Origin of the sequence: Bifidobacterium aerophilum, assembly GCF_010667685.1 — a bacterium.
Taxonomy (GTDB): domain Bacteria; phylum Actinomycetota; class Actinomycetes; order Actinomycetales; family Bifidobacteriaceae; genus Bifidobacterium; species Bifidobacterium aerophilum.
Genome location: NZ_WHZW01000015.1, coordinates 1 through 91,264, shown reverse-complemented (window position 1 = coordinate 91,264; position 91,264 = coordinate 1). Strand labels below are relative to the sequence as shown.

The 91,264-nt window shown below is 64.4% G+C and carries 65 protein-coding genes, 2 tRNA genes, 2 pseudogenes and 1 riboswitch; of the genes and pseudogenes, 45 read left to right on the top strand and 24 right to left on the bottom strand.

Annotated elements, in window-relative coordinates; genetic code table 11:
* Nucleotides 1-463 precede the first annotated feature (463 nt).
* Nucleotides 464-2,221 (bottom strand): sialate O-acetylesterase, encoded by a 1,758-nt coding sequence (locus GFD25_RS08150; protein ID WP_163231728.1) that lies wholly within the window; start codon nucleotides 2,219-2,221, stop codon nucleotides 464-466.
* 2 nt (nucleotides 2,222-2,223) lie between these two features.
* The gene (locus tag GFD25_RS08145; RefSeq protein ID WP_239512492.1) at nucleotides 2,224-3,390 is read right to left on the bottom strand and encodes a GDSL-type esterase/lipase family protein; all 1,167 of its coding nucleotides are present in this window, start codon (nucleotides 3,388-3,390) and stop codon (nucleotides 2,224-2,226) included.
* Between the two features lie 336 nt (nucleotides 3,391-3,726).
* Here GFD25_RS08145 and GFD25_RS08140 point away from each other — a divergent pair, with 336 nt between their 5' ends.
* The gene (locus GFD25_RS08140; RefSeq protein WP_163231724.1) at nucleotides 3,727-5,115 is read left to right on the top strand and encodes a GH1 family beta-glucosidase; all 1,389 of its coding nucleotides are present in this window, start codon (nucleotides 3,727-3,729) and stop codon (nucleotides 5,113-5,115) included.
* Between the two features lie 114 nt (nucleotides 5,116-5,229).
* Here the strand turns inward: GFD25_RS08140 and GFD25_RS08135 are convergent, their stop codons facing one another.
* Together GFD25_RS08135 and GFD25_RS08130 are read right to left on the bottom strand one after the other, a co-directional pair.
* On the bottom strand, nucleotides 5,230-6,333 hold the full coding sequence (locus tag GFD25_RS08135) for an AAA family ATPase (protein WP_163231717.1): 1,104 nt from the start codon (nucleotides 6,331-6,333) through the stop codon (nucleotides 5,230-5,232).
* A gap of 117 nt (nucleotides 6,334-6,450) precedes the next feature.
* Nucleotides 6,451-8,328 carry an ABC transporter ATP-binding protein gene (locus GFD25_RS08130; protein ID WP_163231715.1) on the bottom strand — a complete coding sequence of 626 codons (1,878 nt, stop codon included), beginning with the start codon at nucleotides 8,326-8,328 and terminating at the stop codon, nucleotides 6,451-6,453.
* Between the two features lie 496 nt (nucleotides 8,329-8,824).
* Between GFD25_RS08130 and GFD25_RS08125 the strand changes: the two genes are divergently transcribed.
* From GFD25_RS08125 to GFD25_RS08105, 5 genes are all read left to right on the top strand, one after another.
* A complete protein-coding gene (locus tag GFD25_RS08125) occupies nucleotides 8,825-10,225 on the top strand; it encodes an ABC transporter substrate-binding protein (protein WP_163231713.1) in 1,401 nt (466 codons plus the stop codon).
* A gap of 144 nt (nucleotides 10,226-10,369) precedes the next feature.
* Entirely contained in the window at nucleotides 10,370-11,413 is a 1,044-nt protein-coding gene (locus GFD25_RS08120; protein WP_163231710.1) for a carbohydrate ABC transporter permease, read from the top strand.
* Nucleotides 11,413-12,297, top strand: coding sequence for a carbohydrate ABC transporter permease (locus GFD25_RS08115; protein WP_163231708.1), 885 nt, complete (start codon nucleotides 11,413-11,415; stop codon nucleotides 12,295-12,297). Before GFD25_RS08120 ends, GFD25_RS08115 begins: the two co-directional genes overlap by 1 nt.
* Before the next feature lie 134 nt (nucleotides 12,298-12,431).
* Nucleotides 12,432-15,173 carry a glycoside hydrolase family 2 protein gene (locus GFD25_RS08110; RefSeq protein WP_163231706.1) on the top strand — a complete coding sequence of 914 codons (2,742 nt, stop codon included), beginning with the start codon at nucleotides 12,432-12,434 and terminating at the stop codon, nucleotides 15,171-15,173.
* A 122-nt stretch (nucleotides 15,174-15,295) separates the two neighbouring features.
* Nucleotides 15,296-16,318, top strand: a complete 1,023-nt coding sequence (locus tag GFD25_RS08105) for a LacI family DNA-binding transcriptional regulator (protein ID WP_163231703.1) — start codon at nucleotides 15,296-15,298, stop codon at nucleotides 16,316-16,318.
* Nucleotides 16,319-16,392: 74 nt separating this feature from the next.
* On the opposite strand, the gene GFD25_RS08100 is transcribed toward GFD25_RS08105, so the two are convergent.
* From GFD25_RS08100 to GFD25_RS08090, 3 genes are all read right to left on the bottom strand, one after another.
* Nucleotides 16,393-17,484 carry a Fic family protein gene (locus GFD25_RS08100; protein ID WP_163231701.1) on the bottom strand — a complete coding sequence of 364 codons (1,092 nt, stop codon included), beginning with the start codon at nucleotides 17,482-17,484 and terminating at the stop codon, nucleotides 16,393-16,395.
* A gap of 127 nt (nucleotides 17,485-17,611) precedes the next feature.
* Nucleotides 17,612-18,280 carry a YesL family protein gene (locus GFD25_RS08095; protein ID WP_163231699.1) on the bottom strand — a complete coding sequence of 223 codons (669 nt, stop codon included), beginning with the start codon at nucleotides 18,278-18,280 and terminating at the stop codon, nucleotides 17,612-17,614.
* 57 nt (nucleotides 18,281-18,337) lie between these two features.
* Nucleotides 18,338-19,135 carry a hypothetical protein gene (locus GFD25_RS08090; RefSeq protein ID WP_163231697.1) on the bottom strand — a complete coding sequence of 266 codons (798 nt, stop codon included), beginning with the start codon at nucleotides 19,133-19,135 and terminating at the stop codon, nucleotides 18,338-18,340.
* 194 nt (nucleotides 19,136-19,329) lie between these two features.
* Between GFD25_RS08090 and yicI the strand changes: the two genes are divergently transcribed.
* The 4 genes from yicI (at nucleotide 19,330) to GFD25_RS08070 (ending at nucleotide 26,975) form a co-directional block, all read left to right on the top strand.
* Nucleotides 19,330-21,507 (top strand): alpha-xylosidase, encoded by a 2,178-nt coding sequence (gene yicI / locus GFD25_RS08085; protein ID WP_163231695.1) that lies wholly within the window; start codon nucleotides 19,330-19,332, stop codon nucleotides 21,505-21,507.
* Nucleotides 21,508-21,675: 168 nt separating this feature from the next.
* A complete protein-coding gene (locus tag GFD25_RS08080) occupies nucleotides 21,676-23,919 on the top strand; it encodes an alpha-galactosidase (protein WP_163231693.1) in 2,244 nt (747 codons plus the stop codon).
* Nucleotides 23,920-24,051: 132 nt separating this feature from the next.
* Nucleotides 24,052-25,425 carry a serine hydrolase domain-containing protein gene (locus GFD25_RS08075; protein WP_163231691.1) on the top strand — a complete coding sequence of 458 codons (1,374 nt, stop codon included), beginning with the start codon at nucleotides 24,052-24,054 and terminating at the stop codon, nucleotides 25,423-25,425.
* 62 nt (nucleotides 25,426-25,487) lie between these two features.
* Complete coding sequence (locus GFD25_RS08070) at nucleotides 25,488-26,975, top strand: alpha-L-fucosidase (protein ID WP_163231690.1); 1,488 nt, start codon at nucleotides 25,488-25,490, stop codon at nucleotides 26,973-26,975.
* A gap of 265 nt (nucleotides 26,976-27,240) precedes the next feature.
* On the opposite strand, the gene GFD25_RS08065 is transcribed toward GFD25_RS08070, so the two are convergent.
* Nucleotides 27,241-28,755, bottom strand: a complete 1,515-nt coding sequence (locus GFD25_RS08065; RefSeq protein ID WP_163231688.1) for an amino acid permease — start codon at nucleotides 28,753-28,755, stop codon at nucleotides 27,241-27,243.
* A gap of 203 nt (nucleotides 28,756-28,958) precedes the next feature.
* Nucleotides 28,959-30,359, bottom strand: coding sequence for an ATP-binding protein (locus GFD25_RS08060; protein WP_163231686.1), 1,401 nt, complete (start codon nucleotides 30,357-30,359; stop codon nucleotides 28,959-28,961).
* Nucleotides 30,360-30,649: 290 nt separating this feature from the next.
* On the opposite strand from GFD25_RS08060, the gene GFD25_RS08055 reads away from it, so the two are divergent.
* From GFD25_RS08055 to GFD25_RS08045, 3 genes are all read left to right on the top strand, one after another.
* Complete coding sequence (locus GFD25_RS08055) at nucleotides 30,650-31,351, top strand: ABC transporter ATP-binding protein (protein WP_163231684.1); 702 nt, start codon at nucleotides 30,650-30,652, stop codon at nucleotides 31,349-31,351.
* A gap of 149 nt (nucleotides 31,352-31,500) precedes the next feature.
* A complete protein-coding gene (locus tag GFD25_RS08050; RefSeq protein WP_204314834.1) occupies nucleotides 31,501-35,283 on the top strand; it encodes an FtsX-like permease family protein in 3,783 nt (1,260 codons plus the stop codon).
* Between the two features lie 372 nt (nucleotides 35,284-35,655).
* Nucleotides 35,656-37,182 (top strand): amino acid permease, encoded by a 1,527-nt coding sequence (locus GFD25_RS08045; protein ID WP_163231682.1) that lies wholly within the window; start codon nucleotides 35,656-35,658, stop codon nucleotides 37,180-37,182.
* A 282-nt stretch (nucleotides 37,183-37,464) separates the two neighbouring features.
* Here GFD25_RS08045 and GFD25_RS08040 read toward each other — a convergent pair whose 3' ends face one another.
* The 3 genes from GFD25_RS08040 to thiS form a co-directional block, all read right to left on the bottom strand.
* Entirely contained in the window at nucleotides 37,465-38,346 is an 882-nt protein-coding gene (locus GFD25_RS08040) for a thiazole synthase (protein WP_163231680.1), read from the bottom strand.
* 43 nt (nucleotides 38,347-38,389) lie between these two features.
* Entirely contained in the window at nucleotides 38,390-39,115 is a 726-nt protein-coding gene (gene thiF, locus GFD25_RS08035) for a sulfur carrier protein ThiS adenylyltransferase ThiF (RefSeq protein WP_163231678.1), read from the bottom strand.
* An 80-nt stretch (nucleotides 39,116-39,195) separates the two neighbouring features.
* The gene (gene thiS / locus GFD25_RS08030) at nucleotides 39,196-39,390 is read right to left on the bottom strand and encodes a sulfur carrier protein ThiS (RefSeq protein WP_163231676.1); all 195 of its coding nucleotides are present in this window, start codon (nucleotides 39,388-39,390) and stop codon (nucleotides 39,196-39,198) included.
* A gap of 241 nt (nucleotides 39,391-39,631) precedes the next feature.
* A riboswitch (TPP riboswitch) is annotated at nucleotides 39,632-39,735 on the bottom strand.
* 112 nt (nucleotides 39,736-39,847) lie between these two features.
* Here thiS and GFD25_RS08025 point away from each other — a divergent pair.
* Entirely contained in the window at nucleotides 39,848-40,813 is a 966-nt protein-coding gene (locus GFD25_RS08025; RefSeq protein ID WP_163231674.1) for an aldo/keto reductase, read from the top strand.
* 119 nt (nucleotides 40,814-40,932) lie between these two features.
* On the opposite strand, the gene GFD25_RS08020 is transcribed toward GFD25_RS08025, so the two are convergent.
* Together GFD25_RS08020 and GFD25_RS12030 are read right to left on the bottom strand one after the other, a co-directional pair.
* On the bottom strand, nucleotides 40,933-43,038 hold the full coding sequence (locus tag GFD25_RS08020) for a zinc-dependent peptidase (RefSeq protein WP_163231672.1): 2,106 nt from the start codon (nucleotides 43,036-43,038) through the stop codon (nucleotides 40,933-40,935).
* Between the two features lie 115 nt (nucleotides 43,039-43,153).
* Nucleotides 43,154-43,294, bottom strand: coding sequence for a hypothetical protein (locus tag GFD25_RS12030; RefSeq protein ID WP_204314832.1), 141 nt, complete (start codon nucleotides 43,292-43,294; stop codon nucleotides 43,154-43,156).
* Nucleotides 43,295-43,619: 325 nt separating this feature from the next.
* Here GFD25_RS12030 and GFD25_RS08015 point away from each other — a divergent pair, with 325 nt between their 5' ends.
* The 13 genes and pseudogenes from GFD25_RS08015 to recR all read left to right on the top strand — a co-directional run bounded on the left by GFD25_RS08015 (nucleotide 43,620) and on the right by recR (nucleotide 60,823).
* Complete coding sequence (locus tag GFD25_RS08015) at nucleotides 43,620-44,108, top strand: MarR family winged helix-turn-helix transcriptional regulator (RefSeq protein ID WP_163231670.1); 489 nt, start codon at nucleotides 43,620-43,622, stop codon at nucleotides 44,106-44,108.
* Nucleotides 44,109-44,343: 235 nt separating this feature from the next.
* Nucleotides 44,344-45,159 (top strand): annotated as a pseudogene (locus GFD25_RS12570) (ABC transporter permease); the annotation flags it as partial.
* Nucleotides 45,160-45,366: 207 nt separating this feature from the next.
* A pseudogene (locus GFD25_RS12565) lies at nucleotides 45,367-46,152 on the top strand (ABC transporter ATP-binding protein); the annotation flags it as partial.
* An 83-nt stretch (nucleotides 46,153-46,235) separates the two neighbouring features.
* Complete coding sequence (locus GFD25_RS08005) at nucleotides 46,236-48,083, top strand: ABC transporter ATP-binding protein (RefSeq protein ID WP_204314833.1); 1,848 nt, start codon at nucleotides 46,236-46,238, stop codon at nucleotides 48,081-48,083.
* Between the two features lie 765 nt (nucleotides 48,084-48,848).
* Nucleotides 48,849-49,568, top strand: coding sequence for a sulfite exporter TauE/SafE family protein (locus GFD25_RS08000; protein ID WP_163231664.1), 720 nt, complete (start codon nucleotides 48,849-48,851; stop codon nucleotides 49,566-49,568).
* A 15-nt stretch (nucleotides 49,569-49,583) separates the two neighbouring features.
* Nucleotides 49,584-50,834, top strand: coding sequence for a PucR family transcriptional regulator (locus GFD25_RS07995; RefSeq protein WP_163231662.1), 1,251 nt, complete (start codon nucleotides 49,584-49,586; stop codon nucleotides 50,832-50,834).
* A gap of 329 nt (nucleotides 50,835-51,163) precedes the next feature.
* On the top strand, nucleotides 51,164-52,525 hold the full coding sequence (locus GFD25_RS07990) for an aminotransferase class III-fold pyridoxal phosphate-dependent enzyme (RefSeq protein ID WP_163231660.1): 1,362 nt from the start codon (nucleotides 51,164-51,166) through the stop codon (nucleotides 52,523-52,525).
* Nucleotides 52,526-52,743: 218 nt separating this feature from the next.
* A complete protein-coding gene (locus GFD25_RS07985; protein ID WP_204314831.1) occupies nucleotides 52,744-53,895 on the top strand; it encodes an iron-containing alcohol dehydrogenase family protein in 1,152 nt (383 codons plus the stop codon).
* Nucleotides 53,896-54,010: 115 nt separating this feature from the next.
* A complete protein-coding gene (locus GFD25_RS07980; RefSeq protein WP_204314830.1) occupies nucleotides 54,011-54,952 on the top strand; it encodes an ABC transporter permease in 942 nt (313 codons plus the stop codon).
* 110 nt (nucleotides 54,953-55,062) lie between these two features.
* Nucleotides 55,063-56,172 carry a taurine ABC transporter substrate-binding protein gene (locus tag GFD25_RS07975; RefSeq protein ID WP_163231658.1) on the top strand — a complete coding sequence of 370 codons (1,110 nt, stop codon included), beginning with the start codon at nucleotides 55,063-55,065 and terminating at the stop codon, nucleotides 56,170-56,172.
* Nucleotides 56,173-56,223: 51 nt separating this feature from the next.
* Entirely contained in the window at nucleotides 56,224-57,072 is an 849-nt protein-coding gene (locus GFD25_RS07970; protein WP_204314829.1) for an ABC transporter ATP-binding protein, read from the top strand.
* Between the two features lie 307 nt (nucleotides 57,073-57,379).
* Nucleotides 57,380-60,211, top strand: a complete 2,832-nt coding sequence (gene dnaX / locus GFD25_RS07965) for a DNA polymerase III subunit gamma/tau (protein WP_163231656.1) — start codon at nucleotides 57,380-57,382, stop codon at nucleotides 60,209-60,211.
* A 9-nt stretch (nucleotides 60,212-60,220) separates the two neighbouring features.
* Nucleotides 60,221-60,823, top strand: coding sequence for a recombination mediator RecR (gene recR / locus GFD25_RS07960; protein ID WP_163231654.1), 603 nt, complete (start codon nucleotides 60,221-60,223; stop codon nucleotides 60,821-60,823).
* Nucleotides 60,824-61,099: 276 nt separating this feature from the next.
* On the opposite strand, the gene GFD25_RS07955 is transcribed toward recR, so the two are convergent.
* From GFD25_RS07955 to GFD25_RS07940, 4 genes are all read right to left on the bottom strand, one after another.
* A complete protein-coding gene (locus GFD25_RS07955) occupies nucleotides 61,100-61,594 on the bottom strand; it encodes an inorganic diphosphatase (protein ID WP_163231652.1) in 495 nt (164 codons plus the stop codon).
* 218 nt (nucleotides 61,595-61,812) lie between these two features.
* Nucleotides 61,813-64,047 carry an alpha-1,4-glucan--maltose-1-phosphate maltosyltransferase gene (locus GFD25_RS07950; protein WP_163231650.1) on the bottom strand — a complete coding sequence of 745 codons (2,235 nt, stop codon included), beginning with the start codon at nucleotides 64,045-64,047 and terminating at the stop codon, nucleotides 61,813-61,815.
* Between the two features lie 14 nt (nucleotides 64,048-64,061).
* Nucleotides 64,062-64,226, bottom strand: coding sequence for a hypothetical protein (locus tag GFD25_RS07945; protein WP_163231648.1), 165 nt, complete (start codon nucleotides 64,224-64,226; stop codon nucleotides 64,062-64,064).
* Between the two features lie 112 nt (nucleotides 64,227-64,338).
* A tRNA-Met gene (locus tag GFD25_RS07940) sits at nucleotides 64,339-64,412 on the bottom strand.
* A gap of 152 nt (nucleotides 64,413-64,564) precedes the next feature.
* Between GFD25_RS07940 and GFD25_RS07935 the strand changes: the two genes are divergently transcribed.
* From GFD25_RS07935 to nucS, 10 genes are all read left to right on the top strand, one after another.
* Entirely contained in the window at nucleotides 64,565-65,599 is a 1,035-nt protein-coding gene (locus GFD25_RS07935; protein WP_163231646.1) for a homoserine O-succinyltransferase, read from the top strand.
* A 339-nt stretch (nucleotides 65,600-65,938) separates the two neighbouring features.
* Nucleotides 65,939-66,751, top strand: coding sequence for a F0F1 ATP synthase subunit A (gene atpB / locus GFD25_RS07930; RefSeq protein ID WP_163231644.1), 813 nt, complete (start codon nucleotides 65,939-65,941; stop codon nucleotides 66,749-66,751).
* A gap of 137 nt (nucleotides 66,752-66,888) precedes the next feature.
* A complete protein-coding gene (atpE, locus tag GFD25_RS07925; protein ID WP_033493409.1) occupies nucleotides 66,889-67,119 on the top strand; it encodes an ATP synthase F0 subunit C in 231 nt (76 codons plus the stop codon).
* 59 nt (nucleotides 67,120-67,178) lie between these two features.
* A complete protein-coding gene (locus tag GFD25_RS07920) occupies nucleotides 67,179-67,700 on the top strand; it encodes a F0F1 ATP synthase subunit B (RefSeq protein ID WP_163146883.1) in 522 nt (173 codons plus the stop codon).
* 58 nt (nucleotides 67,701-67,758) lie between these two features.
* Nucleotides 67,759-68,586: a F0F1 ATP synthase subunit delta gene (locus tag GFD25_RS07915; protein ID WP_163231642.1), complete on the top strand. Its 828-nt coding sequence runs from the start codon at nucleotides 67,759-67,761 to the stop codon at nucleotides 68,584-68,586.
* A 90-nt stretch (nucleotides 68,587-68,676) separates the two neighbouring features.
* Complete coding sequence (gene atpA, locus GFD25_RS07910; protein WP_163231640.1) at nucleotides 68,677-70,356, top strand: F0F1 ATP synthase subunit alpha; 1,680 nt, start codon at nucleotides 68,677-68,679, stop codon at nucleotides 70,354-70,356.
* 3 nt (nucleotides 70,357-70,359) lie between these two features.
* On the top strand, nucleotides 70,360-71,286 hold the full coding sequence (locus tag GFD25_RS07905) for a F0F1 ATP synthase subunit gamma (RefSeq protein ID WP_163231638.1): 927 nt from the start codon (nucleotides 70,360-70,362) through the stop codon (nucleotides 71,284-71,286).
* Between the two features lie 4 nt (nucleotides 71,287-71,290).
* Nucleotides 71,291-72,778, top strand: coding sequence for a F0F1 ATP synthase subunit beta (gene atpD, locus GFD25_RS07900; protein ID WP_163231636.1), 1,488 nt, complete (start codon nucleotides 71,291-71,293; stop codon nucleotides 72,776-72,778).
* Nucleotides 72,778-73,086 carry a F0F1 ATP synthase subunit epsilon gene (locus GFD25_RS07895; protein ID WP_163231634.1) on the top strand — a complete coding sequence of 103 codons (309 nt, stop codon included), beginning with the start codon at nucleotides 72,778-72,780 and terminating at the stop codon, nucleotides 73,084-73,086. Before atpD ends, GFD25_RS07895 begins: the two co-directional genes overlap by 1 nt.
* A gap of 443 nt (nucleotides 73,087-73,529) precedes the next feature.
* Complete coding sequence (gene nucS / locus GFD25_RS07890) at nucleotides 73,530-74,363, top strand: endonuclease NucS (protein WP_163231632.1); 834 nt, start codon at nucleotides 73,530-73,532, stop codon at nucleotides 74,361-74,363.
* Nucleotides 74,364-74,454: 91 nt separating this feature from the next.
* Here nucS and GFD25_RS07885 read toward each other — a convergent pair whose 3' ends face one another.
* Both GFD25_RS07885 and GFD25_RS07880 read right to left on the bottom strand, forming a co-directional pair.
* On the bottom strand, nucleotides 74,455-74,898 hold the full coding sequence (locus tag GFD25_RS07885; protein WP_163231630.1) for a hypothetical protein: 444 nt from the start codon (nucleotides 74,896-74,898) through the stop codon (nucleotides 74,455-74,457).
* 427 nt (nucleotides 74,899-75,325) lie between these two features.
* Nucleotides 75,326-76,327: an FKBP-type peptidyl-prolyl cis-trans isomerase gene (locus GFD25_RS07880; protein ID WP_239512489.1), complete on the bottom strand. Its 1,002-nt coding sequence runs from the start codon at nucleotides 76,325-76,327 to the stop codon at nucleotides 75,326-75,328.
* A gap of 315 nt (nucleotides 76,328-76,642) precedes the next feature.
* Here GFD25_RS07880 and GFD25_RS07875 point away from each other — a divergent pair, with 315 nt between their 5' ends.
* The 3 genes from GFD25_RS07875 to GFD25_RS07865 all read left to right on the top strand — a co-directional run bounded on the left by GFD25_RS07875 (nucleotide 76,643) and on the right by GFD25_RS07865 (nucleotide 80,191).
* A complete protein-coding gene (locus GFD25_RS07875; RefSeq protein WP_163231730.1) occupies nucleotides 76,643-77,713 on the top strand; it encodes a hypothetical protein in 1,071 nt (356 codons plus the stop codon).
* Nucleotides 77,710-78,723, top strand: coding sequence for a DUF8094 domain-containing protein (locus GFD25_RS07870; RefSeq protein WP_163231629.1), 1,014 nt, complete (start codon nucleotides 77,710-77,712; stop codon nucleotides 78,721-78,723). Before GFD25_RS07875 ends, GFD25_RS07870 begins: the two co-directional genes overlap by 4 nt.
* A 496-nt stretch (nucleotides 78,724-79,219) precedes the next feature.
* Nucleotides 79,220-80,191 (top strand): tetratricopeptide repeat protein, encoded by a 972-nt coding sequence (locus GFD25_RS07865; protein ID WP_163231627.1) that lies wholly within the window; start codon nucleotides 79,220-79,222, stop codon nucleotides 80,189-80,191.
* Nucleotides 80,192-80,295: 104 nt separating this feature from the next.
* On the opposite strand, the gene GFD25_RS07860 is transcribed toward GFD25_RS07865, so the two are convergent.
* Nucleotides 80,296-81,150, bottom strand: coding sequence for a glycerophosphodiester phosphodiesterase family protein (locus GFD25_RS07860; protein WP_163231625.1), 855 nt, complete (start codon nucleotides 81,148-81,150; stop codon nucleotides 80,296-80,298).
* A gap of 209 nt (nucleotides 81,151-81,359) precedes the next feature.
* Nucleotides 81,360-81,435 (bottom strand) — tRNA-Arg (locus GFD25_RS07855).
* 177 nt (nucleotides 81,436-81,612) lie between these two features.
* On the opposite strand from GFD25_RS07855, the gene GFD25_RS07850 reads away from it, so the two are divergent.
* Complete coding sequence (locus GFD25_RS07850; RefSeq protein ID WP_163231623.1) at nucleotides 81,613-82,239, top strand: CYTH domain-containing protein; 627 nt, start codon at nucleotides 81,613-81,615, stop codon at nucleotides 82,237-82,239.
* Nucleotides 82,240-82,307: 68 nt separating this feature from the next.
* On the opposite strand, the gene GFD25_RS07845 is transcribed toward GFD25_RS07850, so the two are convergent.
* Both GFD25_RS07845 and GFD25_RS07840 read right to left on the bottom strand, forming a co-directional pair.
* The gene (locus GFD25_RS07845) at nucleotides 82,308-83,564 is read right to left on the bottom strand and encodes an aminotransferase class V-fold PLP-dependent enzyme (RefSeq protein WP_163231621.1); all 1,257 of its coding nucleotides are present in this window, start codon (nucleotides 83,562-83,564) and stop codon (nucleotides 82,308-82,310) included.
* Nucleotides 83,565-83,725: 161 nt separating this feature from the next.
* Nucleotides 83,726-85,360, bottom strand: a complete 1,635-nt coding sequence (locus GFD25_RS07840; RefSeq protein WP_163231619.1) for a peptide ABC transporter substrate-binding protein — start codon at nucleotides 85,358-85,360, stop codon at nucleotides 83,726-83,728.
* 197 nt (nucleotides 85,361-85,557) lie between these two features.
* Between GFD25_RS07840 and GFD25_RS07835 the strand changes: the two genes are divergently transcribed.
* The 4 genes from GFD25_RS07835 to argS all read left to right on the top strand — a co-directional run bounded on the left by GFD25_RS07835 (nucleotide 85,558) and on the right by argS (nucleotide 91,098).
* The gene (locus GFD25_RS07835) at nucleotides 85,558-87,108 is read left to right on the top strand and encodes a Sapep family Mn(2+)-dependent dipeptidase (RefSeq protein ID WP_163231617.1); all 1,551 of its coding nucleotides are present in this window, start codon (nucleotides 85,558-85,560) and stop codon (nucleotides 87,106-87,108) included.
* Between the two features lie 132 nt (nucleotides 87,109-87,240).
* Nucleotides 87,241-87,630: a Rid family detoxifying hydrolase gene (locus GFD25_RS07830; RefSeq protein ID WP_163231615.1), complete on the top strand. Its 390-nt coding sequence runs from the start codon at nucleotides 87,241-87,243 to the stop codon at nucleotides 87,628-87,630.
* Nucleotides 87,631-87,835: 205 nt separating this feature from the next.
* Entirely contained in the window at nucleotides 87,836-89,290 is a 1,455-nt protein-coding gene (locus tag GFD25_RS07825; protein WP_420837552.1) for an amino acid permease, read from the top strand.
* Complete coding sequence (argS, locus tag GFD25_RS07820; RefSeq protein ID WP_163231611.1) at nucleotides 89,287-91,098, top strand: arginine--tRNA ligase; 1,812 nt, start codon at nucleotides 89,287-89,289, stop codon at nucleotides 91,096-91,098. Before GFD25_RS07825 ends, argS begins: the two co-directional genes overlap by 4 nt.
* The last annotated feature ends 166 nt before the right edge of the window (nucleotides 91,099-91,264 follow it).

Here is a 91,264-nt window from a genome sequence, read left to right as displayed (position 1 = left end):
GAACCCGGAAGCTAAGGCCTGGCACGGCGATGGTACTGCACCCGACAGAGTGTGGGAGAGTAGCACACCGCCGCAATTTAACTTAACGAAAGCCCCGAACCACGACGGTCCGGGGCTTTCCGCATATCTGTATTCCCGGCAGCGCCATGCACCCCGACCCGCCCGGCCCGCGGACGCCCTCCCCTCAAAGGGGGGAGGGACAGGCCGGACGGTTCCACGGGGCCGCGGCGACATCCGCGGCGGCTCGCCGAAGCTCGCATTGTTTCCCTCCCCCTGTGAGGGGAGGGTGGCGGCGAAGCCGACGGGTGGGGTCCGCCAGACGCGCGTATCCCGACGGCCCCTTATTCCCGCAGCGTTCCCCAGCAGCGGATACAATACACACAAACGCAGCCGACACGAAAGCCCTGCGAACACTTCCACGGGGCTTTCCTCACATCAACGACGCAACGTCGGAACCATCGACCTATCGAACAGTGACCCGGAACGGCGCCGCAGGCAATCCGTTCCCGTTGAACAGCGGAGCCGGTCCCCAGCTGCGCCAGGCGTACCGTACTGCGGTCGCTCGGGTGGCGTCCGCCGCTTGCAGCGTCACCGTGTCATCCGCGACGATAGTGGCTTCGGCCGAGCGGAACCTCCCGTCCTCACCGGCGATCTCGAAACCGGAATCGATGGCCGAACGGTGCGACGGATCGTTGCCGTCCTCCCCGTAGGTACCGGGAACGGTACCGTCGAAACGCAGTCCGTCGGCATGATCGAACCGGACCGTGACCGTCCCGGCCGTCTCCGTGCACGAGGCAACGGCCGGACCATCCACGGCGATATCGTCACGACCGTATACATGATGCAGCGCGCAGTCGGCGAGACGTTCGCCGGGCGTACGCTTGTCGGCCGGATGGATGTTGTCGAACTCGCCGCAGTCGATCGTCGTGATCGTGAACGTATGCGGTACCGTGCGGGCCGCATCCCACTGAGCGTTGCGGATCACCGGCCAATGCAGCGGATCGGCGCCCGCCGCGGCGGTGTTCTTGTCGATCCACTGCGGCAGCTGCACGATCAGGAACGGTAGCGTTGCGTCGTTCCACAGGCCGCGCCACTCGTCGATGATCCTGCCCAGCAGCTCGCGGTAGGAATCGCAGTGGGCCTCGTCCTCCTCGCCCTGATACCACAGAAATCCGGCGATGCCATACGGTGCGACGCGTTCGATCATCGTGCCGTACGGTCCGGTCGGACGGTATTGCGAGGTCGGCGTGACCGGCGGCGGCCACGGGCATTCGCCGTACCGCGCGTTCAGCGTGTCCCAGGTGATGTCCGGTTCGGCCGCGCGTGCCTTGCCGATCGCGTCGTTCCACGCGTCGAATTTCGTTTTCCAGGCGGTCGTTTCGGCTTCGAACTGAGCTTCGGTCTTGCCGGCGATCGCCGCGTCGAATCGTGCGAGATAGCCGCGGCCGGCCTCGCTGGTTTCCAACGTCGCGCGGCTCATCCACGACGTGATCGACGTGCCGCCGATGTAGCAGTCCACGATGCCGATCGGCACGTCCGGTCCGAGCTCGGCGCGCAGTTTCCGGGCGAAATAATAGGCGACGGCGGACATGTATCCGCTGGTATCCGGGCCGCTGACCTGCCAGATCGCATGGTCTTCTGCATCCGTGTCGATCACGCCGGTTTTCGGGGTGTTGTAGAAGCGCAGCAGCGGATCTGCGCTGGCGGCGACCGCCGCGTCCGCACCGGCGCTGTTGCGCAGTTCCAGTTCCATGTTGCTCTGGCCGCCGGCCAGCCACACTTCGCCGACGAACACGCGCAGGTATGTGAGCGTGATGCCGGAACGGTCGCTGACGGTCAGTTCGTACGGTCCGCCCGCTTCGAGCGCGGGCAACGTGACGAGCCAGTCGCCGTGGTCGTCGACGGTCGTGAACGCGCTGACGCTGTCGGATGCGGAGACGGCTGTGCCGGAAGCGGTGCGCGATAGTATCTTAATCGGTTCAGCTGAGCCATTTTGAGACACGCGCACGATCACCGTGCGGCCGGGCTCGCCGGTGCCGAACACCGGGATCGGCCGGTGTCGCTGCAGCACCATGTCATGCGAAAAGATCGCGGCCGGGCGCAATGCCGCCGTGCCGCACGGCTTGTCGACGGTGTCGCCGATGTCGGACGCCAGGCCGGACATGTTCGCGCCCGGTGCCGGTCCGGTCGCGACGGTCTTTGTCTGTGTCGGTTCGCCCATGATCAGTCCTCCCAGATATCGTTGCCCAGCGACTTGATGAACGCGGTGAGTTCGCGGGCCATCTCCTCGTGTTCGGCGACGCGCGGATGACCCGGGGTGGCGGATCCGTTGCGCGTGAACATGAAGTGGTGCGCGACCGTGCGGCCGGTCGTTGTGCCGGTCGTAACATTGGACGTCTGCGCGGCATCCGCTCGGACAGCGTCCGCGTCCGTCGGCTCGATCGGATAACCGAATGCGGCGGTCGGCGGCTCGTCTGCGGTGCCGTTGAACGTGCGCACGGCCTCGTCGATCGCGCGGTCCCACGCCGGGTCATGCATGAGCAGCGTCGTGATGCACACGATCGTCGCCTTCGGATACTGCGCGTGGATCGCGCGCAGGAAATCGACGTACCGGGCGCGCCAGCGCGTGGCCTGCTCGCCGTCGTAATCGTCGGCCATGAAATCGTGCGGATGCGCGTCGTTCTGGCCGATCGCCACGATAGCGACCTGCGGCGTGTACCGCGAGAAGTCCCACGGCTTGGTCTCGCCGAGCGTCGGATTGTATTCGATACGATCCCAGATGCTTTCCTGGCCGATGTAATCCGGTCCGCGGAACCAGCCGATGCCGTCAATCAGCGACGCGCCGCCCTGCGATACGTCGTGCAGCTGCGCGCCGAGATCGCGCGCGACGATCGCATCGTACGAATACCACGCGTTGCTGTATCCGCTCAGGTCGACGTCGGGATCGGCTTTGCCGACGTACAGCGACGCCTCGTTGCGCTCGCCGCAGGACACCGAGTCGCCGAAGACCTCGATGCGACGGGCGGGCGCGGGGTCGAGCGGCGGCATGACGGTCGCGTCGGCGTCGAGTCCGAAACCGAACAGGGTGAAGTAGTTCTGGCCGTCCTGCCGCTTGAACACGATCGCCTCGTGCTCGATATCGGGTAGATGGTCGGCGAGCGTGACCGTGACCGGACCGTAGTCGGGCGCGTGGTCCGGATCGGTGACGCCGGAAGGGACACGTACGGCGGTCTGCACGCCGTCGATGACGACGCCGATCTTGGTATCGCCGTAGTTCCAGTGATTTTCGAGCGTTGCGGTCAGCGACGTGCCGGTGAACCGGAAGGCGGTCTGCGTGTACGGGTACACCCAGACCGGCCTGGTCGGGTCGGCGTCGTCGATGCGGCCCATCGTGCGCAGGGCCGGGTGGTTCGGCGCGATGACGGTGCGCGCGGCGGCGGTGTTCGTGCCGTTGGAATCAGCAGTTGTGGTCATGGCGATCTTCGATGCTCCTCATTGATGTGGAATGATGCCGTTCAGTCGGGTTTTGGCGTGGCGGTCCCGTTGCGGTGGCTGACTATGCAATCCGGTGCCGCGCAACACCTTAACCGGTTAATAAAAATTATGATACACTCATATCGGACGAAGTAAATTACCGGTTGGTCGCTAAAGATGGCGTCCCGCCGGCACGCGGGGCCGCCCCGGACCCGTCGCAACGCCGCACCCACTACAGAAAGGAATACGCCGATGGCACTCTCCAAGGACTTCATGTTCGGCACCGCCACCGCCTCATACCAGATCGAAGGCGCCGCCACCGAAGGCGGACGCTGCCCGTCCATCTGGGACACCTTCTCGCACACGCCCGGCCATACGCTCAACGGCGACACCGGCGACGTGGCCACCGACTCGTACCACCGTTACAAGGAGGACATCGCCCTGCTCAAGGAGCTCGGCGTCGACGCCTACCGCTTCTCCATCGCCATGCCGCGCATCGTGCCCACCGAACTCGGTCCCACCAACGAGGAAGGCCTCGACTTCTACGAGCGCGTCGTCGACGAACTGCTCGCCAACGGCATCAAGCCGTGCGCCACGCTGTACCACTGGGACCTGCCGCAGTATCTCGGTGACAAGGGCGGCTGGCTGAACCGCGACACCGCTTACCGCGTCGCTGACTACACTCAGCGCGTCGCCGAACGTCTCGGCGACCGCGTCGACACCTGGATCACGCTCAACGAGCCGTGGTGCTCCTCCTACCTGAGCTACGGCGGCACCGAACATGCCCCCGGTCTGGGCGGCGGCCCGGCCGCGTTCGCCGCGGTCCACCACCTCAACCTCGCCCACGGACTCATGGTGCAGGCGTTGCGCGGCGAGATCAAGGACGACGCGCGCGTCGCCGTCACCCTCAACCTCCAGTTCAATCGCGGCGACTCGGACGCCGTGCATCGCACCGACCTGGTCGGCAACCGCGTCTTCCTTGACCCGATGCTGCGTGGCTACTATCCGGCCGAACTGTTCGCCGTCACCAAGGGCATCTGCGATTGGAGCTTCGTCAAGGACGGTGACCTCGAACAGATCCACCAACCGCTTGACCTGCTCGGCATCAACTACTACTCGACCGGACTCGTCGCGATGAGCGACCGTCCGCAGTTCCCGCAGTCCACCGAGGCGAGCACGTTCCCCGGCTGCAGTGACATCGACTGGCTGCCGACCCCGGGCGAGCACACCGAAATGGGCTGGAACATCGACCCGAACGGCCTGTACGACATGCTCGTGCGCGTGCACAACGACTATCCGGAACTGCCGCTGTTCATCACCGAGAACGGCATCGCGTGCGCCGACGAGCTCGTCACCGAAACCGATCCCGCGACCGGCGACGCCGTCAAGGCCGTGCACGACGACAAGCGCATCTCCTACCTGACCAAGCACTTCGACGCGGCCCGCCGTGCGATCGAGGCCGGCGTGGACCTGCGTGGCTACTTCGTGTGGTCGATGCTCGACAACTTCGAGTGGGCGTTCGGCTACACCAAGCGCTTCGGCATCACCTACGTGGACTACGAGACGCAGGAGCGCACCCCGAAGGACAGCTTCAAGTGGTACCGCAAGCTCATCGCCTCGCGCGAGCTGCCGGTGCTGTGATGCGCTGATTCGGGAGTGTTTGACGAAAACGCTCGTTCGGTCGACTCTGAGCGAGCGTTTTCCGGTACGACGATCGCACTCGCTCCCTATGGCGCCTTGCGTGGCGGGAATGTCTTATTGCCGCTGCAGATATTCGCGTAGGAACGGCACCGCAAAGTCGACCTCTCCGCGCTCGGTCTCCTTGATGACATAGGCATCGAGCAGCCGTTTCCGATATGTGGCGGCGTAATTATCCGTTTTCCCCATTCGTTCGGCGACGTCGCTTGTCGATGACGGTCCGTCGGATTGGGCCATCGCCTCCAGATATGCTCTGTCGTTGCGAGACAATCCGTGCAGTTCCGGAATGCATACGGCATTGTCGAGATCGATTCGTGCTTCGGCAAGACCGTCGTGAATGTCCTGATCCGACACGATATCCGAGTCCCGCATATCGGCGACATCCCAGATGTGATATCCCACGAGCTGGATCATGTAAGGGTAACCCGATGTCGCCTGCGCCGCCGCATGAAGCTGATCGTCGCTGATGATCATGCCGGATGTCCGGAAGGTGCGTCCGAGCGCATCCTGTACATCATCGATCGGAATATCGGTGAGTACATTGGTTTTCGCTCGACGTAAGAACGTAATGACGTCGTCATTGAACAGGTCCGAGACCATCTGCGGTAGCCCCGCGAACACGATGGCGATATCCCGTCGTTCGCGTATCTGATGTTGAATCGCCGTAGCCAGCGCGATGAGATCGGATCGTTGTGCGGCCTGTGTTTCGTCGATGGAGATCAGCAGCCCGGCGTGACGTTTACCGAGCAGGTCGAGTCGTTCGGACATGGCGTTGCGTAGTGTCTCGGGCATTCGTTTCGGCGACAGTTCGGCTTCGCCCAAGCTGATGCTTGCTCCGCTGAGACTGATTGATGGTCGTATGCTGAGCCGGTCAAGTAGACGGTCTTTGTTGCGAAGTTCGTTGACCAGGCGTTCGCAGAGGCCTTCGGATGCCGTTTCCTCGATGACGTCCCATTTTCTGTCGCGTGCCTTGTCTCCGAAAACCGTCAGCAATACTGTTTTGCCGGTTCCTCGTGGACCGGTGATCAGCATGATTCGCCCTGGTGCCCCTACGCCGTTGTCGAGTCCTTTTTCAAAATCCCGGATGATCTTGGAACGGCCGATGAGCAGTGGAGGCTCCCCTCCTGCCGTGGGTTTGAACGGATTCGCCGTCGCCCGCATAAGGCCTCCTTACATTGAATGCAGCCAAATCAAAAATATCAAAAATATCAAAAATATCAAAAAGGAGTACGTCCGTCGGAGGGGCAGAGGGAACCAGGACGGGCGCGGGGAATCCCGCTATTCCTGCATCTTCTTGAGGCGGTAGAACTTGCCTCGCGCGGCCATGAGCTCGTCGTAGGAGCCTTCCTCGACGGCGCGCCCGTGCTCCATCACCACGATCCGGTCGGCGTTGCGGATCGTGGACAGGCGGTGCGCAACCATGAACGTCGTGCACTGGCCCATCATGTGCTCGATCGCCGCCTGCACCTTCTTTTCCGACGCCGAATCCAGCGCGCTCGTCGCCTCGTCGAAGATGATGATGCGCGGGTGGCGGATCAGCGCCCGCGCGATCGCGATGCGCTGCCGTTGCCCGCCCGACAGCGTCCCGCCATGCTCGCCGAGACGCGTGTCCAGCCCGTCGGGCAGCTCGGCCACCACGTCGTCGAGCCCGACCTCGCGCACCACCCGCTCGACTTCGGCGTCGTCCACGTCGCCCAGCCCGTAGATGATGTTGTCGCGCAGCGTGCCCGAGAACAGGATCGTGTTCTGCGGCACCACGGCGATCTGGCGCCGGTACGCGTCGATGTCCATGTCCTTGAGGTCGATGCCGTCGACCAGCACCGATCCGGCCTGCGGCACGCCGAACCCGATGAGCAGCTTGAGCAGCGTCGACTTGCCCGAACCGGAATCGCCCACGAACGCGAGCGACTGCCCGGCTGGCACCTTCAGCGAGAACCCGTGCAGCACCATCGGGTAATCGGGGCTGTATCGGAAGTCCACGTCGCGGAACTCCACCTCGCCGCGCAGCCTGGCCGGTTCCACGTCACGCGCGTTGCGCTCCACGTCCGTTTCCTGCAGGATCTCGCCGATCGACATCACTGACTCCATGCCTTTGGTGAGCACCGGATACAGGTTGATGAGCGACGAGATCGAGTTGACGATCTGCGCGAAATACGTCTGGAACAGCACCACGTCGCCGATCGGAATACGTCCGTTCAGCGCCAGGTGCGACGTGAACGCGAGGCACCCGAGCTGGAACACCTGAAACACCACCCAGCTCGTCGCGCCGAACAGGCCGTTGACCACGTCGAGCCGCAGGCCAGTGTCGTGGATGTGGTTGAGCCGTTTGCTCATGTGGTCGATCTCGACGTGCTGCAGGCCGTGCGCGCGCGTGACCGGGATCATCTCGATCATCTCGGCGACGGCCGCCTGCGTCTGTTCCATCTGGTAGCGGAAGTCGTGGTTCGACTGTCGGATCGGTTTGCGGAACGCGTAGATCGCGATGACCGCGGCCGGCACCGTCAGCGCGAAGAACAGCAGGACGGTGGGACTGTGCATGGCGGTGACGACGACCGCGATGGCGATGTCGAGCGCGATGATCGGCAGGCTGCGGTACGTCTGGTCGATGAGTACCTCGACGTTTTCGACGTCGCGCATGACCTTCGACAGCAGGCGGCCGGACTGCGTTTCGTTGTGGAACCGGATGGACAGCTGCTGCAGTTTGACGACGAGGCTGCCGCGCAGCTTTCGTTCGATGTTGCGGTTGACGCGGCCGAACTGCAGCGCGACGGTCCAGGTGCTCAGCACGTTCTGCAGGATGAAGACGAGGGCGACGGTGAGGTTGACCCACAGTTCGCTCAGGTCGTGCTGGTCGCGGTAGGTGATGATGTTGATGACGTTGCTGGTGACGATCGGGATGACCCAGCACGGCGACTGCTTGGCGATCAGCGCGAGCGTGGCGATCGCGAGCCGGCCGCCGGAGCCGCGGAAGAAGCTCAGGAGGATGTGGACCGGGTGGCCGGCGTTGCGCCGGTATGCGTTGATGTACTCGGTGAACGACCAGGGGGTGTCCGGCGGGACGGCGGCGGTCCAGGCACCGTCGTCTGTGGTATCGGCAGCGGTGTCGTCCGTGACGTTGTGTTCGTCGGCCTGGCGGCCGGCGGTTGATGATGTCATCGGTGCTCCTCGGCGGGATTCGTTGCGGTGTGCGCGATAACAGGATAGTTGGCGCAACGGAAAACGTAACCGGTTCAGTAAAGTTTCGGCAAGAGTTCAGCCGCGTAAGCACGGAACTGTGCCGATCGGTGGTGCAGACGGTGCGACACGCCGGTGGATGCCGCGATGAAGGCTTATGGCTTCAGTTAAGTTGACGCGTGGCGGCAAGGTGACGAACGCATGATATACCAATGTTTCCAATGATTTGTGACGTTAAGTGCCCGGGCGGCCGGCAGGGGATGTTCGATTATGTGCGACTTTGAGTTAACGCGATTACTTAACCGGTTGACAAAGCGATAAGCCGGGTTTATATTGGGTACCAACAACGCAAAAGCTTCAGTTTTCAAGGGTTTTTGCTTGAATCCGCCGCCGAAGTTCATCGCTGAGCGACGGCGGAATGCAGGGAAAGTAGCTGAAGAGGTTCACCTTCGGTCGCTCTATGGCAAAGGAGACAGGAATGAACGCATTCAAGAGGATCGTGACCGCGGCCACCGCCGCCGTCTGCGTGCTGGGCATGGCGGCCTGCGGCAGCGGCAACGGCGCTTCGTCCGATACCACCGACATGACCTACCCGAGCATCGAGCTCGGCAAGACCAAGACCGACATCAAGGCCACCATCCGCGTCTTCAACCACAAGACCGACATGGCCAACGACAGCTACAACGGCGAATCCTGGAACGAGTACATCGCCGAATTCAACAAGCTGTACCCGAACATCACCGTCAAGGTCGAGACCAGCACCAACTACGCCAGCGACGCGCTCACCCGCCTGCAGGGCGGCGACTGGGGCGACGTGATGATGCTGCCCGCCGTCGACCGCAGCGAATACCCCACCTACTTCCTGCCGTTCGGCTCCCTCGACGACATGCAGAAGGAAGTCCGCTACGCCACCAACAACGCCTACGAGAAGAAGGTCTACGGCATCGCCTCGATGGGCAACGCGCTCGGCGTGGTCTACAACAAGAAGATCTTCCAGGAGGCCGGCGTGACCGAGGTCCCGAAGACCCCGGACGATTTCATCGCCGCCCTCAAGGCCGTCAAGGAGAAGACCAAGGCCATCCCGCTGTACACGAACTACGCGGCCGGCTGGACCATGAGCGCATGGGACTCCTACATCGGCGGCACCGCCACCGGCGACAGCAAGTACATGAACCAGGAACTGCTGCACACCGAAAGCCCGTTCGCGGACCCCGGTGACGGTACCCACGCCTACAACGTCTACAAGGTCCTCTACGACGCGGTCGCCGACGGCCTGATCGAGGACGACTACTCCACCACCGACTGGGAGTCCTCCAAGTCCAAGATGAACAACGGCGAGATCGCCACCATGGTGCTCGGCGCCTGGGCCGTCTCCCAGATCAAGAACGCGGGCGACAACGCCGACGACATCAGCTACATGCCGTTCCCGATCACCGTGGACGGCAAGCAGTACACCACCTCCGCCGCCGACTACGCCTGGTGCATCAACAAGGACTCCTCCGTCACCAACCAGGAGGCCGCGATGATCTTCGTCAAGTGGATGGTCGAGAAGTCCGGCTTCGCGATCAACGAGGGCGGCATCCCGACCGACATCTCCGACGACTCCATGCCCGACATCTACGGCGACGAGTTCAAGGACGTCGACTTCATCGAGGACGAGCCGGCCGTCGACGGCGAGGAGGACCTCTTCAACGACCTCAACTCCGATTCCGAGCTCGCGATCAACGCCGGCGGCAACGCCCGCGTCCAGGCCATCGTCGAGCACGCCGCCAACAAGGACGAGTCCTACGACGACATCGTCAAGGAATGGAACGAGAAGTGGAACGCCGCCCTCAAGACCGAGGACGTGGACGTCAAGTACACCACCGTCGCCAAGTGAGCGGCATCCGCCGATAACCCGCATCATCCACGACAGGCCGCGGGCCCCGCATCGACCCGCGGCCTGTCCGTTTTGCGAACATCGCATCCATCGAAACCCGATCGACATTCTGCTATCAGCATCGTTCTAACTAAGCGAGGAATCATGACTTCAGCGACTGCGACTTACACGCAGGAGGGCGCTGTGCGGGAGAACAAGAAGCCGCGCGACTGGCGCAAGGGCCTCATCATCGTCGCGTTCTGCGCGATTCCGCTCGCGCTCCTGGTGTTCTTCACGTACGTCCCGTTCATCCAGATGGCCGGCTACAGCTTCTACAAGATGAAGTACATCGGCACCCCGAAGTGGGTCGGCCTCGACAACTACATCCAGGTGTTCACGCGTGACGACACGCTGTCCTCGCTCAAGATCAGCCTCTACTACATCATCGGCTCGCTGATCCAGCTCGCGCTCGCCCTGTACATGGCCACCGTGCTGAGCTTCAAGGTCAAGCTCGGCAACCTCTTCAAGGGCATCTACTTCTTCCCGTACCTCATCAACGGCATCGCGGTCGGCTTCATCTTCAAGTTCTTCTACACCCGCGGCTACATCTTCGACTCCGTGCTCCAGCTGTGCGGCTTCGATCTCAACAACCTGCCGTACTGGCTCAAGGACCAGTCCATCAACAACTGGTCGCTCGTCGGCGCCTCCCTGTGGCGCTACATCGGCCAGAGCGTGATCCTGTTCATCGGCGCGATCATGTCGATCGACAAGTCGCTGTACGAGGCGGCCGAAATCGACGGCGCGAACAAGTGGCAGCAGTTCAGGCACATCATCCTGCCGGGCATCAAGACCATCCTCGTGCTCAACGTGATCCTGTCGATCACCGGTTCGCTGTCCGTCTTCGAGATCCCGTACGTGGTCACCTCCGGCGCGAACGGCACCGCCAGCTACTTTGTCCTCATGGATCAGCTCGCGCACACCAGCCAGAAGGTCGGCCTCGCCTCGGCCATGGCGATCGTGCTGCTCGCGATCATCCTCATCATGGCGCTGCTGCAGCAGCTGTTCTTCAAGTTCGTGTTCCGCGACGCGGACGACGGCGTCGCCAAGGCCCGCAAGCAGGCGGCCAAGGCCGACCGCAAGCGTCGCAAGATGGCCGTGAAGACGGCCCCGATCTTCCGTAACGGTTCCAAGGAAAAGGCGGTGGCGTGATGTCAAGCGCAACGGTGCAGGCCAAGCCGGTGAGCGGCGTGAGCTTCTGGTACAAGTTCAAGGTCAACCTCATGACGTTCCTGAAGTACTTCAGCCTCGTCTTCCTGGCCTTCTGGTTCATCCTGCCGGTCGTGAGCTGCTTCGTGACCGCCGCGAAGACCGACTCGGAATACCAGTCCACCAGCGTCATGCAGATGCCCGGCAACTGGCTAAACTTCGAGAACTACGTCAAGGCGTTCCAGCTGTCGAACATGGGCGTCGCGTTCCGCAACTCCGCGATCGTGCTGGTCGTCGTGCTGTTCGTCACCACGATCATCGGCACCCAGCTCGCGTACGTGCTCTCCCGCTTCCAGTTCCCCGGCAACACGCTGATCCGCGGCCTGTTCACCATGGCGGCCCTGCTGCCCGGCATCGCGATGCAAGTCGCCCTGTACAAGATGATGGTGAACATCCACGCCGTCAACACGATGTGGGGCTACATCCTCATGATGTGCGGCACCGACGTCATCTCCATCTACGTGTTCATCCAGTTCTTCGAGAACATCCCGGTCTCGCTCGACGAATCCGCGATCGTGGACGGCGCCTCCTACTTCACCGTCTACTCGCGCATCCTGCTGCCGCTGCTCAAGCCGGCCATCGTGACCTGCATGATCCTCAAGGGTGTGGGCGTGTACAACGAGTACTATGCCGCGAACCTCTACCTGCAGAACGCGAACCTGAAGACGGTCGCCATCGCGCTGTACTCCTTCACCGGCCCGCAGGGCAGCAAGTACAACCTGATCTGCGCCGGCGTGATCATCACGCTGCTGCCGATGCTGATCCTGTTCCTCGTCTTCCAGAAGCAGATCTACAACGGCATCGCGGCGGGCGCCGTCAAGGAGTGACGGCCGCCGACGGGGCTCCCTCGCAAACGGGGAGCCCTCCGGCATATCAATCGCATACAATTCAAGCAACCAGGCCGCTGCCGGCGCCCCGCCCCGCCGGCGAGCGGCCCATACCGACCACAAGGACGTTCATCATGACCCACACCCCAGAAACCTTCCGTTCCCTCACGCAGGGCTGGACGGTCCGCGCGCTCAACCCGCAGGTCGCCCCGGCCGAAGTCCGCGACGCGATCGCCGCCGGCATCCCGGCCACCGTGCCCGGCGAGGTCACGCTCGACCTGCTCCGCGCCGGTCTCATCGACGAGCCGTTCGACGGCGACAACGAGAACCGTCAGCAGTGGATCGGCGACGTCGACTGGCAGTTCGAGACCACGTTCGAATGGCATGCGGACGGCAAGACCCGCCACGACCTCGTCGCGTACGGCCTCGACACCGTCGCCACCGTCGCGATCAACGGCCAGCTCGTCGGCTACGCGCAGAATTACCACCGCTCCTACCGCTGGGACGCGCTCGGCCAGCTGCGTGACGGCGAGAACACGCTGACCGTCACCTTCGCGTCGTCCGTGCGCGAATCCGACCGCCGCGAACGCGAACTCGGCTACTATCCGCACACCGAGCACCACGCGTTCAACCAGCTGCGCAAGCCCAGCTATCAGTTCGGCTGGGACTGGGGCATCGACGTCGCGAACGCCGGCATGTGGCGCGAGATCGGCATCGACTCGTGGTCCGGCGTGCGGTTCAAGGCCGTGCGCCCGCTCGTCGACGTGCGCGCCGACGGTTCCGGCGTGCTCACGACCACCGTCGAGATCGAACGCGAGGGCGAAGGCCGCGTGATGACCTCGGCCGACGCGCACGTGCAGCAGAAACCGGTGCCGGTGAGCGTGACCGTGGCCGGGTTCGGCGCGGACGTGACCGTGACCGGCGAGGTCGAGTACGGCCGTGACACCGCGACGCTGACCGCCGTCGTGCCGGACGTGCGCCGCTGGTGGCCGCTCGGCTACGGCGAGCAGCCGCTGTACGACGTAACCGTCACGTCTGCCGTCGCGTCCGACGCCGTCGTGCCGGACGCGAAGTGGACCGGCCGCGTCGGCTTCCGCACCGTCCACGTCGACACGCGCGCCGACGAGATCGGCCGCCCGTTCCAGATCTACGTCAACGACGTGCCGGTGCACGCGCGCGGCTACAACTGGGTGCCGATCGACGCGTTCCTGTCGCGCGGCGACAAGGCGTTCTACGCGGCGCGATTCAAGGATCTCGTCGAATCCAACTCGAACATGGTGCGCGCCTGGGGCGGCAGCATCTACGAATCCGACGAGTTCTACGACCTGGCCGACGAGCTGGGCGTCATGGTCTGGCAGGACTTCATGCTCGCCTGCGCCGCCTATCCGGAGGACGCCGGCACCAAGGCCGAGATCGAGGCCGAGGCGCGCGAGCACATCACCCGTCTCGCCCCGCACCCGAGCCTGACCGTGTGGAACGGCTCGAACGAGAACTACGTCGCCTACTCCGAGTGGGGCGGCTTCAAGCAGGCCCTGCGCGACGACGACAAGCCGGCCAACGAGTACGGCTACGGCGAAAAGGGCTGGGGCGACTACTACTACGCCGACCTGTTCCCGAAGCTGCTCGCCGAGCTTGACCCGACGCACGTCTATCTGCCGAGCTCGCCGATGAGCTTCACCAAGTTCGTCGACGCGAACAAGGACGTCGACGGCACCATGCACATCTGGGATGTGTGGAACCGCGTCGACTACCGCAAGTACGCCGACTACACGCCGCGCTTCGCCGACGAGTTCGGCTACCAGGCGCCGCCGGCGTTCAGCACGCTCACCCGCGTCGTACACGACGAGAAGCTCGAGCCGTTCGGCAAGCAGATGCTCGTGCACCAGAAGGCCATGGGCGGCAACATCAAGCTGGCCCGCGGCATGCGTTCGCACCTGACGCCGGGCAACATCAACGACGTGAGCTACGGCGGCGTGGTCAACGGCAAGCCGTCCGATGGCGAGCACAGCTGGCTTATCCCGACCGACGAGTGGGCGTCGATCGAGGACTGGCATTGGGCGTGCCAGCTGCAGCAGGCGCAGGCGCTCCGCTTCGGAGTCGAGCATATGCGTTCGCTCGAGCCGGTCAACGCGGGCGCGCTGATCTGGCAGCTCAACGACGACTGGCCGGTCGTCTCGTGGGCGGCCGTCGACTACTACGGCCACCGCAAGCCCCTGTGGTACGCGTCGCGCGACTTCTTCGCGCCTCGCTTCGCCACGATCCAGCCGCGCACGAGCGAGCAGTACCGCGAGGAGCACAGCTGGGAGGGCGTGCCGACCGCGACCGATCACCTGGCGCTCGTCGTGGCGAACGACACGCTTTCGGCGTGGACGGGAACGTGGACGGTGGAACGCCGCGACCTCGCCGGCACGGTGCTCGCGTCGCAGGTCTTCGACGTCGCGTTCGAGGCCGGCAAGCCGGGCCATGTGACGCTCGCGCTCGACGAGACGGTCGCGACGTTCGATGATCCGAACGGCGAGATCCTCGTCGCGACGCCGGCTGCCGCTGCGGCTGACGGTGATTGCGACGGCGAGTTCGCCCGCGCGATCTACAACCCGGCCGACGTGATCGACCAGAACCTCGACCGCGAGCCGATCGAGGCGACCGTCACGGCCGCCGGCGACGGCTACGACCTGACCGTCACCGCGAAGGCCTACGCGCGCGACGTGTTCTGCATGGTCGACAAGGTCGATCAGACCGCGACAATCGATGGCGGACTGGTCACGCTGCTGCCGGGAGAGTCGGTGACGTGGCACGTCACGGCCGCCGTCGGACTCGATCCTGCCGCGTTCGCCGCGCCGAACGTGCTGCGTACCGCCAACGACCTCAAGCGGTAAAGTACGCGGTATGTCGCCGGTAGAATGAATACCGGCTTATCCGTGGTGCCGGCCCTGGTCTTGGACCGGCACCACGGCCCCGAAGTGACAGAGGACTTCACCAAGGAAGGAGTAAGGAAACCATGCTGAAGTCAAAGGTGACTATTTCCGACGTGGCCAAAGCGGCCGGCGTCTCCAGCAGCGCGGTTTCCTACGCGCTCAACGACAAGCCCGGCGTCTCCGCCGCCACGCGCGACAAGGTGCTCAAGGTCGCCGACAAGATGGGCTGGAAGCCCAACAGTGCGGCCAAGGCGCTGTCCAACGCCAGCACCCAGTCGATCGGACTGGTGCTCACCTACGACACGCACGTGCTGTCCGTCGAAACCTACACGATGGAGCTCATCGCCGGCCTGACCGCGGAACTTGAGGCCGAAGGCTATTCGCTGCTCGTGCGCTCCTCGCACAGCCAGCAGTCCGAAATGGACGTGCTCAAGGAATGGATCGCCACCGGCGCGGTCGACGGCGTGCTGCTCATGAACATCGAACTGGGCGATCCGCGCGTCGAACTGTTCGCGGAACACCCCGAAATGCCCGTGCTGCTGCTGTGCGACAGTACGATGGCCGGCGGACTGGCCAGCCTCGCCGACGACGAACAGGGCGCCGCGCACCTGCTCGTCGACTACTGCCACGAACTCGGCCACCAGCGCATCGCGCGCATCGCCGGCCCCGAACGGTACGGCCACACGTTCATCCGCGACAACGCGTTTATGGAGGAAACCGCCGAACTGGACGTGCAGTACAGCTGCTTCCACACCAACTATTCGCCTGCGGAAGGCCAGCGCTGCACCGAACGCCTGCTGTCGCTGTCCAAGCCGCCGACCGCGATCATCTACGACAACGACGTGATGGCGCTCGCCGCCGTAAAGGCCGCCAACGCCATGGGCGTCTCCGTGCCCGACCGGCTGTCGATCATCTCGTGGGACGATTCGTTCCTGTGCTCCGTCAGCGCGCCGAGCATCACCGCGCTCAGCCGCGACGTCGTGACGCACGGCAAGCGCGCCGCGCGCATGCTGCTCGACCTCATCGACGGCAAGCAGGTCGACTCCTATACCGAAGAGGCCAGCGAACTCGTCTTCCGCGAGTCCAGCGGTCCGCTCGTCGGGTAGGGTTTGCGGGCTGGTCCAGATGGGCCGGGGTGTCTGCCGCGGACGAACGGGCCGTTTGCGATCGTGCGTGTCGCCTACCGCTTGCTGACATAGCGCGTGGCCCGTCCGGCGCCGATTTTGGTGATCTCTCCCGCGTCGAGCATGCGCTTCAGCGTTCGCTCGACGGTGGAGACGCTGATGTCGGGCAGTTGCGCGAGCACATCCGCCTTTGACATCGGGGACAGCGTTCGCTCGAACAGTGCGGCGATCCGGCGTTCGCTCGACGGCTTGGTCGTTGCGGTTCCTGGGTGTCCGTCGGTTCCGGCGCCGGTCGGCGTGATCAGTTGGCCGATCCGTTCGTCGAACTCCCGGTATGCGGTCAGTATCGTGCCGAGCAGGTATTGCGCGAACGGCGCGTAGTCGTTGACACTGTCGTTCCACCCGCGCGTACTGGCGGCGAGGGCGTCGTAGTACGTGTCTTTCGTCTGCTCGATGATGTGCTCGATGCTGATGTACTTGCCGATTTCAAAACCGTTGCGGTACATCAGCAACAATGTGAGCAGGCGGCTCATGCGTCCGTTGCCGTCGTTGAACGGGTGGATGCAGGTGAAATCGAACGTGAACATGGCGATCGCTAGCAGCGGGTCCACATGTTCGTTCCCGACCGCCTCATTGAACGCGTCGCAGGCCCGGGTGATGAGCTCCGGCGTCATGAGCGCGGACGGCGGGGCGAAACGGACCGTTTGCGTGCCGTCGGTACTCCGTTCCACGATGACGTTGTCGCTGTCCTTGAATCGTCCTCCGAACGCCAGCGGGGTATGTCGGAACAGGTCGCGATGCAGCTGCAGGATGACGTTCGGCGTCAGCGGGATGTAGTCGTGGTTGTCGTGGATCAGGGCCAGCACATCACGGTATCCTGCGATCTCCTCCTCGTCCCGGTTGCGTGGCGTGACGGTCTTGAGCATCAATGCGTTGAGACGGCGGTCGCTGGTGGCGATGCCTTCGATGCGGTTCGATGCGTCGGTGCTTTGGATGCGCGCGACGTCCACCAAGGTGCGTACCGCTTCGGGACGCATGTCGATCTGGACGTTCTGACGTCCTTTTGCCTCGTGAATGGTGGTGAGCAGACGGGCGATATGCGGGGTGAGCAGCGATTCCGCGGCGCACGCATAGTCGAATTGGTGCATGGAATGTACTGCTCGCTTTCTGCCTCACGACGAGTTTTTCTGCATCAAAGTGTATCAAAATGAGGCAGAAAACGTTCGGTGATGCAGAAAAATGAGGCAGAAAAGACGGAGGTAGGGTTGGCAGCGACTATTCTTCTGACTCTGACGTCGGCGTCTCCACGTCGGGATCGGCCGGCAGGGCGATGATGCCGGCGCGCAGCATCAGGTAGACGGTGATCCACGCGCTCGCGGCCGTGAACAGCAGCCCCCAGAAGAACGTGACGAACGCGAATCCGCCAGGTACGAACACGGCGATCACGACCGGCAGCAGGTTGAGTACGAGCACGATCAGCGCGGTCAGCGGATGGGCGAGGGCCACGCGGAACGACTGCGCGATCTGCTCGCCCACGCCGAGCTTTGACCTCGACGTGACCGGGAACGCGAATCCGGCGCCGGCCAATACGATCAGCGCGAGGGCGACGGTGATCCCGTATCCGAGCGACGCCATCGTCGTGTCCGCGACCTGCTTGGTCAGATACCACAGGTCGAACGTGCCCAGCGCGATGAACGCGGCGGCGATCAGCTCCAACGCGAGCGAGACGCCGAACCGTCGCGTGAACGCGCGGCCGAACCGGCGGATCACATGGCCGTCGCGGCCTTCGTGCAACGCGCGCACGACCTCGAACATCGCCGCGGTGGACGCGCCGATCGTCACCACGGGCAGACAGCAGACCAGCCAGGCGACGTTGATCATCGCGAGATCGCCCACGCGGGACATGAAGTCGTTGAACGGATTGTCCTGATCGAAGATGCGCATGATGCCTGCCTTTCGTATGCGGTTGCCGCCGTCGGTTGCCGTCGTCGGTTGCGTCTGTCACCGGTCGCGGTCGGTGAGGTATGCGATGAAGCGTTGCGCGTTGTCGCCGTTGGGGGAGTCCAGGACGAACCCGGCCAGCGCGTCCTTGTCGGCGGACCCCAGTGCGCTCCATCGCGGCGCATCCGCCAGTGCGAGCCCGTACGGCGCGCTCGCCCCCTTGCCGGAACCGTCGTAGTCGATGTCGGTGTCTTTCGAATCGTCGTAGCCGGCGAACGTCGTGAACGCATCCTTCAGTTCCGTGCGCAGCGGGTCGTCAAGCGCTTTCGTCAGCGGTCGGAAATAGCCGAAGCCGGCGAGCTGTTCGAAGTCGGACGGCGACGCGATGATCATGTCGATCTCGTGGGCGGACAGCAGCGTCTGCAGCTTGCTCAGACTGGCGCTGTCGTTCAGGTCGTAGCCGGTGTCGACGCGCACACCGCCCTTGCGTCCCTCGGGGAGCTTAAGCGCTTGAGCCACATTGGTCTGCAAGGCCGCCGCGTCCTGATCGCCGAGCGCGCCCTGCATTACGGCGACGGTCAGTTGCGGCGCGGCCTGCGGCGTGAGGATCTGCACGGCCAGATAGATGACGATGGCGACGGCCGCGACGATCGCCGCCGTTCTGGCGAGCAGTTCGTCGCGGAAATACGGCCATTTGCGCTCCGGCGGCAATGCCGCGAGGATGGCGAGACGCGACTTGCCGCGGTAGGCGATGTCGCCGGACAGTGCGTCGATGGCGTCGGCCTGCTCGTCGCTGATGGCGCCGCCTCCGCGCGGGTGAGGCCGGTCGCGGCCGTCGTCGTGCTGCTGAGAAGCCATGTGGTGCATCCTTGCCGTTGCTCAAAATCGTAAGTGAACGCCTTCAGTATAGCGCACAAACCGTGTGTTGCTTAACCGATTAAGATATACTGGGGTCGACGATAGAGTTCTGCCGACGGAACCGTCGTGCTCGGATCGCGGAAGACGGGCATGACGGACGACCCGATCGGCAGCGATCCAACGAAGGAGCGACGATGAAGTTCACTGACGGCTACTGGTGCGTCCGCCCGCATGTGCAGCGCGCGGCCAGCGAGGAAACCTACCGCATCACGACCACCGCATACGGCGACGGCCCGGCGTCGTCGGCGCTGCGCGCGCTGGTGCCGAGCACGCGGATCGCTTCGATCGGCCACACCATGAACCTCGCCTCGTTCACCATCACCGTCTCCTCGCCGATGGAGGGCGTGGCCCGCGTCAACATCGAACGCTGGCGTGGCGAATCGGTCGGACAGGGCTTCCCGATCGTCCCCGGCGACGAAGCCTCGGTCGGCGAGGCATCCATCGACGAGACGACCGGCGACGGCACGCTGACCGCCGGCGATCTCAAGGTCGCCATCGCCAAGGGAGCTCCGTTCGCGATGAGCTTCCTCGGACTCGACCCGGCCAGCGGCGACGAAACGCCGCTCACTGCGGCGAACGGCCGTGCGATCGCCCACTTCACGCTCGACGCGAACGCGCCCGTCGCCAGCGAACCGGTCGGCGAATTCGGCGCCAGCGAAACCGGTCTCGCCGCCGACGAGTCCGACCGGTACATGCGCGTCCAGCTGGGTCTCGGCGTCGGCGAAAACGTCTACGGCTTCGGCGAGCATTTCGGCCCGTTCGTCAAGAACGGCCAGACCGTTGACATCTGGAACGCGGACGGTGGCACGCAAAGCGAGCAGGGCTACAAGAACATCCCGTTCTACCTGACCAACCGCGGCTACGGCGTGCTCGTCAACCATCGTGGCCACGTCTCGTTCGAGGTCGGCACCGAAAACGCCGCGGCCGTGCAGTTCTCCGTGCCTGGTGAATCGGTTGAGTTCTTCGTCATCCGCGGGCGGAGCCCCAAGGAGATCCTCGACCGCTACACCGCGCTCACCGGTCGCCCGCCGATCGTGCCGGAATGGAGCTACGGCCTGTGGCTGTCCACCTCGTTCACCACGGATTACGACGAGGCGACCGTCTCCGAGATGGTCAGCCGCATGCGCGACCTCGACATCCCGCTGAACGCCTTCCACTACGACTGCTTCTGGATGAAGCCGTTCCAGCTGTGCGACTTCACCTGGGACGAGGACCAGTTCCCGAACCCCGAAGCCATGCTCAAGCGCTTCCACGACGAATTCGGCCTGCACATCTGCGTGTGGACGAACCCGTACATCGGCCAGGAATCCGCCGTCTACGACGAGGCCGCGGCGGCCGGCTACCTGCTCAAGCGCACCGACGGCAAGGTCTGGCGCACCGACATGTGGGAATCCGGCATGGGCATCATCGACGTGACCAACCCGGCCGCGCGCGAATGGTTCAAAGGCAAGATCAAGGGCCTGCTGCGGCAGGGCGTCGATGCGATCAAGACCGACTTCGGCGAACGCATCCCGTCGCGCGGCGTCGTCTGGCATGACGGCACCGATCCGGCGCTCATGCACAACTGGTTCACGCAGCTGTACAACCAGGCCGTGTTCGAGGCGATCGAGGAGGAGCGCGGCACCGGCGAGGCGGTGCTGTATGCGCGTTCGGCGACGGTCGGCGGGCAGATGCAGCCCGTGCACTGGGGCGGCGACTGCGAATCCACGTTCGAGGCGATGGCGCAGAGCCTGCGCGGCGGACTGTCTCTGCTGAGCTCCGGATTCGGCTACTGGAGCCACGACATCGGCGGCTTCGAGGACACCGTGCCCGATTCCGATGTGTACAAGCGCTGGGTGGCGTTCGGCCTGCTCAGCTCGCATTCGCGTCTGCACGGCTCGCGCCTGTATCGCGTGCCGTGGCTGTTCGACGACTGGGACCGCGAGCACGGCCGTGAGATTCCGGAGGGGCAGAGCGCGGTCGAGGTGCTGCGCGAGTTCACAAAGCTCAAGCAGCGCCTGCTGCCGTACCTCGTGCGCTTCGGCGAGGAGGCGCACGAGCACGGCACGCCGATCATGCGTCCGATGTTCATGGAGTTCCCCGATGATCCGGCCGCATGGCAGCTCGACCGCCAATACATGTTCGGCCCCGACCTGCTGGTCGCTCCTGTGTTCTCGCGCGCGGGCGACGTGGAATACTACCTGCCGGCGGGCAAGTGGACGAACTGGTTCACCGGCGAGACGGTCGAGCTCGCGGCCGGCGCGTGGCGGCGCGAATCGCACGTCGGCTACGACTACGTGCCGTTGTGGATCCGCGGCGACGCCAGGTTCTGAGCGGGACGGTTGCGGCCGGTGGCACTCAGGGCCGAGAACATGGACGTCAGGTACGACACGGTCAAGCAGTGACCCGACCGGTCTGATTCCCGGCAATGGGATGTGCGGCATGACGTGAGTGGCGTCGTGCCGCATGTTTCATGTGAAACAACACGAAAGGATGTGACGATGTTCGACCAAGGCCCTCATGCGGTGCTGCGCGGAGGCGGCGTGTGCGTGATTCTCAAGACACCGGCCGACGAGATGCCGCAGGTGGAATACTGGGGGCGGGATTTCGTCTGTGCCGCCAACGACGCGGCGGACGGTGCGGCATTCGACGAATCCGCGCTCGCGGCGCTCGACGCGATGACGCTCAAGGACACCCCGCCGAACAAGCCCGACGCCGCATGGCGTCCGTCGCTGATCCCGCAAGGCGCGGAAGGCTGGGCCGGTCGTGCCGGACTTGAATGTTCCCGCGGTGGCCGGCCGGTCTACGCGCGCTGGACGCACGTCGAATCCGTCTCCGAACCGTCGGCGCTCACCGTCACCGCGGAGGACGCCGTCAACGGGCTGCGCCTGACCGCGACGCTGCGCATCGCCGAATCCGGACTCGTCATCGCACGGCACGCCGTCACCAACATCGCCGATCCGAACGCGGCGCCCGGCGGCGCCGCACAGGCCGTCCCGAACGCCGACGAGCCGCTGGCTGTCAACTGGCTCGATGCGACCCTGCCGATGCCGAAACGCGTCGATATGCTCACCCAGTTCACCGGGCGGTGGCCGCTCGAAAAACAGCCCGCCACCGCCGCGTTGCCGGTCGGGTCGGTCACTCGCGACTGCCGTCGCGGCAAAACCGGCCATGACAGCCCGTGGATGTTCATCGCATCCGTCGGCACGCCGCGCTCGCAATCCGATGAGATCTGGGCCTGCCATCTCGCGTGGAGCGGCAACCAAACGTATCGTATCGACAACCTGTCCGCGCACGAGCCGGTCGTCGGCGCCGGCGAACTGCTCGGTCCGGGCGAGGTGCGCCTTGCGCCCGGCGAATCGTACACTACGCCGGAAGTGTGCTTCTCCTACTCTTCGCGCGGATTGGATGGCGTCGCCGACCGTTTCCACGGCTGGCTGCGCTCGCTGCCCGGCCATGTGGACGTCGCCGCCAAGCCGCGTCCGTTCACGCTCAACACATGGGAGGCCGTGTACTTCAACCACGACGAGGCTACGTTGAAGCGGCTTGCCGACCGTGCGGCCGAGGTCGGCGTGGAACGGTTCGTGCTTGACGACGGCTGGTTCCACGAACGCCGCGACGACACCCGCGGACTGGGAGACTGGGTGGTCGATCCAGAAGTCTGGCCGGCAGGGCTCGACGGGCTGGCCGTGCATGTGCACGACCTCGGCATGGAATTCGGCCTGTGGTTCGAACCGGAAATGGTCAACCTCGACTCCGATCTGGCCCGAGCGCACCCTGACTGGATCCTCGCCGCGCCCGAGGCGGTTCCGTGCCGCGAGGACCTGTCGTACCGCACGCAGTACGTGCTCGATCTCGCCAATCCGGATACGTACGCACACGTGCGCGACCAGATGGCGGCGCTCATCGAACGGCTCGGCGTGGACTACATCAAATGGGACCACAACCGCGAAGTCACCGAGCCGATGCACGACGGACGCTTCGGCCTGCACGAGCAGACCGAAGCCTGCTATCGCCTGTTCGACGAGCTGAAAACCCGTTTCCCCGGACTTGAGATCGAAAGCTGCTCGTCCGGCGGCGCTCGCACCGATGCCGGCATCCTGCAGCACGCCGACCGCATCTGGGCGTCCGATTCCAACGACCCGCGCGACCGCGTCGACATCCAGCGCTGGACCGAACTTATCGTGCCGCCCGAAATGATCGGCGCGCACGTCGGCCCCTCGCCGGCGCACTCCACGGCCCGCGCCACCGACCTGAGTTACCGGGCTGCGATCTCCTTGACCGGATGCTCCGGATTCGAATGGAACATCCTCGAATGCTCCGACGATGAGATCGCCGTACTGAAATCGTTCGTCGCGCTCTACAAGGAACTGCGCGGGCTATTGCACGCCGGTCGCGTCATGCACGCCGACCTCAAGGACCCGTCGCTGCGGGCGCGAGGCGTCGTGAACGCCGACCGCACGCGTGCCGTGTGGGTCGTCGCCACCGTCGACAACATCCGAGACTGGCTTGCCGAACGGCTGTGCGTCACCGGACTCGACCCTGAACGTTCCTACCGCGTGCGCCTGCGCCGCGAGATCGGCGAATCGCACTGGGGGTGGGTGACGCCGCAGTGGCTCACCGACGCAGGCAAGTCCGACGAAACCGGATTCGTCGCGCCCGGCCGGCTGCTCGCCGAAGTTGGGCTGCAGCTGCCGAACCTGTGGCCGATGCAGGCGATCGTGCTTGAATTCGAGGCGGTCTGACGCGGACTTCGCCGCCGATCCGCCGTCGCGAGGCGTAAGGTTGACGGCAGATATCAATGAGTCAATCGATCCATGCGCCCATGCGGTCCTCATGCGTGGGCGCGATAATTTGAGGGAGCGATGATCCGAGACATGCAGCATGACGACACGTTGAAACTCATCCGGGACGCGATGAACCGTGCGGTGGATCGCGGGGAAGTGGCCGGCGCGAACATGCTGGCCATCCAGCACGGCGAGGAACGCTGGTATGCCGAGGCCGGCATGCGCAACATCGAACGCGGCGAGGCGATGACCCGAGACACGATCTTCCGCCTGTACTCGCAGACCAAGCCGATCACCGGCGCGGCCGCGATGATCCTCGTCGAACGTGGCCTGCTCGACCTCGCGGCGCCGGTCAGCGACTTTCTGCCCGGGTTCAAGGGGCAGCGCGTCACCACCGAATTCGAGCCAGGCGTACGGCCCGGTCATGCCGGTTCGTCCGAGTCCGCGAATGGCGTGGACGGTACGAACGGTTCGGACGGCGACGATGACTGGCGGGGCGGCGACACCGCCTGGCTCACCAACGACATCCCGACCGACGTGGCCGGCACCGTCGGCGTCGCGGCCGGCGACGGCGAGCGTACCGTCCCGATGGCGCGCGACCTGACCGTCAAGGATCTGCTGACGATGACGTCGGGTCTGCCGTATCCCGATCCGCAGTTCGAGGCCGGCCGTTTGGTCGCCAAGGTCTACGACGAACTCAACGATCGACTGCACGGGCCGGATCCGATGGGCACGGTCGAGCTGGCGAATCGGCTCGGCGCCTGCCCGCTGCGGTTCCAGCCCGGCCGTCACTGGATGTACGGCACCAGCGCGGACGTGGTCGGCGCGATCGTCGAGGTCGTGTCCGGCAAACGGTTCGGCGACTTCCTCCACGACGAGATCTTCGCTCCGCTCGGCATGGGCGACACGGCGTTCTACGTGCCGCAGGACAAGCTCGATCGGCTGGCCGCGGTGTACGACAGTCCGGATTTTCCGATCGACCCGGCGAATATGGGCGGTCCGTTGCGCGAGATCGTCACCGATCATTTGGGCGTGCCGTATGCGGCGACGTCCGATCCGGCGTATCAGGCGGGCGGCGCGGGACTGCGGTCCACCGTCGACGATTACGCGCGGTTCGCGCAGATGCTGCTGAACGGCGGCGAGTTGGACGGCGTGCGTATCCTGCAGCCGCTTACCGTGCGCATGATGACCTCGGGCGCACTGTTCGCGCGGCACTACCCGGATTTCGAGGATTGGCAGCCCGGGTGCAGCTACAACACGTTCATGCGCGTCGTGGAGGAGCCGGGCAAATCGATCATGGTTTCGCACAAGGGCGAGTACGGCTGGGACGGCTGGCTCGGCACGTATTTCGTCAACGATCCGCAGGCCGATTCGACGTTCCTGTTCAACATCCAGCTCACCAACATCGGCACGTCGCCGCTGGTGCGCAAGCTCAAGAACATCGTCAATACGCACTTGGCGTAGCGGGTGCGCGGTCGGGCGGCGCGACGGCGACGGTGAATCGACAGGGGTGGAAAGGATCGGATATGGAAACCGTGGAGGACATGCGGCGCGATCTCGCGGCGATCGACGAGGTGATCGCGGGCGGGCGGTTCAAGGACGACTGGGCGTCGCTGCGGCAGTATCGCACGCCGGAATGGTTCGAGGACGCCAAATTCGGCATCTTCATCCACTGGGGCGTGTATTCGGTGCCGGCGTTCGGCAGCGAATGGTATTCGCGCAACATGTACGTGCAGGACTCGCCCGAGTTCAGGCATCATGTGACGACGTACGGGCCGCAGAAGGAGTTCGGCTACAAGGATTTCATCCCGATGTTCACCGCGCCGAACTTCGACCCGCAGGCGTGGGCCGACCTGTTCGCGCGGGCGGGCGCACGGTACGTGGTGCCGGTTGCGGAGCATCACGACGGGTTCCAGATGTATCGCAGTCGCTTGTCGCATTGGAACGCGGCAGAAATGGGCCCGAAGCGCGACGTGCTCGGCGAGCTGACCCGCGCGTTCCGTGAGCGCGGGCTGATCAACGGCGCGTCCTCGCATCGTGTCGAGCACTGGTGGTTCATGGGCCATGGCAAGGAGTTCGACAGCGACATCCACGAGCCGCTTCGGCGGGGTGATTTCTACTGGCCGGCCATGCCCGAGCCGGACCATTACGATCTCGCCAGCAAACCCGAACCGTCCCGCGAGTTCCTTGAGGACTGGCTGCTGCGCTGCTGCGAGATCGTGGACGAATACCGGCCGCGCATCGTGTACTTCGACTGGTGGATTCTGCATGAAGCGGTTCAGCCGTACTTGAAGAAGTTCGCCGCATACTATTACGACCGCGCCGACGAGTGGGGCACCGGTGCCGTGATCTGCTACAAGAACGACTCGTTCATGTTCGGCACCGCCGTGCCGGACGTGGAACGCGGCGTGCTGGCCGAATGCAAGCCGTTCCACTGGCAGACCGATACGTCGATCGCACTCAACTCGTGGGGCTACACCGAGCACAACGACTACCGTTCGGCCGCGAGCATCCTGCATGATTTGGTCGATATCGTCAGCAAGAACGGCAACCTGCTGCTCAACGTCGGGCCGAAACCGGACGGCACGATCGCCGACGAGGACCGTGTCGTGCTGCTGGAGATCGGCGATTGGCTGCGTGTGAACGGCGAGGCGATCTACGGCAGCCGCCCGTGGAAGCGGTTCGGCGAAGGGCCGACCGTGGTGCGCGAAGGGCAGTTCTCGGATGGCGAGCAGAAGGATTTCACCGCCGCCGATGTGCGGTACATGGTGAACGGTTCCGCGCTGTATGCGATCGCGATGCGATCCGCCGCGGACGGGACGTACCGGTTCGCCCGGCTCAAGGACGGCGATGCAGAGCATGACGCCGACTTCCACGGACTGATCGCCGGCATCCGCGTGCTCGGCCACGACGGCCCGATCGAATGGACGCGCGACGGCGAATGTCTCACGGCGACGGTGCCGGGGCTGGAACAGACCGACAAGCCTGTCGTGTTCCGTATCGACATCGCGTAAGGAGGTCCGCTGTCCGTCGGTATCCCGGCTTGAACGGCCGTAACCGAGTCATCCGTCGGATCATCCGACTCAGTTACGGCCGTTATCGTCATGCCGGACGACCGTAACTACTGCGGAATCTGTAACGTGGACTCGGTTACGGTCGTTGTGGTTACGAAAAAGGCCATAACTGAGTCGTCATGATGTGAGACGGGCTCGGTTATGGGTTATGGCCTGTTTGCGAACATCTGGCGAGCGACCGGGCCGCTCGCCAGACATCCTGCGGCTACTTGCGCGCCTGGGTGAGCTGGTATGCGGCGAGCAGGATCGCCAGCCAGATCACGCCGGCGAACACGGCCACGCGGTAGCTTGCCGAGAAGCACATGAGCACCACGACGAGCGCGAGGAACGCGAGCACGACGTACGGCATCACGCGCGCGAACGGCAGCTTGAAATGAATCGCGTCCAACGCCTCCGAGCCGCGCAGTCCGGCCAGTTCGGCCGGGCCGTTACCTGCCGCGACGACCTTGCGGAAGTGCACTTCCGTGATCATGATCATCGACCAGTTGATCACGCCGGCGATCGTCGCGATCGACATCAGATAGTTGAACGCGAACTCCGGCCACAGGAACACGACCACCACGGCCAGCGCCGTGATGATCGCGGACGTGATCACGCCCGCGACCGGCACGCCGTGCGCGTTCAGCCTGCCCAGGTACGCCGGCGCGTTGCCCTGCTTGGCGAGCGAGTACAGCATGCGCGAGTTCGCGTACAGGCCGGAATTGTAGACGCTCATCACGGCGGTCAGGCACACGAAGTTGAGGATGCCGGCGGCCGCGTGCACGCCCACCGAGTCGAAAATCTGCACGAACGGGCTGGACGTGCCGTCGATCGTGTTCCACGGCACCACGGCCATGATCACGCCGAGCGCGCCGATGTAGAACACGAGGATGCGCCAGATGATGCCGTTCGTCGCGCGCGGGATCGTGGTGCGCGGATTCTCGGTCTCGCCCGCGGTGATGCCGATGAGCTCGGTGCCGCCGAAACTGAACATCACGACGCACAGGGCCATGAGCAGACCCGTCCACTGGCCGTCTGCCGTGCGCTGCATGAGACCGTGCGGGAAGAAGCCGCCGTCGATCGCGAACCAGTTCGCGAAACTCGCCTTGATGCCGGACTCGGTCGGCAGACCTGCGACGAGCACCGCCAGTCCGCCGAGGATCATCGCGACGACGGCCACGATCTTGATGATCGCGAACCAGAACTCGAATTCGCCGAACTTGCTCACGCCGAGCAGGTTGGCGGCGGCGATCACGACGAGGAACACGGCCGCAGACACCCAGCGCGGAATGTTCGGGAACCAGTAGTTGACGAACGAGCCGACGACGCTCAGCTCGACCATCGACACGAGAATGTAGTTGAACCAGTAGTTCCATCCGCTCACGAAGCCGGCGCGCTTCGACCAGTATCGGGTCGCGTAGTAGCTGAACGCGCCGGCCTTCGGATCCTCGACCGACATTTCGGACAGCGCGCGCACGATCATGAAGATCGCGAGACCGCCGACCAGATACGCGAGCAGGATCGACGGGCCGGCAAGGCCGATCGACTCGCTGGAACCGTAGAACAGGCCGGTGCCGATCGCGCCGCCGAGCGCGATCAGCTGGATATGACGGTTCTTCAGCGACTTGCGCAGGGTCGCCGGCACGGGAACGTCATCGGTTTCATGCTTGGACCGCGGTGCGGGCGTCTCGGTCCGCGGTGCGGTCTGCGGCGTCCGCCCGCCCGGTTGTTGCTGTGCCATGATGCCTCTTCTCTCTCGGATATGTGCGGCCGTCGTTCCTTCGGCGTCCGCGGTGGTGCATGGACAATGGCCGCTATTGTATGCCGTCCGCCGGTCGTGCCGTGTTTCGGTTCCGCCGTACGGCTCCCGAACGCGCCGGCATCAGCCGCGGCCGTTTGCGGGCAGCGGTGCGGTCATGGTCCGAGAGTCTTGCAATAAGACCGTCACTCAACCATGTCGTCGAACGAGACTAGTTGCACGGTCGCGTCGGCGTCGGCTATGCGGCGCAGGTTGTCGGTGAATCCCGTCCTGGAGAACAGGATGTAATGCTTGTCCGGATACGGCAGCAACTGGCCGCGGCGTTGCAGCGTCCGGTATTCGGTTTCTCCGACCGGATCGTTGCGCCACTTGCATTCGCAGAGTATGGCCCGGGCCGGATCCTCGCCGGTGGCGACGATGTCGATTTCCTCCTGTTGCCGGGTCTTCGGATCGGATCCCCACCAGCGGCCGGCCTGCAGAACGGGGAATGGCAGCCGGTCGTATCCGCGTCCCCACATCCACTGCCCGCTGATGTCCTCGAACACCGGTCCCATGAATCGTGGCAGGTCGTCTATGATCATCCTGGTCACAAGCCCAAGCCTGCGCGCCTGGATGGCGGACATGCTGCGCGGAACGTAGCGGTACCAGAAGCGGAAGAACGGGTCCTTGATGCGATAGATCGTCTTGCTCCGCCCTTTCGCGCCGAACGGCATCTCCTTGTCGAGAATGCCGAGATCGATCATGTTGGTCAGGTACATCTGCGCCTGGCTGGTGGGCATGCGGCTGGCCGATGATATTTCGCTCATGCGGGACGATCCCGTGGCGATGTTGCTGATCATCTCGTTGTATTCGGCGGGCTTGCGTACTTCCTGCTGCAGCAGCATGTACGGTTCGTCGAACAGGTTGCACAAGGGGGAGATCACCCGGTTCTCGATCATGCCGGCGATGTCGTCGGAGGGCGCGATCCATTCGAGGTACTGTGCGACCCCACCGGTCAGACCGTAGGCGATGGCGGAATGTTCCTTGGTCAGCTGACTCGTGAATCGCCGTGTCTCGTCGAAAGTGAACGGCATGAGCTTGATCGATTCCGTCCGGCGGCCGTACAACGGACTGGTGTAGTCCAGCACCTGCCGTTCCATGAACGACATGCTTGATCCGCACAACACGATCATGAGCTTGCTGTCGTGCTTGTTGCGGTCGATCGCGTGCTGCAGTATCGACGATACCGAACGGTCGGCCTGCGCGAGGAACGGGTATTCGTCGATCACCCATACGAGGCGTTGGTCGTGCGCCATGGCGAATACGGCGTCGGTGACGCTTTGGAAATCCGGGTAGACGGGAGCGACGCCGGTCGTCTCCCCGGCGTTGCGGTATACGTTGATGGCGTTGCTGAGCGCGACGAGGTTGCCCTGCATGGTGGCTTCGATCGCCGAATAGAAGATGTTCGGCTTGCCTTCGAGGAAACGGTTGATCAGCGTGGTCTTGCCGATGCGTCGCCGTCCGTATACGACGACGCATTCGAACGCGTCTGAGTCGTACGCCCGTTGCAGCTGTGCGAGTTCACGATCTCGTCCTATGAATGCCATGACGGTTCCTCTTCTGCGTGTTACTTTAGTAAAGTAAATATTACTAAAGTATACCTTACTATATGCCGCTGAATGGTGGCAAGATCTGTCTCTTATGGCGGTCGTTTGCGGTCTGCGACTGCCAGCGCTGGCAGATTGCCGTTTGCGAGGGCTTCCGCGTGTGGGAGTTCCGTTTTCGTCGCGGGGGAGTTAAATAGGATGTAGGACTATGCCGCGGCTGGTTTGCGCGCGGCTGATTCGGCTGCCGGGACGCGAAGGCGCGTCCCGGCGGGCAGATGACGGGAGATGCGATGGCGTATATCGAATTCGACCAGGTGGTCAAGGAGTATCCGGCCGGTTCCTCGTCGATCCGCGCGCTCGACGGGGCGACGTTCACCGCCGACCAGGGCGAGCTGACCGTCATCCTCGGCCAGTCCGGCGCCGGCAAGACCACGGCGCTCAACATCCTCGGCGGCATGGACACGGCCACGGACGGCCGCGTGATCGTCGGCGGCCGCGACATCACCGACCTGCGCAAACGCGACCTCATCACCTACCGTCGCAACGACATCGGCTTCGTCTTCCAGTTCTACAATCTCGTGCCGAACCTGACCGCGCTCGAAAACGTCGAACTCGCGTCGCAGATCTGCCCTGACCATTTTGACCCGGCCGAAACGTTGCGCAAGGTCGGACTTGCCGACCGTCTGAACAACTTCCCCGCGCAGCTGTCCGGCGGCGAACAGCAGCGCGTGTCGATCGCCCGCGCGATCGCGAAGAAACCGAAACTGCTGCTGTGCGATGAGCCGACCGGTGCGCTCGACTACGAAACCGGCAAGGAAGTGCTGCAACTGCTGCAGGACATCTGCACGGCGGAAGGCATGACGGTCATGATCATCACGCACAATTCCGCGCTCGCGCCGATGGCGCACAAGGTGATCCGATTCCGTTCCGGACGCGTGACCAGCGAGGACGTGAACCCCGCGCCGACGTCGATCTCGCAGATCGAGTGGTGATCGCGATGGCACGGCGGGAGCAGGACGAGGAACTGGAAGACGCGCTGGGCGACGTGTCCGACGCGGATTCAGCATATGAGCGCGCCGGATCGACCGGATACGCCGGCCTGCCCGGTGCCGGTGGTTCGACCGGCACCCGCGGGCGCGGTATGTCGGCCGCGTTCGCCAGGGACACGCTGCGCTGCTGGCTGCGCGGATGGCGGCGGTTCGTGTCGATCGCCGTGATCTCGCTGCTCGGCGTGGCCGTGCTGACCGGCATCTACGCGGGCTGCCGCGACATGTTCCGCGCCGCCGACCGCTTCTACGACGCGCAGGGACTGCACGACATCCAGGTGATGTCGACGCTCGGACTGACCGACGACGACGTGGACGCGCTGCGCGGCATCGAAGGCGTGAACACCGTGCAGCCGGAACGCAGCCAGAGCGTCGCCGTCTCGGTCGATGGCGCCGACAAAACCGTGACGATCAACGAAATCGGCGTGAACGGCCTCGACCGGCCGTACGTGCAGGACGGCCGCCTGCCCGACAAGGCCGGCGAGATCGCGGTCACGAAGAAATTCCTGATGGACAGCGGACATGCGATCGGCGATACGCTGACCGTGACGCCGAGCGAGCGCGCCACATCGAGTGGTTCCGGCACGGGAGACGAGTCGGCCGGTTCCGGCACGGGCGAAGCATCCAACGACGCGGATGGCAAGGATACGGCGTCCGCGGATGACACGGATACGTCCACGGAATCCGCCGAGCAGTCCCCGCAGTTCCCGACCGAACTGACGATCGTCGGCGAAGTCATCGACCCGAAGGACGTCAGCAACCCGGACGGCATCGGCTCCGAAGCGTTCCGCCAGACCCTCGCCTCCGACTATGCGTTCTTCGCGCCGAGCGACGGCGTGACCGGCAACATCTACACGGCGATCAGCCTCACCGTGGACGGCAGCGAGCAGGAGAACTCGTTCGGCTCCGACTACGACAATCTGATCCGCGACGTGGCCGACCGCATCACAGACACCGTGCAGACCTCACGGCAGAAGGCACGCCGCCGCCAGCTCGTCGACGCCGCTCAGGCCAAGCTCGACAAGGCCAAAGCCGACGCCCAGCAACGTTTCGACGACGCGCAGGACACCATCGACAAAAACCGTTCCGACCTCGTCTCCGCCCGCGTCGAATACGATAAAAACCGGGCGAAACTGGATACGAGCGAATCCGAAATCAAGGACGGCGAACAGCAGATCGCCGACGGTCGCAAACGGCTCGACAAGTCACGCCAGCAGATCGAGGACGGTCGTGCGCAGATCACGGCATCGCGCAAACAGCTCGACGACGCGGCCTCGCAACTGGCCGACGCCCGCAAACAGCTCGACGCCGCGCAAAACCAGCTCGACGCCAAACGCAAGCCGATCGACCAAGGCATCGCGCAAGCCAAGCAAAGCATCGAACAAGCGACCGCGACGATCGCCGCCATCGACCAGGTCACGCGGGAGATCGCCGCGTTGCCGACGAGCGACCCCGGGGCCGGCGATGCGTCAGTCGTCAACGATTCCGACAAACAATGGGAGCGGATCCGCAAGGCGCTCGCCGAACTCGGCATCGACGCGCCCGCCAAGCCCACGGCCGACGCCATCGCCGACATCACCGCGCAACTGTCCGCCCGCCGAGCCGAACTGCAAACCCAACGCACGCAGCTCGAACGGCAACGCGACCAGCTCACCGCCACGCTCGAGTCGACCATCGTCCCCGCGCAAGCCAAGCTCGACCAACAGGACGCCGACCTGGCCGTCAAGGAACGCGAATCCGCCGACGCCCGCGCACAACTCGAAAGCCGGTCCGCGGAAATCGAAACCGGCGCGAACAAGATCACGCAACTGTCCGCCCAACTCGACGAGCAGGAAGCCAAACTCAAGGACGGCCGCAAACAGCTCGCCGACGGGCGCAAGCAACTGAAAACGGCCGCAGACAAGCTCGCGGACGGCGAGAAGAAACTCACCGAAGCGCAGAACAAACTCGACCAGAGCAAGCAGGACGCCGAAACCGAGTTCGCCAAACAGCAGCGGCGCATCGACGACATCGCCGTCGCCCGCTGGTACGTGCAGACCCGCTCCGCGATCGGCGGATTCAGCGCGATCAAATCCGACCTGAGCTCGATCGAGTCGATCGGCCGCGCGTTCCCGGTCGTGTTCCTGCTCGTCGCCGTGCTTATGAGTCTGACCACGATGACGCGCATGGTCGAGGAGGAGCGCGGGCTCATCGGCACCTACGTCGGCCTCGGCTACGGGCCGTTCGCGATCTCGATGCGGTACGTGCTGTTCGCCGCGCTTGCCTGCCTGATCGGCGGCGGACTCGGCCTGATCGCCGGATTCATCGGGATTCCCGCGTTCCTGCTGATCGTGCTGCAGGGACTGTATATGGTGCCCGGCGTGCGGTTCGAATACGACTGGCTGTACGGGTCGGCCGGTATCGCGCTGTTCGTCGTCGGCGTGGTCGCGGCCACGGCCGTCGCGTGCGCGGGCGAACTGCGGCAGACGCCGGCCGAACTCATGCGGCCGAAAGCGCCGCGGGCCGGGTCGCGCGTGCTGCTGGAACGCGTCACGCCGATCTGGAAGCGCATGAAATTCCTCAACAAGGTCACCGTGCGCAACCTCGTGCGGTTCAAGTCGCGGCTGATCATGACGGTCGGCGGCGTGGCCGGCTGCACCGCGCTCATCGTATGCGGCCTGGCGATCAGCGATACGGTGGACGCGCTGCCGGTCACGCAGTACCAGGACGTGTACCGGTACGACCTCATGGTCGTGGCGGATCATAACGACGTGTCAACAGTGCTTGACCGGTTGCGCGGCGACGGCGCGATCGACGATTCGTCCAGGTCGTTTGCATTGGCGAGGGTCGAAAACGGCGAGATCACGACCGGTATGGACGAGACGGAAACCGTGCAGATCGTCACCGTGCCGAACGGATCCGCGATGGATCGCATCGCCGATCTGCGTTCGGTTTCGGACGGTCTGCCGATCCGCATGGATAATTTCGAGAACGGCCGGGCGAACGGCGTGATCGTCTCGCAGAGCGCGGCGAATGCGCTTGGCGTGCGGGCAGGGGACCTGATTACGCTCAAAAACGGCGAGGCGCAGCGTAAGCAGGTGCGTGTCGTGAACGTCAGCCGGTCGGTGATCGGCGCGGACGTGTACGTGCTGACCTCCGACTACCAGAAGTTCTTCGGCGGGGACGATGCGGGTACTGATGATTCGGTTGCGGATTCGCGGGATTCCGATGGTTCGAGCGATTCCGGCACCTCATCCGGTTCAACCACGGCCGGGAAAACGGATGGCAACAGCGGATCGGCCGTCGGCGGGGTTGACACTGCCTCCACTGACACTGAAGCGACCGTGGTCGACGGAGTGAAACTGAACACGGTGTTCGCACGGTATGACGGTTCCGACGACGAGCAGATCGCCTATGCCGAACGGCTCGCCAAGGACGCGGCCGTGCTGAGCGTCGCAAGCACGGCCAAGCTGCAGCGCAGCTTCAGCTTCGACCTCATGGGAGCCGTGGTGGCGCTCATCGTGGCGTTGGCCGGCGGACTGGCGCTCGTGGTGCTGTTCACGCTGGCGAACACGAACGTGTCCGAACGCGTGCGCGAAATGGCCACGCTCAAGGTGCTCGGCTTCTACGACCGCGAAGTGCACCGGTACGTGAACCGCGAGATGATGATCCTGACCGTGATCGGCGTGATCGTCGGCCTGCCGGTCGGGCGATGGGTGGGCGGCCTGCTCACGGCGGCGCTCGCCATGCCCGGCATGTACTTCGAGGTGAGCGTGCGCTGGGTCAGCTATGCGATCGCCGCCGGGGTCACGCTCGTCTTCGCCCTGTTCGTGCAGCTGTTCACCAATCCGGTGCTCGACCGCATCGACCCGGCGGTGTCGCTCAAAAGCGTGGAGTGAGGGGAAGGGTGGGGTTTCGCGTGGCGGGTGGGGGGGGCCCCCCCCCCCCGGGCGGCCCCCCCCCCCCCGCGGGGGGGGGGGGGGGGGGGGGGGGGGGGGGGGGGGGGGTGGGACCCCACCCGGCGCTGCGCGCCACCCTCCCCTGTCAGGGGAGGGAGTTTCGAAGGGGCGCGGGATGCGGTGCGGCATCTGCGTCGCCCTCCCCTGTCAGGGGAAAGAAGGGAGAGGGGCTGGTTGCGCGAAAGTTCAACGAATTGAACTTTTGGGGGAAATGCGCACGATATCGTCACGTCGGATCATTGAACCGCCCCTGTTGTCGTAACATGCTCGATGCTACAGTTTGAACCTGTTATTGAAAGAAGCAGGTAGAACATGAGCAAATCCCAGAGCGCCCAGCCGAACGGTTCATCATCCGACGGCACCGGCACCCTTACATCGGTCGAGAATCTCGACAAGGACAATCAGATGGCCCGCGGCCTGAACAACCGCCACGTCCAGTTCATCGCCATCGGCGGCACGATCGGCACCGGCCTGTTCCTCGGTTCCGGCAAGTCCATCGCGTTGACCGGTCCGAGCATCATCTTCGTGTACATCGCGGTCGGCATCATCATGTTCCTGCTCATGCGGGCCATCGGCGAACTCATGTACCGCGACCCGAGCCAGCACACGTTCATCAACTTCATCAAACGCTATCTCGGCAACGGCTGGGGCAAATTCGCCGGCTGGTCGTACTGGATCGTGCTCGTGCTCATCGGCATGAGCGAGATCACGGCCGTCTCCACGTACTTCATCACGTTCTTCGACACGTTCGGCATCAACCTGATCCACTGGAAATGGCTGATCGAACTGTGCTTCCTCGCCGCGCTCGTCACCATCAACCTCATCGCCGTCAAAGCGTTCGGCGAAGCGGAATTCTGGTTCTCGATGATCAAGATCACGCTGATCTGCGCGATGATCGCCACCGCGGTCGTCATGGTCGTGATCGGCTACCACTACGACGCCGTGCAGATCACCGGACAGGACGCCGCGTCGCCGGCCGGCCATGCGGGACTCGACAACCTGACGAACAACTTCTCCATCGCGCCGAACGGCTGGCTCGCGTTCCTCATGAGCTTCCAGATGGTGTTCTACGCGTACGAGATGATCGAGTTCGTGGGCGTGACCGTCTCCGAAACGCAGAACCCGCGCAAGGTGCTGCCGAAGGCCGTCAACGAGATCATCGTGCGCGTGCTCATCTTCTACGTGGGCGCGCTGCTCGCGATCATGGCGATCGTGCCGTGGACCACGTTCAAGCCGAACGCGGATGGCTCGTTCGCGTCGCCGTTCATCATGGTGTTCCAGTACGCGGGCCTCAAGTGGGCCGCCGCGCTCGTGTTCTTCGTGGTGATCACCGCCGCGTCCTCCGCGCTGAACTCGTTGCTGTACTCGGCCGGACGCCACCTGTACCAGCTGGCGATCGAGTCCGAATCGCCGACGTTCCAGAAGATCGGCAAGGTGTCGAGCCGGCAGGTTCCGGCGCGCGCGATCCTCGTGTCCGCGGCGCTGATCCTGCTGTCTCCGGTCATCAACGCGATCCCGGGCGTCTCCGGCGCGTTCGTGCTGTTCGCATCCGCGTCCTCTGCGGTGATCATCTTCATCTACACGCTGACGATGATCGCGCACCGTCGCTACCGCCGTTCCGCCGACTTCATTGCGGACGGTTTCGTGATGCCGGCGTGGAAGTTCACCAATACGCTGGCGATCGCGTTCTTCGTGTTCGTGTACTGCACGCTGTTCCTTGCGGATGACACGCGCGGTTCCGCCATCGCGGGCCTCGTGTGGCTGGCGGTGTTCGGCGGGTATTGCCTGCTGCACGAACGGTTCCAGTCGCGCGACCTCAAGGAGGCATTGGGCAGGTAGGCGGGATGCCCGGTGCCGGCCGTAAGTGAGTCCATGCCGCACATGGCGGACTCACTTACGGCCGTTTTTTGTCTGATAACGACCGTACACGGGACGAAATGTTGGCTGTGGACTCAGTTACGGTCGTCGTGGGAACGGAAAAGACCGTAACTGAGTCGAGTGTGATGATCGCGGACTCGGTTACGGTCTGTATGGAGAAAACGGCGGCCATGATTGAGTCGGGAATGTTCAACGTGGATTCAGTTATGGCCGGCGACGGATGACGGAAGCCACCCGGACGATTTACTTGCTGGGGGAGAGGTAGTCGGCGGCGTTGGTCGGGCTGGACGGCACGGCGTGGCCTTCGGTCACGGTGCCGAGTCCGGACAGGTACGCCTCGCGGCCGGCCTCGATCGCGTGCTTGAACGCGCGCGCCATCAGCGGGATGTTGCCCGCGGAGGCGATCGCCGTGTACGCCATCACCGCGTCCGCGCCCATCTCCATCGCCTCGGCGGCCTGGCTCGGCCGGCCGATGCCCGCGTCGATGATGACCGGCACGTGCGCGTTGGCAATGATCACCTCGATGAAGTCGCGCATGCGCAGGCCCTTGTTCGAGCCGATCAGCGAGCCGAGCGGCATCACGCACGCCGCGCCCGCATCCTCCAGCTGCCGCGCCGCGATCGGATCCGGGAACATGTACGGCATCACCACGAACCCTTCCTTCGCGAGCATCTCGGTCGCGCGGATCGTCTCCGCGTTGTCCGGCAGCAGGTACTTCGTCTCATGCTCGATCTCGACCTTCACGAAATCGGTCTGGCACACCTCACGGGCGAGCCGCGCGATGCGCACCGCCTCCTCCGCGTTGCGCGCGCCCGACGTGTTCGGCAGCATCGTGATGCCCTTGGGGATGTAGTCGAGCAGGTTGTTCTCGGTGGTGCGGCAGCGGCGCAGCGCCATCGTGACGATCTGCGTGCCCGCGTTCTCGATCGTGGCCTTGATGAGGTTCAGGTCGTAACGGCCCGAACCGAGAATGAACCGGCTCGTGAACTTGTGTCCGCCGAGGATGAGCGGATCGGCGTCGCCGGTCGCGATCGCATCGTAGGCGTGCGCGTCCGGCTCCGGCAGCAGCGCGGTGTTCGTGGCGGTGCCGACGAGTTCGTCGAGCGTGGGTTCGGTGGTGGTCATGGATACTCCTTTCCTTGGGATCCGGACGGATGGTCGCGGATCCTTACGCGTCCTCTTCGCCGAGGATGAGCCGCGTGATCATGTTCGCCTCACTGCACGCGACGACGCCCACACGGGGCGCCATCAGGCCCGCACCCGGCTTCGGGGCGGTCTCTCCGTCGCCGCAGAAGTAGAAGTTCTTCGACACGCGGCGGGTCGAGATCAGGTTCGAGCTGCGGAAACCGGCCATGCCCGACGCCGACACGAGCCTGGTGTTCGGCAGCTGTTCGAGCACCGCGTTGACGAGCAGCGTCTTGTTCTCCGGAACGTCGAACGCCTCGCAGATGATGTCCGCGTCGCCGAACAGGTCGACGACGTTGTCGTCGGTGACCTTGACCGTGTCGATGCGCACGTCGACGAATGGGTTGATCTGCGCGAGGTTCGCCTTGAGAGCCTCGGTCTTGTACTGGCCGACGTCCTTGAGGAAATACTGCTGACGGTTGAGATTGGTCATGTCGACGCGGTCGAAGTCGACCAGGTGCAGATGGCCGACGCCGATGCGGGTCAGCGCGACCGCGACGGTCGAGCCGAGGCCGCCGCAGCCGGCGATGGCGACGTGCGCGGCGTCAAGCTTGTCCTGCACGGCCGCGGTATGGCGTTCGATCAGCGCGTCGCGGATCTCATGGCGGCTGACCAGCGTCGTCGGGTCGGGCACGGCGTCGAACGCGGCCTGACGGGCGGCCGTCTGCGTCTCGGTGGCGGATGGGGTGAATCCTGCTGGGATCGGCATATGATGCCTCCAAAGTTTCGTTGGTTTGGGTTGAGACGTGGGTTGGGGATGATGTTGCGAAGCCGTAAGGCTTCGCAACATCATCCGCCCTGCACGAACGTGACGATTTCGACGGTGTCGGTGCCCTTGAGCGTGGTTTCGGCGCGCTTGGCGCGCGGCACGATCTCGCCGTTCACCTCGACGGCGACGCGCTCGGGCACGAAGCCCTTCGCCTTGATGAGGTCGGTCACGCTGATCGGCGTGGCGATCTGTTCCTCCTGACCGTTGACGATCATGGATGTCCCCTTCCTGTCCGTATGAAAAAAGGGTCGCTGAAGCAGCCGTACCCTATGAGGTGGTGCGCCCCTTCATGACCCTTAAAGCATCACTAGTTGTTTTTCAGTTGTCATGCGCGCGAACCGTCGGAGGAATCGCTGGCGGCGCGGCAGTGACGAGTCTGCGCGCGGCCGACGTCCAAGACGGATACGGAAACGACGGAAAAGCTATGCGGAAGTTCGCGAAACCGCCTGCATCGCTGCGGCGGAACAACCCGTTTCCTTACGGCGGCATTACCCGCATCAAGTTGACGGTCGAAGTTCGCGACTTCCTCTCAGCCCATCCGGGCTCCCGTTCGGTTGCAGATCCATCATAGGGCCGGGGGCGAGACATGCGCCGCCGGAGGTTCGTCGTTTGGACATGTCGTCGCGTCGGGCGGACGGTCGGACGGTCATGGGTTCGCCCGATCATGGAATCATGACGGCATTGCAGCACTCGGTTGGGTTCTCGAACACCGTGGAATTCGCGGGATTCCGCATTCCGCGCATCGGCATGGGCACGATGGCGCTGGCCATCGAAGGCCGCCCGGATCGCGAGACGGCGATCGGCACGATCCGTGCCGCGCTGGACGCTGGCGTCCGCTATCTGGACACTGCGTGGTCGTACTATCTGCCGACCGCTCCCGGAGCCGACGGCACCGGCGCTCCCGAGGATTTCGGATACGGAGAACGGCTGGTACGCGACGCGCTCGCCGGCTGGAACGGCCCGCGCGACGAGGTGCTCGTCGCCACGAAAACCGGGTATCGGCGCACGATCAGCATGGCGCCGCACGATCCGGCACGCCAGCATCTGCAGGCCGCCGGTAGCCGGTACGGATGGATGGCCGATTCGCGGCCGGAGACGATGATCCGCGACGCCAAGGAATCCGCGCTACGGCTCGGCGTCGACGCCCTCGACCTGCTGTACTCGCATGGACCCGATCCGGCCGTGCCGTATGAGGACCAGATCGGCGCGCTCAAGACGTTGCTCGACGAGGGCGTGATCCGGTACGCCGGCATCTCGCGCGTCGACAATACGCAGATCGACACGGCTCGCGCGATTCTCGGCGATGCGCTGATCGCCGTGCAGAACCAGTTCTCCCCGTCCCATCCGGATCCGGAACATACGATGGAACGCTGCGCGGAACTCGGGCTTGATTTCGTCTGCTGGTCGCCGCTCGGCGGGTTCCTCGACCCGTTCGACCAAGCCGCCTACGACCCGTTCCGCAAGGTCGCCGCGGCCCGCGGCGTCTCCTACCAGCGCGTCGTACTCGCGTGGGAACTGACCCGTTACGACCGGCTGTTCACGATTCCCAGTGCCCGCAATCCGCATGAGATCGACGATTCCTTCGCCGCGACCGAGTTGCGCCTGAGCGACGAGGAACTCGCCGCACTGCCCGCGTAACGTCGGCATCCTGAGATCAGAGATAGATAACAGGTAAGCGTGGGCCCGCCTCCGAACGATGATTCGGAAGCGGGCCCACGCGGATTTCGGTGACGCGATCAGCCGGTCACCGGTGTCGGTCAGTGCAGCTGCCTGGTGAGCGCGAGGCCCACGCCGGCGGCGAGCAGCAGCGACATCATCGCGAACGCGGTGTTGACGGTCGCGCCGGTATCGGCGATCTTGCCGTCTGCGGCGGCAGTCGCGCCTCCCTTGCCGGAGGTCGGCTTGCCTGCAGACGGCTTGCCCGCGTTGCCCTTGTCGGAGCCGCCCTGACCGGCGTTGTCATGCGAGCCGTCGCCCTCGTTCGAACCGTCCTGACCGGGGTTGGTGGTCGGCATCTTGGCGGTCGGCACCACGAACAGGCCCTCGCGGTTGTTCGCGGTGATCGACTGGGTCAGGTCGCGCAGGCTCCACGCGAGCGTGTGCGAGTCGATGTCGCGGATCACGAGGAGGTTGCCGTTGAACGGATTGCCGTCCGGGGTCAGCGCCTTGCCGTACTTGACGTTCACGAGATAGCCGTCGTACGGGTCGCTGCTGGATTCGTTGACGTACCAGTGCCACTGCTGAGCCGGATCGCTGGCGTCGAACGCGTGGCCGGCCACGGTGACCGTGCCGTCCGCGTTCGCGGTCAGGCCGCGCTGCTGCGGCTGGGAGTCGGTGACGGCGCTGGCGAACGCGTACGTGTCATCGGAGACCTTGACGACGTTCCACGAGTCGAGCGAATTGTCGAGATCGTTGGCGGCGCCCCACACGGTCGCCAGATCGAGCTCGCCGCCGCCCGGGGCGGAGGTCAGGCGTTCCAGATAGTAGACGTCGCCGCGGTCGGCGGAATGGTCGGAGAAGATCTGGAACAGGTCGTTCTTGAGGTCCGGGTTGGTCGCGGCGGCCGCGTCATGCACAGGCGGCTGGGTCTTGGCCAGGTCGAGACCGTACTTGTTCGGCGTGGACTCCCACGGCGAGGGCAGGGTCGTGGCCGGGAAGATCTGCGACAGCGCCTCGTAGGTCTGCGGATCGTAGGCCTTGAGTTCGTCGCGCGTGTTGATCGGGCTGCGGGTGCCGTCGTAGTCGCCGTAGTAGCTTTCGCTCATCACGTTGAACCAGATGGTGGCCATCGTGGCGAAGAACTCGTCGGAGTTCTGATAGGCGTAGGTGTTGGCCCACAGGCCGGTCTCCTTGGCGTGCGCGTAGGCCTTGTAGAACGTGTTGGCGAGCGTCTGGTCGGGCATCTGGTCGAGGCCGCCGAGCTTGATGGCGTGGCCGAACTCGTGGATCAGCACGCTTTCGTCCGTGTAGGCCGTGTTCTTGGCCGGATCGGGGTCGCCGGTGGTGCGCAGCACGTTCTTTTCGGAGATGGACGAGACGAATCCGTCGCCCAGGTAACCGCCGTAGCCTTCGGCCGCGTACATGGTCTTGTCGAACAGGTAGCGCTGTTCGGGGATCATCTGCGGGATCTCGTGGTCGCCGTAGACGGCCACCGAGTTGCCCTGCTTGACCATTTCCTGCGCGATGCCGTTGTCGTCGCCGTCGTTGAGTTCGGCGTCGACCAGTTCGGCGGTTTTCTGCAGCGCCTTGTCGGATACGCCGTCGTCGGACTTGACGACGATGCCGGCCTTGGTGGTGATCGTCTTCGTGTAGTAGCTGGTGACCGGCACGTTCGTGTACGTGGCGTTTTGCGCGGCCTTTCCGGCGTTGTCCTTGATGGCCGAGCCCTTGATCGTCAGCGTGATCGGCTTGGTCGGGTCGATGGTGCCGGAGTAGGCGATGTTCGACATGTGGATCGACGGGTCGAGGTACTGCATGAGCTTGCCGCTCTCGGCCGCGACTTCCTTGTTGTCCTTGTCGAAGTAGTAGGTGTCGGTCACGCCGTCGTTGGCCTTCGGGCGCAATGTGACGGTCTTGCCGCCGTTGGTCAGCGTGAAGTTGTCGACGTTGACGGCCTGCGTCTCGTCGACGTATTCGTTCCAGTGCACTTCAAGGAAGGTGCCTTCCTTGAGCAGGCGCACCTTGGTGACCTGCGGGCCGTCCGTGGATTGGGCGGGCACGGTGCCGTCGGCCGCGGCCTGATAGGTCGGGCCTTCGGCGTTCTGCGCGTTCGCGGTGAACGTGGGCAGTGCCACGCAGCATGCCAGTGCGGCCAGCGCACCGGTTGCGGCGCGGGCGAGACGGGTTGCGAACCCTGGTTTCATACTTCCCCCTAGCGTGTCGGCGACGGCGTTCCCATAACGCCGGATTATCGCTAACCATTCACACGCTAGGGCGAGATTGTTTCTGTTATGTGTGACGAAGTTCGATGTTGTTAACTCAGTGGCACGCCGGGCGCGGACGGTTGCCCGCATACTGGATCGTGCCGTGCACCAGCGCCGCGGTGAAATGCGCCGAGCACATGCCCGAATCGATGGCTTCGTGACTGCATCCCATAATGCTGCAAACGTTGCGTCCCATGATGTTTCCCTTCTTTAGGATTCCCCCAGTGGCTTTCTTTCTCCGCCGTCTTCTGTGTCGGTAATTCCAACATACATTCAGATGGTCATAATGTGAACGATCACATGAGATTGTGTGACGTGGGTCACAGTTTTGCGGCGTGTTGGATGCCAAAGTCGGGCAAAATGGCATGTTTTGTTCGCTTTTTGCCCTATTGATTGCGGTTCGGGGTGTCTCTGCTCGGGTGCGCGTTCACGTGCGTTTATAAATGTTTACACTGTAAGATAATATCAATGTCGTTGCGTGCGCAAGGTGCACATGTGGGCCGTGTGGAAAGGTGTGGCCGATGGGATTCGAACAGGAGGCCGTCGATGAGCTGTGGCGCACCGCGTGGTGTCATCGCTCGGACATGCAGCGCGAGCTGTCGCGCGGCGCGCAGGGCGAGATGTTCGCCATCCGCCAGCTCGCCCATCACGGCACGATGACCCCGTCTCAGCTGGCGGCCGCGCTCAACGCGACGTCCGGTCGCATCTCGACGCTGCTGGCGGCAATGGAGAAGAAAGGCCTGATCACGCGCGAGGTCGATCCCGACGATCGCCGCGTGGTGCTGGTGAACCTGACCGACGAGGGGCGCGAGCGCGGCCGCAAGGACATGCAGGAGGCCCGTGACGCGATCTGCTGGATCTTCTCGCAGATGGGGGAGCGGCGTACCCGCGAGTTCGTGGACCTGTCGTGTGAGTTCGTGACCTACCTGTCGATCTGCCAGCCCGGCAAGCCGCGTCCGACGCCGGAGGAAGTGCGCAAGGCGTTCGAAGCGGCCAAGGCCGACGCCTAGTCTTGGTGCGACCGTCGCGTTCTCGATGGCGTCGGTTCATCCATGCGTGGCGGAAGCGCTTGTTTGGGTTCCTTGAGTGAGCGTCTTCCGCCACGGTGATTGCGTTCTCAGGAAACACGCAGAATCATATGTAATATCTTACATTGTAAGTAATTTGATAGTAGAAACTAATTGATGGCTTGGCTGCTATCCAACGTCATCGCAAACAATCCAACACAACGCAAAGGGGAATCCGATGCTTCGCATCATGAAATACCTCTCCAAAGCGGAGATAGGGCAGATGCTCATCGCGCTGGTGGCCATCGTCGGCCAGGTCTGGTTCGATCTCGAACTGCCCGACTATATGTCCGACATCACCACGCTTGTCGAAACGCCGGGCAGCGAGATGCGCGACATCTGGATCGCCGGCGGCAAGATGTTGCTCGTCTCGCTCGGCTCGGTCGCCTGCGCGGTCGTGACCGGATTCATCGCGGCGCGCATCGCCGCCAGCTTCGGACAGCGTCTGCGCTCGCTTGAATTCGCCAAGGTGGAATCCTTCGGTCCGGCCGAAATGAGCCGGTTCTCGACCGCCAGCCTCATTACGCGCTCGACCAACGACATCACGCAGATCCAGATGTTCATCACCATGGGCTTGCAGATGATCGTCAAGTCGCCGATCATGGCCGTCTGGGCGATCATGAAGATCGCCGGCGACGGTGTCGAATGGACGCTCGCCACCGCCGTCGCGGTCGTCGTGCTGCTGGTCTCCATCGTCGTGCTCATGGCTCTCGTCATGCCGAAATTCAAGGCGATGCAGCGCCTGACCGACAACATCAACCTTGTTTCACGTGAAAACCTCACCGGCCTGCGCGTGGTTCGCGCATACAACGCCGAGGACTATCAGGAGGCCAAGTTCACCAAGGCCAACAAGGAACTCACCGACACGCAGCTGTTCACCAACCGCGCGATGGCCGTGATGATGCCGCTGATGAACACCGTGATGAACGGCCTCATGCTCGCCGTCTACTGGATCGGCGCCTCCCTGATCAACGCCGCCGAGGCGATGGACAAGCTCACCGTGTTCTCGAACATGGTCGTGTTCTCCAGCTATTCGGTCCAGGTCATCATGAGCTTCCTGCTCATGAGCATGGTGTTCGTGCTCTGGCCCCGCGCCGACGTGTCCGCGCAGCGCGTACTTGAGGTACTCGACACCGAGCCGCTGGTGACCGACGGCCACGACACGGCCGCCGACGTGGCGCGACTCGGCCGCGGACGGACCGGAACGGTCGAATTCCGCGACGTGAGCTTCGCCTATCCCGACTCGCGCGAGCCGATCCTCGAACACGTCTCGTTTACGGCCGATCGTGGCCAGACCGTCGCGTTCATCGGCGCCACCGGCTCCGGCAAGACGTCGCTGATCAACCTCGTGCCGCGTTTCTACGACGTCTCCTCCGGACAGGTGCTCGTCGACGGCGTGGACGTGCGCGACTGGGATCTCGCCGCACTGCGCGACACGATCGGCTATGTGCCGCAGAAATCCGTACTGTTCAAAGGCACCGTCTCGTCCAACATCAGTTACGGCGACGATGCGCACGCCGGCGGGGACGTTCCGTCGAACGATACCGCCGGTATCGCATCGGCCGAACGCGTACGCGAAGCGGCAGACGTCGCACAGGCGACGGAATTCGTCGACCGCATGGACGACGGATTCGACGCGGCCATCGCGCAGGGCGGCTCGAACGTGTCCGGCGGCCAGAAGCAGCGCCTGTCGATCGCGCGCGCCGTCTACCGCGATCCGGAAATCCTGATATTCGACGACTCGTTCAGCGCGCTCGATTTCAAGACCGACCGCGCGGTGCGCGACGCGCTCTCCGAACACGCCAAGGGCGCGACCAAACTCATCGTCGCACAGCGCATCGGCACCATCATGAACGCCGACCGCATCGTCGTGCTCGACGACGGCAAGGTCGTCGGCCAGGGCACGCACCGCGAACTGCTCGACAACTGCGACGTCTACCGCCAGATCGCCGAATCCCAGCTCAGCAAAACCGAGCTGACCGCGTGACCATCGTTTTCTCGGATCCTTCCGCCAAGGACCGGGATTGACTTGAAAGGACTTCTATCATGCCAGGACCAACGAATCGTCCGATGGGTCGCGGGCCACACGGCCCCGCAGGCGGCGTCGTTGAAAAGCCGCAGGATTTCGGCGTCAGCATGGGCAAGCTCGTGCGATTCTGCCGCAAGTACATCCCCGCCATCATCATCGCGCTCGTACTCGGCGCGGCCGGCACGATCTGCCAGATCGTCGGACCGGACAAGCTCAAGGACATGACCAACGAGATCACCAAAGGGCTGCCCGCGCTCGTCAACGGCAAGCCGGTCATGAACTCGATCGACCTCGACGCGGTCGCCCGCATCGGCTGGCTGCTCGTCGCGCTGTACGTCGGCTACGCGATCCTCAGCTACCTGCAAAGCTGGCTGATGGCGGACATCACGCAACGCACCGCACAGGAACTGCGCGAGGCGATCAGCGTGAAAATCAACAAACTGCCGCTCGGCTACTTCGACAAGGTCAGCTACGGCGACGTGCTCAGCCGCATCACCAACGACGTCGACGCGATCGGCCAGACCCTCGGCCAGTCGCTCGGCTCGCTCATCACCTCCATCACGCTGTTCGTCGGCGCGCTCGTCATGATGTTCTGGAACAACTGGATCATGGCCCTGTGCGCCATCGGCTCCAGCCTCGTCGGACTCGTGCTCATGGGCGCCATCATGGCGGCCTCGCAACGGTACTTCACGCGCCAGCAGGTCGCGCTCGGCGACGTCAACGGACACGTCGAGGAAATGTACTCCGGACACATCATCGTCAAGGCGTACAACGGCGAAGCCGACGCGATCCGCCGCTTCGAAAAGTACAACGCCGACCTGTATGATTCCGGCTGGAAATCGCAGTTCCTGTCCGGCCTCATGATGCCGCTCATGCAGTTCGTCGGCAACTTCGGATACGTCGTCGTGTGCGTCGTCGGCGCGGCGCTCGCCATGGACGGGCAGATCGAATTCGGCGTCATCGTCGCGTTCATGATGTACATCCGCCTGTTCACGCAGCCGCTGTCCCAGTTCGCGCAGGCATTCCAGAACCTGCAGCGGTGCGCGGCCGCATCCGAGCGCGTGTTCGGCTTCCTCGAAGAGCCCGAAATGGCCGACGAATCCGACAAGCCGGCGCTGCTCGGCACGGATCGTGCAGACGGTACGGGCGCGCCGGTGCGCGGCGACGTCACGTTCGACCACGTCCGCTTCGAATACGAGCCGGGCAAGCCGATCATCAACGACTTCTCCGCAAGCGTCAAGGCCGGGCAGAAAGTCGCGATCGTCGGACCGACCGGCGCCGGCAAAACCACGATGGTCAACCTGCTCATGCGTTTCTACGAGATCGCCGGCGGCCGCATCACCATCGACGGCGTGGACACCAAGTCCGTGCCGCGCTGGAACGTGCACGACCAGTTCTCCATGGTCCTGCAGGACACCTGGGTGTTCCACGGCACCGTGCGCGAGAACATCGCGTACTCTAAGGCCGGCGTGACCGACGAGCAGATCCGCGAAGCATGCCGCGCGGTCGGACTGGACCACTACATCCAGTCCCTGCCCGACGGATACGACACGGTGCTCGACGAGAACACGTCGCTGTCGGCCGGCCAGAAGCAGCTGCTCACCATCGCCCGCGCCATGGTGCAGGACGCGCCGATCCTCATCCTGGATGAAGCGACCTCGTCCGTTGACACGCGAACGGAAGAGCTCATCCAGAAGGCGATGGACGCGCTCACCGTCGGCCGCACGAGCTTCGTCATCGCGCACCGCCTGTCCACCATCCGCGACGCCGACATGATCCTTGTCATGAACCACGGCGACGTGATCGAGCGCGGCACCCACGACGAACTCCTCGCGGCGGGAGGGTTCTACGCCGACCTCTACAACAGCCAATTCACGCTCGTCGGATAACGGAGTGTCCGCAGCACCGTGCGAGGTTTGAAGTATCACATACGTCTGCACCTCGCCCGGCACTGCGGACACACGCGTTATCCAACGAGCTACGCTCACCAGCTGACGGAGTGTCCGCTGCACGCTCGCCGGAACGGAATCGCCCGTGCTTTTGGCACGGGCGATGCTGTGTTGTTGGCGGCTTGCGCCGCGGTACCCCACCCGGCGGCTACGCCGCCACCCTCCCCTGATAGGGGAGGGAGTGCATATTGAACGCAAAAACAGCACGCAGCACGCGCCCCTCAAAGGGGAGGGAAGAGCTCAAAGATCGGGGAAGGGGACGATCCCTTTTTGTCGATCCCTTTTTCGGCAGGGGAGAGAGAACCCGAAGATCGAGAAATGCGACGATCCCTTTTCCGACAGGGGGTGTAGTAGGGCGCCGTAAAGCGTCGAAAGTCATGGATTTCCCTCCCCTTTGAGGGGAGGGTGGCGCGAAGCGCCGGGTGGGGTACCGCGGCGCGGCGGCGCCGCCAACAACACGGCATCGCGCGAAGCGTGACTCCGAAATTGCGGCGCCGCGCGTGATTCCAAAATTGCGGCGCGGCGGCGCGATCCTGATACTGTGCGCGAGCATGATGCCTCGCGAAGCGCGATTCCGCTGTCGTCGCGGCCGGTCCGCCGGCGTTACATGGCGGCCGTATCGGGGCTGTATCGTAAGCGCATCTACCGGGCTGGCGGCGGTGGTGCCGATATGCCGGTCAACGGGTCGACGATACGGAGGTGCCGATGAGCGAGACGATGCGCGACGCGCTGTTTTTGGTCGTGCTGTTCCTTGCGAACGTGATCCAAGCGATCACCGGATTCGCCGGCACCGTGCTGGCCATGCCGTTTTCGATGCTGCTGCTCGGCACCGACGCCGCCAAAGTCGTCCTCAACCTCACCACCCTGCTCGCATGCCTGTGGCTCGGCATCCAGCATCGCGCGCACATCCGCTGGCGCATCCTCGGCGAAATGGTCGGACTCATGGCCGTCGGCATGGTCGCCGGCATCGCCCTGTACGCCGCGCTTCCGGTCGCGCCGCTGCAAAAAGCCTACGGCCTGTTCATCATCGTGATCGCCCTGAAAAACCTGCTGCGCCCCAGCCGCACCGATCCGCCGCGCTGGCTGCTCGTCGTCATCGCGCTCGCCGCCGGCGTGATCCACGGCATGTTCATCTCCGGCGGCGCGCTGCTCGTGATCTACGCGACCGCCACGCTCAAGGACAAGAACGAGTTCCGTGCGACGATGGCGTGCGTATGGGTCGCGCTCAACTCGCTCATGGCCGTCGAGCAGGGCGCATCCGGCGCGATGACGCCGCATACGCTTGTACTCAGCGCGTTCGCGGTCCCGCCGCTGATCGTGGCGATCATCATCGGGAACCGTTTGCAGAAACACGTCAGCCAACATGCGTTCTTGGTACTGACGTATATACTGCTGGTGATCTCCGGCGCGTCGATCGTGCTGTGACAAGGAGGATTCCCGATGACGGTTCGGCTCAAGGAGCTGGTGGAACAGGCCAACGACCATGATCTGACGCTTGTGGCCGGGCGTAATGGCCTCGAACGGCCCGTGCGCTGGGTGCACATGGTCGAGAACGAGGAGATCGCGGGCTTCCTCGAAGGCCAAGAGGTCACGTTCACGACCGGCATCGGATTGGAGACGCAGGAGGATCTGCCGGGATTGCTGAAAAGCGCGTACGACTCCGGCGCGTCGGCGGCGGTGGTGAACATCGGCCCGTTCATCCACCAGATCAGCCCGGACGCGATCCGCTTCTGCGACGAGCATGATTTTCCGCTGTTCAAGGTGCCGTGGAGCGTGCACATGGCGCAGATCATGCACAGTTTCAGCCTCGCGATCACCATGAGCGAGAAGCACAGCATGGAACTTGCCGCCGCGCTCGAGAACGCGATCTTCCACCCCGATCGTGAGGAGATGTATCTCGAGTATCTCGAACAGTCCGGTTTCGGCAAGGACTGGAACTATTGCGTGGCCGTGTTCAGCGCGTGCGCCGAGCCGGACGAAGAAACCGACGGTGCCCAGTCCAGTGGGCAGCCCGGCGGCCAATCAGGCAAACCGTCCGGCGAATCGACCCGCAAACGGCATGATGTCGACCGCATCGCGCAATACACGCGCGAGATCGAATCATTGGTCACCCGCAACCAGTGGCGCGTGGCCGTCGTACACATCGAGGACCGGCTGGTGCTGGTCTTCGCGAGGTACACGGTCGAACAGGTCGAGATGATGGTACGTGAGATGATCGCGGCCATCCGTCAGCGCGACGCGACGCTCGACCGCACGTACATCGGCGTCGGCAAGGTGACGAAATCCGCGCGGTGCATCGGCAAAAGCTATCATCAGGCCCTTAAACTCGAACGTTTGCAACACTTGCGCAACCGTGCCGGTGAAGTCGCGCTGTACGACAATTCCGGCGTCGACAAACTGCTGCTCGCCATCGCCGACCGCGACATCCTCGACGACTACTATCGCGACAGCATCGGCCCGCTCGTCGAATACGACCGCGTCAACGGCACCGAACTGACCGAGACGCTGCGCACGTACTTCCAATTCTCCGGTTCGGTCAAGGAGACCGCGGAACGGCTGTTCGTGCACCGCAACACGGTGAGCTACCAGCTCAACAAGATCGAGGACATCCTCGGCGTGAACCTGTCCGATTTCCGCACGCGCGAGTTCCTGTCGGTCGGGCTGCAGGTGCGCGAGATCCTCGACTGCTGATACGGCTGGCCTGACCGCCGCCGGCCAACGCTGACCGTCGATTGTGCCGGAGCACAATCAGGTTTAGGTCGCACAATATAGATCGGACGATCATTCGCTCGTAGACTGCAAAGCAATCACGGAATCCACAAGGATTTCGGGCAGTTGCCGAACGGATGACCGTCGCAACAATCACCGTGCATAACTCGCGGGAAATGTTTCGATTGTGTATCGTGCACACATAGCGCACGTTTCCGTCTCATCCATCCGGCATCACCAACCGGCCGCAACCGCACCGAACGCACTGAACGTCCGAACGCTCCAACGGCCGCAACCGAAAGGACGAGACGATGAGCGAATCACTGGCGACCAAGGAACTGACCGGCGACGAAGTGGCCGAACTGCACCGCGAATACGTGATGCAGTCGTGGCACAAGCAGGGCGAGCCGGTCATGCCAGTCAAGTCCGCCAAGGGCATCTACGTGTACGACTACGACGGCAACAAGTACGCCGACATGTCGTCGCTGCTCGTGTGCTCCAACCTCGGCCACGAACTGCCCGAAATCGTGGACGCGATCAAGGACCAGGCCGACAAGATGTGCTTCATGGCCCCCGCCTACGCGTCCGAACCGAAGTCGAAGCTCGCCAAGATGATCGTCGACCTCGCCGGCCCCGACTTCTACCAGCGCGTGTTCTTCACCAACGGCGGCGCCGACTCCAACGAGAACGCGATCAAGATGGCCCGTATGGTGACCGGCCGCGAGAAGATCTTCAGCTGCTACCGCTCCTACCACGGCTCCACCCTTGGCGCCTCGTTCGCGTCCGGCGACTGGCGTCGCTTCGCCTCCGAGGCGGGCGGTGCGGCCCCGAGCTTCGTGCACTTCATGAACCCGAACATGTACGAGGACGGCTTCGAACGCGGCAAGGACGACGCCAAGGTCACCGCGCTGTACCTCAAGCGCCTCGAAGACCAGCTCATCTACGAGAACCCGGACAACGTGGCCGCGATCCTCATGGAGTCGATCGTCGGCGCGAACGGCGTGATCCTGCCGCCGGACGGTTACATGGAAGGCGTGCGCGCGCTGTGCGACAAGTACGGCATCCTCATGATCTGCGACGAGGTCATGGCCGGCTGGTGCCGCACCGGCAAGATGTTCGCGTGGCAGAACTTCGACATCAAGCCCGACATCTTCACGTTCGCGAAGGGCGTCACCTGCGGCTACGTGCCGCTCGGCGGCGTGGTCGTCTCCAAGAAGGTCTCCGACTACTTCACCGACCACGTCCTGCAGTGCGGCCTGACCTACTCCGGCCACACGCTGGCCTGCGCCGCGGGCGTCGCCGCCGTGAACTACTACGTCGAGCACGACATCGCCGGGCACGTCATGGAGATGGAAGGCATCCTGAAGCCGTTCCTCGAAGAGATGGAAGCCAAGCACAAGTGCGTGGGCGAGTCCCGCTGCATCGGCCTGTTCGCCGCGATGACGATCGTCAAGAACAAGGAGACGCGCGAGCTGATGAGCCCGTACCACACCGCGAACCCGGTGATGGGCAAGATCATGGGCGCGCTCAAGGACAAGGGATTCCTCACGTTCGGCCGCGAGACGAACGTGAACATCTGCCCGCCGCTGACGATCACCGCAGAGGAGCTCAAGGCCGAACTGCCGAAGGTGGACGAGGTGCTCACCTGGGTGGACGAGAACTTCTGCGACTGAACGATGACGGCCTAGGCTCTCGGCCGTTCTGCCATAGTCACTTGCGCCTCCTGCCAGGGGGAGCTGGCTGTGAAGCAGACTGAGGGGGTCAATGCCGTCACGTTCGAACCCCCTCAGTCAGCCAAGGCTGACAGCTCCCCCTGATAGGGGGCGCAGCCGTGGTACATGCGGCGGACGTAGCGGATACGGGATCGCTCCCTTGATAGGGGGAGCAGAGGATGGAAGAAAGGAAACACATCATGCTGTGGGATTATGAGCAGCCGGTCGCGATCCGCTTCGGCAACGGCCGCGTGCGCGAGATCAAGGACGTCGCAGCGGACCTGGGCCTGACCGAAGGCGGCCTGCTCGTCACATCCGACCATTTCGTGCACGACGGCACGGCCGCCCGGCTCGTCAAGGAATCCGACGGCGCGCTTGCCGAGGTCTTCTCCGCATTCTCGCCGAACCCGGACGTGACCGAGGTCGACGCGGCCGCCGCGATCATCCGCGAGAAGCACCTCAGGTTCGTCGTCGCGATGGGCGGCGGCAGTGCGATGGATCTCGCGAAAGCCGCGGCCAGCATCGCGTTGACGAACGATTCGATCGCCGACTATCACGGCACCGGCAAGCCGATGCCGCTCGACCATCTGCCGCTGATCGCCGTGCCGACCACCGCCGGCACCGGCAGCGAGGTCACCTGCGTTTCCGTGCTCACCAACCGTGCGCTCGGCAAGAAGGCGCCGATCGTCTCCGACGGATTCTTCCCGTCCGTCGCGATCATCGACCCCGAACTGACGTACTCCGTCCCGCCGCACGTCACCGCGTCCTGCGGCATGGACGTGCTCAGCCAGGCGATCGAAGGCTACTGGAGCAAGGGCCACCAGCCGATCTGCGACGCGTGCGCGATCCACGCCGCGCCGCTCGTCTTCAAATACCTGCCGATCGCCGTGGCCGAGCCGGACAACGCCGAAGCGCGGCAGAAGATGTGCGAGGCGTCGGTGATCGCCGGACTCGCGTTCACGCTGCCGAAGACCACGTCGTCGCACGCCTGCTCGTTCCCGCTGACCAACATCCACGGGATCCCGCACGGCGAGGCCTGCGGACTGACGCTCGACTGGTTCGCAAGAATCAACGCGGACGCGCAGCACGGCCGCGTGCAGGAGTTCGCGCGGGCGATCGGATTCGACGACGTCGACGCGATGGCCGACGCGATCCACGATCTGAAAGTCAAGACCGGACTGCGTACCGGACTCAAGGACCTGCAGCTGACCGAATCGCAGATCGACGATCTGGTACGCATCAGCCGGCACCCGAACCTGTACAACAACCCGGTCGAGATCACCGACGACATGCTGCGCGACATGTACGAACACCTCGCGGCGACGGACTGAGCGACTACGTAACGCAACGGAAACGGGATGTTAGCGATTCGGGTCGCGTTGCGTAATCGAACGGGCGGTTGCCGGCCGTAAACCTAAGGCAACGCGAATGTAGAGAGGAACGATCATGAGCGAAAAGACAACGTCGACCGCGTCGGACGGCACGGCCACGACGCCGGATACGCCGGTCGTGGCAGGCACCGCGATCGCCGGCACCGCGATCGTGGAAAGCGAGAAAACCGCCAAGCGCAAGCCGATGCCGGCCTGGATGCAGTCGAAGAAAATCCAGCCGGTCATCTCGCTCGTGCTGCTGATCGCGGTCTGGTGGGGTGCGACCTCCGCGAACCTCATCAACTCGCTGTACCTGCCCGGCCCCAAGGCCGTGTGGGACGCGTTCGTCGAAGCGAACAGCTGCCGCCCGGCCTCGGAAGGCTCGTCACGCATCGTGTGCGGCGAACAGCAGTACTTCCTGTGGCAGCATCTGGTCGTCAGCCTCGAACGCATCGGCATCGGCATGCTGCTCGGCATCGCCGTCGGCGTGCTCGTCGGCTTCATCCTCGCTGAAATCGGCTGGCTCAACCGCATCGTCCTGCCGTACATCAACTTCATCCGCGCCCTGCCGCCGCTCGGCTACATCGGCCTGCTCATCGTCTGGTTCGGCATCGGCGACACCACGAAGATCTGGCTGCTGTTCCTCGCCGCGTTCCCGCCGATCGTGCTCGCCACGGTGGACGGCATCAACGGCGTGAACCGCGACCGCGTCAACTCGGCGCTCTCGCTCGGCGCATCGCGGCCCAAGGCGTTCCTGTTCGTCGTGTTCCCGAGCGCGCTGCCGTCCATCATGAACGGCATCCGCCTCGCGGTCGGCTTCGCTTGGACCACCGTCGTCGCGGCCGAACTCAACAACGGCATCCCTGGCATCGGCGCGCTCGCGTACCTGTCCGGCACCGAACTGAACACGCCGCTGACCATCGCCTGCATTTTCGTGATCGGCATCGCCGCGCTGCTGCTCGACTGGCTCATCCTCGGCATCACGCATCTGGTGACGCCGTGGGTCGGCAAGGAATAACCGGCTGCCGCGTATCCGGCTGCCGCGTATCCGGCTGCCGCGTATCCGGTCGGTCTGAGTGAACGTAACCTAGGCGAACGCAACCCGAGCGAACGTAGAGAGGAACCATGATGAACGAGAACGTACGTACCTCCGCCGCCACACGACGTACCGTCATCCGCCGAGCCGCGGCCGCGCTGCTCGCCGGCGCGACGCTGACCGGCGTCACAGCCTGCGCGAAAATGCCGACCGCCGACGAACTCGTCGGCAACACGTCCGGCGCGACCGTCACCGCATGTCCGGTCGAATCGGCCAAGAACGAGAAGTTCACCGGCACCGTGCGCATCGCATGGCAGGCCATCCCGAACGCCGACCTGATCGTCAAGGACAAGGGACTGCTCGAAGCCTGCCTGCCGAACGCGACGATCCAGTGGAGTCAGTTCAACTCCGGCGGCGACGTCATCCAGGCGTTCGGCTCGAATTCGCTCGACATCGGCCTGGCCGGATCGTCGCCGGCCGTGCGCGCCGCATCCGCCCCGCTCAACCTGCCGGTCAAGGTCGTCTGGATCCACGACATCATCGGCGACGCGGAATCGCTCGTCGCGCGCGGCGGCGACTACCAGTCCATCAAGGACCTCGCCGGCAAGAACATCGCCGTGCCGTTCGGCTCGACCTCGCACTTCTCGCTGCTGTCCGCGCTGCACAACGCCGGCATGAACGAGACAAGCGTGCACCTGATCAACCTCGACCCGGACAAGATGTCGGCCGCGTGGACGCGCGGCGAGATCGACGCGGCGTGGGTGTGGGATCCGGTCCTGAGCACGCTCAAGGCCGACGGCGGAACGATCGTCACGTCAAGCGCGGCGACCGCGAAAACCGGATCCGCGACCTACGACATGGAACTCGCGACCGACGCGTTCATCAAGGCCAACCCGGACGTGATGGAAACGTGGACCGCGGTCGAGAATTACGCGACCGGACTGATCTCCAGCGACGAGGCATCCTCCGCCGAATCGATCTCCACGATCCTCGGCAACTCGGTTGACGACGTCAAGCAGCAGTTCGCCGGCTACACGTACCCGCAGGCCAAGGACCAGAGCGACATCTTCCACGGCCAGCTGCCCGGCATCTTCAAGGCCACCGCCGAATTCCTCAAGACGCAGGGCAGCCTCGACACCGTGAGCGGCGACTACTCGAGCGTGCTGTACACCGACGCGATCGACGCGGTGGCGAAGGAATAACGGACTGCGGTACACCGGCGCAATACGACTTTCACACGAAAGGACCTGATCATGGCTGACAACAACGGACTCACCTGGGGCGAGCTGACCGAGAAGAAGTCGATGGACGACCAAGGCGTCGCGGTCGACATCCGCGGCGTCAACAAGCGGTTCGTGACCCAGCAGGGCGACGAGGTCACCGCGCTGCACGACATCAACCTGACGATCAACAAGCACGACTTCATCTGCGTGGTCGGCCGGTCCGGCTGCGGCAAGACGACGCTGCTCAACATGCTCGCCGGATTCGAGAAGCCGACCGACGGCGAACTCGTGTCGGGCGGTGTGGCGATCAACGGGCCGAGCCCGAAGCGCGGCGTCGTGTTCCAGAAGCCGCCGCTGTACCCGTGGCTCACCGTGCGCAAGAACGTCGAGTTCGGCATGAAGATGCAGGGCGTGCCGGCGGGCAAGCGCAAGGAGAAGGCCGATCATTTCCTCGACCTGGTGGGGCTGACGTCGGCGGCGGACCGGCGGCCGTACGAACTGTCCGGCGGCATGCAGCAGCGTGCGCAGATCGCGCGCGTGCTCGCCACCGAACCGGATCTGATCCTGATGGACGAGCCGTACGGCGCGCTGGACGCGCTCACCCGCGAGAAGCTGCAGAACGAGCTGCTGCGCATCTGGCGCGAAAAGCACAGCACCGTGTTCTTCATCACGCACAGCGTGGACGAGGCGATCTTCCTCGCCACCCGCGTGATCGTGATGAGCGCGCACCCGGGCACCGTGAAGATGGACATCCCGATCACCCTGCCGCGCGATCCGGACGACCCTGACAACATGGACAAGGTGCGCGCGATGCCCGAGTTCACGGAGCTGCGCGAGCGGATCACGCAGGCCATCTACGTGCAGGACGATCAGGAGTAGGCCGGTGCGGTGACGGGCGGCCGTAATTGAGTTCGTATCTCATCTTCGTGACTCAGGTACGGTCGTTATCGTCGAGTGGATGACCGTAACTGAGTCCACGTAACGGAGTGGGAGTCGGATATGGTCGTTTCCGGACGGAATCAGGCCGTTACTGAGTCCATGTGACTGGTCCACGGTTCGATTACGGTCGTTATCGTCGGACAATAAGACCGTTACTGAGTCACGATGATGGAACGTGGACTCGGTTACGGCTGCCTGAGATCGGGCCGCGCGGGTCGGATACCCGGCTTGCGGTAGGTTGGTGGGCATGGCACTTGCACTGTATCGACGTTATCGACCGGACACCTTCGACGGGGTCATCGGACAGGATCAGGTCACGATCCCGCTGATGCGCGCGCTCGACGCGGGCAAGCTCACCCATGCCTACCTGTTCTCCGGCCCGCGCGGCTGCGGCAAGACCAGCTCCGCGCGCATCCTCGCCCGGTGCATCAACTGCGCGAAGGGCCCGACCTCGCACCCGTGCGGCGAATGCGACTCGTGCCGCGACCTCGCCACCGGCGGTCCCGGTTCGATCGACGTGGTCGAGATCGACGCGGCCAGCCACAACGGCGTGGACGACGCCCGCGAACTGCGCGAACGCGCCGGATTCGCGCCCGCCCGCGACCGGTACAAGATCTTCATCCTCGACGAGGCGCACATGGTCACGCAGCAGGGCTTCAACGCGCTGCTCAAGATCGTGGAGGAGCCGCCGGAACACGTCATGTTCATCTTCGCGACGACCGAGCCGGACAAGGTGATCGGCACGATCCGCTCGCGCACCCACCACTACCCGTTCCGCCTGGTCCCGCAGGAGATCATGGGGCCGTACCTGGAGACGATCTGCGAGAAGGAACATATCAAGCCGGAAGCCGGCGTCTTGAAGCTTGCGATGCGTGCGGGCGGCGGCTCGGTGCGTGACACGCTTTCGGTATTGGACCAGTTGATGGTCGGCTCCGTGGACGGCGTGATCTCGCACGATTCCGTGGTGGCGCTGCTCGGCTTCACCCCGGAGGCGTTGATCGGCGAGGCCGTCGACGCGGTGATCGACCGCGACGGCGAGGCTCTGTACGGCGTGATCCAGAAGGTCGTGGTCGGCGGATTCGACCCGCGGCGGTTCGTGGAGGATCTGCTCGCCCGCGTGCGTGACCTGCTGGTGCTGCTGTTGGCCGGCGAACGTGCGGAAACGGTGATGTCGGACACCGCCGAAGGCGAGAACATGGCCGATTTGCAGCGGCAGGCGTCGGCGCTCGGACTGGGCGCGCTGACCGCGATGGCCGACACGATCAACACGACGCTGGGTTCGATGACCGGCGCGATTTCGCCGCGCATGCGACTGGAACTGCTCGCCGCGCGACTACTCGCCGGTGCGGAATCCGGATTTGCGACGATTCCGACGGGCGAGACCGGCGGATCCTCGGTCCCCTCGGCCGGGGATTCCGGTTCGCGCAACGCGGCCGGGGGCGCGTCCACCGGTTTCGCCGGCGCCAAGCGCAACCAGCAGTCCTCAGGTTTCGCGGGTTCGGCCCGCAACCAGAGCGCCCAAGCCGATTCCCAAGCGTCGTCGGGTGGCCGCGCCCCCGGTCAGCCTGCGACCGGAGGTCCGACCGTGGAATCGCCGAGTCATGCCGAACCGCTGCGCCCCCTGACAGGGGGGGCTGGCGCGCGCAGCGCGACTGAGGGGGTCCAGGAAGCGACCACTCCGCAAGCCAATCCGGCGCCGCAAGCCCCTGCTCCCGATGACACCCGTACCCCGGACCAGAAGTGGGACGCCCTGGTCGCGGCCCTTCCCGCCGACGTGCAACGCTACGTGAACCGCACCAAGGTGCCGAAGATCCTGCTCTCCGCAGATCAAGCCCATGCCGGCCATCAGCGCCTGTGGCTCAAGTTCGACAAGTCCCTGAGCAAATACGCCTTTGCGCTCGCCGTGGCCGACGAGGCCGTGGACGGCACCACGAACGTGGTCGCCATCGTGCGCAGCGAGGTCCACAGGCTGTTCGGCGAAAACGTGACCATCGCGCCGACCAACAAAATGGCCGACGGCAGCGTCGCGCCCCCGTTCAGCAAGCTGCCGCAGGACCAGCAGCAGAAGGTCAAGGCGCAGCTCCTGCAGGAGAGCCTGCGTGCGGCCGTTGCGAAAACCGCGGCCGAATCCGCGTCCTCGGCGACTTCCGTCGAGTCCGGCGAACGCGAAAGCGGCGATGCCGGTTCGTCCGAGGCGTCCGCCAAGACGGACGATGACGAGGTTCATCGAGCCGGTTCCGTCGCGCCGGCCGACGATGCCGATCCGTGGGCGACGCCGACCGGTGGCGCCACCCGATCCGGTGACACGCAGGCCGTCGATGTTCAGGCTCCCGACTCCGATCCGTGGGCGCAACCGGACGGCACCGTGCATCCGCTGCCGGTCCACGACGATCATGCCGGTAACGGGAATCTGGAACAGCATCACAAGCATGTCGCCGTGCCGGATCCTAGCGACGACGTCGATCCATGGGCGCAGCCGTCCGCGCCGATCGTCGCGCCTCAGCCATCCGGACAGTCTGTCGCGGCACAAGCCGTACAGCCGGGTTCCGATCCGTGGAATCAACCCATGCCCGCAACCCGTCCGAACGGTCCGTCCGCGGGAGTCGGGAACGCGGCGCCTTCGTCGCGCCCCGCATCCGCCGATCCATGGGACCAGTCGATCCCGCTGCCCGACGTCGCCCCGCCTGACGATGACCCGTGGGCGGCGCAACAGCCCATCCCGACGTTCCATCAGCCTTCGGCCACTCCGGCCCGTTCGGCTGCGTCCGGATATCAGCAGCCGGCCGCGCAGGTCGATCCGTGGGGTCACCCGTTGGGTGCGGCCGGTTCGTCCGGCGCAAACGGCGTCCCGGCGGGCTTCGGCGCCGGCATGACGGCAGCCGACGGCGCTCCCGCCGCGCCGCAGGTCGACCCGGACGAGGACGAGTACTCGATGGACGACGAATCGCTCGGCAGCGTGACCGCGATGGACGTCGACGAGCTCAAGAAGTTCTTCGAGGTCAAGAAGGTCGAGGAGTTCAAGGCCGACGACCCGAAGAACCCGCGCAACATCGCCCGCAACACCAAGCACGAGGAGTAGCACGCATCCATGGCACTTGCATATGACGGCGCGATCCAGCGCTTGATCGACGCGTTCGCGCACCTGCCCGGCATCGGGCCGAAAGGCGCGCAGCGCATCGCGTTTTACATGCTGTCCGCATCCGACGAGGAGGCGCAGCAGCTCATCGACGCGATCACCGAGGTCAAGGAGAAGGTGCGGTTCTGCGACATCTGCGGCAACGTGTGCGAGACGAGCCCCTGCCCGGTATGCGTTGACCCGCGCCGCGACCGCAGCGTGATCTGCGTGGTCGAGGAGGCCAAGGACGTGATGAGCATCGAGCGCACGCGCGAATACCGCGGCCTCTACCATGTGCTCGGCGGCGCGATCAACCCGATGGCCAACGTCGGCCCGGCCGATCTCAACATCCCCAAGCTGCTCGACCGGCTCAAGACCGACGAGGTCAAAGAGGTCATCCTCGCGCTTGACCCGAACATCGAAGGCGAGGCGACCACCACATACCTGAGCCGTCTGCTCGGGCCGCTCGGCATCAAGGTCACCAAGCTCGCCAGCGGCCTGCCCGTCGGCTCCGACCTCGAATACGCCGACGAAATCACCCTCGGCCGCGCGCTCGCCGGACGTCGCGAGGCGTGACCGGGATTCGGTGATCGGGCAGCGTAACAGCCGGAACGGTTGCGGGGCAATAAAAAACTCCCCCGAAAGCGGGGGAGTTTGTGTGTGTGACGGACTATCGTCCGTCATGGCTTACGCTGGAAATCACTTGGACGCGGCGAGACGCTCGCGCGCTTCCTTGATTTCCTTCTCGGCGACGGTCCTGCAATTACGGACGGCCTACGGCCGTCTCAGTATTGGCTCGCCTGTCGGCTCGCACGTCGCCGCGCGAAGCCCACTGGGCTTCGCTGACGGAAATCACTTCGCGCTGTTCGCGAGACGCTCGCGCGCTTCCTTGATTTCCTTTTCGGCGACGTCAGCGCCGGTCCAGTAGTCGCCCGGCTTGACTTCCTTGCCCGGCTCGAGGGCCTTGTACTGCTCGAAGAAGTGCTTGATCTCGGCGAGGTGGTACTCGTTGACGTCCTTGACGTCCTTGATGCCGTCGTAACGAACGTCGGCCGGCACGCACAGCACCTTGTCGTCGCCGCCCTCTTCGTCCTCCATGTGGTACAGACCGACGGCGCGGCACTCGACGACGCAGCCCGGGAACACGGAGTTCTTGACCATCACGAGCGCGTCCAGCGGATCGCCGTCCTCGCCCAGCGTGCCCTCGATGTAGCCGTAGTCATCCGGGTAGCCCATCGCGGTGAACAGCTCACGGTCGAGGAAGACGCGGCCGGTCTCCTGGTCCACTTCGTACTTGTTCTTGGAACCGCGCGGGATCTCGACCACGACGTTGAAGGTTTCTGCCATGTTGTTCTCCTTGAGAATCGACAGTTGTATTGACATGCACCACAATACCGCGTGCCCGTCCCGTGTGGAATCGGCGGCCCGGCCTGTCCGTACGAGAGATGCAAAAGACCGAACCATGCCACGAGTTAGCGGATCGTGAGCCTGGTTCGGCCTTTGCGTATGAGACAACGCTGTTCCTGACGGGGGAGCGCCCCGACAGGAACAGCGGGCAGGAACGACTAGCGCATGACGGTGAAGACGTGCGCCACGTCGGCCCACGGGGCCAGCGAGACGAAGTTGTCCCAGTGCCACTCGAACTCGCGGCCGGTCAGCTCGTCGCGCAGATGCGCGCCCTTGGCCGGATCGACGTCGAAGTCGGGCATCTCGAAGTGCACTTCGTCCTGATGCGCGTTGTGGCCGTCGAGGTTCACCACGACGATCAGCGTCTCCGCCTTGCCGGTGCCGGTCAGCTCGGCCGGCGTGTGGCGCGCGAACGCGAGGATGTTCGGGTCGTGCGTCGGCAGCAGGCTCACGTTGTGATAGCTGAACGCGGCGGCATGCTCGCGGCGGATGCGGTTGAGCGACGTGAGCAGCTTGGCGATGCCGAACTTCTTGGCCGAGGCCCAGTCGCGGACCTTGACCTCGTACTTCTCGTTGTCGTTCTGCTCCTCGAAGCCCGGGCGCTGCTTGTTCTCGATCAGCTCGAAGCCGTTGTAGATGCCCCACGACGGCGAGCCCATCGCGGCGAGCACGGCGCGCACCGCATGGCCGGCGATGCCGTTGTCGCGCACGTAGGCGGTGAGGATGTCAGGCGTGGTCGGCCAGAACGTGTTGTGCTGGTAGTAGCCGTCGTCGCCGTTCGTCTCGAGCAGGTACTCGCTCAGCTCCTCCTTGGTGTTGCGCCACGGGAAGTAGCAGTGCGACTGCGTGAAGCCGACGTAGCTCAGCGCGCGCATCATGCCCGGGCGGGTGAACGCCTCGGCGAGGAACAGCACCTCCGGGTGCTTCCTCGTGACGGACGCGATCACGTCCTGCCAGAAGCGCACCGGCTTGGTGTGCGGGTTGTCGACGCGGAAGATCGTCACGCCCGCCTCGATCCACAGGTTCATGATGCGCTCGACCTCATGCTCGATGCCCGGCATGTCGGCGTTGAAGTCGATCGGATAGATGTCCTGGTACTTCTTCGGCGGGTTTTCGGCGAACGCGATCGTGCCGTCCGGCTTGGTGCGGAACCAGTTCGGGTGCTCCTTGACCCACGGGTGGTCCGGCGAGCACTGCAGCGCGAAGTCGAGCGCGATCTCGAGACCGAGCTCGTGCGCCTTCGCGCACAGGGCCTTGAAGTCGTCCATCGTGCCGAGCAGCGGGTCGACGGTGTCATGGCCGCCGAGCGAGCTGCCGATGCCGAACGGCGAGCCCGGATCGTCCGGTCCGGCGACGAGCGAGTTGTTGCGGCCCTTGCGGTTGGTCACGCCGATCGGGAAGATCGGCGGCAGGTACACGATGTCGAAGCCTTCGGCCTTCGCGCGTTCGAGACCGGAGATCGAAGTCTTCAGCGTGCCCTGCACGATCTTGCCGGTCGCCTCGTCGACGTACGCGCCTTCGGAACGCGGGAAGAACTGATACCACGCGGCGAAGGACGACGCCGGGCGCTCGACCTTGAAACGCTGCGGTTCGCTCGGGGAGACGCCGTCGCGTAGCGGATTGGACTCGTGCAGCGCGGCGATCTCGTCGTTGTCGGCCGCGGCGAGACGATCCTCGGCGCTCAGCGTGCGGTCCGCGGCGGTCTTGGCCGCGGCCTTCAGCGTCTTGCGCTGCTCGGCGTTCAGGCGGGCGTCCTTGGTGGTCGCCCAGCGTTCGAGCAGTTCGGCGCCGGAATCCAGAGCGTTCTCGACGTCGTCGTGCACCTTGACCTTGATGCGCGCGTCACGCAGCCAGGACGCGTACGTGTCCTCCCAGCCTTCGATCGTGACGGTCCACACGCCCAGCTGACGCTTGATCTCGGCGAACTCCGGTTCCCACGGCTTCGCGTCGGAGCGCTCGCCGCAGGTCAGTTCGACCTCCCAGCGGTCCAGGCCGGGATTCGTGCAGGTCATCGGAACGCGGGCCATTTCCTTGCCGCGCGGCGTACGCACGACCGCGGTCGCGCCGACCTTGGTACGTCCCTCGATGAACACCTGCGCGGTGACCTTGAAGGCCTCGCCCAGTTCGACGCGCGCCGGGAAGACGCCGCGCTCCTCGGCCGGGGTGATGTCCATGACGTTGATGCGGCCGAACTGGCCCGGTTCCTCGGCCGGGATCGACGGTGCCGGGATCTCGCCGACCAGTCCGGGGAACGCGGACTTCGGCGCGGCTGCCTTGCGGGATGTGGTCTTGCGCGTCGACGTGCGGCGCGTGGTCTTGCGGGCCGGCTTGGCTTCCGGCTTCGTGGTTTCGCTGACGGTTTCGGCCGCGGTATTCTTGGTCTCTTCTGTCATATTCAATCTCATTCTCACTTGATGACGGTGGCCGTATCATGCGACGGCTGCGCGGCGGCCCTGATGCGGGTCATGTCAGGCTGGTCTGCTCCGGACTTCGTTGTCTTGGCAACGGAGCGTGTATGTGGGGGAGAGATGCTGCCTGACGAACGTGCAGCGTCGCTGAAATGTACTGCCATGACTGCCATTGTATGACCGAATGGCCGGATTGCGGCGGAATGCCCGTTTCATGGGCGTTACGAAACGAAAAAATCCGGGAAACCGCAACGGATTTCCCGGATTTCGATATCGTAGCGGGGCATGGATTTGAACCATGGACCTCTGGGTTATGAGCCCAGCGAGCTACCGAGCTGCTCCACCCCGCGTCGGCTTGTCTTTGAGACAGCTCTATCTAAGATACCGGCGGATATGCATATGTCAAATCGGCGTGTCGCACTTGGTTGGTGGGGTATGGGCGACGTATGCGCATTGGTGCGGGACGCGCGCATAAGTCATACATATTGTCATAATGGATGTCATGCCTATCAAGATCCCCAGCGGCCTGCCGGCCCGTGCCATCCTCGACTCGGAGCGCATCTTCGCGCTCGAGAAGCCCGAAGCGGAGCGTCAGCGCGTGCGCCCGCTCAAACTGGTGATCCTGAACCTCATGCCCAAGAAGATCGAGACCGAGACGCAGCTGCTGCGCCTCATCTCCAAAAGCCCGCTGCAGGTCGAGATCGATTTCATGAAGACCTCGACGCACGAGGCCACGCACGTCTCCGCCGACCACCTGCTCAAGTTCTACGAGACGCTCGACGCGTTCCGCGACAATTATTACGACGGCTTCGTCGTCACCGGCGCCCCGGTCGAGCACATGCCGTTCGAGGACGTCGACTACTGGGACGAGTTCAAGGCGATCCTCGACTGGGCCTCGACGCACGTCTTCTCGACGATGTACCTGTGCTGGGGCGCGATGGGCGCGCTCAACTACCGCTACGGCGTGCGCAAGATCGACTACCCGCAGAAGATCTTCGGCGTGTTCCCGCAGTACCTGCAGGACGAGTACTGCTTCCTGACGAACGGATTCGACGAGATCGCGCTGCAGCCGCATTCGCGCCTGGCCGGCGTGAACGAGGACGACGTGGCCGCGAGCCCCGACCTGCAGGTGCTCACGTGGGGGCCGCAGTCCGGTCCGGGGCTGATCGCGACGCGCGATTTCTCGGAGGTGTTCGCGCTCGGCCATTGGGAGTACGGCAAGTACACGCTCGCCGAGGAATACGAGCGCGACATGAACAAGGGAATGACGAACGTGCCGTTCCCGGTCAATTACTTCCCGCACGACGACCCGAAGCTCGAACCGCTGTTCAGCTGGCGCGCGCACGGGAACCTCCTGTGGCGCAACTGGCTGAACTGGGTGTACCAGACGACGCCGTACGACCTGACCGAAGTGCCGGGGCTGCGCAAGGAGAAAAAGCTCGGCACGGACCGTTCGATCCGCCATGAGCCGGGCTCCCCGCGCAAGGACGGCTTCGCGCCGTTCGCTCACGACGGCTACGGCGTGATAGAGGGCTGATGTCCGCAACGTGGACGGAGCGATAGCCGAAAAACGAACGTCCGGAATGTCGCAATGCGGCTGTGATGGTGAGCGATAACGCAACAATTGTTGACAGATCGTCTAAACACGCGGATTGCGCAAAACGCCGACGGAACGGCACGGTTCCGCGGTTGTTTGACTTTGTCCGAAGACGGGCTAATAATCACTTCTCAGCCATTCGGAGTCGAATGCACGACGTCGACTCCAAGCCACGCCGCGCGGACCCTGAACCGGGGAGACGGAAGTAACCGGCGTGTCACATTCGCCCCACCCCTTGGGCTAAACTGACACCGGAAACAAGAAGCAGGAGGCGTGATTATGGTCGGTTCATTCGGCACCGGTATGCTGTTGGCAGCCGAGACTGGCGCGCATCTTCCGTCGGTCGATGACTTCCTTCCTCCGGAGATCCTGTTCCAGGGCACTCCGTTCGCGATCAATCGCATCATTCTTATCCGCATCGTCGCCACGATCGTGCTGCTGGCCGTGCTCGGCGTCACCGCGAGCCGCGCCAAGCTGATCCCCGGCCGCTGGCAGGGCGTCGTCGAGATGGGCCTCGACTTCGTGCGCGACAAGATCGTCTACGACATCATGGGCGAGACCCGCGGCAAGCGCTACGTGCCGATGATCACCACGCTGTTCTTCACGATCTTCGTGTTCAACCTGTGCGGCATCATCCCGGGCATGAACATGGCCGCCACGGCGACCGTCGTCATGCCGCTGGTGTTCGCGCTGTGGACGATGGCGCAGTACTGGATCGCCGCCGCCCGCTCGCAGGGCCTCGGCCACTACCTGCGCCACGAGCTGTTCACGCCGGGCGTGCCGTGGCCGGTCTACATCCTGCTCGCGCCGATCAACATCCTCGAGCTGCTCGTCATCCGTCCGGCCTCGCTGACGATCCGACTCTTCGCGAACATGGTCTCCGGCCACCTCATGGTCGCCACCTGCCTCGCGTTCGCGCAGTACTGGATGGTCGACGCGGTCAACAAGCTGCAGGGCGTCCCGGTGGGCGCGCTGTGGTTCGCCGGCGGTTTCGCGATGACCTGCTTCGAGGCGTTCGTCGCGTTCCTGCAGGCCTACGTGTTCGCGATCCTGTCGACCGTGTACATCAACCTGAGCTTCCCGGAGGAGTGACCGAGCGGTCATCCGCGCACGGCCCGACTCCCGTCCCCGCACGTTCCGCACCACGACAGTCATACGAATAATCGACGGAACGCAAGCGGAACCCCAAGATTTATAACGTCACCTCGTACGTTAGAAAGGAAACAGAAATGGATATCATCACCCTCGCTGAGGTCGCCGGCAACCTGTCCGTCATCGGCTACGGCATCGGTACTCTGGGCCCTGGCATCGGTCTGGGCATCCTCTTCGGTAAGGCCATGGAATCCACCGCCCGCCAGCCCGAGATGTCCGGCAAGATCCAGACCATCATGTTCATCGGCCTGGCTCTGGTCGAGGTGCTGGCCCTGATCGGCTTCGTCGCCGCCCTGATCATCAAGTAAGACCCAGGCGAACGCACGAAACAACGATCCATGTCCAACAATGAAAGGAGGGCTTCATGATGACACTGGCAGAAGGCGGAATCGATCTGTTCATCCCCGAGACCTATGACATTGTGTGGTCCCTGATCATCCTTGTCATCGTTGCGCTGTTCTTCTACAAGTTCTTCCTGCCGAAGTTCAATGCGATCTTCGACGAGCGTGCGGCAAAGATCGAAGGCAACATCGCCAAGGCCGAACAGGCCAAGAAGGACGCTGACGAGGCGAAGGCCAAGTACGAGGCCCAGCTGAGCAACGCCCGCGTGGAAGCCTCCAAGATCCGCGACGACGCCCGCGCCGAAGCCTCGCACATCATCGCCGACGCCCGCTCCCGCGCCGAATCCGACGCGGCGCAGATCACCGCCAACGCGCAGCGCTCCATCGAGTCGCAGCACCGTCAGGCGATGGTCAGCCTCAAGGGCGAAGTCGGCACGCTCGCCGCTGCCCTCGCGGGCAAGATCCTCGGCTCCAAGCTTGAGGACGCGGACGTGCAGTCGAGCATGATCGACAACATGCTCGACGAGATGGACTCCGACAAGAAGTGACCGTCCGGCAGTGACTGTCAAGACTACAACGCAAACGTCAAGGAAAGGGAGGTGACCAATGCGAGGAGAAGCATCGCGCATCGCGGATCGCGTCTCTCGTGACTCGCTGGCACCCAAGCTGCGCGAGTGCGGCCAGGACACGTGGCGCATCGGGAACGAGCTGTTCTCGATCACCAACGTGCTTGACCACAACGTCCAGCTTGAACGCGCGCTCACCGACCCGTCGCGTCCGGTGGCGGACAAGGTCGCCGTACTCAAGACCCTGATCGGCGATCAGGCGCATCCGATGACGATGGAGATCATGACCGACCTGGTCGGTCGCCGTTGGAGCCGCGTGTCCGACATCGCCAACGCCGTGGAGGACTTCGGCGTGGACGGCATGATGTACTACGCGGACGCCACCGACGCGACCCTGCAGGTGTCGGTCGAGCTGGCCGAACTGCATTCGGCGCTGCTCGGCATGCCGGTCCTGCGCTCCCAGCTGTCCGACGACACCGCGCCCGCCGAAGCCCGCACCAAGCTGCTCAACAGCCTGATCGGCTCCAGCGACCTCAACAAGGTCACCAAGCGCCTCGCCGAACACGCGACCTGCAACCTGCGCAACCGTCGCTACCTGCAGACCGTGCAGTGGCTGATCAACAAGTTCTCGCGCCATATGGGCGAGTCGATGGTCACCGTGACCACCGCCACTCCGCTCAAGCTCGAGCAGATCAAGAAGCTCACGGCCATCTACACCAAGAAGGTCGGCCGCCCGGTGCACATCAACTCGGTCGTGGACCCGTCCGTGATCGGCGGCATGCGCATCCAGGTGGGCGACGAGGTCACCGACAACACGGTGGTCGCGCAGCTCCAGCATCTGAACCGCACCGTTCAGGCCAGCGCCTGACGACGAATATCCCGCCCGCGACCCGCGCACGAACACCGCGGACGAACGGCACGGGATCCCAAGATTTACCAATAACAACAAGGAGTGATCATGGCAGAACTTACCATTGATCCCACCACGATACGCAAGGCGCTCGATGAGTTCGTCGAGTCGTACAAGCCGTCGGACACGCCCACCCAGGAAGTGGGCTACGTGGCCACGGCCGGCGACGGCATTGCGCACGTGACGGGACTGCCTGGTTGCATGGCCAATGAGCTGCTGACCTTCGAGGACGGCACGCTCGGCCTGGCGTTCAACCTTGACGCCCGTGAGATCGGCGTGGTTATCCTCGGCGACTTCGCAGGCATCGAGGAAGGCCAGGAGGTCCGTCGCACCGGCGAAGTGCTCTCCGTGCCTGTTGGCGACGGCTACCTCGGCCGCACCGTGGACCCGCTGGGCAACCCGATCGACGGTCTGGGCGAGATCACGGACATTGAGGATCGTCGTATCCTCGAGGCCCAGGCCCCCGACGTGATGCACCGTCATCCGGTCGACGAGCCTATGTCCACCGGTCTTAAGGCCATCGACGCGATGACGCCGATCGGCCGCGGCCAGCGTCAGCTCATCATCGGCGATCGTCAGACCGGCAAGACGGCCATCGCGATCGACACCATCATCAACCAGAAGAAGAACTGGGAATCCGGCGATCCGAAGAAGCAGGTCCGCTGCATCTACGTCGCCATCGGCCAGAAGGGTTCGACCATCGCCTCGGTGCGTCAGAGCCTCGAAGAGGCCGGCGCGATGGAGTACACCACCATCGTCGCCTCCCCGGCTTCCGATTCCGCTGGTTTCAAGTACATTGCCCCCTACACCGGTTCCGCCATCGGACAGCACTGGATGTACCACGGCAAGCACGTCCTCATCGTCTTCGACGATCTGTCGAAGCAGGCCGAAGCCTACCGTTCGATCTCGCTGCTGCTGCGTCGTCCGCCGGGGCGTGAGGCCTACCCGGGCGATGTGTTCTACCTGCACTCCCGTCTGCTCGAACGCTGCGCCAAGGTTTCCGATGACCTCGGCGGCGGCTCGATGACCGGCCTGCCGATCGTCGAGACCAAGGCGAACGACGTCTCCGCGTACATTCCGACCAACGTGATCTCCATCACCGACGGTCAGATCTTCCTGCAGTCCGACCTGTTCAACGCGAACCAGCGTCCTGCCGTGGACGTCGGCATCTCCGTGTCCCGAGTCGGCGGCGCGGCGCAGACCAAGGCCCTGAAGAAGGTCTCCGGCACGCTGAAGATCTCGCTGGCGCAGTACCGCTCGCTGGAATCCTTCGCGATGTTCGCGTCCGATCTGGACGCCGCGTCCAAGGCCCAGCTGAACCGCGGCGCTCACCTGACCGAGCTCCTCAAGCAGCCGCAGTTCTCGCCGTACTCGATGGAACAGGAAGTCGTGTCCGTGTGGGCCGGCACCCACGGCAAGATGGACGATCTGCCGTTGGGCGACGTGCTGCCGTTCGAGCACGCGCTGCTCGACTGGCTCGACCACAACACCGACATCCTCGCCACCATCCGTGACACCGAGAACTTCACGCCCGACACCGAGGCGGCCCTCGACAAGGCCGTGGACGAGTTCCGCGCGACCTACGTGACCAAGGCCGGCAAGCCTCTGGTCGAGAAGAAGAAGGTCTCCAAGAACCCGACCCCGATCGAGCAGGAGAAGATCGTGTCCAACGCCGAAAAGCCGGAACACGATCCGAACAAGCACCCGATGGCCGGAGAAAAGAAGTAGTTCATGGGATCGCAACTCGCATTGAAGAGCAGGATCGCCTCCACGGGTTCGTTGGAGAAGATCTTCAACGCCCAGGAGATGATCGCGTCTTCGCACATTGCCAAGGCACGTGACGTTGCCCTGAACGCGAAGCCCTATGCCGATGCGATTTTCGATGCCGTACAGGCTGTGGTGGCCCATTCGCATATCACGCATCCGATCGTGAAGAAGGAAGAGGACAACCCCAAGGTTGCCGTGCTTGCTCTCACGTCGGATCGTGGTATGGCCGGCGCGTACACGTCGTCGATCATCCGTGAGACGGAGGATCTGCTGAACCGTCTCGAATCGGACGGCAAGCAGCCGGAGCTGTACGTATACGGTCGCCGCGGTGTGACGTACTACAAGTACCGCAACCGCGACGTCGCCGATACGTGGGAGGGCGATACCGACAAGCCTGGCGTCGAAGTCGCCGAGGCGATTTCCACGGCACTGATGAACGCCTACATGAAGCCGGCCGCCGAGGGTGGAGTCTCCGAACTCTACATCGTCTACACCGAGTTCATCAACATGGTCGTTCAGAAGGTGCGCGTGCTGCGCATGCTTCCGGTCGAGGTCATCGAATCCGAGCGTGATGCCGAGGAGTCCGGCTTCGACGCGCCGCATGACGAGAGCAAGGCCGCGCCGCTGTACTCCTTCGAGCCGAGCCTCGAAGAGGTGCTCGACGCCGTGCTGCCGAAGTACATCCAGTCGCGCATCCACGAGTGCCTGCTGGAGGCGGCCGCATCCGAGACCGCAAGCCGGCAGAACGCCATGCACACGGCCACGGAGAACGCCCGCAATCTGATCGACGACCTGACCCGCAAGCTCAACGCCTCGCGCCAGGCCTCGATCACCCAGGAACTTACCGAAATCATCGGCAGCGCCGACGCGCTGAACAACAAGGAAGAGTAGGAACATGGCTGAGAATCTTCAGACCACAGCACCTGCCGAGACGGCCGCAGAGCCGATCAATGGTCGCGTCACGCGTATCCAGGGTTCGGTTATCGACGTCGAATTCCCGGTGGGCCACCTGCCTGACATCTACAATGCACTGACCGTGCAGCTGACCAGCACCGGCAAGCATGAGGAAGGCGAGACCGCCCACTCCATCACGCTGGAAGTCGAGCAGCACCTCGGCGACTCGACCGTGCGTTGCGTCGCGTTGAAGCCGACCGACGGTCTGGTCCGTGGCGCCGTCGTGACCGACACCGGCGGCCCGATCTCCGTGCCGGTCGGCGACGTGACCCTCGGTCACGTGTTCGACGTGACCGGCCACGTGCTCAACAAGAAGGCCGACGAGACCATCACGGTCACCGAGCGTTGGCCCATCCACCGCAAGCCGCCGGCATTCGACCAGCTGGAGTCCAAGACCCAGATGTTCGAGACCGGCATCAAGGTCATCGATCTTCTGACCCCGTACGTGCAGGGCGGCAAGATCGGTCTGTTCGGTGGCGCCGGCGTCGGCAAGACCGTTCTGATCCAGGAAATGATCCAGCGAGTCGCGCAGAACCACGGCGGCGTGTCCGTGTTCGCCGGCGTCGGTGAGCGTACCCGTGAGGGCAACGATCTGATCGGCGAGATGGGCGAGGCCGGCGTGCTTGAGAAGACCGCTCTGGTCTTCGGCCAGATGGATGAGCAGCCGGGCACCCGTCTGCGCGTCCCGCTGACCGCGCTGACGATGGCCGAGTACTTCCGCGACGTGCAGAACCAGGACGTGCTGCTGTTCATCGACAACATCTTCCGCTTCACGCAGGCCGGTTCCGAGGTGTCCACGCTGCTGGGCCGTATGCCTTCCGCCGTGGGCTACCAGCCGAACCTGGCCGATGAGATGGGCGCCCTGCAGGAGCGCATCACCTCGACCCGCGGTCACTCGATCACCTCGCTGCAGGCCATCTACGTGCCGGCCGATGATTACACCGACCCGGCCCCGGCCACGACCTTCGCCCACCTCGACGCGACCACCGAGCTGTCTCGTGACATCGCCTCGAAGGGCATCTACCCGGCCGTGGACCCGCTGTCGTCGACCTCGCGAATCCTGGATCCGCGCTACGTCGGCCAGGCCCACTACGAGTGCGCCAACCGCGTCAAGGCGATTCTGCAGCGTAACAAGGAGCTGCAGGACATCATCGCCCTGATCGGTATCGACGAGCTCTCGGAAGAGGACAAGACCACCGTCAACCGCGCCCGCCGCATCGAGCAGTTCCTCGGCCAGAACTTCTACGTGGCCGAGAAGTTCACCGGTCGCCCGGGCTCGTACGTGCCGGCCGACGAGACCATCGAAGCCTTCACGCGCATCTGCGATGGCGTGTACGACGACGTTCCGGAGCAGGCGTTCTCCGGCATCGGCGGCATTGACGATCTCGAGAAGAAGTGGCACGACATGCAGAAGGAGCTCGGTGAGTGATGGCTGGATCCTCAAAGACCTTGATGCAGGTGAATATCGTCGCCGCCGACCACCCCGTGTGGCACGGTGAAGCGCGTTCCGTGACCATCCCGGCCTCCGAGGGCGAGATGGGCATCCTGGCCGATCACGAGCCGGTGCTGACCGTCATCAAGGGCGGTTCGCTCACGGTCGTCGACCCGGCCGGCGAACGCCACGTGTTCGAGGTCACTGACGGATTCATCTCCTTCGACTCGAACAAGCTCACCGTCGCGGTCGAACGTGGCCGCGACGTGGTCCGCACCTCCGGTACGGACGCCGCCGCCGAGTAGTTTCGCTCGGTTCGCGTATTTCAGGGGTCTCCCGCACACTGCGCTGTGCGGGAGACCCCTTTTGCTTGTTGCGGGGCCGCGTGCGGCTGCGGTATCGGCCGCATGATGCGCGGCCGATGCATGTCGTCGCGGCGAAATCGCCGCGGCACCCCACCCGGCGCTGCGCGCCACCCTCCCCTGACAGGGGAGGGAGAGATGATTGCGTAGGTATCGGCGTGATTATGCGGTTGCGCTCTCCCTGACAGGGGAGGGATGCGTTCGGCCTTGGCCTTTCCCTCTCTTCTCTGAACCGCACCCTGATTCGGCCTTGGCTTTCCCTCCCCTTTTAGGGGAGGGTGCCCGGCGCAGGCCGGGCGGGTGGGGTACTCGGCGAAGCCGCCGACAAACGGTATCGGCCGAAGGTCGATCCTGCCATCCCGTGCGTCATGCTACAGTGTTGCGACGTGCGAATTATTGTTGCTGACTGCTCCGCCGAATACTCCGGCCGACTGACCGCCTCGTTGCCGCCGGCCAAGCGCGTGCTGCTGATCAAGGCCGACAACAGCCTGCTGATCTTCTCCGAACTGGGATCGTACAAGCCGCTCAACTGGATGGCGGCGCCGTGCACGATCAAGGAGATCGTGCCGGAAGGGAGCGGAGACTCTGCGGACGCTGCGGACGGCGTTACATCCGTGGCCAACGCCGCCGATACGGCGAAAGATTCAACCGTGAGCCCCGACGATGATGATTCGCATGCCTCCGATGATGCGACCGAGTCCGTCGTCGGCAAGGATCCGTCAGAACTGACGCCGATCAAGACGTTGCGCGTTTCCGCCGACAAGTCGAGCGACATTCTCGAAGTGGCGCTGTACCGCGTCTACTCCGACGAATCGTACGATCTCGGCGAGGATCCGGGACTCATCAAGGACGGCGTGGAGGATCACTTGCAGCGCTATCTCGCGCAGCAGATCACCCGCATCGGTGAGGGCGCAAAGCTCGTGCGCCGCGAATACCCGACCGCGATCGGCCCGGTCGACATCATGGCCACCGATGCGGACGGCACGCATGTGGCGATCGAGATCAAGCGTCACGGCGGCATCGACGGCGTCGAGCAGCTCACGCGCTACTGCGAGCTGCTCAACCGTGATCCACTGCTGGCGCCGGTACGTGGCATCTTCGCAGCGCAGACCATCACCCCGCAGGCACGCGTCCTCGCGCAGGACCGCGGTTTCGAATGCCTCATCCTCGACTATGACGAGATGCGCGGCGTCGAGGACGACGCGCTGCGCCTGTTCTAAACAGGAATCGGCTTATCGCGGAATCGGCCCCCTGACGATCTGCCCATACCGCCGGGTATTCCCCCAAGGGAACGCCGGCTCCGCGTCACCATCAATGACGGGATCCGCGACGATGAGCAGCATGCCGGTCCGCGACACGAGCGACCACGCCAACCATCAGCATGACGACCGCGGCCATCAGCATGACGACCGCGGCCATCGCGAACAATCCCGCGACGGCGAACAGCACATCCGATAACAGCCCCGGCCCCACACCGCACGGGTGCATCCATCCGTCGCAGCCATTCGGATATTCGGCGGAGATCGACGGGTAATCGGCGGTCACACCGCTGAGTATCAGCAGCAGCATGGCCGACCATCCCAGCAACGGAGCCGAACCCAGCGCGCCGGCGCCGATCCATCCGCAGCGCAGCAGCCAGCGGAACAGCACGGTCAATGCCGCGGAGGCGAGCGCACAGCCGACAAACCACAGCAGCAGGTCCAGAACGACATCCATATGGTCATTGTCCCGCCGCGCCGCATCCGATGCCATCATGACGCGGTAATGTGCACGGTTCCGTTACCCGGTCATGGACGGCGGAACCGACCCCGTCGCCGGCCGCGTCTGCCGCGCGCATCCCAGACATCGTGACGATCGGACCAGAATGGCGACATCGGCCATCACCGGACACAGACCAAACGGTACGAACCGAACGGCATGGCCGACCATCACCGACGACCTTCGCTGACACCCTCCCTTGACAGGGGAGGAAAAGACCGTGAACCTCGAGATCGGTCCGACGAATAGCCATCTCCCCTGAAAAGAGCGGGAAGGCTGAAGTTTCTCTCCCTAGGGAAGGAAAGGCCAGAACACATCCCTCCCCTCTCAGGGGAGGGTGCCCGGCGCAGGCCGGGCGGGTGGGGTACCGCGGACGAAGTCCGCTATCAACCCAGCATCGGCCAAAGGCCGATCCCTATTCCGATCAGTACGTGGCGAGGATATCCACCACGAACACGAGCGTCGAATTCGCCGGGATCGAGCCGGTGGCCGAGCTGCCGTATCCGAGATCCGGCGGCACCACCAGCAGCACCTGCGAACCGACGGTCTGGCCGGCCAGACCCTGCGTCCATCCCTTGATCACCTGGGACAGCGAGAACGAGGTCGGCGTGCCCTTGTCCCACGAGGAATCGAACTGCGTGCCGTCAAGCAGCCAGCCGGTGTACTGCACCTTGACCGAAGAGGACTCCTCGACCTTGGCGCCGGAACCCTTGATCAGCGGCTGCACGACCAGCTTGTCGCTGCCCTTGTAGCCGTTCATGTCGATCGACGGCTTGCCGTCCTTGGCGCGCGTCACCTTCGGAAGGTCGGACGGCACGTCCTTGACCTCCTCGCCGGTCGCCTTGGTCGGATCCGGTTCGGCGGACACGATCGTGAGCGCCATAATGTACGACGTGCCCGCCGAATTCGAATCGTTCACGCCGATCGCGATCGTCGCGTTGACCTTCTGCCCGACGAACAGCTCCTTGTACGCCTCGTTGAGCTGGCTGCTGGTCAGATCCCACGAGCAGTCGGGCGTGTTCTTCTCCCACGTGCTGTCGAGCTCGGAACCGTCCTTGACGTTGACGGCGATGCCCTGCACGCACACGCGGTCGTCGGCGCTGACCTCCTTGCCGTCACCCTTCTGCAGCACGGCGTACGAGCCGTCCGCCACGGTCATCGGAGTGTTCGCCAGTTCGATCGTCGGCTTCTTGCCGAGCTCGCCGGTCGCGGTGATGCCGGCGATCTGCTTGAGGTTCTTCAGCGACGACTTGTCGGAGGAGTCTGACGACGATTCGGAGGACTTGGACGACGAATTGCCCGATTTGGACGACGAATCGTCCGCCTTGGAGGAGTCGCCGCACGCGGCGAGCGTCAGGCACATGCCGAACGCGCACACGCATGCCAGGGCGGCGTGCAGATACTTGGAGAATGTCTTGGTACGCATGGATCCAACACTAGCGTCCGTCCTTGATGAATCAGGACCGATGAATCAACGCCGATGAATCGGCCGGAGAACCGACGCGGATGAACCGGCATGTCTCTGATGCGCCGACGCCCACGACCGTACCCCCGTCCTGCACGCTTCTTGAGACGGTCAGACCGGGGATTGTAGAATGGGATGGCTATGACTGCGAACGAACAAGAACCTCAGCTTAACGGCGCGGACGAGAACGACGGCAAGCCCGTCGAATCCGGGCGCAAGGACAAGGCCGCGGGCAAACCCGCGAGAAGCAAGTCCGAGGCCCGTCGCGCGTGGATCATGCGCGGCCTGATCACCCCGATCCTGGGTCTGCTGGCCGTCACCTGCATCGCGCTGGGACTGCTCAACGCGACCATATGGAAGCCGAGCCGCGAGATCACGGCGGCGACGTCCGTCAGCGGCGTGCAATACGTCACGACCGATCCCGGCGTGCTGTCGTTGGTTGACAGCCAGGCCGAACTGACGGTCTTCTCGGCATCCTCCGGCGACAACGTCTGCGTCGCTCTGGGCTCCGGCAAGGACATCAACGGTTGGCTTGCCGGCTCGGCGTACGCGCGCGTGACCGGCATGAGCAGCTGGACGCAGCTGTCGAGCGAACAGGTCAAGGCATCCGGCACGTCCGACGCGTCCGGTTCGTCCGATGAATCCTCCGCAGTCGCGTTCAAGGACTCCGACATGTGGACGAAAGTCAGCTGCGGCAACGGCACCGTCACGATGAAAACCGACGTGTCGTCCTCGTCCCCGACCATGGCGGTGATCGACCTCGGCAAGTCCGGCAAGGCCGATGTGTCGCTGCACTGGGTGCGCCAGACGCTGCCCGATTTCGCGGTCCCCTTCTACTTCGCGGGTGGTCTGCTGGCAGTCATGGCCGCCCTGACCGCGTCGCTGTTCGCGATGCCGCCGCACAAGCGCCGCAAGCGCACCGTCGCCGGAACCGCGGTCCAGGCCGAAGAAGTCAAGGTCAGCGAGGCTATCGCCGGCAGCTGGTCGGCGATCCGTCCGAAGCCCGCGTCCGAGACTCGACGCTCCCGTCGACGTCACGCATCCCACCGGATCACCGACACCGGCACGATACTGCCCGTCGAAACGACCGGATCGCAGCCGACAATCGTCGACCCCGCGTCTCGCAACCTCGTCGCGGAAGCGGCGGACGCAGCCGGTGCCGACGATGCCGCAACGAACGAGCCGGTCAGCCACGAGCAGCCGGCGACGGAACCGGACAAGGCCCAGCCGGAACAGCAGACGTTCGACGAGGCGGCCACCTCCGTGATCACGCCCGCGGAACTGCAAGCGTACTTCGCGCGGCTCGCGCAGGAATCCGGCACCACGAACGACGAGGAGGCGAAATGAACAGGACGATGAAAACCATCGCGGCGGCACTGGCGCTCGCCGCGTCCCTGTCGCTCGCCGGATGCGAAGGACAGGTCCCGCAGGTCTCGTCCGGCACCACGACGTCCGGCACGGCGACGGCGACACCCGACCTGACCGAAGCGCAGGAGCAGGCGATCCGCAAGTCGATCCTCGATGCCTACCATGCCGCGGGCGACGAGAAGAAGACGGACGGACTCGACGCACGCGTGACCGGACCGGCATACGACATCTACTCCAGCCGCATCGCCATCGCCAAGGCCTCCAACAGCGCGGTCGACAAGTACGCGACCATCCCCGACGAAATCGCACAGACCGTCATCCCGACCGACTCCGGCTGGCCGCGCACCGTGTTCAGCATCACCACCACCACCGAGGACCAGCAGTCCAAGCGACTGCTCGTCATGACGCAGGAATCCGCGCAGTCCAACTACAAGCTGTGGGGCATGGCCCGCCTATTCCAAGGCACCACGCTCCCCAGCTTCGCCGTGCCGAAGATCGGCGCATCCATGGGCAGCGCGACCGACAGCGGACTCGTCGCGACGCCCGTCGACGCGGTCAAGCAGTACGCCGACGTGCTCGCCAACGGCACGAGCAGCAAGTACGCCGCGAACATCGCCGACGACGAACTGCGCCAGAACCTCGCCACCACCACCAAGCAGGTGGCCGACGGCATGGCCCGCAACAACGGCACGCAAAAGCAGACCTTCACCCCCGTCGACGGCGCCATCTACGTCATGCGCTCGGTCGACGGCGGCGACCTCGTCGTCGCCCAGATCAACTCCGAATGGACCCGTCAGGCCGGCGAAGGCCGCGAATCCCAACCCGCCTCCGACGACGAACGCGCCCTCTTCGGCAACGGCAAATCCACCAGCACCATGAAGGTCTCCTACGTCAACACCATCGCCCTCTACGTGCCGTCCAAGGACTCCGGCAAGCAGATCACCGCGGTGGGAGCTGATAGGCAAGTCGTCAAAGTCGAAGCCATCTAGATGACAGGCAACGGAGCGTCCTCTGCGTTGCTCCTCGGTCGACGTGCTTAAGCACGCCTTCCCTCGGTGCGCCTTGAGGCCGCACGCGTTGCCTGTCATCTAGCAATCGAATAACGGAGCGTATACGGCCTTACCTCAGCGCTCGACGTGCCAAGCACGCCTTCGGCTTCGGACGGTCATCTCCGCACGCGTTATTCGATTGCTGCGTAGTCGGAGCGTTCCTCTGCGTTGCTCCTCGGTCGACGTGCTTTGTCGGATAGTCCACTGGACTATCCGTTTGACGGCTCAGCGCCTTCCCTCGGTGCGCCTTGAGGCCGCACACGTTGCCTGTCATCTAGCAGTCGAATGACGGATACGCAGCGCCTTCGGCTTCGGACGGCCGTCTCCGCACGCGTTATTCGATTGCTGCGTAGTCGGAGCGTCCTCTGCGTTGCCTGTCATCTAGTGATCGTGCCTATAGTTGTTGCGGACTGCAATACGCACTAACGGAGGCATCATGGTAGATCAGTATGATTCCTGGCTGGTCGGTCAGGGCAACAACACTGCCGCAAGCGGCGACCTCAACGAACTCAAGCACCAGACCAAGGCCGAACCGGGTCAGCCGGGCGGCGCGCCCGCGTCCGGAGCGTACGTGATCGACGTCACCGAATCCACGTTCCAGGCGACCGTGCAGACCTCCGCCACGTTCCCGATCCTCCTGCTCCTGTGGACCGCGAAGGACGACCGCCTGTTCGACATGGCCCGCGCGCTCGGCGACGCGGTCAACAAGCTCGACGGCAAGATCCAGCTCGCCCGCATCGACGTCAACGACAATCCGCAGATCGCACAGGCGTTCCGCGTCACCGCCGTGCCGGCGCTGTTCGCGCTCGTCAACGGCCAGCCGATGATGGTCGCGCAGCCCGGCGTGCTCACCGACGACGAACTGCAGCAGGTCACCGACGCGGCCATCCCGCAGATCATCAAGCTTGCCCAACAGCAAGGCGTGACCGGCACCGCGCCGTACTCCGGCGATCCCGAGGCCGACAGGAAAGCCGCCGAGGAAGCGGCCGAACAGGTGCCGCCGGAACACGAGGAGGCGCACCGTCTGGCCCAGTCGGGCGACTACTCCGGTGCTGCCGCAGCGTACGCGAAGGTGCTCGAAGCGAATCCGGCCGATGCGCTTGCCGCGCGCGAACGTTCCAAGGCGCTGCTGCTGGCGCGCTCCGCGACCGCCGACGTGCGTGAGGTGCGTGCCGCTGCGGCCGCTCACCCGGACGATGTGGACGCGCAGCTCGCCGTCGCCGACATCGACATGATCGGTGGTCAGATCCAGGATGCGTTCGATCGACTGCTGGACTTCCTCGCGGCCGGGCACAAGGCCGATCTTGAACCGGTGCGCAAGCGTCTGCTCGAATACTTCGAGATCCCCGAGCCGACCGACGAGCGCTTGAAGCGCGCCCGTCGCCGTCTCGCCACGCTGATGTTCTGAAACGTTGCGGATTTAAAAAAGTGGGGATTTGCCTACCATGAAAACCGCCAAATCACGGCTTTCATGGTAGGCAAATCCCCACTTTCCATTTCTGACGGAGGGTCTCAGTTGCCGGTCATGTCGCCGGCGGCGACGTAGACCGCGTGCGAGCGGGTCACCTTGTTGACACGATATGTGTTGTCGCCGAGAATGCCATCGGCACCCATCGCAAGACACCGATTCGCCTCGCGGTAATCGCTGCCCACGCCCGCGTAGATCGGCACGTTGTCGCGCCGCGCTCGCCTGACGATCTCAGGGGTGAGCCGCGTGCCGCGCATCACGACGAAACTCACGCCGTTCGGCCATACGACGGCCGGGCGGCCTTTCGGGCTGATGCATTTGCCGACCGTCCAACCCGGATGTCGCGTGCGCAGCAGACGGATCGCGCGATCGTTCGTGGCCATGAGCATCGCGCGATCGGCGAACCGGTGCCGTTCGATCACGCGTGCCACCGCCGCGGTCAGGCGAGGGGCGGCCTGCGCGCCGGTTTTCAGGTCGAGCAGCAGACTGATATGGTCCGACGAACGTTGCGCGGTCTCGATCGCCTGCGCCAGCGTCGGCACATGGTAGATCATGCCGCGGTCGCGCATGGGAATGTGCGCGAGTTCGTAATCGGTGAGCTTGGAGACGCGCACGTCATGACCGTTCGCGGCGAGCCGTCCGGTACGGGAGTCATGGAAGACGACCGGCGTGCCGTCAGCGGTCAGGCGCACATCGATTTCGGCGTAATCCGCGCCGTCCGCGGCCGCGTTGGCGATAGCCGCGAGTGAGTTTTCCGGTGCGGAGTCGTCGCCGCGATGCGTGATCGCGACCGGCCTGACCTCCCACTGGTCGGCGAGTTCGCGCCGGCGCAGCCTCGCCGCCGCGACCCCGGTCAGCACCAGCACCAGACACAGCAGCGGCGCCAGCCAACGGACCATGCTTCGGATCATGCCGGGACGCGCGTCCGGTCGAGCTGTGCGGCCGTATCGATCATCCATCTCGCACCTCCTGCAGGGCAAACCACAACCCTTTGCCTTCATTATGGGCGCGGATGCCGGGGAACGGCATCATTCTTCGGGACGAATTGTCGCCCGGGGAGCGCGAAACGAAAACCCGTTTCCGCACGAAAGCGCGGAAACGGGTTTGATGGTGGGCCCAAAGGGGATCGAACCCTCGACCTTCTGTTCCGGAGACAGACGCTCTATCCACTGAGCTACGGACCCAAGCAACGCACTACTTTACACGCCGGGCGGACCGAATGCGAATCCCGGCGCGCGAACGTCCGCAATCGTACCGGGCCGATGGCGGGCCGGCGGGGTCCTGGCTGCCGTGCGGCACGCAAGGCGCCGGAACGCCGGCAAAACCGCCGTGGCGCGTGCGATCGCGTCTACACTGGGGTTATGGCTGATAACCTGAACGATTTTGAGTTTGAGCGTCGGTTTTTCTGCCGTCACATGCCGGCCGAGCTGGACGACGGGGACGCGCCGTCGCTCATCGTGCAGAGCTATTACGTGCACGACGGCAATTACGCGTTGCGCGTGCGGCTCGAAACCCGCGCCATGCGCCTCGACATGACGCCCGACCTCGATCCGCTCGCCGTACTGCGCGAGTACCGCGACCTGTTCCGCGAGGCGTACGTGACGGTGAAGGGGCCGTCCGTGGGCGGCACGCGCTACGAGGCCGAACGTGAGATCGATTCGCGGATCGCGGCCGAACTCATGATGCGCGGCGGCGCGCCCGTCATCAAGAACCGGTATTCGGTCTGGCTGGACGAGGACGGTTGGAGCATCGACGTGTTCGGCGGGGCGAACGCGCCGCTCATCGTCGCCGAGGCGGAGCGCAGCAGCCCGGTCACGAACCTGATCATCCCGAAATTCTGCGTCACCGAAATCACCGATCAGGCGCGGTTCAGTAACGACGGGCTCGCCGGCCGGCCGTTCGGCGAATGGAAGGACGATTTCGAGCGCGAGCTCGCGGCGGAAGGACCGCAGTTCATGCAGTTCTTCGGCAAGAACCGCATGGTGTGATCGACTGGGCCGGGGTCGGGGCGAGCCGATGGTGGCCGGCTCCAGGCTGGCCGGAACCGGCCGAACCGTCAGTGGCGGTCGTCCTCACTGCGTTCGAGCAGCGACCGGTCGCGCGACCAGTCGACCAGTGCGGGCACGACCTCGTCCACGAACCGCAGGTAATCCTCGGCCGTGTTGTAGATGTAGGCGGACAGACGCATGTAGCCCACGCCGTCGAAGCTCGTGAACGTCGCCTCGCATCCAAAACGCTGGATCACGTTGCGGCGCACGACCGCCGCATCCTGATCGTCCCTCACCAGTCCTTCCGGCAGACGCACCAGACGCATCGCGGGGGCCGGGCTCGCCAGATCCACCACGTAATCGGTGCCGTCGCCGCCGCAGGCCTCGGCGAACGCGTCAGCGATCAGCCGCTGCGCCCAATCGGCCAGTGTATTCGCGTACGCGCGGATCCGGTCCCAGCCGAACTCGCGGTCCAGATACGCCAGCGTGACCGGCGCGCACAGCCATGCCGTGTAGTCGCCGGTGCCCTGCTCGTCGAACCGTTCGGGATACGGCAGGTCGCGGCCCCACGAGTCGATGAGCGGATACAGCTCGTTCGCGACGGCCGGCGCGGCGGCGATCACCGCGGTCGCGCGCGGATTGCAGACGAACTTATGCAGGTTGCCGGTCCAGTAGTCGGTGCCGAGGTCCATCGGGTCGCCGGGGACCAGACCGGGCGCGTGCGCGCCGTCGACCAGCACGCGGATGCCCTGCGCATGCGCCACCTCGACCACGCGCGCCACGGGGAACAGCATGGCGGTCGCGGACGTGATCTCGTCGACGATCACGAGTTTCGTATGGGCGTTCATGCCGGCCGCGAACGCCGCGACGATCGTGTCGTCGTCCGCATCGATCGGGATGTGCACGACGCGCAGGGTCGTGCCGGAACGCAGCGCGTGGCGTTCCGCGCCCATGACGACCGCGCCGTAGCCCATGTCGGACACGAGGATCTCGTCGCCGGGCTTGAGGCGCAGCGAATCGCACACGACGGTCGCGGCGGCCGAGGCGTTCGGCACGAAGGCCATCGCCGCACGGTCGATGCCGAGCAGGTCGGCGGTCCGTTCGCGGGCGTCGGCAAGCAGGCCGGGCAGGGCCTGGAACCACTGGCAGGGCGCCTGCTCCATGCGGTCGCGCAACTGACGCTGGTGGTCGAGGACGGCGGCCGGAACCGCACCGTACGAACCGTGGTTGATGTGCGGCATGCCGGGCGTGAGCCGCCACAGGTTGCGGGCGGGCGTGCCGGTCTTGGTGAGCAGCGGGCGGGGTGCGGCGTGCGTTACGGTCATGGGAAATCCTCCATTGGTGTGGGCCGATACGAACTTGCTGTACAAGGTACTACGAATACGCACAGGGCGGCGGCGGGATGTCATTCCCGTCGCCGCCCTATGGATCGTCGGTGTCGCGCCGCGCCGTCACGTGACGTGCCGCGCGACACGGCGTCATCGTGTCAGCCCTTGGCGATGAACGCGAGCACCGGGTTGCCCTGCCAGTTGAACTGCACGTCGTCGATGTCCTTGCTGGTCGCGCCGAGCGCGTTGACGTTGTAGATCGGCACGGACGGCAGGTCGTTGAGCAGGATCTCCTCGGCCTGCTGGTACAGCTTGTTCGCCTCGTCGGTGGACGATGCGGCGGCGGCCTTGTCGAGCAGCGCGTCGAACTCGGGGTTGAGGTACTTGTCGTAGTTCGAGCCGCCCTTGTACGCCGCGGTCGAGTAGATCGGCTTGAGGTAGTTCTCCAGCGACGGGTAGTCCGGGCCCCAGTTGTCGTTGTACGCGGTGTGCAGCGTATCGTCCTTGAGTGCGGTCAGGTACTCCTGCTTGGTCGGGATCGCGTTGGTCTTCACGTCGATGCCGAGCGTGTTCTTGAGCTGGTTGGCGACCGCCTCGTAGGTTTCGCGCAGGCTGGAGCCGTCGGCGTTGTACGAGATGGTGAACGTGCCGCTCCACGGCGAGATCTTGTCGGCCTCGGCCCACAGCTTCTTCGCCTCGGCGGCGTCGAACGTGAGCACGTCATTGCCCTTGAGGGAATCGGAGAAGCCGTTGATCGTCGGCGACGAGAAATCCTGCGCCGGGCTGGCCAGACCGCTCATGATCTTGTCGCAGATCGTCTGGCGGTCGATCGCCTTGGAGATCGCCTGGCGGCGCAGCGTGCCCTCCTCGCCGGAGAAGTGCTCGAGATCGGTCGGGATGCCCAGCATGATGCGGTTCGGGCCGGGCTTGCTGATCGCCTTGATCGACTTGTCCTTGAGCAGGTTCTTGAGCGCGGTGGCCGGCAGCTGGTTCATCACGTCGAGGTTGCCGCCCTGCACGTCGGCGTACTGCGCCTTCGTGTCGGTGTAGATCTTGTAGTGCACGCCGCCGTTCTTCGGCTTGTAATAGCCCTTGTAGTACTCGTTCGGCACAAGGTCGATGCTGGAATTGTGCGACCACGCCTTGAACTTGTACGGGCCGTTGCCCACCGGCTTCTCGCCGTAGCCCTTCGGATCGCTGTAGAAGCCTTCCGGCAGCGGGTCGAAGCCCATGTAGACGAGCATGGTCGGGAAGATCGAGCACGGCGCGTTCAGCTTGACCTTGAAGTGCGTGTCATCGACGACCGTGAGACCGGAGAGCTGTTCGTCGCCCTTGAGACCGTCCTTCTGCAGGTCGTCATAGCCGGCGATCACCGACATGAAGCTCGAGTTGAGCTGCGCGTTGGCCGCGTTCGCCGTGTAGCTCCATGCCTTCGTGAAGCTTTCGGACGTGACCGGCGTGCCGTCGGAGAACTTCCAACCGGACTGAAGCGTGATGTCGAATTCGGAGCTGTCCGCGTTCGGCTCGATCTTGTCGGCGACCTCGTTGATCAGCGTGCCGTCCGGCTTGGTGGTGACCAGGCCGGTGTACAGCATCGTGTTCACGACCAGCGAGCCGTTCGACTCGTTCGTGTTGCCCGGGATCAGTGGATTCTGCGGCTCGCCGAGGCCGAACGTGACCACGTCGTCGGCGCTGTCAGATCCCTGCTTGCCGCTGGATCCGCATGCGGCCATCGACACGAGCGTCGCGATCGCGGCCACCGCCGCGAATGCCTTGTGTAGTCTTCCTGTCATCGTTCTTCCTTCCATTGCCTTCCTCGTCCCGCCGCGGTCATCCGTCGGCCGACGTTCCCCGTGATGATAGTGCCGTGCGTCTCGGTTCGCGTAAACGTCATATTTCGATCACGTTAGGTGCGTACCGGTTCGGGCCGCTATGGTGAGACACCATAAGCAAACAATGGGTGATCGATATCCAACGAAAGGAATCCCACATGCTGAACGATGACGAACGGCGGCTTAAGCAGCGCGCGCTCGACTGGTTCGACGAGCACCGCGACGAATACGTGAGCGATCTCATGCGCTGGGTGTCGGTCCCGTCCGTGTCGGACGCGTCGGCGGGGCGGCCGGGCGCCCCGTACGGCAAGGGCGTCGCCGACATGTTCGACGAGATCGCGTCCACGGCGGCCGGGTACGGCTTCGTTTCCGTGAACCACGAGGGCTACGCGATGTCGGTGTACGCGAACGAGGCGGACGTCGATTCCACGCGCGACATCGCGATCCTGTCGCACGCCGATGTCGTGCCGGCCGGGCCGGGCTGGCTGTCCGACCCGTTCAAGCCGTACGAACGCGACGGCTATGTCGTCGGCCGCGGCGTGCACGACGACAAAGCGATGTGCGTGCTCGCCGTGTTCCTCATGCGGTTCCTGCGCGAGCAGGGCATCGAGCTCGACCACACGCTGCGCCTGATGTATGGCGGCGCCGAGGAGACCGGCCTGCACGACATGGAGCATTACGTCGCCGCGCACGGCGCCCCGTACCGCACGTTGGTGACCGACTGCGGATTCCCGGTCAACTACGCGCAGAAAGGCGAGATCACGTTCGACTGCACGCTGCCGCTGCCCGATGCGATTGAATCGCTGACGGCCGGCGTCGCGCCGAACGCGGTGCCGGGCGAGGCGTTCGCCGTCGTGCGGCTGGGCGACGGCGACGCTACGGGCGGTGCGGACGGTGACGCTGCGGCGGAACGCGCCCGCCGGCTCGCGGACTTCCTCGCGTCCGGCACCGAGGACGGCGGCACCTTCGAACTGGAACCATTGGACGGCGGCCGCGTGCGCATCAAGGCGATCGGACGTTCCGGCCACGGCGCCATACCGCATCTCGCGCTCAACGCCGTGCACGTGCTCGCCTCGAAGCTCGCCGCGGCGCCCGATGACCTGCTCGCGGCCGACGCGCGCACCCTCCTCGCCACGATCGACGGCTGGGCCGTGCCGCCGTTCGGCGACGGGTTCGGCTTCGCGTTCGAGGACGAGGACACCGGCAAGACCACCTGCAATCTCGGCATCGTGACCGGCGGCGACGGCGAGGTCCGTCTCACGTTCGACATCCGGTACGCGGTCACGCAATCGGCCGACGACGTCAGGTCCGCGATCGAATCGTCCGTCGCGGCGGCAGGCGGCACCGTGAGCGACATGACCGTCGACAAGCCGTACTACGTGCCGAAGGACGACTGGCAGGTCACGACGCTGGTCGCCGCCTATGACGACGTGACCGGCATCCCGGCCGAACCGTTCTCCACCGGCGGCGGCACGCATTCGCGCGTCGTGCCGAACTCGATCAACTTCGGTCCGGCCTTCCCGGAGGATCCCGAATCGGTCGTCACGCTCACCGAGGCCGGCGTGATCGCGCCGCAGCCGACGTTCGTCGTCAACGGCGGCGCGCACGGCGCGAACGAATGCATGGCCGTCAAGGATTTCCGCAATGCGTTCCCGATCTTCGTGATCGGCCTGCTGCGCTACGACGCGGCGCTGAGCGAACGCGAGTAGGCGGACAGGCGACGTAGCCGCTGCGTCGGGCGCGGCCGCGTCCACCGTGCGGGACGGCCCGTCCCGGCACGATCGGGCGAATCTACAATGGGCACCGTCGCAGTCGTAGACAATAGGTGAAGGAGCATCGTCATGAGCGAAAAGATGGAAGAGGTGGCGACCTCGCAGGCCCCGGCCGCATTGGGCGCTTACAGCCAGGCCGTCAAGGCCAACGGATTCGTGTTCGTCTCCGGCCAGCTGGGCATCGACCCGGCCACCGGCGAACTGGCCGGCCCGAGCGCGGGCGACCAGGCCGCGCAGGCGCTCAAGAACATCAAGTGCATCCTCGACGCCGCCGGAACCGGCATCGAGCACGTCGTGCGCGCCACCATCTACCTCAAGAACGTCGAGGACTTCAAGGAAGTCGACTCCCGTTACGCCGAGGTGTTCATCGGCTCGGTCAAGCCGGCCCGCGTCGCGTTCGGCGGCAACGACATCCCCAAGGGAGCGCTCGTCGAGATCGACGCCATCGCCGTGCTGTGACGCACGTGACGCGTCGCGGCGCCCGGTAGCGCGCGGCGACGATCGGTCACGCTCATCAGTCGCATGCGGGTCCTCTCCGCGGCGCATGCCGTCGCGAAGAGGACTTTTTCATGCCCATCCGTAAACTATGCACACGGTGGTTCACCGGTGCTTCGCCGCACGGCGAATGACCTCACCGTCATCACCGCGAATGAAGGAGCAATCAATGGCGACGCAAGCCCCTGACGACACCCTCGACACTGCAGACACCGCAGACACCACCGATACCGGGCTCGAACGGCGCATGGAATCGCGTCACCTGACCATGATCTCCCTCGGCGGCGTGATCGGCACCGGACTGTTCGTCAGCTCCGGCTACACCATCAACCAGGCCGGTCCGCTCGGTGCGATCCTCGCCTACGCGATCGGCTCGCTGCTTGTCTACTGCGTCATGGTCTCCCTCGGCGAACTGTCCGTCGCCATGCCGTACGCCGGCAGCTTCCACCTGTACGCCAAGCGCTTCATCGGGCCGGCCACCGCGTTCGTGATCGCCGTGCTGTACTGGCTCAACTGGGCGGTCGCGCTCGCCTCGGAATTCACCGCGGCCGGGCTGCTCATGCAACGCTGGTTTCCCGATTCGCCGGCATGGGTGTGGTCGGCCGTGTTCATCGCGGTCGTGTTCGCGCTCAACATCCTGTCCGTGCGGCTGTACGGCGAGGCCGAATTCTGGTTCGCATCGATCAAGGTGTTCGCGATCGTCGCGTTCATCGTGATCGGCCTGCTCGCGATCTTCGGCGCGATCCCGATCGCGGGCCGCCCGGCCGACGCCGGCGCCCCGCTGTTCGGCAATTTCGTCGCCGACGGATGGCTGCCGCGCGGCGTCGCGCCGATCTTCTCCACGCTGCTCACCGTCGTGTTCGCGTTCTCCGGCACCGAGGTCGTGGGCGTGGCCGCCGGCGAGACGCGCGACCCGGGCAAGGCGATCCCGAAGGCCGTGCACACCACCGTGTTCCGTCTCGCCATGTTCTTCATCGGCTCGATCGCGGTCATGGCCGCGCTCATCCCGTGGCATCAGGCCGGCGTGGACACCAGCCCGTTCGTGCTCGTGTTTCAGTCGATCGGTATGCCGTTCGCCGGCGACATCATGAACTTCGTGGTCCTGACCGCCGTGCTGTCGGCCGCGAACTCCGGCCTGTACGTGTGCTCGCGCATGGTGTGGTCGCTCGCCAAGGAACGCCTGATCCCGGTGCGGTTCGCCAAGACGAATTTCCGCGGCGTGCCGGTGTGGGCGGTGCTGTTCTCGATGTGCGGGTCCCTCCTGGCGCTGCTGTCCAGCGTGATCGCCGCCTCGACCGTGTACCTCGTGCTGGTGGCGGTGTCGGGTCTGGCGACGCTCGTGGTGTGGTTCTCGGTGGCGGTGTGTCACATCCGGTTCCGCCGCGAATGGGTGCGTGGCGGGCATGACGTGTCCGAACTGGGATACCGTGCGCCGGGATACCCGGTGCTGCCGTGGCTGGCGATCGTGATGTGCATCGGTGCGCTCGTGCTCGTGGCGCTCGACGAATCCCAGCGTTCTACGCTGTACTGCATGGTGCCGTTCGTCGCGCTGTGCTACGGCGGCTACTGGGCGATCGAACGCGCGCGCCGGAAGTCAGACTCGCCGGTATCCTTGGAAGAATGAGTCCTGAAGCCCTGAGCGAACTGATTTCGCGTATTGCCCATGAACTGGTTGCGTCCGGCAAGGCCGGCAACCTCACCGATGATCTGATCCCGCCCGTCGACAAGCTCACCGTCATGCGTCCGAAGGATCGCGCGCACGGCGACTGGGCCTCGAACGCCGCCATGCAGCTGGCCAAGAAGGCCGGCATGAAGCCCCACGACCTGGCCGAACTGTTCGCGGCCGGTCTGACCGAAGCCGACGGCATCAAGTCCGTCGAGGTCGCGGGCCCCGGCTTCATCAACATCACGCTCGACTCCGCGTCCGCCGCGGCCGTGGTCGACCAGGTGCTCTCCGCCCCGGCCGACGCCGAATCCGGCGTCTCCACGTTCGGTCGCAACACGCACCTCGCCGGCAAGACCCTGAACCTCGAGTTCGTCTCCGCGAACCCGACCGGCCCGATCCACATCGGCGGCACCCGCTGGGCCGCCACCGGCGACTCGATGGCTCGCGTGCTCGAGGCGAACGGCGCAAAGGTCGTGCGCGAATACTACTTCAACGACCACGGTGAGCAGATCAACCGCTTCGCCAAGTCGCTCGTCGCCGCCGCACACGGCGAGGAGACGCCGATCGACGGCTACAAGGGCGCGTACATCAACGAGATCGCCGACCGCGTGATCGCCGAGGCCGAGGCCGACGGCGTGGACGTGCTCGCCCTGCCGCGCGTCGATGGCGGCCTCGACAAGGACGGCAACCCGCTCGGCGAGGGCGATTCCGAGCAGCGCGAGGAGTTCCGCAAGCGCGCCGTGCCGATGATGTTCGACGAGATCCGCAAGTCGATGAAGGAGTTCCGCGTGGACTTCGACGTGTGGTTCCACGAGAACAGCCTGTACACCGACGGCGAGGTCGACCGCGCGATCGAGGTGCTGCGCGAGCGCGGCGACATCTACGAGAAGGACGGCGCGACCTGGTTCGAGTCGACCAAGCACGGCGACGACAAGGACCGCGTGATCCTCAAGTCGAACGGCGAGTTCGCGTACTTCGCCGCCGACATCGCGTACTACTGGAACAAGCGCCACCGCGCGACCGATCCGGCCGACGTGGCGATCTACATGCTCGGCGCCGACCACCACGGCTATATCGGCCGCATGATGGCCATGTGCGCCGCGTTCGGCGACAAGCCGGGCGAGAACATGCAGATCCTGATCGGCCAGCTCGTCAACGTGCTCAAGGACGGCAAGGCCGTGCGCATGTCGAAGCGCGCCGGCAACGTCGTCACCATCGACGACCTCGTCGAGGCGATCGGCGTGGACGCGGCCCGCTACTCGCTGGCCCGCACCGACTACAACTCGCCGGTCGACATCGACCTGAACCTGCTTGCGTCGCACTCCAACGACAACCCGGTGTACTACGTGCAGTACGCGCACGCGCGTTCCTGCAACGTGGACCGCAACGCGGCCGCCGCCGGTATCACGTACGAGGGTGCGGACCTCGCTCTGCTTGACACCGAGGCGGACGGCGAGGTGCTTGCGGCGATCGCCCAGTGGCCGGCCCTGCTGTCGCTGGCCGGCGACGCGCGCGCTCCGCACCGCGTCGCGCACTACCTGGAGGATCTGGCCGCCGCGTACCACAAGTGGTACAACGTGGAGCGCGTCGTGCCGATGGAGCTGACCGATCCGGAGGCTCGTGGCGACGAGGCCGAGGTCGTGCGCATCGCCAAGGCCCCGGAACCGGCCCGCGCCGCCGCGCGACTCAAGCTCAACGACGCCGTGCGCGACGTGATCGCCGCCGGCCTCGACCTGCTCGGCGTCACCGCTCCCGACAAGATGTAACGGCCTTCGGCCGTTGCCGTATCCCGCGACGCTGTCGCTGTTTTATTTCCTTTTGCTCCCCCTCTCAGGGGGAGCTGTCGAACGCAGTGAGACTGAGGGGGTATCGAGGGACATACCGTATGGACCCCCTCAGTCAGCTTCGCTGACAGCTCCCCCTATCAGGGGG

Excerpts from the sequence above, each read along its gene's own strand:
- GFD25_RS08150 (WP_163231728.1), bottom strand. The coding sequence starts at position 2,221 with ATGGGCGAACCGACACAGACAAAGACCGTCGCGACCGGACCGGCACCG.
- GFD25_RS08145 (WP_239512492.1), bottom strand. The coding sequence starts at position 3,390 with ATGGGCCGCATCGACGACGCCGACCCGACCAGGCCGGTCTGGGTGTAC.
- GFD25_RS08140 (WP_163231724.1), top strand. The coding sequence starts at position 3,727 with ATGGCACTCTCCAAGGACTTCATGTTCGGCACCGCCACCGCCTCATAC.
- GFD25_RS08135 (WP_163231717.1), bottom strand. The coding sequence starts at position 6,333 with ATGCGGGCGACGGCGAATCCGTTCAAACCCACGGCAGGAGGGGAGCCT.
- GFD25_RS08130 (WP_163231715.1), bottom strand. The coding sequence starts at position 8,328 with ATGACATCATCAACCGCCGGCCGCCAGGCCGACGAACACAACGTCACG.
- GFD25_RS08125 (WP_163231713.1), top strand. The coding sequence starts at position 8,825 with ATGAACGCATTCAAGAGGATCGTGACCGCGGCCACCGCCGCCGTCTGC.
- GFD25_RS08120 (WP_163231710.1), top strand. The coding sequence starts at position 10,370 with ATGACTTCAGCGACTGCGACTTACACGCAGGAGGGCGCTGTGCGGGAG.
- GFD25_RS08115 (WP_163231708.1), top strand. The coding sequence starts at position 11,413 with ATGTCAAGCGCAACGGTGCAGGCCAAGCCGGTGAGCGGCGTGAGCTTC.
- GFD25_RS08110 (WP_163231706.1), top strand. The coding sequence starts at position 12,432 with ATGACCCACACCCCAGAAACCTTCCGTTCCCTCACGCAGGGCTGGACG.
- GFD25_RS08105 (WP_163231703.1), top strand. The coding sequence starts at position 15,296 with ATGCTGAAGTCAAAGGTGACTATTTCCGACGTGGCCAAAGCGGCCGGC.
- GFD25_RS08100 (WP_163231701.1), bottom strand. The coding sequence starts at position 17,484 with ATGCACCAATTCGACTATGCGTGCGCCGCGGAATCGCTGCTCACCCCG.
- GFD25_RS08095 (WP_163231699.1), bottom strand. The coding sequence starts at position 18,280 with ATGCGCATCTTCGATCAGGACAATCCGTTCAACGACTTCATGTCCCGC.
- GFD25_RS08090 (WP_163231697.1), bottom strand. The coding sequence starts at position 19,135 with ATGGCTTCTCAGCAGCACGACGACGGCCGCGACCGGCCTCACCCGCGC.
- yicI (WP_163231695.1), top strand. The coding sequence starts at position 19,330 with ATGAAGTTCACTGACGGCTACTGGTGCGTCCGCCCGCATGTGCAGCGC.
- GFD25_RS08080 (WP_163231693.1), top strand. The coding sequence starts at position 21,676 with ATGTTCGACCAAGGCCCTCATGCGGTGCTGCGCGGAGGCGGCGTGTGC.
- GFD25_RS08075 (WP_163231691.1), top strand. The coding sequence starts at position 24,052 with ATGCAGCATGACGACACGTTGAAACTCATCCGGGACGCGATGAACCGT.
- GFD25_RS08070 (WP_163231690.1), top strand. The coding sequence starts at position 25,488 with ATGGAAACCGTGGAGGACATGCGGCGCGATCTCGCGGCGATCGACGAG.
- GFD25_RS08065 (WP_163231688.1), bottom strand. The coding sequence starts at position 28,755 with ATGGCACAGCAACAACCGGGCGGGCGGACGCCGCAGACCGCACCGCGG.
- GFD25_RS08060 (WP_163231686.1), bottom strand. The coding sequence starts at position 30,359 with ATGGCATTCATAGGACGAGATCGTGAACTCGCACAGCTGCAACGGGCG.
- GFD25_RS08055 (WP_163231684.1), top strand. The coding sequence starts at position 30,650 with ATGGCGTATATCGAATTCGACCAGGTGGTCAAGGAGTATCCGGCCGGT.
- GFD25_RS08050 (WP_204314834.1), top strand. The coding sequence starts at position 31,501 with ATGTCGGCCGCGTTCGCCAGGGACACGCTGCGCTGCTGGCTGCGCGGA.
- GFD25_RS08045 (WP_163231682.1), top strand. The coding sequence starts at position 35,656 with ATGAGCAAATCCCAGAGCGCCCAGCCGAACGGTTCATCATCCGACGGC.
- GFD25_RS08040 (WP_163231680.1), bottom strand. The coding sequence starts at position 38,346 with ATGACCACCACCGAACCCACGCTCGACGAACTCGTCGGCACCGCCACG.
- thiF (WP_163231678.1), bottom strand. The coding sequence starts at position 39,115 with ATGCCGATCCCAGCAGGATTCACCCCATCCGCCACCGAGACGCAGACG.
- thiS (WP_163231676.1), bottom strand. The coding sequence starts at position 39,390 with ATGATCGTCAACGGTCAGGAGGAACAGATCGCCACGCCGATCAGCGTG.
- GFD25_RS08025 (WP_163231674.1), top strand. The coding sequence starts at position 39,848 with ATGACGGCATTGCAGCACTCGGTTGGGTTCTCGAACACCGTGGAATTC.
- GFD25_RS08020 (WP_163231672.1), bottom strand. The coding sequence starts at position 43,038 with ATGAAACCAGGGTTCGCAACCCGTCTCGCCCGCGCCGCAACCGGTGCG.
- GFD25_RS12030 (WP_204314832.1), bottom strand. The coding sequence starts at position 43,294 with ATGGGACGCAACGTTTGCAGCATTATGGGATGCAGTCACGAAGCCATC.
- GFD25_RS08015 (WP_163231670.1), top strand. The coding sequence starts at position 43,620 with ATGGGATTCGAACAGGAGGCCGTCGATGAGCTGTGGCGCACCGCGTGG.
- GFD25_RS08005 (WP_204314833.1), top strand. The coding sequence starts at position 46,236 with ATGGGTCGCGGGCCACACGGCCCCGCAGGCGGCGTCGTTGAAAAGCCG.
- GFD25_RS08000 (WP_163231664.1), top strand. The coding sequence starts at position 48,849 with ATGAGCGAGACGATGCGCGACGCGCTGTTTTTGGTCGTGCTGTTCCTT.
- GFD25_RS07995 (WP_163231662.1), top strand. The coding sequence starts at position 49,584 with ATGACGGTTCGGCTCAAGGAGCTGGTGGAACAGGCCAACGACCATGAT.
- GFD25_RS07990 (WP_163231660.1), top strand. The coding sequence starts at position 51,164 with ATGAGCGAATCACTGGCGACCAAGGAACTGACCGGCGACGAAGTGGCC.
- GFD25_RS07985 (WP_204314831.1), top strand. The coding sequence starts at position 52,744 with ATGGAAGAAAGGAAACACATCATGCTGTGGGATTATGAGCAGCCGGTC.
- GFD25_RS07980 (WP_204314830.1), top strand. The coding sequence starts at position 54,011 with ATGAGCGAAAAGACAACGTCGACCGCGTCGGACGGCACGGCCACGACG.
- GFD25_RS07975 (WP_163231658.1), top strand. The coding sequence starts at position 55,063 with ATGAACGAGAACGTACGTACCTCCGCCGCCACACGACGTACCGTCATC.
- GFD25_RS07970 (WP_204314829.1), top strand. The coding sequence starts at position 56,224 with ATGGCTGACAACAACGGACTCACCTGGGGCGAGCTGACCGAGAAGAAG.
- dnaX (WP_163231656.1), top strand. The coding sequence starts at position 57,380 with ATGGCACTTGCACTGTATCGACGTTATCGACCGGACACCTTCGACGGG.
- recR (WP_163231654.1), top strand. The coding sequence starts at position 60,221 with ATGGCACTTGCATATGACGGCGCGATCCAGCGCTTGATCGACGCGTTC.
- GFD25_RS07955 (WP_163231652.1), bottom strand. The coding sequence starts at position 61,594 with ATGGCAGAAACCTTCAACGTCGTGGTCGAGATCCCGCGCGGTTCCAAG.
- GFD25_RS07950 (WP_163231650.1), bottom strand. The coding sequence starts at position 64,047 with ATGACAGAAGAGACCAAGAATACCGCGGCCGAAACCGTCAGCGAAACC.
- GFD25_RS07945 (WP_163231648.1), bottom strand. The coding sequence starts at position 64,226 with ATGGCAGTACATTTCAGCGACGCTGCACGTTCGTCAGGCAGCATCTCT.
- GFD25_RS07935 (WP_163231646.1), top strand. The coding sequence starts at position 64,565 with ATGCCTATCAAGATCCCCAGCGGCCTGCCGGCCCGTGCCATCCTCGAC.
- atpB (WP_163231644.1), top strand. The coding sequence starts at position 65,939 with ATGGTCGGTTCATTCGGCACCGGTATGCTGTTGGCAGCCGAGACTGGC.
- atpE (WP_033493409.1), top strand. The coding sequence starts at position 66,889 with ATGGATATCATCACCCTCGCTGAGGTCGCCGGCAACCTGTCCGTCATC.
- GFD25_RS07920 (WP_163146883.1), top strand. The coding sequence starts at position 67,179 with ATGACACTGGCAGAAGGCGGAATCGATCTGTTCATCCCCGAGACCTAT.
- GFD25_RS07915 (WP_163231642.1), top strand. The coding sequence starts at position 67,759 with ATGCGAGGAGAAGCATCGCGCATCGCGGATCGCGTCTCTCGTGACTCG.
- atpA (WP_163231640.1), top strand. The coding sequence starts at position 68,677 with ATGGCAGAACTTACCATTGATCCCACCACGATACGCAAGGCGCTCGAT.
- GFD25_RS07905 (WP_163231638.1), top strand. The coding sequence starts at position 70,360 with ATGGGATCGCAACTCGCATTGAAGAGCAGGATCGCCTCCACGGGTTCG.
- atpD (WP_163231636.1), top strand. The coding sequence starts at position 71,291 with ATGGCTGAGAATCTTCAGACCACAGCACCTGCCGAGACGGCCGCAGAG.
- GFD25_RS07895 (WP_163231634.1), top strand. The coding sequence starts at position 72,778 with ATGGCTGGATCCTCAAAGACCTTGATGCAGGTGAATATCGTCGCCGCC.
- GFD25_RS07885 (WP_163231630.1), bottom strand. The coding sequence starts at position 74,898 with ATGATGGCATCGGATGCGGCGCGGCGGGACAATGACCATATGGATGTC.
- GFD25_RS07880 (WP_239512489.1), bottom strand. The coding sequence starts at position 76,327 with ATGCGTACCAAGACATTCTCCAAGTATCTGCACGCCGCCCTGGCATGC.
- GFD25_RS07875 (WP_163231730.1), top strand. The coding sequence starts at position 76,643 with ATGCGCGGCCTGATCACCCCGATCCTGGGTCTGCTGGCCGTCACCTGC.
- GFD25_RS07870 (WP_163231629.1), top strand. The coding sequence starts at position 77,710 with ATGAACAGGACGATGAAAACCATCGCGGCGGCACTGGCGCTCGCCGCG.
- GFD25_RS07865 (WP_163231627.1), top strand. The coding sequence starts at position 79,220 with ATGGTAGATCAGTATGATTCCTGGCTGGTCGGTCAGGGCAACAACACT.
- GFD25_RS07860 (WP_163231625.1), bottom strand. The coding sequence starts at position 81,150 with ATGGTCCGTTGGCTGGCGCCGCTGCTGTGTCTGGTGCTGGTGCTGACC.
- GFD25_RS07850 (WP_163231623.1), top strand. The coding sequence starts at position 81,613 with ATGGCTGATAACCTGAACGATTTTGAGTTTGAGCGTCGGTTTTTCTGC.
- GFD25_RS07845 (WP_163231621.1), bottom strand. The coding sequence starts at position 83,564 with ATGACCGTAACGCACGCCGCACCCCGCCCGCTGCTCACCAAGACCGGC.
- GFD25_RS07840 (WP_163231619.1), bottom strand. The coding sequence starts at position 85,360 with ATGACAGGAAGACTACACAAGGCATTCGCGGCGGTGGCCGCGATCGCG.
- GFD25_RS07835 (WP_163231617.1), top strand. The coding sequence starts at position 85,558 with ATGCTGAACGATGACGAACGGCGGCTTAAGCAGCGCGCGCTCGACTGG.
- GFD25_RS07830 (WP_163231615.1), top strand. The coding sequence starts at position 87,241 with ATGAGCGAAAAGATGGAAGAGGTGGCGACCTCGCAGGCCCCGGCCGCA.
- GFD25_RS07825 (WP_420837552.1), top strand. The coding sequence starts at position 87,836 with ATGGCGACGCAAGCCCCTGACGACACCCTCGACACTGCAGACACCGCA.
- argS (WP_163231611.1), top strand. The coding sequence starts at position 89,287 with ATGAGTCCTGAAGCCCTGAGCGAACTGATTTCGCGTATTGCCCATGAA.